Origin of the sequence: Aeromonas sp. R9-2 (assembly GCF_040908025.1) — a bacterium.
GTDB lineage: Bacteria > Pseudomonadota > Gammaproteobacteria > Enterobacterales > Aeromonadaceae > Aeromonas > Aeromonas veronii.
The window spans coordinates 1-115,343 of the sequence record NZ_JBFOCX010000021.1 but is presented as its reverse complement, the minus strand read 5'-3'; the positions used below and the strand labels follow the sequence as shown (position 1 = coordinate 115,343).

Annotated in this window: 78 protein-coding genes, 3 tRNA genes and 5 pseudogenes (1 of these 86 running past the window's edge); 43 read left to right on the top strand and 43 right to left on the bottom strand. The window is 58.8% G+C overall.

Translation table 11 applies throughout. The features are described 5' to 3' along the window. Nucleotides 1-1,852: the 5' portion of a mannosylglycerate hydrolase gene (gene mngB / locus AB5Y71_RS08385; protein ID WP_368171380.1), read on the bottom strand. It extends 803 nt beyond the left edge of the window; 1,852 of the gene's 2,655 nt are visible here — the first part of the coding sequence; its start codon is at nucleotides 1,850-1,852; the stop codon falls past the left edge of the window. An 86-nt stretch (nucleotides 1,853-1,938) separates the two neighbouring features. Then, nucleotides 1,939-3,885 (bottom strand): PTS 2-O-a-mannosyl-D-glycerate transporter subunit IIABC, encoded by a 1,947-nt coding sequence (mngA, locus tag AB5Y71_RS08380; RefSeq protein WP_368171379.1) that lies wholly within the window; start codon nucleotides 3,883-3,885, stop codon nucleotides 1,939-1,941. 247 nt (nucleotides 3,886-4,132) lie between these two features. Here mngA and AB5Y71_RS08375 point away from each other — a divergent pair, with 247 nt between their 5' ends. Next, nucleotides 4,133-4,852, top strand: a complete 720-nt coding sequence (locus tag AB5Y71_RS08375; protein WP_069553902.1) for a GntR family transcriptional regulator — start codon at nucleotides 4,133-4,135, stop codon at nucleotides 4,850-4,852. A gap of 116 nt (nucleotides 4,853-4,968) precedes the next feature. Here the strand turns inward: AB5Y71_RS08375 and xseA are convergent, their stop codons facing one another. Then, complete coding sequence (gene xseA / locus AB5Y71_RS08370) at nucleotides 4,969-6,348, bottom strand: exodeoxyribonuclease VII large subunit (RefSeq protein WP_368171378.1); 1,380 nt, start codon at nucleotides 6,346-6,348, stop codon at nucleotides 4,969-4,971. A gap of 289 nt (nucleotides 6,349-6,637) precedes the next feature. On the opposite strand from xseA, the gene AB5Y71_RS08365 reads away from it, so the two are divergent. The 5 genes from AB5Y71_RS08365 (at nucleotide 6,638) to AB5Y71_RS08345 (ending at nucleotide 15,565) form a co-directional block, all read left to right on the top strand. Continuing rightward, nucleotides 6,638-7,189, top strand: a complete 552-nt coding sequence (locus tag AB5Y71_RS08365; protein ID WP_368171377.1) for a cytochrome b — start codon at nucleotides 6,638-6,640, stop codon at nucleotides 7,187-7,189. 444 nt (nucleotides 7,190-7,633) lie between these two features. Next, nucleotides 7,634-9,097 carry an IMP dehydrogenase gene (gene guaB, locus AB5Y71_RS08360; protein ID WP_005345006.1) on the top strand — a complete coding sequence of 488 codons (1,464 nt, stop codon included), beginning with the start codon at nucleotides 7,634-7,636 and terminating at the stop codon, nucleotides 9,095-9,097. An 84-nt stretch (nucleotides 9,098-9,181) separates the two neighbouring features. Next, the gene (gene guaA, locus AB5Y71_RS08355) at nucleotides 9,182-10,771 is read left to right on the top strand and encodes a glutamine-hydrolyzing GMP synthase (protein ID WP_346214185.1); all 1,590 of its coding nucleotides are present in this window, start codon (nucleotides 9,182-9,184) and stop codon (nucleotides 10,769-10,771) included. A gap of 380 nt (nucleotides 10,772-11,151) precedes the next feature. Then, nucleotides 11,152-11,424: a hypothetical protein gene (locus AB5Y71_RS08350; RefSeq protein WP_005337011.1), complete on the top strand. Its 273-nt coding sequence runs from the start codon at nucleotides 11,152-11,154 to the stop codon at nucleotides 11,422-11,424. Nucleotides 11,425-11,722: 298 nt separating this feature from the next. Next, complete coding sequence (locus AB5Y71_RS08345; protein WP_368171376.1) at nucleotides 11,723-15,565, top strand: hypothetical protein; 3,843 nt, start codon at nucleotides 11,723-11,725, stop codon at nucleotides 15,563-15,565. A 307-nt stretch (nucleotides 15,566-15,872) separates the two neighbouring features. Here AB5Y71_RS08345 and AB5Y71_RS08340 read toward each other — a convergent pair whose 3' ends face one another. Both AB5Y71_RS08340 and AB5Y71_RS08335 read right to left on the bottom strand, forming a co-directional pair. Further along, on the bottom strand, nucleotides 15,873-16,700 hold the full coding sequence (locus AB5Y71_RS08340) for a methylated-DNA--[protein]-cysteine S-methyltransferase (protein ID WP_323912087.1): 828 nt from the start codon (nucleotides 16,698-16,700) through the stop codon (nucleotides 15,873-15,875). 51 nt (nucleotides 16,701-16,751) lie between these two features. Continuing rightward, entirely contained in the window at nucleotides 16,752-17,516 is a 765-nt protein-coding gene (locus tag AB5Y71_RS08335) for an SDR family oxidoreductase (RefSeq protein WP_368171375.1), read from the bottom strand. 310 nt (nucleotides 17,517-17,826) lie between these two features. Between AB5Y71_RS08335 and AB5Y71_RS08330 the strand changes: the two genes are divergently transcribed. Beyond that, on the top strand, nucleotides 17,827-19,197 hold the full coding sequence (locus AB5Y71_RS08330) for a leucine-rich repeat-containing protein kinase family protein (RefSeq protein ID WP_368171374.1): 1,371 nt from the start codon (nucleotides 17,827-17,829) through the stop codon (nucleotides 19,195-19,197). A 283-nt stretch (nucleotides 19,198-19,480) separates the two neighbouring features. Further along, a complete protein-coding gene (locus AB5Y71_RS08325; RefSeq protein ID WP_368171373.1) occupies nucleotides 19,481-20,128 on the top strand; it encodes a thiopurine S-methyltransferase in 648 nt (215 codons plus the stop codon). A gap of 331 nt (nucleotides 20,129-20,459) precedes the next feature. On the opposite strand, the gene AB5Y71_RS08320 is transcribed toward AB5Y71_RS08325, so the two are convergent. Continuing rightward, a complete protein-coding gene (locus AB5Y71_RS08320; protein WP_244776581.1) occupies nucleotides 20,460-23,246 on the bottom strand; it encodes an insulinase family protein in 2,787 nt (928 codons plus the stop codon). 162 nt (nucleotides 23,247-23,408) lie between these two features. Here AB5Y71_RS08320 and sixA point away from each other — a divergent pair, with 162 nt between their 5' ends. From sixA to AB5Y71_RS08305, 3 genes are all read left to right on the top strand, one after another. Further along, nucleotides 23,409-23,876: a phosphohistidine phosphatase SixA gene (gene sixA / locus AB5Y71_RS08315; protein ID WP_021230584.1), complete on the top strand. Its 468-nt coding sequence runs from the start codon at nucleotides 23,409-23,411 to the stop codon at nucleotides 23,874-23,876. A gap of 133 nt (nucleotides 23,877-24,009) precedes the next feature. Then, complete coding sequence (locus AB5Y71_RS08310) at nucleotides 24,010-24,216, top strand: DUF1107 domain-containing protein (RefSeq protein ID WP_005336998.1); 207 nt, start codon at nucleotides 24,010-24,012, stop codon at nucleotides 24,214-24,216. Nucleotides 24,217-24,380: 164 nt separating this feature from the next. Then, nucleotides 24,381-25,298, top strand: a complete 918-nt coding sequence (locus AB5Y71_RS08305) for a DMT family transporter (RefSeq protein ID WP_368171372.1) — start codon at nucleotides 24,381-24,383, stop codon at nucleotides 25,296-25,298. Nucleotides 25,299-25,401: 103 nt separating this feature from the next. Here the strand turns inward: AB5Y71_RS08305 and AB5Y71_RS08300 are convergent, their stop codons facing one another. After that, on the bottom strand, nucleotides 25,402-27,018 hold the full coding sequence (locus tag AB5Y71_RS08300) for a peptide ABC transporter substrate-binding protein (RefSeq protein WP_064336240.1): 1,617 nt from the start codon (nucleotides 27,016-27,018) through the stop codon (nucleotides 25,402-25,404). A gap of 382 nt (nucleotides 27,019-27,400) precedes the next feature. Here AB5Y71_RS08300 and fbp point away from each other — a divergent pair, with 382 nt between their 5' ends. Further along, nucleotides 27,401-28,435: a class 1 fructose-bisphosphatase gene (gene fbp, locus AB5Y71_RS08295; protein WP_005336993.1), complete on the top strand. Its 1,035-nt coding sequence runs from the start codon at nucleotides 27,401-27,403 to the stop codon at nucleotides 28,433-28,435. 100 nt (nucleotides 28,436-28,535) lie between these two features. Here the strand turns inward: fbp and mfd are convergent, their stop codons facing one another. Beyond that, nucleotides 28,536-32,003: a transcription-repair coupling factor gene (gene mfd / locus AB5Y71_RS08290; protein ID WP_368171398.1), complete on the bottom strand. Its 3,468-nt coding sequence runs from the start codon at nucleotides 32,001-32,003 to the stop codon at nucleotides 28,536-28,538. A gap of 55 nt (nucleotides 32,004-32,058) precedes the next feature. After that, nucleotides 32,059-32,634, bottom strand: a complete 576-nt coding sequence (locus AB5Y71_RS08285) for a hypothetical protein (RefSeq protein ID WP_005336991.1) — start codon at nucleotides 32,632-32,634, stop codon at nucleotides 32,059-32,061. Nucleotides 32,635-32,710: 76 nt separating this feature from the next. Here AB5Y71_RS08285 and AB5Y71_RS08280 point away from each other — a divergent pair, with 76 nt between their 5' ends. The 3 genes from AB5Y71_RS08280 (at nucleotide 32,711) to lolE (ending at nucleotide 35,974) form a co-directional block, all read left to right on the top strand. Next, the gene (locus AB5Y71_RS08280) at nucleotides 32,711-33,946 is read left to right on the top strand and encodes a lipoprotein-releasing ABC transporter permease subunit (RefSeq protein ID WP_368171371.1); all 1,236 of its coding nucleotides are present in this window, start codon (nucleotides 32,711-32,713) and stop codon (nucleotides 33,944-33,946) included. Between the two features lie 88 nt (nucleotides 33,947-34,034). Beyond that, entirely contained in the window at nucleotides 34,035-34,733 is a 699-nt protein-coding gene (gene lolD / locus AB5Y71_RS08275; protein ID WP_236272764.1) for a lipoprotein-releasing ABC transporter ATP-binding protein LolD, read from the top strand. Next, the gene (lolE, locus tag AB5Y71_RS08270; protein ID WP_368171370.1) at nucleotides 34,733-35,974 is read left to right on the top strand and encodes a lipoprotein-releasing ABC transporter permease subunit LolE; all 1,242 of its coding nucleotides are present in this window, start codon (nucleotides 34,733-34,735) and stop codon (nucleotides 35,972-35,974) included. Before lolD ends, lolE begins: the two co-directional genes overlap by 1 nt. An 87-nt stretch (nucleotides 35,975-36,061) precedes the next feature. On the opposite strand, the gene yfbR is transcribed toward lolE, so the two are convergent. Then, nucleotides 36,062-36,664 (bottom strand): 5'-deoxynucleotidase, encoded by a 603-nt coding sequence (yfbR, locus tag AB5Y71_RS08265; protein ID WP_368171369.1) that lies wholly within the window; start codon nucleotides 36,662-36,664, stop codon nucleotides 36,062-36,064. Between the two features lie 92 nt (nucleotides 36,665-36,756). Beyond that, a complete protein-coding gene (locus AB5Y71_RS08260; protein WP_323892466.1) occupies nucleotides 36,757-37,191 on the bottom strand; it encodes a YccF domain-containing protein in 435 nt (144 codons plus the stop codon). A gap of 441 nt (nucleotides 37,192-37,632) precedes the next feature. Between AB5Y71_RS08260 and tig the strand changes: the two genes are divergently transcribed. The 6 genes from tig (at nucleotide 37,633) to ppiD (ending at nucleotide 46,071) form a co-directional block, all read left to right on the top strand. Further along, on the top strand, nucleotides 37,633-38,943 hold the full coding sequence (tig, locus tag AB5Y71_RS08255) for a trigger factor (protein ID WP_005345092.1): 1,311 nt from the start codon (nucleotides 37,633-37,635) through the stop codon (nucleotides 38,941-38,943). 86 nt (nucleotides 38,944-39,029) lie between these two features. Next, nucleotides 39,030-39,653, top strand: coding sequence for an ATP-dependent Clp endopeptidase proteolytic subunit ClpP (gene clpP / locus AB5Y71_RS08250; RefSeq protein ID WP_005336979.1), 624 nt, complete (start codon nucleotides 39,030-39,032; stop codon nucleotides 39,651-39,653). Between the two features lie 70 nt (nucleotides 39,654-39,723). Continuing rightward, the gene (gene clpX / locus AB5Y71_RS08245; protein WP_005336977.1) at nucleotides 39,724-40,998 is read left to right on the top strand and encodes an ATP-dependent protease ATP-binding subunit ClpX; all 1,275 of its coding nucleotides are present in this window, start codon (nucleotides 39,724-39,726) and stop codon (nucleotides 40,996-40,998) included. A gap of 141 nt (nucleotides 40,999-41,139) precedes the next feature. Then, complete coding sequence (gene lon, locus AB5Y71_RS08240; RefSeq protein ID WP_005336976.1) at nucleotides 41,140-43,494, top strand: endopeptidase La; 2,355 nt, start codon at nucleotides 41,140-41,142, stop codon at nucleotides 43,492-43,494. Nucleotides 43,495-43,734: 240 nt separating this feature from the next. Further along, nucleotides 43,735-44,007, top strand: coding sequence for a nucleoid-associated protein HU-beta (gene hupB / locus AB5Y71_RS08235; RefSeq protein ID WP_005315375.1), 273 nt, complete (start codon nucleotides 43,735-43,737; stop codon nucleotides 44,005-44,007). A gap of 150 nt (nucleotides 44,008-44,157) precedes the next feature. Then, nucleotides 44,158-46,071, top strand: a complete 1,914-nt coding sequence (gene ppiD / locus AB5Y71_RS08230; RefSeq protein ID WP_368171368.1) for a peptidylprolyl isomerase — start codon at nucleotides 44,158-44,160, stop codon at nucleotides 46,069-46,071. Nucleotides 46,072-46,358: 287 nt separating this feature from the next. Here ppiD and AB5Y71_RS08225 read toward each other — a convergent pair whose 3' ends face one another. From AB5Y71_RS08225 to AB5Y71_RS08205, 5 genes are all read right to left on the bottom strand, one after another. After that, a complete protein-coding gene (locus AB5Y71_RS08225; protein ID WP_005336974.1) occupies nucleotides 46,359-47,951 on the bottom strand; it encodes an ABC-F family ATPase in 1,593 nt (530 codons plus the stop codon). Between the two features lie 165 nt (nucleotides 47,952-48,116). After that, on the bottom strand, nucleotides 48,117-49,769 hold the full coding sequence (locus tag AB5Y71_RS08220; protein ID WP_346197405.1) for a cation acetate symporter: 1,653 nt from the start codon (nucleotides 49,767-49,769) through the stop codon (nucleotides 48,117-48,119). 11 nt (nucleotides 49,770-49,780) lie between these two features. Beyond that, a complete protein-coding gene (locus tag AB5Y71_RS08215) occupies nucleotides 49,781-50,092 on the bottom strand; it encodes a DUF485 domain-containing protein (protein WP_005336970.1) in 312 nt (103 codons plus the stop codon). A 105-nt stretch (nucleotides 50,093-50,197) separates the two neighbouring features. Continuing rightward, nucleotides 50,198-50,824, bottom strand: coding sequence for a 3'-5' exonuclease (locus AB5Y71_RS08210; protein WP_307895023.1), 627 nt, complete (start codon nucleotides 50,822-50,824; stop codon nucleotides 50,198-50,200). A gap of 2 nt (nucleotides 50,825-50,826) precedes the next feature. Continuing rightward, on the bottom strand, nucleotides 50,827-52,614 hold the full coding sequence (locus tag AB5Y71_RS08205) for a putative nucleotidyltransferase substrate binding domain-containing protein (RefSeq protein ID WP_307895022.1): 1,788 nt from the start codon (nucleotides 52,612-52,614) through the stop codon (nucleotides 50,827-50,829). A gap of 168 nt (nucleotides 52,615-52,782) precedes the next feature. Between AB5Y71_RS08205 and AB5Y71_RS08200 the strand changes: the two genes are divergently transcribed. The 3 genes and pseudogenes from AB5Y71_RS08200 (at nucleotide 52,783) to AB5Y71_RS08190 (ending at nucleotide 54,438) form a co-directional block, all read left to right on the top strand. Then, the gene (locus AB5Y71_RS08200) at nucleotides 52,783-53,589 is read left to right on the top strand and encodes a crotonase/enoyl-CoA hydratase family protein (protein ID WP_368171367.1); all 807 of its coding nucleotides are present in this window, start codon (nucleotides 52,783-52,785) and stop codon (nucleotides 53,587-53,589) included. Between the two features lie 18 nt (nucleotides 53,590-53,607). After that, nucleotides 53,608-54,080 (top strand): annotated as a pseudogene (locus tag AB5Y71_RS08195) (phage portal protein); the annotation flags it as partial. 111 nt (nucleotides 54,081-54,191) lie between these two features. Next, nucleotides 54,192-54,438: pseudogene (locus AB5Y71_RS08190) on the top strand (ogr/Delta-like zinc finger family protein). A gap of 4 nt (nucleotides 54,439-54,442) precedes the next feature. Here AB5Y71_RS08190 and AB5Y71_RS08185 read toward each other — a convergent pair. Continuing rightward, the gene (locus AB5Y71_RS08185; protein ID WP_368171366.1) at nucleotides 54,443-55,681 is read right to left on the bottom strand and encodes a hypothetical protein; all 1,239 of its coding nucleotides are present in this window, start codon (nucleotides 55,679-55,681) and stop codon (nucleotides 54,443-54,445) included. A gap of 139 nt (nucleotides 55,682-55,820) precedes the next feature. Between AB5Y71_RS08185 and AB5Y71_RS08180 the strand changes: the two genes are divergently transcribed. Next, nucleotides 55,821-55,970 carry a DUF4113 domain-containing protein gene (locus tag AB5Y71_RS08180; RefSeq protein ID WP_234880031.1) on the top strand — a complete coding sequence of 50 codons (150 nt, stop codon included), beginning with the start codon at nucleotides 55,821-55,823 and terminating at the stop codon, nucleotides 55,968-55,970. Beyond that, nucleotides 55,933-56,143 (top strand): annotated as a pseudogene (locus AB5Y71_RS08175) (transcriptional regulator). The gene AB5Y71_RS08180 and the pseudogene AB5Y71_RS08175 overlap by 38 nt, the downstream one beginning before the upstream one ends. Before the next feature lie 75 nt (nucleotides 56,144-56,218). Here AB5Y71_RS08175 and AB5Y71_RS08170 read toward each other — a convergent pair. From AB5Y71_RS08170 to AB5Y71_RS08160, 3 genes and pseudogenes are all read right to left on the bottom strand, one after another. Then, a complete protein-coding gene (locus AB5Y71_RS08170; protein ID WP_139429646.1) occupies nucleotides 56,219-57,259 on the bottom strand; it encodes a hypothetical protein in 1,041 nt (346 codons plus the stop codon). Between the two features lie 138 nt (nucleotides 57,260-57,397). After that, nucleotides 57,398-58,450, bottom strand: a pseudogene (locus AB5Y71_RS08165) (replication endonuclease); the annotation flags it as partial. Nucleotides 58,451-58,738: 288 nt separating this feature from the next. Further along, a complete protein-coding gene (locus tag AB5Y71_RS08160; RefSeq protein WP_005360093.1) occupies nucleotides 58,739-60,238 on the bottom strand; it encodes a sodium:alanine symporter family protein in 1,500 nt (499 codons plus the stop codon). A 348-nt stretch (nucleotides 60,239-60,586) separates the two neighbouring features. Here AB5Y71_RS08160 and AB5Y71_RS08155 point away from each other — a divergent pair, with 348 nt between their 5' ends. From AB5Y71_RS08155 to AB5Y71_RS08145, 3 genes and pseudogenes are all read left to right on the top strand, one after another. Next, nucleotides 60,587-61,024: a GNAT family N-acetyltransferase gene (locus tag AB5Y71_RS08155; protein WP_019445255.1), complete on the top strand. Its 438-nt coding sequence runs from the start codon at nucleotides 60,587-60,589 to the stop codon at nucleotides 61,022-61,024. A gap of 76 nt (nucleotides 61,025-61,100) precedes the next feature. Then, nucleotides 61,101-61,862, top strand: a complete 762-nt coding sequence (locus AB5Y71_RS08150; protein WP_368171397.1) for a zinc-dependent peptidase — start codon at nucleotides 61,101-61,103, stop codon at nucleotides 61,860-61,862. A 123-nt stretch (nucleotides 61,863-61,985) separates the two neighbouring features. Further along, nucleotides 61,986-62,805, top strand: a pseudogene (locus tag AB5Y71_RS08145) (helix-turn-helix domain-containing protein). 59 nt (nucleotides 62,806-62,864) lie between these two features. Here the strand turns inward: AB5Y71_RS08145 and AB5Y71_RS08140 are convergent. The 7 genes from AB5Y71_RS08140 to phnR form a co-directional block, all read right to left on the bottom strand. Beyond that, entirely contained in the window at nucleotides 62,865-63,134 is a 270-nt protein-coding gene (locus tag AB5Y71_RS08140) for a hypothetical protein (RefSeq protein WP_081250363.1), read from the bottom strand. Nucleotides 63,135-63,136: 2 nt separating this feature from the next. After that, nucleotides 63,137-63,676, bottom strand: coding sequence for a hypothetical protein (locus AB5Y71_RS08135; protein ID WP_081250362.1), 540 nt, complete (start codon nucleotides 63,674-63,676; stop codon nucleotides 63,137-63,139). A 482-nt stretch (nucleotides 63,677-64,158) separates the two neighbouring features. Next, nucleotides 64,159-65,565, bottom strand: coding sequence for an FAD-dependent oxidoreductase (locus AB5Y71_RS08130; protein WP_368171365.1), 1,407 nt, complete (start codon nucleotides 65,563-65,565; stop codon nucleotides 64,159-64,161). 18 nt (nucleotides 65,566-65,583) lie between these two features. Then, nucleotides 65,584-67,320 carry a putative 2-aminoethylphosphonate ABC transporter permease subunit gene (locus AB5Y71_RS08125; RefSeq protein ID WP_368171364.1) on the bottom strand — a complete coding sequence of 579 codons (1,737 nt, stop codon included), beginning with the start codon at nucleotides 67,318-67,320 and terminating at the stop codon, nucleotides 65,584-65,586. Next, the gene (locus AB5Y71_RS08120) at nucleotides 67,317-68,411 is read right to left on the bottom strand and encodes a putative 2-aminoethylphosphonate ABC transporter ATP-binding protein (RefSeq protein WP_368171363.1); all 1,095 of its coding nucleotides are present in this window, start codon (nucleotides 68,409-68,411) and stop codon (nucleotides 67,317-67,319) included. Before AB5Y71_RS08120 ends, AB5Y71_RS08125 begins: the two co-directional genes overlap by 4 nt. Before the next feature lie 272 nt (nucleotides 68,412-68,683). Beyond that, entirely contained in the window at nucleotides 68,684-69,703 is a 1,020-nt protein-coding gene (locus AB5Y71_RS08115) for a putative 2-aminoethylphosphonate ABC transporter substrate-binding protein (protein ID WP_088868815.1), read from the bottom strand. 120 nt (nucleotides 69,704-69,823) lie between these two features. Further along, nucleotides 69,824-70,531 (bottom strand): phosphonate utilization transcriptional regulator PhnR, encoded by a 708-nt coding sequence (gene phnR, locus AB5Y71_RS08110; protein ID WP_005352498.1) that lies wholly within the window; start codon nucleotides 70,529-70,531, stop codon nucleotides 69,824-69,826. A 265-nt stretch (nucleotides 70,532-70,796) separates the two neighbouring features. Here phnR and phnW point away from each other — a divergent pair, with 265 nt between their 5' ends. Genes phnW through phnX form a run of 3 tightly spaced genes read left to right on the top strand, consistent with a single transcriptional unit; the run spans nucleotide 70,797 to nucleotide 74,207 of the window. Then, nucleotides 70,797-71,939 (top strand): 2-aminoethylphosphonate--pyruvate transaminase, encoded by a 1,143-nt coding sequence (gene phnW / locus AB5Y71_RS08105; RefSeq protein WP_368171362.1) that lies wholly within the window; start codon nucleotides 70,797-70,799, stop codon nucleotides 71,937-71,939. Beyond that, nucleotides 71,936-73,375 carry an aspartate aminotransferase family protein gene (locus tag AB5Y71_RS08100; RefSeq protein WP_368171361.1) on the top strand — a complete coding sequence of 480 codons (1,440 nt, stop codon included), beginning with the start codon at nucleotides 71,936-71,938 and terminating at the stop codon, nucleotides 73,373-73,375. Before phnW ends, AB5Y71_RS08100 begins: the two co-directional genes overlap by 4 nt. Then, on the top strand, nucleotides 73,368-74,207 hold the full coding sequence (phnX, locus tag AB5Y71_RS08095) for a phosphonoacetaldehyde hydrolase (RefSeq protein ID WP_331378630.1): 840 nt from the start codon (nucleotides 73,368-73,370) through the stop codon (nucleotides 74,205-74,207). Before AB5Y71_RS08100 ends, phnX begins: the two co-directional genes overlap by 8 nt. 98 nt (nucleotides 74,208-74,305) lie before the next feature. Here phnX and AB5Y71_RS08090 read toward each other — a convergent pair whose 3' ends face one another. The 9 genes from AB5Y71_RS08090 to nrfA form a co-directional block, all read right to left on the bottom strand. Further along, complete coding sequence (locus tag AB5Y71_RS08090; protein ID WP_368171360.1) at nucleotides 74,306-74,758, bottom strand: NUDIX pyrophosphatase; 453 nt, start codon at nucleotides 74,756-74,758, stop codon at nucleotides 74,306-74,308. A 54-nt stretch (nucleotides 74,759-74,812) separates the two neighbouring features. After that, nucleotides 74,813-75,442, bottom strand: a complete 630-nt coding sequence (locus AB5Y71_RS08085) for a DUF2268 domain-containing putative Zn-dependent protease (protein WP_335848463.1) — start codon at nucleotides 75,440-75,442, stop codon at nucleotides 74,813-74,815. A gap of 91 nt (nucleotides 75,443-75,533) precedes the next feature. Beyond that, complete coding sequence (gene nrfF / locus AB5Y71_RS08080) at nucleotides 75,534-76,739, bottom strand: heme lyase NrfEFG subunit NrfF (protein WP_368171359.1); 1,206 nt, start codon at nucleotides 76,737-76,739, stop codon at nucleotides 75,534-75,536. Next, on the bottom strand, nucleotides 76,736-77,338 hold the full coding sequence (locus AB5Y71_RS08075; RefSeq protein ID WP_368171358.1) for a DsbE family thiol:disulfide interchange protein: 603 nt from the start codon (nucleotides 77,336-77,338) through the stop codon (nucleotides 76,736-76,738). The genes nrfF and AB5Y71_RS08075 overlap by 4 nt, the downstream gene beginning before the upstream one ends. Continuing rightward, nucleotides 77,335-79,302: a heme lyase NrfEFG subunit NrfE gene (gene nrfE, locus AB5Y71_RS08070; RefSeq protein ID WP_368171357.1), complete on the bottom strand. Its 1,968-nt coding sequence runs from the start codon at nucleotides 79,300-79,302 to the stop codon at nucleotides 77,335-77,337. The genes AB5Y71_RS08075 and nrfE overlap by 4 nt, the downstream gene beginning before the upstream one ends. 149 nt (nucleotides 79,303-79,451) lie before the next feature. Then, nucleotides 79,452-80,408: a cytochrome c nitrite reductase subunit NrfD gene (gene nrfD, locus AB5Y71_RS08065; protein ID WP_368171356.1), complete on the bottom strand. Its 957-nt coding sequence runs from the start codon at nucleotides 80,406-80,408 to the stop codon at nucleotides 79,452-79,454. Next, complete coding sequence (gene nrfC, locus AB5Y71_RS08060; protein ID WP_368171355.1) at nucleotides 80,405-81,097, bottom strand: cytochrome c nitrite reductase Fe-S protein; 693 nt, start codon at nucleotides 81,095-81,097, stop codon at nucleotides 80,405-80,407. The genes nrfD and nrfC overlap by 4 nt, the downstream gene beginning before the upstream one ends. Further along, nucleotides 81,094-81,693, bottom strand: coding sequence for a cytochrome c nitrite reductase pentaheme subunit (nrfB, locus tag AB5Y71_RS08055; protein ID WP_368171354.1), 600 nt, complete (start codon nucleotides 81,691-81,693; stop codon nucleotides 81,094-81,096). Before nrfB ends, nrfC begins: the two co-directional genes overlap by 4 nt. A 53-nt stretch (nucleotides 81,694-81,746) precedes the next feature. Beyond that, complete coding sequence (nrfA, locus tag AB5Y71_RS08050; protein WP_368171396.1) at nucleotides 81,747-83,189, bottom strand: ammonia-forming nitrite reductase cytochrome c552 subunit; 1,443 nt, start codon at nucleotides 83,187-83,189, stop codon at nucleotides 81,747-81,749. A 916-nt stretch (nucleotides 83,190-84,105) separates the two neighbouring features. Here nrfA and AB5Y71_RS08045 point away from each other — a divergent pair. Further along, nucleotides 84,106-96,756 (top strand): retention module-containing protein, encoded by a 12,651-nt coding sequence (locus tag AB5Y71_RS08045; RefSeq protein WP_368171353.1) that lies wholly within the window; start codon nucleotides 84,106-84,108, stop codon nucleotides 96,754-96,756. A 98-nt stretch (nucleotides 96,757-96,854) separates the two neighbouring features. On the opposite strand, the gene glpC is transcribed toward AB5Y71_RS08045, so the two are convergent. The 4 genes from glpC to AB5Y71_RS08025 all read right to left on the bottom strand — a co-directional run bounded on the left by glpC (nucleotide 96,855) and on the right by AB5Y71_RS08025 (nucleotide 101,735). After that, on the bottom strand, nucleotides 96,855-98,057 hold the full coding sequence (gene glpC / locus AB5Y71_RS08040; RefSeq protein ID WP_075115084.1) for an anaerobic glycerol-3-phosphate dehydrogenase subunit GlpC: 1,203 nt from the start codon (nucleotides 98,055-98,057) through the stop codon (nucleotides 96,855-96,857). Nucleotides 98,058-98,108: 51 nt separating this feature from the next. Continuing rightward, nucleotides 98,109-99,374, bottom strand: a complete 1,266-nt coding sequence (glpB, locus tag AB5Y71_RS08035) for a glycerol-3-phosphate dehydrogenase subunit GlpB (RefSeq protein ID WP_005361049.1) — start codon at nucleotides 99,372-99,374, stop codon at nucleotides 98,109-98,111. Continuing rightward, nucleotides 99,364-101,037, bottom strand: a complete 1,674-nt coding sequence (gene glpA / locus AB5Y71_RS08030) for an anaerobic glycerol-3-phosphate dehydrogenase subunit A (protein ID WP_368171352.1) — start codon at nucleotides 101,035-101,037, stop codon at nucleotides 99,364-99,366. The genes glpB and glpA overlap by 11 nt, the downstream gene beginning before the upstream one ends. A 242-nt stretch (nucleotides 101,038-101,279) precedes the next feature. Next, the gene (locus tag AB5Y71_RS08025) at nucleotides 101,280-101,735 is read right to left on the bottom strand and encodes a YchJ family protein (RefSeq protein WP_074045197.1); all 456 of its coding nucleotides are present in this window, start codon (nucleotides 101,733-101,735) and stop codon (nucleotides 101,280-101,282) included. A 123-nt stretch (nucleotides 101,736-101,858) separates the two neighbouring features. Between AB5Y71_RS08025 and AB5Y71_RS08020 the strand changes: the two genes are divergently transcribed. The 4 genes from AB5Y71_RS08020 (at nucleotide 101,859) to AB5Y71_RS08005 (ending at nucleotide 106,782) form a co-directional block, all read left to right on the top strand. Next, a complete protein-coding gene (locus AB5Y71_RS08020; RefSeq protein ID WP_100645734.1) occupies nucleotides 101,859-103,526 on the top strand; it encodes a methyl-accepting chemotaxis protein in 1,668 nt (555 codons plus the stop codon). Between the two features lie 132 nt (nucleotides 103,527-103,658). Continuing rightward, complete coding sequence (locus tag AB5Y71_RS08015) at nucleotides 103,659-104,870, top strand: ROK family transcriptional regulator (RefSeq protein ID WP_005333476.1); 1,212 nt, start codon at nucleotides 103,659-103,661, stop codon at nucleotides 104,868-104,870. Nucleotides 104,871-105,047: 177 nt separating this feature from the next. Then, nucleotides 105,048-105,803, top strand: coding sequence for a tRNA-uridine aminocarboxypropyltransferase (locus tag AB5Y71_RS08010; RefSeq protein ID WP_107684877.1), 756 nt, complete (start codon nucleotides 105,048-105,050; stop codon nucleotides 105,801-105,803). Nucleotides 105,804-106,005: 202 nt separating this feature from the next. Continuing rightward, on the top strand, nucleotides 106,006-106,782 hold the full coding sequence (locus AB5Y71_RS08005) for a TSUP family transporter (protein WP_368171351.1): 777 nt from the start codon (nucleotides 106,006-106,008) through the stop codon (nucleotides 106,780-106,782). Between the two features lie 76 nt (nucleotides 106,783-106,858). Here the strand turns inward: AB5Y71_RS08005 and AB5Y71_RS08000 are convergent, their stop codons facing one another. Continuing rightward, on the bottom strand, nucleotides 106,859-107,725 hold the full coding sequence (locus tag AB5Y71_RS08000; protein WP_368171350.1) for a LysR family transcriptional regulator: 867 nt from the start codon (nucleotides 107,723-107,725) through the stop codon (nucleotides 106,859-106,861). Nucleotides 107,726-107,794: 69 nt separating this feature from the next. Beyond that, nucleotides 107,795-108,712 (bottom strand): DMT family transporter, encoded by a 918-nt coding sequence (locus AB5Y71_RS07995; protein WP_368171349.1) that lies wholly within the window; start codon nucleotides 108,710-108,712, stop codon nucleotides 107,795-107,797. Between the two features lie 168 nt (nucleotides 108,713-108,880). Here AB5Y71_RS07995 and AB5Y71_RS07990 point away from each other — a divergent pair, with 168 nt between their 5' ends. The 3 genes from AB5Y71_RS07990 to AB5Y71_RS07980 all read left to right on the top strand — a co-directional run bounded on the left by AB5Y71_RS07990 (nucleotide 108,881) and on the right by AB5Y71_RS07980 (nucleotide 112,577). Then, nucleotides 108,881-109,759: a helix-turn-helix domain-containing protein gene (locus AB5Y71_RS07990; protein WP_368171348.1), complete on the top strand. Its 879-nt coding sequence runs from the start codon at nucleotides 108,881-108,883 to the stop codon at nucleotides 109,757-109,759. Nucleotides 109,760-110,021: 262 nt separating this feature from the next. Then, nucleotides 110,022-111,659, top strand: coding sequence for an ATP-dependent endonuclease (locus AB5Y71_RS07985; protein WP_368171347.1), 1,638 nt, complete (start codon nucleotides 110,022-110,024; stop codon nucleotides 111,657-111,659). A 198-nt stretch (nucleotides 111,660-111,857) separates the two neighbouring features. Beyond that, the gene (locus tag AB5Y71_RS07980) at nucleotides 111,858-112,577 is read left to right on the top strand and encodes a hypothetical protein (RefSeq protein WP_368171346.1); all 720 of its coding nucleotides are present in this window, start codon (nucleotides 111,858-111,860) and stop codon (nucleotides 112,575-112,577) included. A gap of 93 nt (nucleotides 112,578-112,670) precedes the next feature. On the opposite strand, the gene glgX is transcribed toward AB5Y71_RS07980, so the two are convergent. Then, complete coding sequence (gene glgX / locus AB5Y71_RS07975; protein WP_368171345.1) at nucleotides 112,671-114,734, bottom strand: glycogen debranching protein GlgX; 2,064 nt, start codon at nucleotides 114,732-114,734, stop codon at nucleotides 112,671-112,673. Between the two features lie 196 nt (nucleotides 114,735-114,930). On the opposite strand from glgX, the gene AB5Y71_RS07970 reads away from it, so the two are divergent. The 3 genes from AB5Y71_RS07970 to AB5Y71_RS07960 all read left to right on the top strand — a co-directional run bounded on the left by AB5Y71_RS07970 (nucleotide 114,931) and on the right by AB5Y71_RS07960 (nucleotide 115,342). Next, nucleotides 114,931-115,007: transfer RNA gene (locus AB5Y71_RS07970), tRNA-Met, on the top strand. 93 nt (nucleotides 115,008-115,100) lie between these two features. Continuing rightward, nucleotides 115,101-115,177, top strand: a tRNA-Met gene (locus AB5Y71_RS07965). 88 nt (nucleotides 115,178-115,265) lie between these two features. Continuing rightward, nucleotides 115,266-115,342: transfer RNA gene (locus AB5Y71_RS07960), tRNA-Met, on the top strand. The last annotated feature ends 1 nt before the right edge of the window (nucleotide 115,343 follow it).

Genomic DNA, 115,343 nt, shown 5'->3' with positions numbered 1-115,343 from the left:
CGGCCTGATTGTCGAGCTCCAACTCGATGTCGATGCGTGGGCTCTGGTGCGCCAGGGTGATGCGGCAGGTGACATCAAGGTGGCCGCTGCACTGGCGGTTGGCCCGCTCGGCGAGGTTGGCAGGCAGAGCCATGCGCAGTTTGAGGGTCGCAATGCTTTGCCACGCCTGATGGGTAACCTCGCGAGTCACCGCAAACTCGGTGGAGTAGCGCAGCCACTCATCCCGAGATGGCGAGTAGTCATACTCGTCGCCATCATCAGAACCCTCTTCCAGCGTGAGCACCTGATCGAACGTGGTGCCGCGCAGCTTGTCCAGGATCTGCAAGGTGCCGTTGTCATTGAGGACGATGCGGTAAAAATCGTTCTCTAGCAGCTCGCCGCTGGCCGTCACCGGTTGCTCCACTCCCGGCTGATTGCCCTCGATATGGAGAGTGCAGTAGCCCATGGCCGGCAGCGGATGGCAGAGCTGGATGTCGTACTCCATAAAGGGGTCGTAGTTGCCGTAGTGCACGATCTGTCTGTCCACCAGACCCGGGTCAATCTCGCGTCTGGCACGGATGAAGTAGGGGACCGGCTGGCCCGCTTCATCGCGCAGGGCAAAGGATTGGGCGCGAATGCGGATGCTGGTGTTGATCACCTCCTGACGGGGGAAAGGCATCAGGTTGAACAGGCAGAGTTTGTCGGCCACCTGCATGCTGTCTTCACAGAGCGCCACCGGCATGTTGTCGACAATCTTGCGCATGGAGAAGCGGATCAGGTTCTCGGCCATGTCGTCGGCCAGAATGAAGCGGGTCATCACCTCCTGATGCACCTTGTCGCTACAGCAGCAGCCGATGCTGTCATGGGCGTGGTTCTTCATGATCTCCTTCCACATCTTCTCCAACAGCCCGTGGTGGTACTCGAAGCCGAGCGCCCAGGCGATGCTCGCCAGCGGTTCTAGGATGTTGACGATCTTGTTCTCGATGGCGGCGTGGGCCAGCTTGATGTCCATCCGGGTGGAGGAGATGGTGCGGTGTACCCGCATGTATTTGCCGTCGTTGAACTCCCCCTTGAGGGTGGCCAGTTGGTCGCGGCACGCCTCGATGCGCTCGAAGACCTGCTCGAAGCGGCTCATGTGGAATTCACGCTGGGGGTAGATCTCGCGCAGCTTGTCGATGATGGCGAAGATGTTCTGTTGCAGCGGCATCTGATCGTGGCCGTTGGGCAGCAGGATATCCTGAGTGACCGAGGCCTTCTCCAGCACCTCGAAGTAGGATTCGAGCCGCTTGCTCAGGCCAGCCTCATCTTCCGGCAGGTACTTGCCGATGGCGTAGCCAAGCGGAAGCACCTGGGCGGTCACCTCGCTGCCATCGTTGCTCTGCCAGAGGAACTCGGTCTTGTCGGTGCCGTGGCGCTCGGAGCAACCGCGCCAGAACATGGCTCGATCGATCCCGAAGCCGTTGAAGATGTGGGGCAGCTGGGAGGACATGCCGAACGAGTCGGGCAGGTAACCGATCTTCATCGGCTCGCCAAGGCTGAGGCAGTCGCGCATCCCGTAGAGCAGGTTGCGCAGGATGGACTCGCCGCTCACCTGCATGGTGTCGGTCTGGGTGTACCAGGGGCCGATGATCAGCTTGCCCGCTTCCACCAGCGCCTTCACCCGGGCCTTGTTCTCGGGCTGGATGGCAAAGTAATCCTCCAGCACCGCGGTCTGGCCGTCCAGCACATAGAACTTATAGTCGGGGTCGGATTCAAGACGCGCCAGGATCTCCGCCATGTTGTTGACCAGCAGAATGCGGGACTCCTCGGTGGTGAAGTACCACTCCCGATCCCAGTGCATGTGCGGCGTGATGTGAACTCGTGAAACTGTCATGACAATGATCCTTTGCTGACGCACGGCGGCCCTTGCCTGCCGTGCGGAAAAATAGTCTGTTGAAAAACCGTTTGTGAGGATGAGCCTTACTCTGCGGCGACCACCTGATAGGTGCCGCGCTGCATGGCGTGACGGCGCCAGCCGATCAGCACCACAGTGGAGATAAGGGTGCCCACCAGCGCCGCACCGAGCCAGACGGCGGCAGCCATCAGGGCACCGTGGCCGCCATCGTGGAGCAGGAACAGGGAGAAGATGCCGGCCCCCGGGGTGGAGAGACCAATCCCCATGGCTCCCACCATGGCGCCGGTGACCACCGAGCCTGCGAGGAAGGAGCCGATCACCCGGATCGGATCTTCGATGGCCATCGGAATGGCGCCCTCGGTGATCCCCGCCAGCCCCAGTAGCCAGGTCGACTTGCCGGTCTCGATCTCGAAGGTCTGGAACAGGCGCGGCGCCAGCAGGGTGGAGGCGGTGACGGTAAAGGCCGAGACCATCTTGACCGCGCCGAAGATGGCGTAGGGGCCGTAGACCCCGTTGGCCATGGCGCCGAGGCAGAAGGCGTAGGCCGCCTTGTTGACCGGGCCACCCAAGTCAAACGAGCACATAAAGCCGAGCAGGGCGCCCAGTACCAGCGCATTGGTGCCGGAGAGGCCGTTGAGCCACTCGGTGAGGCTGTTGTTGAGCCAGGCTACCGGCTGGCCGATGACAAACAGCATCAGGCTGCCCGCCACCAGAGTGCCGATCACCGGATAGAGGTAAAAGGTGAGAAAGCCGTTGAAGTTGGGGCTAAGGCGCACATGCTGTTTGACCCAGCGCATCAGGTAACCGGCGATAAGACCGCCGACCACGCCGCCGAGAAAACCGGAGCCAATCATGTTGGCGGCCAGTCCCGCCGCAAAGCCCGGGCCCAGCGCCGGTTTGTCTGCCAGCGAATAGGCGGTATAGGCCGCCAGCACCGGCACCATCAGGGTGCCCAGCATGCCACCGCCCAGCTTGCGATACATCCAGAGCCAGGAGTTCTCGGTATCAAACAGATGCTGCAGGCCGAACATCTGGGCCAGCAGCACAGAGACGGCGAGCACGGTACCGCCCGCCACGATCAGCGGCACGGCAAAGGAGATACCGCTCAGCAGCGCCTGCTTGAGCTCGGTCTTGAGGCCCACCTTCTTGCCGGTTGGCGCGTCGCTCTGGTTGGGGTTGGGCGTCGGGGCGGTGCGACCGGCCTTGGCCGCTTCCAGCGCCTCATTCAGGATCCGCTCGGCATGGCGGATGGGCTCGGCCACCGGTGTCTCGATCCGGGGGATACCGGCAAAACGCTCCTGCTCCTTGATGGCCACCTCGGCGGCGAAGATGCATGCTACTGCAGCATCGAGCGCCTCTTGCGGCAGGCGATCCTCGATGCCGTTGGCACCCTGCTTTTCGACCAGTACCCGAATGCCCAGCTTGCGCCCCGCTTTTTCCAGATACTCGGCGGCCATATAGGTGTGGGCGATCCCCGCCGGACAGGCGGTGACACAGACCACAGGGGGTTTATTTGTATCTAAGTTGTCTTCTTTTGCTGGTTGCTTGCCGCTATCCCCTTCACCATCTAGCAGCGCCATCAGTTGCTCGGCACTTTTGGCTGCCAGCACCGCCTCGCGGGTATCGTCATCCACCAGGGCGGTGGTGAGGGTGGTGAGCAGCTGCATATGGGTGGAGCCTGCCTGATCGGTCGGGATCGCCAGCATGAAGATCAGGTTGACCGGCTCGGGGCCGTCGATCCCCTCCCAGCCCAGCTCCTCGCTCAGGGTAGCGACGGCAAAGGCCGCTTCGCGCACCGCATCGCACTTGCCGTGGGGCACTGCCAGCCCTTCGCCAAGGGCGGTGGGGCCCTGCGCCTCGCGGGCCATGACCGCAGCCAGAAAGGCAGCCTTGTCGTGCAGCTTGCCGGCCTGATCGAGCCGATCAGCCAGGGCATGAATGGCCGCATCCCGATCGGCAAACCGGGTTTGCAACGTGATGAGATGGGGGCCGGTAAGACTGGTCAGATTCATGATGATCCTCTGTCAGGTTGGCTTGCCAGCAAGCCGTCATGGTGAAAGTGACAGCGATGCTAACAAACCGGTCGACTGATTTTTGTGAGTGGTATCATACAATTCATTATTTGTATTGTTTTTGTATTGTTTGTTTGGGGTGATTTGTTAGGTCAAATGAGGCTGAGCCGTTTTGTCTGCCGGGCAACTGGGGTAGAATGGCGCCTCTTCCATTTATCATGGCGCAGAGCCGACGAGGTGGCCTTTCGTGTCGAAAAAACCCATGTATCGCCAGATAGCCGACACCATCCAGCAGTGGATTGCGCAAGGGGAGCTGGCTCCCGGCGATGCCCTGCCCACCGAAGCCGAGCTGCGCGAGCAGTTCGGGGTGAGCCGGGTGACGGTGCGTCAGGCCCTCAAGCAGCTGACCGAACTCAACGTCATCGAGAGCATTCAGGGCAGCGGCAGCTATGTGCGGCAGGAGAAGGTGAACTATGACATCTATCAGCTCACCAGCCTCTACGAGAAGGTGACCGATCCGGCGGCCGAGACTCACAGCGACATTCTTGCCTTCGAGGTGATCAAGGCGAGCCGCGAGCTGGCCGAGCGGCTCAATCTGCTGGAAGGGGCGCTGGTCTACTACGTCAAGCGGGTGCGCTTTATTCGCCAGATCGCGGTAACGCTGGAGGAGACCTGGATGCCGCTCGCTCTCTTCCCCGATCTCAGCTATGCGGTGATGCAGGGCTCGAAGTACCACTACATCGAAGAGGTCAAGCAGCTGGTGATCGACCGCAGCGAGCAGGAGATCATTCCGGTGCTCCCCTCGGCGCAGGTGGTGGAGGCGCTCGGTATCGATCCCGCCAAACCCATTATCGAGAAGGTCTCCCGCGGCTTCTTGCAAGATGGCACAGTGTTCGAGTTCAGTCGCAACTTCTTCAAGAGCGATGATTACAAGTTCACTCTGGTCGCCCGCCGCGCCAAGGGGTGAGCGGTCGCCAGCACCCGAGATAAAAAAGGCCGCCACCCTGTATGCGGTGGTGGCCTTTGTTTTTGGCAGATTGCCGGGCTGAATGGCAGATTGGCTGGTGGTTTGATGCAGCCGTTCTACTGCGCTGAGTCGTTGATAACTCCCTCGACCCGTACCTGCAGGCTCCCTTGCGCCAGGGTGGTGATGAGCTGATCGCCACTGTTGACCTGATCGGCGCGGCTAATGACCTCGCCACGCGCAGTGCGGGTGATGGAGTAGCCGCGACCCAGAGTGGCGAGCGGGCTCACCCCGTCGAGGCGGGCGGTGAGCATGGCGAGGCGGTGGCTCGCCAGATCCTGGCGTTTGGCAATCAGGGCATAGAGCCGCTCCTCGGCCAGCTGGTGGCGGCGCTTGCCAGCTGCCAGCAAGCGCTCCGGGCTCTTGCCCTGCAGGCGCAGCTCAAGGTTGGTGAGGCGCCGCTCTCCCTGATGCAGCCGCTGGCGCAATAGCTGTTGCAAACGGGTGGAAAGCTCGTCGAGGCGCTGGGATTGTTGCTCCAGCCGCCGCTTCGGATCCTGATGGTCGAGCCGCTTTTGCAGCAGGATGAAATCGTGGCGGGCGGCGGTCTGCTGGCGACTCATCGCCTGCAGCAGTCGCTGCTTGAGGTGGGCGAGGCGCTGGATGCGGACCTGATTGTCTGGCGCCACCAGCTCGGCGGCGGCCGACGGGGTAGGGGCGCGCAAGTCGGCGGCAAAGTCGCTGATGGTGACATCCACCTCGTGGCCCACTGCGCTCACCACAGGTATGGCGGAGTGGGCAATGGCGCGCGCCACCGCCTCTTCGTTAAAGCACCAGAGATCTTCAAGCGACCCGCCGCCACGGCCGACGATCAGCACATCCACCTCGGCGCGCTGGTTCGCTTTGACGATCGCCGCGACGATCTGGCTGATGGCGGCGCTCCCCTGTACCTGAGTCGGGTAGATAAAGACCGGTAGATCCGGCGCGCGCCGTTTGAGCACCGTCAGCATATCGTGCAAAGCCGCGCCGGTGGCGGAGGTGATAAGGCCCACCGCCCGCGGTTCACGGGGCAGCGGCCGCTTGCGGCTTTCGTCAAACAGCCCCTCGGCGCCGAGGCGGCGCTTGAGCTCTTCAAAACGCAGGGCCAACACGCCGTCGCCAGCGGGCTGCATCGACTCGATGATCAGCTGGTAGTCGCCGCGCGGCTCATAGAGGGAGACTCGCGCCTGCACCAGTACCTGCATGCCATCCTGCGGGCGAAACGCCACCCGCCGGTTGTTGCCCTTGAACATGGCGCAGCGCACCTGCGCCGACATGTCCTTGAGGGAGAAGTACCAGTGGCCGGAGCTGGGCATCGCCAGATTGGAGAGCTCGCCGGTCAGCCACACCAGCCCCAGATCCTGCTCCAGGATCATGCGCACGGCGCTGTTGAGGCGGGTGACGGTAAAGACCTGCTGCTCGCGGCCGTTCGCCGCACTGGATGGGGTAAATCGGTTCAAAGGCGTACCTGTGGTCTGCTCCGGCGGGGCCGGGATAAAACGATGGCCGCTATCTTAACCCGAAACAGGGGGAGGGCGTTAAGCAGGAGGCGCCAGCAGCAGAAAAGCAAGATTGGAAACGCTGCCGTTTATCCGGGCAGGCAGTATGGCTCCCGACAAAGCCCTCGCGCTTGCCCGCATCGGGCCAAGTTACGGCTTGTCTCGATGCTGTTGATATCTCAGGTGCTGCTGATGTTCACGGCGCCACCATCTTGACCAGCGTTCACTCGCCCCCTGTTTGGAGTAGCTTATGAATCCCTCAGCCCGCTTAAGTTTGACGACCCGTTTGCTGCACTGGTCGGTTGCCTTGCTGATGATTGGCCTGACCCTTGTGGGCTATCTGATGGTGAAATTTGAAATATGGGATCTCTATGCGCTGCATAAATCTCTGGGGGTGATTGCACTGATCTTGATCCTGCCCCGCGCCATTCTCCGCCTTGTTAAAGGGTGGCCTGAGCCTGTGCGTCAATATCCTGTTTACGAGGCATTGGCAGCCAGGGCGATCCACTGGGGTTTGCTGATTTCAACGCTGCTTATTCCGGTGTCCGGTCTCTGTTATTCCGCAGCGGCTGGCCGAGGTGTCGCGATATTTGGCTGGTCTATTATCCCGATGAATCCAGATATCCATGATCCGGCCAATGTGATTCCATTTAGTGAATCCGTTCGGGATATTGCTCACACAGTCCATATATATTTGCCATATATCATGCTGGCATTTTTGCTGGTGCACATTGTCGGGGCGTTGAAACATCATCTGCTGGATAAAGATAATACCTTGCTGCGGATGGTGGGGCAAAAATAATAAAGAGAGGCAACCCTTGTTGTGCCAGAAAATATATATTGGCAGCGGGCGAAATTTATTATCCAGACCGAGCAAAGGAGATTGAGAGGAGAATGATACCGGTGCGAGTGGTCGCCGCGAGGGCAAGAGACAATACAAGGACACAAAACAAGGGGAGGGTGGTCAGAGGCCGCTTGCCCCCTGAGCCTCTGTCGATCATCCCGTTGCATGGGGGTTGAGCTGCGTCGGCACCTACCGGTTTTGCATAAATCACCGGTTAGCCAACTCTTTTGCCCCGAAATGGCGCTTTTCGTACTGATAATCTTGGTTTTTTGGCGTTTTGGCCGCCTAAAAGAGGGCTATGCCATAAAAAATTCAAAAAACTTCTTTACCAGTGACCAATGCGTGAGTAAACTTCGTCGGCAATATTTTACACCCCCACTTCCTCAACGGTGAGATATTGCCATGCTCAGGATTGCCAAAGAAGCGTTAACCTTCGACGATGTACTGTTGGTTCCCGCCCACTCCGAAGTTCTTCCCAATACTGCCGATCTGCGTACCAAGCTGACCTCCGCCATCAGCTTGAACATCCCGATGATTTCCGCTGCCATGGACACAGTGACCGAAGCCCGTCTGGCTATCGCACTGGCCCAGGAAGGCGGTATCGGCTTTATCCACAAGAACATGTCCATCGAGCAGCAGGCTGCCGAAGTGCGCAAGGTCAAGAAGTACGAGAGCGGCGTGGTCACTGACCCCGTTACCGTGCGCCCTGACATGACCATCGCCCAAATCAAGGAGCTGAGCCACAAGAACGGCTTCGCCGGTTACCCTGTGGTGACTGACGGCAATCAGCTGGTCGGTATCATCACCGGCCGTGACGTGCGCTTCGTGATTGACCTCTCCCAGACCGTTGAACAGATCATGACCCAGAAAGATCGTCTGGTCACCGTGCGTGAAGGGGCCCCTCGTGAAGAGGTGGTTGCCCTGATGCAAAAGCACCGTATCGAAAAAGTGCTGGTGGTGAACGGCGACTTCAAACTCAAGGGCATGATCACCGTTAAAGATTTTCAGAAAGCCGAGCGCAAGCCCCACGCCTGTAAAGATGACAAGGGTCGTCTGCGGGTTGGTGCTGCGGTCGGTGCCGGTGCAGGCAACGAAGAGCGCGTCGCTGCGCTGGTGGAAGCCGGTGTTGACGTACTGCTGATCGACTCCTCCCACGGCCACTCCCAGGGCGTGCTGGATCGCATCAAGGCCACTCGCGACGCCTATCCAGATCTGCAGATCATCGGTGGCAACGTGGCGACTGCCGCAGGCGCCAAAGCGCTGGCTGCTGCCGGTGTCAATGCCGTCAAGGTCGGTATCGGCCCGGGCTCCATCTGTACTACCCGTATCGTGACCGGCGTGGGCGTGCCCCAGATCACTGCCATTTCCGACGCCGTTGACGCGCTGGAAGGCACCGGTATTCCGGTGATTGCCGATGGCGGTATCCGCTTCTCCGGCGACATCGCCAAGGCCATTGCCGCGGGCGCCAGCTGCGTCATGGTGGGTTCCATGTTCGCCGGTACTGAAGAAGCGCCGGGCGAGATCGAGCTCTATCAGGGTCGCTCCTTCAAATCCTACCGTGGTATGGGTTCCCTGGGCGCCATGTCCAAAGGCTCCAGCGACCGCTACTTCCAGACCGACAACGCCGCCGACAAGCTGGTGCCGGAAGGCATCGAAGGTCGCGTGCCGTACAAGGGTCGCCTCAAAGAGATCATCCACCAGCAGATGGGCGGCCTGCGCTCCTCCATGGGCCTGACCGGCAGCGCCACCATCGACGACATGCGCACCAAAGCTGAATTCGTGCGCATCTCCGGCGCCGGGATGAAAGAGTCCCACGTCCACGATGTGACCATTACCAAAGAAGCCCCCAACTATCGGATGGGCTGATAAAACGGGGCCCTGCGCCCCGTTTTTCCACCCTTTTTTTATCCCGTGCCCTTTGTGACAACATCAGCCTGATGCAGGAATAAAATGACTAAAGACATTCACCAGCACCGTATCCTTATCCTCGACTTCGGTTCCCAGTACACCCAGCTGATCGCCCGCCGCGTGCGCGAAATCGGCGTTTACTGCGAACTGTGGGCCTGGGACGTAACCGAAGAGCAGATCCGCGAATTCAATCCGAGCGGCATCATCCTCTCCGGCGGCCCCGAGTCCGTCACCGAAGCGGGCAGCCCGCGCGCCCCCGAGTATGTGTTCAACGCCGGTGTCCCTGTGTTCGGTATCTGCTATGGCATGCAGACCATGGCCGAGCAGCTGGGTGGCAAGGTGCAATCCTCTACCGAGCGTGAATTCGGTTACGCCAAGGTGGAAGTGCTGGGCGAAGCTGGCAAGAGCAGCGCGCTCTTGCGCAACATCGAAGATGCCATCGCCGACAACGGCAATGCCCTGCTGGATGTCTGGATGAGCCACGGTGACAAGGTCACCACCATTCCGGCCGACTTCACCACCATCGCCCAGACCCCGACCTGCCCCCACGCGGCCATGGCGTGTGAGGCCAAGCGCTTCTACGGCGTGCAGTTCCACCCGGAAGTGACCCACACCCGTCAGGGTGCCCGCATGCTGGAGCACTTCGTCAAAGACATCTGCGGCTGCGAATGCCTCTGGACCCCGGCCACCATCATCGACGACGCCGTTGCCCGCATCCGCGAGCAGGTGGGCGACGATGAAGTGATCCTCGGTCTCTCCGGTGGTGTCGACTCCTCCGTGGTTGCCATGCTGGTGCACCGCGCCATCGGCGATCGCCTGACCTGCGTCTTCGTTGACAACGGTCTGCTGCGCCTGAACGAAGGCATCCAGGTGATGGAGATGTTTGGTGACCACTTTGGTCTGAACATCATCAAGGTTGAAGCGGAAGAGCGCTTCCTCTCTGCCCTGGCCGGTGTTGACGAGCCGGAAGCCAAGCGCAAGATCATCGGCCGCGTCTTCGTTGAAGTGTTTGACGATGAAGCGAAAAAGCTGAAAAACGCCAAGTGGCTGGCGCAAGGCACCATCTATCCGGACGTTATCGAATCCGCTGCCAGCAAGACCGGCAAGGCCCACGTCATCAAGTCTCACCACAACGTCGGCGGCCTGCCGGAAGAGATGAAGATGGGTCTGGTCGAACCGCTGCGCGAACTGTTCAAAGACGAAGTGCGCCGCGTTGGCCTCGAGCTGGGTCTGCCCTACGACATGCTCTACCGTCACCCGTTCCCGGGCCCGGGTCTGGGCGTGCGCGTCCTTGGCGAAGTGAAGAAAGAGTACTGCGATATCTTGCGCCGCGCCGATGCGGTCTTTATCGAAGAGCTGCGCAAAGCCGACCTCTACAACCAGGTCAGCCAGGCGTTCGCCGTCTTCCTGCCGGTGCGCTCCGTTGGCGTCATGGGCGATGGTCGCAAATATGACTGGGTCATTGCGCTTCGTGCCGTCGAGACCATCGACTTTATGACTGCCCACTGGGCTCACCTGCCATACGACTTCCTCGGTCACGTGTCGAACCGCATCATCAACGAGATCAACGGTATCTCCCGCGTGGTGTACGACGTTTCCGGCAAGCCGCCCGCAACCATCGAATGGGAATAAGCGGCTCGCGCCCTTCTGCCCTTAGAGCATAAAAATGCAAAAAAGACGCCCTTGAGGCGTCTTTTCTTTTCTCAATCGTTTGCGCCACACATCTTCTTTTTTCGAGCAGCTTTTTCGCCACCTTGCCCCTGTCATATGTGACAGGGGCATTTTTGCGATCTCGCACTAGGCTCTCTCATGCCAATTGAGCCCGCTGTCAACAGCGGCTTGTGGCTGGGGGGAGGGCTGATCCAGTTGCAGATAGCTGCGCAAATTTGCCCATCGTTATCGTGCCAACCGGCAGTGATGACACCCCGGTGGAGACCGGAAACCACTTGAATCAACGGGGCGCAGCCCGAACGGCCAAACGAGTCGGGATCATAGAGCACGGAGAGTTTGATATGTCAGAACAAGCAGTGTTGGTGGGTGGATGGACCGCATATCACAAGCTGACCGCCGAGGATCAGGCGGTATTTGATCAGGCGCTGAAAGGATTTGTCGGGGTGCAATATGTACCCTTTGAAGTCTCCACTCAAGTGGTGGCTGGCACCAACTACCGCTTCAAGTGCAAGAGCACTGTGCCGCTTGCCAAACCGATCCATGGCGAAGCCGTGGTGCAGATCTTCAAATCACTGGACGGGGATGCCCATATCACTTCCATTACCCCGATTTGATTGGGTGGTGGGGCAAGGTGGGGAGGGGTAGATCTCTTAACCGGTTTGCTCCAAATCCTGAAAATAAGAAAGACGCCTTAGGGCGTCTTTCTTATTGCTGGAGTTTGCACGTAAATTTTGTTCGGACAACGAAACAGTGGAGAAATGAAACTCATACGATTGTTGACGTGGGTAGATATTTTTGTTCGAAATGCAATCACCTCCCGATATAGGTCACACCATTTTCTGTACAAGTAGATAATTGATTTATATATGAATAACATAGTGGCCTTCTAACTCGGAAGCATCAGAGGGCATCGTGGCGATTTTTGATATTGAGAAAGACGACTTACTCCGGCTCTCTGATACCCAGCTTGAAGAGTTAATAGCGCGCCTTGCCGAGGCGGAAATTGCCGCCGATGGTCATAGCCCTGCTTATGTACACTGGTCAGGCTCTATAAATGCTCCCGATGGCGGTATCGATGTGCACGTCAAAGTACCGGTCGAGCAAATGTGCACTGGCTTTATTGAAAGACCTGATACGATTTTTCAAGCCAAAAAGCATCCAATGCCGAGGGCCGCGATAACCTCAGAAATGACTATTGATGGTGCATTATCATCGACTATCACGGGTCAAGCGGCAAAGGGAGGGAGCTATATCATCGTCAGCTTGGGTGATGATTGTTCTCCCCTTATGAAAGAGGATCGCCTGCAAGCAATGCAGTATGCGGTAGCGGATGCTCCTAACCGATCCAATATTCACTTGGATTTTTATGACCGCTCGAAACTGGTGCAATGGCTGCGGCAGCACCCGTCAGTCATGCTCTGGGCCAAAAAAATACTTGGTCAGGGATATTCTGGGTGGCAGCCATATGGGGCTTGGAGCAATCCACCTCAGGGGTCAGAAGATACCTTGATTTCAGCACCAGGGGTGACAATTACTCTGCCATCAGGAAAAGGGCAAAAGCTAGCCATTCAGGATGCTATCGGGCCAATGCGTGAGCTGATTCGCTCAACCAATAAAGCGGTTCGCATTACGGGATTATCCGGTGTTGGGAAGACCCGAATTGTACAGGCTCTTTTCGATGAATCCGTCGGAGCAGATGCGCTCGATCGGACTATCGCAGTTTATGTTGATACCGGTGAAAACCCGGAGCCCTCTGCAACGGCAATGTTGGATAGACTGATAGCTGAGGGACGGCGGGCCATTATGATCCTCGATAATTGTCCTTCTGAATTGCACACTCTTCTAGCCAGTAAAGTAGCGGCCAAAGGTACGATCAGTCTTATTACCGTTGAGTATGACATTAGAGATGACAAGCCTCAGACCACAGAGGTCATCCAGATTGAAGCGGTGGGGCCTGAGGTTGCCGAACAGCTTGTTCTACGTCGTTTTCCCAATATCGGTCGAAATAACGCCCGCCGAATAGCGGAGTTTGCTGATGGTAATGCGCGGGTTTCTCTGGCTATTGCAGAGAGAGTTGAGGAAGGTGAAAGTCTGGCCCAGCTTTCAGATGCACAGTTATTTAACCGTTTGTTTGAACAGCGAAACAATCCGGATGATGGTCTACGGGAGCAGGCTGAAATATTGTCTCTAGTCTATTCATTTTCGGTCTCAACGGCTGAGGAAGGACAAAGCGAACTGGGGGTATTGGGTTCTATCTCGGGGTATTCCGTAAGCCAGTTGTTCCGAGCAACAAGCAAGTTGTCAGATCGCCATATCGTACAAAAGAGGGCCCATTGGCGGGCCATTTTGCCTCATGCCGTTGCCAATAGGCTGGCTGCATTGGCACTTAATAGCATTCCAGTTGATCAACTCAGGGCGACCTTTGAAGCCACCGGTCGTCAACGCTTACTGATGTCTTTCGCGCACAGGTTAGGGCTGTTGCACGATCATCCCGTGGCCAAAGAAATTGTTGAATGTTGGCTTCAGCCTGACGGGTTGTTAGGACGGTTAACAGAATTAAGCGATATATCGGAAAGAATGCTTAATTATATCGCGCCAGTTGCGCCTGAAGCTCTGCTAGATAGGATTGAAACGGTGTTGACCCCGTTTTACATTCAAGAAGATGCAACGAGTAAGAATATATGCACTTCAACCATGATTAATCTTCTGCAATTATTGGCATATGAGCCTAGTGCATTCGAACGCTGTATTATGATTCTTATTCATCTGGCCGATTATGAGAAGGAGAGCGATGGTAACAACTCGCTGACAAGGCAGATAACGAATTTCTTCCAAGCATATCTATCCGGAACACACGCTACTTTAGAACAACGCATTGCCATTATGAATGAATGTTTTTCATCTGATGTTCCTAGACGTAAATCATTGGGTTTCAAGATGCTTTCGACAGCCCTAGAGGATCGCTGGACTGGCTTTGGAAGTAATGCGTTTGGTGCTCGACCGAGAGACTATGGACTTCACCCTAATCATGATGAGCTTGTGCAGTGGCGCCGCGCTTTTATCGATGAAGCTGTACAATTGGGCACTTCAGGTGATCCTGCTCTTGAAGTCCCTGCACGACAGATCATGGCTAATACATTTCGAGGGATGTGGAACCAGCAAGTGATGAGGGAAATACTGATTGATGCAGCTCGAAAATTACATGAACACCATCCTTGGGGGGATGGTTGGAAAGCTGTCCGCTCTACGATCTATTTCAATCACACAAAGAAAATGAATGTAAATAATGTAGAGCCCATACCAGACAGCCTTGTTGCACTTGAGAAAGCTCTGGAACCACATGATTTGCTTCCGACAATCATGATGTATGTGCTCAGCAGAGTACATGGCCCTTGGACGCTGGATACCGATTTTGATCACAACGATCATAACAAGTATCAGGCAGCCGAAAAGCGACTTACAACCAAGGCATTCCAATTGGGTGAGGAGTTTGCAGTCTCAAGTCATAATTTAGATGAACTGGGGCCTAACCTATTTTCTAATGACTACATGCCTTACCGTACAGCATTCGGGAGAGGTTTGGCCAAGGGGGGGCATGATTTATATTCTGCTTGGCTGAAACTTATGGAGTATCTTGAGATACAGCCTGCAGGATATAAAAACTTGTCAGTTTTTGAGGGCTTTATCGAAGAAGTTGACCGTATCGACCCAGCTCTTGCAAAGGTATTACTTGATCAGTGTGCACAACATCCTCAAACTCGACACGGTTTGGTTGAGTTGCATCCTCGAAGGAGTTTCACAGAAGCCGATCTGGATCGTTGTATGAATATTATGGATGACTCTGATATTCACCCGAGTATGTATGAATCAATCCTATGGCGGGATGAATATGGGGATTTATCCAGAGAACGAGGAATTGATCTTGCGATTCGGCTCCTGAGAAAACCGGGAGGTTGTGATGTGGTGCTGCGTGCGTTAAGTATGCGGTTACATGGTAAAGAATCAGGAGATCAGCTTGGCCTTGATTTTCGTCAGATTGGTCTTAAAGCGGCGATTTTAAGTCTTCCAAAGGATCACTGTGATCCCACTGGGATCGATGATTACAACATGGAATGCGTCATCAATGCTGCATTACGTTTCGATGGCAATGAGCCAGAAAAACAGGAGTGGTTGGACACGATCTTTGCTGTTGTTGATCTGCACTATGGCTACGTTCATTCATATGAAAGCGCCATTGAGACAACAGCTGCGCTGATGCCAGAAGCATTTTTAAACCGAGTCTTTGAAGGCTCTGAAGAGCAACAAGAACGACGGCAGTTTTTTATTTGTAATAGAGACTTACGATTCTCACCTATTGCCCATATTAATATGGATTTTCTGATTTCGTGGTGTTGTGCCAGAAATGAGCCCCGCGTATGGGGAGCTATTGCAGCAAGCATTCACTTGTGGGAAAAAGATGACGAGATTGAAGGGCTCAGAATGTCAGAGTTAGCTCTCAGGCTGCTTGAGTCATCTCCTGACCCTGCTATTGTTCTAGAAATATTCGCAGAGCGTGTCACTCCTTCCTCTTGGTCTGGCAGTCGAGCCGAATTAATGCAGTCCAGAGAGAAGGCTATTCGTAAGTTGGTTGAACATGAAAGAGCAGATATTTCGACTGCGGCTCAAACAGTTTCTGTAAACTTGATTCAGCTAATCGAGTGCCAGAAAGAACGAGAGCAGCGGGAGGATATGGAACACGAGCAGCGGTTTGAATAAGAATTGTCTGTTTCAAGCCCGTAGGGTGAAATGAAATTGCACCTCTACTTTTGTTTCTCATACCTTGCACAAAAGCCGCTCGGCAAATGGTGCAATGCGTTGCGCTTATTGCACCCTACGTCTTTTCGTAAATCCGCTGGGGTGGGGTGGCTAGGCACCATGTCTAACAAAAGGGGCGATTTGCGCCCCGATTCTTCTGATCTCCTCGCTTTATATCGCCACACGCTGTCGGGTGCTGCCTGATAGTCTGCTGACTCACTACCAAGATGCCTGTTTTCCTCATCAGGCCGAGCGGAGAAAGCCACTTTCACTCATACCTCGCCGCTTCCCAGGTGTGTATCGCCTGTTTACGGGTCTCGCCCCAGTGATAGCCGCCGAGCTTGCCGTTTTGCTGAATGACTCTGTGGCAGGGGATCATCAAGGCGACGGGGTTGGCGCCCACCGCCAACCCCACGGCGCGGGCGGCCTTGGGGTTGCCGACGGCGCTCGCCACTTGGGCGTAGCTCACCACCTTGGCGGGCGGGATCTGCAGCAGCGCCCGCCAGACGCTGATCTGAAAGTTGGTACCGCTCACGTGCAAGGAGATGGGGCGATCCGGCGCCTTGCTGCCATCGAACATGGTGTTGATGACGTTCTGGGTGCGTGATGGCGCTTCTTGCAGCCTTGCCTCAGGCCAGCTGCGGGCGAGGGTGGTCAGTGGCGCCTCTGGGGCCTTTTCATCGAGAAACGAAAAGTTGCACACCCCCCGCGGGGTCAGGGCGACGAATGCCTGACCGAAGGGCGTGTCATGCACCCCGTGATCGATAACCAGCCCGGCCCCGCGCTGCTTGTACTCGCCCGGCGTCACCGCTTCGAGTTGCACGAAGTGATCGTAGAGCCGCGAGCCGCTGCTAAGGCCCAGGGTATCGGCCACCTCCAGCAGGGGGCGCGACTCCTGCAGCAGTGCCTTGGCCCGCTCCAGGGTCAGCACCTGCAGATAGCGTTTGGGCGTCACTCCGGCCCAGCGGCTGAACAGCCGCTGGAAGTGAAAGGGACTTAAGTGAACGTGCGCCGCTATCTCGTCCAGAGTGGGCTGGCGCTCCACCTGACTTGCGATAAAACGGATGGCATCGGCGATGCGGGCGTAATCAGACATAAGGCGCTCTCACGATAAGGTTTCGGTCACAGGATCTTGGGGGCGACAAGGTCATGTACGACAAATTGATACCCCACCATCGGCCAGCAGGGCAATGCCGGTGGTAAAGCTGGATGCATCGGACGCGAGATAAAGGGCCGAGCGGGCGATCTCCTCCGGTTGGGCCAGCCGTTTGAGGGCATGCATATTCTGCACAAAGGCGAGACTCTCCGGCGTATCGGTAAAGGCCCGTCCCATGGGGGTGTCGGTGCCCCCCGGCAGCAGGGCGTTGACCCGAATCCCTTGTGCCCCATACTCGGCAGCCAGCACCCGGGTCAGACCGATGAGGCCCGCCTTGCTCGCCGCATAGGCCGCCATGCCGGGCAGCCCCAGGGTATGGCCGACAAAGGTGGAGGTAAAGATAAGCGAACCGCCGCCGCGCGCCTGCATGGCGGGGATCTGATACTTGGCACCCACAAAGGCGCTGGTGAGGTTGGTATCCAGCGTTTCCTGCCACTGCGTCAGCTCAAGCTCCTTTACGCTGCCCGGCGTGCCTGTGGTACCGGCGTTGTTGAAGGCGATATCGAGCCCCCCGAAACGGGTTAGCGCGAGCTCCACCAGATCGCGGGCGTAAGTCTCGCTTTTCACATCTCCCGCCAGACTCACCGTCTGGCCCCCCTCGTGGCGGATCTCCTCCACCAGCAGATCCAGTTCGGGCTGGCGGCGGGCGCCGACGACGACGCTGGCCCCTTCGCGGGCAAACAGGATGGCGCTGGCGCGGCCTATGCCGGAGCTGGCGCCGGTGATGATGGCTACCTTGTTGGACAGTAATGACATGGCAGTTCCCTCGCAGGTGTGTTGTGCGCCAAACAGTGGTGCACAGGGTTGGCTGTGGGTTGGAGGTTCCAACCGACTTGGGTTTGGTCCCCACTATGGCAACCACTCCTCGCCGGGACGACCCGAATCTTGCTCTCTTTCTCTCCAACTCGTTTTGCTACATGTCGAAACAGTCCTTTGCGGCAACAAAAGGGGAGAACTGAGCCCCGAATTCTTTATAATGCCCCCCTTTAAAATCGCCGGACCCGAGTTCGGCGCGCGTTGATGGTCGCTGTGCCATCAGGCAGATCATCAGGATTGAGAAACGGTTATGCATACTCTGGAACAGCTGCGCGCAGGTGAACTGTGCGGTGCCCGCCATCTGAAGCTTTGTGAAAACCTGACGGAGTTCCCCAGCGAGATTTTGAGCCTGAAAGAGACGCTGGAGGTGCTGGATCTCACCGGTAACCAGCTAAGCGCACTCCCTGACGAGCTGGCCGGGTTTGGCAAACTGCGCATTATCTTCTGCTCCGAGAACCGCTTTACCGAGCTGCCCGAGGTGCTGGGGCGCTGCCCGGCGCTCACCATGGTGGGCTTTAAGGCCAACCGGATTGCTACCGTCTCGGCCAAGGCGCTGCCTGCGGGGTTGCGCTGGTTGATCCTGACCGACAACGCGGTGGAACAGTTGCCTGATGAGCTGGGCCAGTGCGACGCTCTGCAAAAGCTGATGCTGGCGGGCAACCGCCTGCGCGAGCTGCCGGCCAGCCTTGCCAACTGCCGCAATCTGGAACTGCTTCGCATCGCCGCCAACCGCATCGAACGCTTCCCCGAGTGGCTGCTCTCGCTGCCTCGCCTTTCATGGCTTGCCTACTCCGGCAACCCCTTTAGCGAAGGGGAGGAGGCGCGGGCCATCGATGATGCCCATGTCACGCCGATTGCCTGGGAGACGCTGGCGCTGGGCGAGCTGCTGGGGCAGGGAGCATCCGGCGTTATCCATCGCGCCACCCTTGTGGGTAATCCTGCTGATGAAGTGACTCAGGCGAGCGATAGAGGCGATGGCAGTCAGGTGGCGGTCAAGCTGTTCAAGGGGGCGGTGACCAGCGACGGGCTGCCTCGCTGCGAGATGGCGGCATCGCTGGCGGCGGGCACTCATCCCAACCTTATCAAGGTGATGGGCAAGGTGGCGGATCACCCCTCCGGCATTCCGGCGCTGGTGATGGAGCTGATCGACCCGGCCTTTGCCAATCTGGCCGGGCCGCCGAGCCTGGACTCCTGCACCCGGGATGTCTATCCCGAGAGGCTGCGCCTGAGTGTGCCAGATGCGCTGGCGATGGCCCACGGCATCGCCTCGGTGGCGGGCCATCTGCACCGCGCGGGCATCATGCACGGGGACCTCTACGGTCACAATATTCTTTTTGCCCGTGGTTCTGACGCACCGGCTCGCGCCCTGCTGGGGGATTTTGGCGCCGCTTCCTTATATGACCGCAGCGACCGCGAGCGGGCGCTGGGCCTTGAACGACTGGAAGTGCGCGCTTTTGGCTGCCTGCTGGAGGAGCTGCTGGCCCATTGCGATACGCAAGACTCACCGCTCGATGGGTTGCATCAACTAAAAGCGGCCTGTCTCTCGGAGCTCCCCGCCGATCGTCCCGATTTTGCTTATATCGAGCGCCAGCTGGCGGCCGCTCGCGCCACGCTGTCGTGATCTTTCTGGCGTTGGCAGGCACGTTTTGGCCTGCCAACGTCATTCCTTTCATTCCTTCATCGCCATACACCCATGACGTTTTTGCATGGGTTGGTATACCTCTGCCCGTTATAAACGTACCCAATAGCGCTCATTGCGACAGTGAAGCGCACGGCAAGATGACGTCCAGCCATTCGTCCGATAACACGCAGAGGCTGCGCGGCAAAAAGGGAAGGGCAGAGGGTTGCGTGGTGCCGGTTAAGTTGTGATATTGAGGCATCTTTAGTACAGAAGGGTAATAACGATGGAAGCTGCGTTTTGGCATCAGCGTTGGGAAGAGAACCGGATTGGCTTTCATCAGGCGGACTTCAACCACTGGCTGCAATCCTGGTGGTCAGCCCAGCAAGCGGACGAGCCGGTGCTGGTTCCCCTGTGCGGCAAGTCCCGCGACATGCTCTGGCTGAGTGCTCAGGGCCATCCGGTCGACGGTTTCGAGTTATCGAGCCTTGCCGTCAGCCAGTTCTTCAGTGAAAACAAGCTCGCCGCGACCATGAGCGAAGTGGGCCCTTATCAGTGCCATCAGGTGGACAGCCTGCGCATTTTCCAGGGGGATTTTTTCGCCGCCCCCAGTCTGGGTCGCCGTTACCAGCTGGTCTATGACCGCGCGGCGCTGATCGCCCTGCCGACCGCGATGCGCCGCCAGTATGCAGCCCTGATCAGTTCGCTGGTCGAGACCGGTGGCCAGATCCTGCTGGTGACCCTTGAATATCAGCCGGAGCAGCAGAGTCAGCCCCCCTTCTCGGTGGGGGAGATGGAGGTGCGAGCCCTGTTCGAACGGGACTTTCGTATCGAGGTGCTGGGGCGCGCCGCCGAAGTGGATCACCCGCGGGTGCTGTCGGGTCAGCTCTCCTACTTCGATGAGGTAGCCTACCGGCTGGTTCGCCGGGGTTAACGGGCAGCTAACGGGCGGGCAAAGGGTGATCTGCGCCGACAAATCGTCGGGCTACGCGCTCTTCGCTACCTCCTTTGACGTAGATCAACGTGACTGACGGGGGGAGTGCCTAATATGAGGCTGTTTCTCAATCACTGTTGGCATTGCAAAGCGAGTATCGGGTCTTTCCCGCTTGCTGATCAGCAACTCAGTGTCTGATTTTCACGCTCATGTTCACTTTTGGCGGCTTTGGTCGCAATTGTTATGGTTTTTCCAGCCGACCCAGATGGGTCGGCTTTTTATTGCCTGCGATATGCCGTGGGCAGGAAAAACGGGGGAGTGCGAGGCCTGATCAGGCCTCGAAGGTGGCGGCATTGAGCCGAAATGCCCGTGGATCGTCAATAAACTGGCCGGTGATCCGCTCGTCATGTTCGTGCCCCTGACCATAGCTGCAGAGGATCAGTCGATCGGAGGTGCGCGATCGCAGCTGGGTGATAAAGCGCACCAGATCGGCGCGACTCAACTTGCCCACCTCGTTGCAGACCCGCTCCCGCTGATCGAACCCCAGATCCTTGTTGCCGATGCTGACCCACAGCCGCTGGCCGCGACTGCGCAGGTTGGCATCCCGCTCGCTCAGCTGGGCTTGCAGTCCCGCCTTGCTCTCTTGCCACTGCTGCTCGGTAAATTCGAGCATGGCGAGCGGGAAGAGGTCGATAAACTCCTCCACCGCATCGAGCAGGATCTGCGGCCCCGCCACCGGCGACTGGATATAGAAGATCAGGCCCGGATGGCGATTGAGGGGCAGGTTGCCGGCGCCCACCACATACCCCAGTTGCTGGCGGGTACGCAGCTCGTGGAAGAAGGTGGAGGACATGATGTGGTTCGCCAGAGTGAAGCAGGCGAGATCCCGCGCCCGGGTGGTACGGGACTGGTAGTAGACCAGGAGCGCTGAGTCTTCGTGATCGCAACCCTGTTCGCGAATAAGGGTGCCTCTGTCCTGAATGGAGATGAGCGGACGACGAGTCTCGCCGCTCGGCTTGCTGCTGGTGCCATTGATGTCGCTCAGGTGACGCTCCATCAGGGCGGCCAGCTCCAGCGCTTCGGCAGCAGTCCAGTCGCCATGCACCAGTGCCTCGACATGCACCTCGCCAAACAGCTGGGCCACGAAGCCGGGCATCTCCTCCAGCTCGACGGTGCGCAGGTGGCGCAGCAACTGCTCGAACGGCGGGTTGTTCGGCTGCAACAGGCTGGTGAGCTGGTTAAAGAGCTGGGAGATGGGGCGCGCCTTGGACTGGTTGTCCCAGTTGCGGATGAGCTGCTCCTTGATCTCGGCGAAGCGGCCCGGATCCGGATACCCCAGGGTGCGGTTGCCGAGGATCATGTCGAGCAGCAGCGGCTGCTTGTCGGCAAAGCCGCTCAGGTTGATGGTAAAGCCCCCCTGATGGGCATAGATCTGGTAGCCAAGCCCCGCCAGCTCCGCCGGATAGGTGAGGGCGTTGAGGTGGTCGGCCAACAGCTCCACGGCGAGGCGCGCCATGGCGATATTGCGCGGATTTTTGACCGCATGTTCGCTATCGATGGAGATATAGAGATTGCCCTTGGGCACGCTGAACAGGTGCTCATGGAGGTGCCAGAGGCGAAAACCGGGGCGATCGATCAGGCTGGCGGGCATGTCGGCGGCAAGCTCTGGCGTGCGCGGATCGAGTCGGCTGCTGATAAAGGGGTTGGGCTTGGGCAGCGCCAGCGCCGGATCCGGCTCGCTCTGCTGCCAGCGAATTTTCTCGGCCTCGGTAATGGTCGCCACGCTGTAGGGGGTCTGATACCAGCGGGCCAGCCGATCGGTCGCCACTTCCGGCGCAGTGATGGTGATACGCAAATTGTGCGGAGTGAGCTTGGCGAGGAAGCGGCGGATCAGCCCCTCGTCATATTCGCGCATCATGTAGTCGCCGTAGAGCAGATCCTCAGGCTGGTAGCTAAAGAGGTTGAGCACCAACCCCGACACCGTATCGAGGGGGCGGCCGCGCTCCTGAAAACGGAACGCCGATTCGAGCACGGTCTGTTTTTCGTCATAGCGCCAGCTCTGCAGCCCTTCGCGGCCAATCAGTTTCAGATAGCCAAACAGGGCGGCGAGGATGTCGTCCACATGCTCAAGGCCCAGAGGTGTGAGGCCGAAGTTGACGCCAAAATCCTTGAAGTTGGCGCCGCTTATGCCACCGCCCGCCGAGAGCTGATTGACCCAGCCTTTCGCCTTGAGCAGGGAGAGCAGGCTGCCATCCCCCTCATAACCAATCAGATGGCTCAGGAAGGTGAGGGGCTTTTTGTCGTAAAACTCGTCCACATTGGGCAGGGGGAAGCAGAGCGACAGCTTGCGGGTCTCCTTGACCGGATTGATGTGGATGCGCACGCCGAGATCATCGAGCCGGTAGAGTGGCATGGTGAGGGTCGGGGTTCCCAAATTGCGATTCAAAATGGGAGCAAAGTAGCGACAGCACCACTGCAACTGGGTATCGATGGATTCCGGCGAGATCATCACCAGCGCCATGCGATCCGCGCTGTAGTGGCTTTCGTAAAAACGGATAAGGTCGGAGCGCAGATCCCGTCCCGGCAGATCGGCCAGGGTATCGAGGTTGCCCACCGAAAACTTGGAGAAGGGGTGCGCCGGGTTGACCGTCTCTTTATGCACCTGATAGCTGCGGCGCATGTCGTCCTGCAGCTTGAGGCGATACTCGGAGTCGACCGCGTTGCGCTCCTTGTCCACCCACTCCGGATCAAAGGTGGGACAGATAAAGAACTGGGAGAAGCGATCCAGCCCTGCTTCGAAGAAGCCGTTATCGATCTCGAAGAAGAAGTTGGTGAACTCGGTACCGGTCCAGGCGTTGTTGCTGCCGCCATGACGGCTCATAAATTGCTGGTACTCACCAGGCTTGGGGTAGGTGCAGGTGCCGAGAAACAGCATGTGCTCCAGAAAATGGGCCATTCCCTGCCGGTCGGCGGGATCGTCAAAATGGCCGGTATTGACCGCCAGCGAGGCGGCGGATTTGTCGGTGTCGGGATCACAAATCAACAAGACCCTGAGCCGGTTGGCCAGCTCCAGAAAATGGTATTGCCGATGGTCATTGGGACTGGCATATGGGCTCATTGGCGTGTGACTCACGTTGGATTTATTTGAATTTAAACATGATTATCGACCCCGCTATCCCGTCAGGCAAACCCTTTTCTGAGAGGTAGCGCAATTGTTTCCACACCCGTGGCGGGGTAAGATCCCCCGGCTATCAAAACAGGCCCGTTGGGCGAGGTTGTAATGAAGATCTATATCATGCGTCATGGCCAGGCTGGCATGAATGCGAAAACAGATGAACAGCGTCCATTGACCGAGCAGGGTATTGAAGAGTCTATCCAGATGGCCCGCTGGCTGGCGCCTCAGCTGATTGGCCCGCTGGATCGGGTGATCCACAGCAACTATCTGCGGGCACGCCAGACCTGGCAAGCCATATGCAGTGAATTGCCTGACGCAGCAGCCGTTGAAGAGAGTGGCGACATTACCCCGTACGGTGATCCCGCTTTCGTGGCCAGCTACCTCACCACTCTGGCTGAACAACATGACCAGATCCTGATGGTCAGCCATCTGCCGCTGGTGGGTTATCTGGTGCAAAGCCTCTGCCCGGCAGCAGGAGCACCCATGTTCGCCACCTCGGGGATCGCTTGTATCGAGTGGCACGATGGCAAAGGAGCCTTGCTCTGGCTCGAAGGGCCGCATACAATAGGCTAAAAGTTAATAAAAAGTTATAGATTGAATTTTTTGGGAAGAGATGGGCGAGTTTTCCGGATTTTTATAAATAATTTACGGAATTAATTCGCAGAAGCTGCTGTCATACGGATACAACTGCAAGAGGTTGCAAACGATGAGAGTGTTCAAGAAGTACCTGCCACTGATGGTGGCAAAGCATGTCAAAACCTTCTTTAAAGGTCGGATTTACATCCATGGTCGGGGGCGGTTTGATTTCCAATCCGGTTTGTTGCTGATGCCGAATCCGGCGGATATTCCCCACCGCCAGACAGTCACCGAAGTCAACGAGCTGATCTCAAGACTGCACATGGATGCCGCGTGATGCGCTTCTGAACCTGTTTCTGCACTGATATGCCCGCACTTTTGCGGGCATATTTGTTTCTGGCTACTGGCGTTCACCATGTGGCTGTTCAGGCCCACACCTTTGTTTATCTCCCATCGCCCCCTATACTGGCCCGCTGTTGTCTCTTCGGTCTGGATCCTCTCATGCCCCTTGCCTTTCTGTTTCCCTTCTCCTGCATTGCCATCTGGGCTGGCAATGGCATCGTCAGCAAACTGGCGGTTGGTGTGTTGTCCCCCGCAGCCTTGGCCTGGTCGCGCTGGGTGGTGGCTGCGCTGGTATTAAGTCCGTTTCTGGCCCGTCGGGTATGGCGTGCGCGTGCCCGTCTGCGCGCTGGCCTTTGGCAGATCGCCATGCTGGCCTCGCTGGGCATGGTGCTCAACCAGACTTTTGGTTACTACGCGGCGCAAACCCTGGGAGCCACCGAGATGGGGTTGATGATGGGTCTGACGCCGCTGTTGACCGTGTTGTTCAGCATCTGGCTGCTGCGCGAGCGGCCCACCTGGGGCGCTTTACTGGGGGCGCTGCTTTCCATCCTTGGCTTGTCTATCTTGCTGGGGCAGGGGGATCCGACCCGGCTGTTTACCCAAGGCATTCATATCGGCTCTGTCTATATGCTGATTTCGGCGGGAACTTACGCCCTTTACAGTGTGCTGCTCAAGAAGTGGGATCTGGGGCTCGACAACTGGTCGCTGCTCTACGGTCAGGTGATCTGCAGTGTGGTGATCCTGACCCCCTTCTTTTTGCTGGTGGATGGCCAGTGGCCAGATGGTCGGGCCCTGTGGCTGATCCTCTATGCCGGTATCCCCACCTCGGCGCTCTCGCCCTGGCTCTGGATGCAGGGTATCGCCCTGCTCGGCGCCAACCGTACCGCCATCTTTATGAACCTGCTACCGGTGATGACGGCTGGCCTTGCCATCACCCTGCTGGGTGAGCGGCTGACCAGCTATCACCTGATCGGGGGCGGTCTGACCCTGCTGGGTGTCTTGCTGGCACAGCTGCTGGTGCGTCCGGTGGTGATGGGTCGCCGCCGGGTGATGCTCGCACCCTGTCCCGAAGAGTAATCTTGCGTGAAGGTGTAAGTAGGCCCAATGGCCCGCTTGGCTGCCAATGAAAAGCGCCTGCAGCAATGCAGGCGCTTTTTTATGGTTACATCTTCCTAGCCGGTTATTGGGCAACCAGATAGAGCTCCTTGCTGTAGACCACATCCTGCGGGTTAAGGTGGGGGTAGCCTTTCACGAAAGGCTTGAGCAACCTGGATTTGACCGAGAAATAGATGGGGGCGATGGGGGCATCCGCATCAATGAGTGCCTCTGCCTGTTGATACAGGGCATTGCGTTCAGCGGGATCCAGCGAGTCGTGGGCCTTGGCCAGCAGGGCGTCGTACTCCTTGTTGAACCACTTGCCGCTGTTGGCACTGCTGCTGGAGGTCATGATATCGAGGAAGGTGGAGGCGTCGTTATAATCCCCGTTCCAGCCATAGCGGCTAACGCCAAAATCCCCCTCGTTGAGTGCCGAGACCATGGTCTTCCACTCCATGTTGTTGAGGGTGGCAGTGACCCCCAGGTTGTGTTTCCACATGGAGGAGACGGCCAGCGCAATCTTTTTGTGGCTCTCGTTGGTGTTGTAGAGAATGTCCACTGTGAGTGGCTTGTCCGGACCATAACCCGCTTCGGCCAACAGGGCTTTGGCTTGCTTGATCCGCTCCTCTTTACTCTGCAGCTGGCTGGCCGGTTTTTTCAATTCAAAACCGTCCACAATGGGGGGCGTGAAGCTATATGCGGCAATTTGTCCTTGTCCCAGGATCTTGTCGGTGATGGTCTCCCGGTCGATGGCGAGCGAGAGCGCCTTGCGTACTTTCGGGTCATCGAACGGTTTGCGCTGGGTATTGAAGACATAGTAATAGCTGGCCAGCGTGGGGACGCTGACCAGTTCTTCCGGGCTCTTGCTCTTGAGCTGTTTGTACTGCTCCAGCGGATAAGTGGTGTAGTGCAGTTCACCGGTGCGATAGCGGTTGTAGGCGGCGGTTTCGGAGACGATCTCCAGATAGATCACCTTGTTCAGGACGGTGTGCTGGTTGTTCCAGTAGTGGGTATTGCGCTCGGCACTCAGCCGCTCGTTGGGTGTCCACTCCTTGAGTACAAAGGCACCGTTGGAGACGATATTGCCCGGTTTGACCCAATCCTTGCCGAATTTTTCAATGGTGGCCTTGGGGGCCGGGAACGTGGTGTAGTGGGCCAGCGTCTTCAGGAAGAAGGGGACCGGATTTTTCAGGGTGACCTGCAGGGTGTGGTCATCGAGCGCCTTGATCCCTAGCTCTGACGGGCTCTTCTTGCCCTGGGTCACCTCGCTTGCATTGACCACTCCGGTCAACTCGATAAACCAGGCGTAGTTGGAGGCCGTCTTGGGATCGGCCGCCCGTTGCCAGCCATAGACATAATCGGCGGCGGTGACCGGTTCACCGTTTGACCACTTGGCCTCGGGCCTCAGCTTGAAGGTGTAGACGGTACCTGTCTTGTCGACGTCGTAGCTGACGGCGCCTGCTGGTTTGATTTTGCCGGTATTATCCAGCTCATAGAGCCCTTCAAACAGATCGTTGACGATGGCACTACCGGCGGTCTCTTCTACCAGCTGGGGGTCGATGGTGGTGGGTTCGGTGCCGATATTGGTCACGTAGATTTGTTGGGCATCCGGCAGCAGCTTGGTACCGGCAGGCACCTGGGCAGCCCAGGCGGGAAGGGCAAACAGTCCGGCTACCATGCCGGCAATGAGAGTCTTGTTCATTGATAATCCTTGAGTTTTATTTGCTTCCAAAGCGAAATCAGTGTGCTGGATTGGCGATCGGATCTCAAGAGGCAATGGCTAAGGGAGTAGCAGGCCCATCAGACTCCATTTTTAATGGCCCAAGGCCAGTCGGATCATGGCCTGTCGCAGGTTATTGCCACGAATTAAGGGGCCGAAACTTATCGAATGAAACCGAATAAAAAGCGCCTTTTACCATAACGTGAGGCGAAATAGCCTATTTAATAGGCCGCTTAATTCGCTGCAAAAACAAAAAACAGACGTTACATTAGGTTACAAATCAAGGCCGCCGGTGATCGGCATTTTTTTTGCCGATGCCTGCAAACGTTTTCAATGCCAACGGATGCGATCTAAAGGAACAAAAATGCGAAACATGATCACCATGGGTGAGTTCATCGTCAAAAAGCAGGCGGATTATCCTACCGCGACCGGCGAGCTGACCTCGTTGCTCAGCTCGATCCGCCTTGCTGCCAAGGTGGTGAACCGGGAGATCAACAAGGCGGGACTGGCGGATATCATCGGTTCCATGGGCGCTGAAAACGTACAGGGCGAGGTGCAGCAGAAGCTGGATGTCTACGCCAACGAACGCTTCAAGGCGGCGCTGGAAGCGCGCGGCGAGGTGTGCGGCATGGCTTCGGAAGAGGAAGAGGACTTCGTCGCCTTTGACTCGCCGCTCTCCAAAAACTCCAAGTATGTGGTGCTGATCGACCCGCTCGATGGCTCTTCCAATATCGACGTCAACGTCTCGGTCGGGACCATCTTCTCCATCTACCGCCGTTTGAGCCCGCAGGGTTCGCCGGTGACCCTGGAGGACTTCCTGCAACCGGGCAACCGTCAGGTCGCCGCCGGTTATGTGGTCTACGGCTCCTCCACCATGCTGGTCTACACCACAGGGTTTGGCGTCAACGGCTTTACCTACGACCCCTCCATCGGCTGCTTCTGCCTCTCCCACGAGAACATCCGCATTCCGGAAGAGGGCAAGATCTACTCCATCAACGAGGGCAACTACATCAAGTTCCCGGACGGGGTGAAGAAGTACCTGAAATATTGTCAGGAGCGCGATGAGGCGACCCACAGACCCTACACCTCCCGCTATATCGGCTCCCTGGTCTCTGATTTCCATCGCAACCTGCTCAAGGGCGGCATCTACATCTATCCGTCCGGCACCAACTCGCCGAACGGCAAGCTGCGCCTGCTCTATGAGTGCAATCCCATGGCGTTTCTGGTGGAGCAGGCCGGTGGCAAGGCCTCCGATGGCTTTGGCCGCATCATGGATATCCAGCCCACCGCGCTGCACCAGCGTACCCCTTACTTTGTTGGCTCGACCAAGATGGTGGAGCGCGCCGAGGCCTTTATGCGCGAGTTCTCCGCCCATGAGGATCCAGCCAACCAGGGCTGAACGTACGCAGTAGTCAGATAGCAAATAAAAAACGGGAGCCGATTTGGCTCCCGTTTTAGTTGGCATTCTCTCTCTGGCTCGACGCCAGCGTTGCAGAGACTCACAGGCTGTTGTTGGCCAGATCAGCCAGCAAACCATCCACCAGTTTCAGGCGCATGGCTCTGTCCTGAGTCGGCACCTGGAAACGCAATCGGGTCGGCCCGTCCATCTTGTAGACCCGTGGCTGGCTGGAGAGCAGTTTGACCAGATAGGCCGGATTGACCTTGGTCTCTTGGGTGAAGTCCAGATAGCCGCCACGCTCGCTCATCTCCACCCGGCGAATGCCAAGGGCGGTGGCACGCTGGCGGAAGGCGGCCAGCTCCAGCAGGGTTTTGGTTGCCTCCGGCAAGAGGCCAAAGCGGTCGATCAGCTCCACTTTTAGCTCGCGCAGCTCCTGCTCGTCCACCGCACTGGCGATCCGCTTGTACATGGAGAGGCGCATATTGACGTCCGGGATGTAGTCATCCGGCAGCAGTGCAGGCAGGCGCAGTTCCACCTCGGTGTGCTGGCTCATCAGCTGCTCCAGCGAGGGCTCCTTGCCATTTTTCAGCGCCTCGACCGCCTGCTCCAACATCTCCATATAGAGGGTGAAGCCGACCGATTCAATCTGGCCACTCTGATCGTCGCCGAGCAGTTCGCCTGCGCCACGGATCTCCAGATCGTGGGTCGCCAGCGCAAAACCGGCGCCGAGATCTTCAAGCGAGGCGATCGCCTCGAGCCGCTTGGCCGCATCCTTGGTCATCAGCTTGGGATGGGGGGTGAGCAGGTAGGCATAGGCCTGATGGTGAGAGCGGCCAACCCGACCCCGCAGCTGGTGCAGCTGGGCCAGACCCAGGTGATCCGCCCGATCCATGATGATGGTGTTGGCGCTCGGTACGTCGATACCGGTCTCGATAATGGTGGTGCAGACCAGCAGGTTAAAGCGCTGGTGGTAGAAGTCGGACATGATCCGCTCAAGGTCGCGCTCGCGCATCTGGCCGTGGGCGATGCCGATGCGGGCCTCTGGCACCAGCTCCGCCAGGTCGGCTGCGCACTTCTCGATGCTCTCGACATCGTTGTGCAGATAGTAAACTTGACCGCCACGCTTCAATTCCCGCAGTACCGCCTCGCGTACCACCGCCGGTTCGTGCTGACGTACGAAGGTCTTGATGGCGAGTCGCTTGGCAGGCGGGGTGGCGATGATGGAGAGATCCCGCATACCGGACATCGCCATGTTGAGGGTGCGCGGAATGGGGGTAGCGGTGAGAGTGAGGATATCCACATCGGCCCGCAATGCCTTGATCTTCTCCTTCTGGCGCACCCCGAATCTGTGCTCCTCATCGACGATGAGCAGTCCCAGATCCTTGAAGGTGAGTTCGGAGCCGAGCAGCTTGTGGGTGCCTATGATGATATCCACCTTGCCTTCGGCCAATTCCTTCATCACAGCGCTCTGCTCCTTGGCGGAGCGGAAGCGGCTCAGCACCTCGACCCGCACCGGCCAGTTGGCGAAGCGGTCGCGGAAGTTGTCGTAGTGCTGTTGCGCCAGCAGGGTGGTGGGCACCAGCACGGCGACCTGTTTGCCGCCATGCACGGCCACAAACGCCGCCCGCATAGCCACTTCGGTCTTGCCGAAACCCACGTCGCCGCACACCAGTCGGTCCATGCTCTTGGCCTGACACATGTCCCCCAGCACCGCATTGATGGCGTTGAGCTGATCGTCGGTCTCCTCGAACGGGAAGCTGGCGGCAAACTGACGATAGGCCTCTTTATCGTGCTTGAAGGCAAAACCGGCGCGAGCGGCGCGATGAGCGTAGACATCCAGCAACTCGGCTGCCACGTCGCGCACCTTCTCCGCCGCCTTGCGCCGCGCCTTGCTCCAGGCTTCACCGCCGAGCTTGTGGCTGGGCGGGTTATCAGAACCGGTGTAGCGGCTGATAAGGTGCAAACTGGTAACCGGCACGAACAGCTTGTCGCCGCCAGCATATTCGAGGGTCAAAAACTCGGTTGGCAGGCCACCGGCGTCGATGGTTTCCAGTCCCAGATAGCGGCCGACCCCATGATCCAGATGGACCACCGGCTGACCCTGGGTCAGCTCGCCCAGGTTTCTGATCACCGCATCGGAGCTTAAGTTTTTGCTCTTCTCTCGCGCCCGTTTGCTGCGCACCTTGCCGCCCAGCAGTTCGGTCTCGGTGATCAGCGCCAATGGATCCTGACCGGCCTCCTGCCACAGGAAGCCACGCTCAAGCGGTGCAACCAGCAGGCCGTGGCGATCCGGGCTCGCCATAAAGGCGTCGAGGGAGCGGAACTCCTTGGGTTGCAGCGAGATACGCGCCAGCAGATCGCCGAGTACCTCCCGTCGCCCCTCGGATTCCACCGCAAACAGGGTGCGCCCGGCAAAGCCTTGCAGGAACTGGTTGAGCGCCAGCAGGGGTTGTTCCTTGCTGTGATCGAGTTGCAGGTCGGGCAGCGCCTCGATGGGCAGATCGTGCTGACCGGCATCGCCCGCGGTGGCGGCCTCTTGCAGCCGCACCGCGCCATATTGGCCAAGGGCTGCAAAGAGCTGCTCCACCGGCAGATAGAGCTGGGCCGGTGGCAGCAGTGGGCGCGTGTTGTCCCAGCGTCTGTCTTCATAGCGCTGGCCGATATCGTTCCAGAAACGCTGAGCGGCGGGGTAGATGTCCCCCACAGTGAGCAGCAGGGTCTCTTCCGGCAGGTAGTCAAACAGGCTGGCGGTCTGGTTGAAGAAGAGCGGCAGATAGTATTCGATGCCGGCGGGCCAGCGCCCCTTGCTCACCTCCTGATAGACGGAACCCTCGGCCCGCGACAGCTCGAACTGCTCGCGGAACTGGCCGCGAAACAGTTCGATGGCCGCCTCGTCGGTGGGGTATTCCCGGGCGGGCAGCAGGCTGACCGTCTTGACCGGTTCGCTGGAACGCTGGGTTTCGGGATCGAACGGGCGGATGGAGTCCACTTCATCGTCGAAGAAGTCGATGCGATAGGGGCTGCTACTGCCCATGGGGAAGAGATCGAGCAGGGAGCCGCGAGCGGCAAATTCGCCATGTTCCAACACCTTATCCACCGCCACGTAACCCGCCTCGGCCAGCCGCCCGCGCAGCTGTTGCAGGTTGAGGCGCTGACCGGCCTTCACCATCAGGCTGTATTTGTCGAGATAGACCCGGGGGGCGCAGCGCAACATCAGGGTGGAGATGGGGACAATCAATACCCCCTTGCTCATCTGCGGCAGCTTGTAGAGGGTCTCGAGCCGCTGGGAGATGATGTCCTGATGGGGAGAGAAGGTGTCGTAGGGCAGGGTCTCCCAATCGGGGAACAGCAATACGGGGGCGGGCTGATCGGCTAGCTGCTTGTCTGCCAGCAAATAGTGCAGCTCCTGTTCAAGGCGCAAGGCGCTCGGGGTATCGGCGGTGATAAGCAGTACCGGCCCCTTGGCTTCACTGGTGAGACGGGCTGCAATCAGCGAGAGGCTGCTGCCGACCAGCTGGCCGAGCGTGATCTTTTGGCCCGCTTTGGCGGGCAAGGCGGGGAGTGTCATTGGCATGATTCGATTCTTTTAACGTTGACGTTATCTATCGCGACGTTCGCTATGGTTAGCGCTGACGTTCTTGGGCGCGCAGCTTGAGCTGCTTCGATTGCACGTGGAGGCTGGCACGAACCAGCAGTTCACGGTCATCTTCGCGGATCCGCACATAGTCGAGCTGCACATGGGTGCCATGTTCACCGCCGTCGAGCTGTTTGACCTGGCCATAGCAGTAGATGGCGGCCGCCTCTTCCCGCAGGAAGATCTTGAGGCGCACTATCTGGTGCAGGTGCGGCGCAGCCCCGTGATCATGATAGGGGTGCAGGTAGGTGAGCTGGCCAGCCCCGAAGCGCAGGGTGTGAAAGCGCTGCTCCGGATGGTCCTGCAGGGAGAGCACATAGCCCATGATCATGTCGATCTTGCGGGACTGCTGATTGACGATCTCGATCAGGTCGTGCATCGACTCGTTCTGGTTGCGCAGCAGGCGGGTGGTCACCAGATCGATGGAGGTAATGGCCGAAGAGATCCGAAAGGGCTCCGGCAGCTCAGCGTCCAGCTCCTCCAGCGAGGGGAGGTGGAAGTCGGCCGGCATGGGGATCACATTGACCGGCGTGGCATGAGTGACGCTGAAGAACTGTTCCTGCATGGAGGCTATCCCTTGTTGTCATGGACGGTTTCCCTTTATTATCCGGTATCTTATTTTGTTGGCAACGTACATATCCTTGAAGACCGGACTTTTTCAGCCCCTTTCGCTGGCCATCGGCCTGCGTTATGCAGGCTCGAAGCGCAGCAATCGCTTCGTCTCATTTATCTCCCTGTTCTCTACCTTTGGCATCGCCATCGGGGTCGCCGCCCTGATGGTGGTCATTTCGGTGATGAACGGTTTCGAAGGGCAGCTCAAAGGGCGCATCCTCGGGGTGATCCCCCATGTGGTGGTGACCAATCAGGCTGGCCGCATTGATGCCGACCCGCAAGGCTTGCCGGATCTGGCCAAATTACCCCATGTGGTTGCCTCGGCCCCCATGCTCGACAGCGAAGGGATGCTGCAAAGTCCCGGCCAGCTGACCGGGGTGAGTGTGCAGGGCATCGATCCTGCGAAGTGGCCCAAGGATGACATCCTGCACTCCCAGATGCTGGGGGGGCGCCTCGATACCCTGCAGGCCGGTCACTACCGCATCGTGCTGGGGCAGGGGGTGGCACGCCGCCTCAATGTCTCCATCGGCGATCAGGTTCGACTGATCCTGACCGAAGGGACCCGCTTCACCCCGTTTGGCCGGGTTCCGGCCCAGCGCCTCTTTACCGTCTCCGGCATCTTCGGGGTCGGCGCCGATGTGGATAACCAGATTGCGCTGATCGCCTTGGGGGATGCCCAGCGGCTGCTGCGTCTGACGCCAGAAACCGTCGGTGGCATTCGCCTCTGGCTCGATGATCCCTTTGCCGCTGACGAGGTGATCAAGACGCCGTTGCCGGATGGGCTGCTGTGGCAGGATTGGCGCCGCGAGCGGGGCGAGCTGTTCCAGGCGGTCGCCATGGAAAAACGGATGATGGGGCTGATGCTGGTGCTGATCATCGCCGTCGCTACTTTCAACATCCTCTCCGCGCTGGTGATGGTGGTGACGGACAAGGAGGGTGAAGTGGCCATCCTGCGCACCATGGGCATGAGTGAATCGGGGATCGTCAAAATCTTCATGGTACTCGGCGCCTCCAGCGGGGTGATTGGCGCTCTGTTTGGCGGACTGGCAGGCCTTGCGCTCTCCTTGGGTCTCAACCCCCTGCTCAATGCAGTGGGGCTCAACCTCTATATGGCGGCGGGCGGCAGTGGCTTGCCGGTGATTGTCGAGCCGGCTCAGGTCATCACCATTTTGCTGGGCGCCGTGCTGCTGAGCTTCAGTGCCACCCTCTATCCGGCGGCCCACGCTGCGCGGGTGAAACCGGCCGAGGCGCTGCGTTATGAGTAATGCCGTGAATAATGCATCTTCTGTTGTGACTGGTGCCCCCGTAGTTGCGGGTGCCAGCGTTGTTACCGAGGCAAGTGGAGCCCCTGTTATGAATGAAGCCGTATCCCGTGAACCTCTGCTGCGCTGCCAGGCGCTCAACCATGTCTATAAAGAGGGGGAGCTGGAGACTCAGGTGCTCAAGGGGATCGATCTCTGCGTCGCACCCGGTGAAATGCTGGCGGTGGTGGGGAGCTCCGGCTCCGGCAAGACCACTCTGCTGCATCTGATGGGGGCGCTGGACAACCCCTCCAGCGGCGCCGTGCTGTTCAAGGGGGAGGATATCCACCACTGGGACAGCCGTACCCAGGCTCGCTTTCGCAACCGCGAGCTGGGCTTTGTCTACCAGTTCCACCACCTGCTCTCCGAGTTCAGTGCGTTGGAAAATGCAGCCATGCCGCTGCTGATCGCCGGTGAGTCGGTGGCGATTGCCACCGAAAAGGCAACCAAGATGCTGGGGCGGGTGGGGCTTTCCCATCGCTTGAATCACCGTCCTTCCGAGCTCTCCGGCGGTGAACGCCAGCGGGTGGCGATTGCCCGGGCGCTGGTCAACGAACCGAGTCTGGTATTGGCGGACGAACCCACCGGTAATCTGGATCACGCCAGTGCCACGGCGGTGTACGAACTGCTATGTGAACTGAATCGTGAACTGGGCACTGCGTTTGTGGTAGTGACTCACGACTTGAGCCTCGCGGCCAAGCTCCATCGCCGGGTGACCCTGGTGAGCGGCGTGATGGCGGAGGTTGCCTGATGTTCAAACCGCTGCCCCTCTTTCTGGGCCTGCGTTACAGCCGCTCCCGCCGTCGCAACGGGTTTATCGCCTTTATCTCTGCCTCTTCCCTGATCGGTATTGCCCTCGGGGTGATGGCGCTGATCCTGGGCCTCTCCGCCATGAACGGTTTCGAGCGGGAGCTCAAAGATCGGGTGCTCTCGGTCGTGCCGCAAGGTGAGCTGGACGCCGTCGAGCGGCCGCTGCCGGATTGGCCCCGTCTGCGCGACTACCTGCTGGCCCAGCCGGGCGTTGAGGCGGCAGCCCCGGTCATTCGCCTCAATGGCCTGCTGGAGCATGGCTCTGCCCTCAAGGGGGTGCAACTGCGTGCCGTGCTGCCCGATCTGGAAGCCAATCTGTCGGATGCGGGCAAATACATGACGGGCCGTGGTCTGCGTGAGCTGCAACCGGGTGAACGTGGGGTGATCCTTGGCAAGACCATTGCCGACAAACTGGGCGTCAAGGTGGGTGACACTCTTGGTTTGTTGTTGCCACAAGGGGGCGATCAGGCGGGGATCAAGAATCCTCGCCGCGAAGCCCTGACCGTGGTGGGGCTGCTGGAGATCGGCGGTCAGCTCGACGGCCTGCTCGGCTTTATGCATCTGGCTGATGCGCAAGCTATCACCGGTATGGGCAGCGATGTGGAAGGTTTCAGTCTGCGGGTGAGCGATGTGCTCAAGGCGCAATCCATCACCGTAGCCGCCGCGCAGCAGTTCCCTCATCACGTCTATATCCGCAGCTGGATGAACAGCCAGGGCTACCTCTATCAGGACATCCAGATGGTGCGTACCGTCATGTATGTGGTGATGCTGATGGTGGTGGCTGTCGCCTGCTTCAATATCGTCTCCACTCTGGTGATGGCGGTGAACGAGAAGCGCAGCGAGATTGCCATCCTGAAAACCATGGGGGCGAGCCCCGGCCAGATCCGGCTTACCTTCGTCATTCAGGGGATGGTCAACGGCGTGGCCGGTGCCCTACTCGGTGCCCTGCTGGGCGGGCTGCTTTCGAGCAAGCTGACCCAGATCCTGAGCGTTGTCGAAAAGCTCATCGGCCACCGCTTCCTCAATCCGGATATCTACTTTATCGACTTCCTGCCGACCGAGTTGCATATGCAGGATCTGCTTATCGTGACGGGGGCGGCCATCCTGATGAGTCTGGTGGCGACCCTCTATCCCGCCTGGCGGGCGAGCGGTCTGGTGCCGTCCCGCGAGCTGGGTCACTGATGCGTTGCATCTAATGCGCAATAAAGAACGAAGGGCCCGCCGGTGCAAACCGGCGGGCCCTTCTGTTTTCAGGTCATGTAGACTGGCTTAGTGCGCGTTAAGCTCATCGAGTGGCAGGGAGAAGCTGGCCACGAAGGTGTCGATAAAGTAGCGCATCTCATCGCTCATCCGGGCTGCCAGCATGGCTTCAAGGCGCTTGCGAGCCGGTTCGAACTCCCGGTTGCCTGCGTTGATCTCCTCCAGACACTTGGTATAGGCGCAGAGGGTGTCGGCATCTTTCACCAGTTTGGTCAGTTCTTCATTCTGCGCGCCAGATTGTACGCGAGAGTCGAGCAGGGGGCGAAAGTCCTCCACCAGTTCCGGCGGCAGCATGCCGAGCAGACGCTGCTCGGCGGCCAGCTCTATCTTTTTGTACTCGCGGGCGATTTCGGGGTTGAAATATTTGACCGGGGTGGGCAGATCGCCGGTCAGCACCTCGCTGCTGTCGTGATAGAGCGCCATCACGGCGGCGCGGTCGGCATTCACGCTGCCGCCAAACAGCCGGTTTTTGATGATGCCGAGGGCATGGGCCACCATGGCCACCTGCAGGCTGTGTTCGGCAATGTTTTCCGGCTGGATGTTGCGCATCAGGGGCCAGCGGTAGATGAGTTTCATACGGGCGAGATTGGCGAAAAAGTGGCTGGGTAACATGACGGCCTCAACAAAAGAGAATAGAAAAGGGCAGACCCTAGTCTGCCCTTTTTTTCGTTGCAGGGCAGCGTCTGCCCACGCATTTCCCGCCGTTAGCGGATATAGCGGCCCGATTCCGCTTCCTGGTTGGTCACAATCATCTGGCCGATGGGCGCCAGACTGATGAGTGCCAGCTTGAGGTGCTGGATACCGAACGGGATACCGACGATGGTCACGAAGCAGGCCAGCGCGGAAGCGATGTGGCCGATGGCCAGCCAGACACCGATCAGCACAAACCAGAGGATATTGCCAATCAGCCCCAGAGTACCGGTGCCGATATCGCTCTGGCCTGTCATGGTCTTGCGATTGACCGCCTGCTTGCCAAACGGGAAGAAGGTAAAGGTGCCGATCACGAAGCAGGCACGTCCCCAGGGGATGCCGACCAGCGAGATAAAGCAGACAAGACCGGCCAGCCACCAGGCCAGGCCCATAAAGACACCTCCCAGTACAAACCAGAGCAGATTGAACAAGAAGCGGAAAAAGGCCATGTGAGTGACTCCAGATCATCAATTTGGTTGCCACCATAACGAGGGAGGGGTAGGGACGCAATGGTTGATTGGTCCAATCGCCATTTGGCTGGTCAAATTGAGTCGCCGCCCGCAACGGCGGGCTGTTTTTCGGCGAAAGATGGGTAATAAAGCGGCGTTCGGATGAAAAAAGGTGAGCAAACGCAAAATTATTGCCATCGGATAGTTGAAGTCGGGCACCTCTCTCCCCATATAAAGGGCAGTTTTGCACGAATTGTGCTTGCACGCCGCTCAATGTGGGGGATGTGTGGCTCGACTCGACCAAAGTGCGCCGCTATAATGCCGCGTCATATTTTCTCATCACAAAGACATATCGTTGTCTTTATAAACAGGAAGACTCCGGGCTTTGCCCAGGGGCAATAAAGGGTCAGCACACAGTGCTGAGTTGAACGAGGTAGAAGAATGCAAGTTTCTGTAGAGACAACCCAGGGTCTGGAACGCCGTCTTACCATCACTGTACCGGCCGCTACCGTAGACGCCGCTGTGCGTAAAGAATTGAATGGCCTGGCCAAAACTCGTCGCATCGACGGTTTCCGTCCTGGCAAGGCTCCGGTTGCCATCATCAAGAAGATGTTCGGCGCCATGGCTCACGCCCGCGTTGCTGATGAAATGATGCAGAGCAACTTCATCAAAGCCATCATCGAAAACAAACTGAGCCCGGCCGGCGCCCCGACCATGGATCCGAAAGAGATCAAAGAGGGTCAGGATTTCGAATTCACCGCCACTTTCGAAGTGTATCCGGAGTTCGAAGTTGCAGGTCTCGAGACCATCAAGGTCGAGAAGCCGGTTGCTACCGTGAAGGATGAAGATCTGGCCAACATGATCGACACCCTGCGCAAGCAGCACGCTACCTGGGCTGATGCCGATGTTGCCGCTGCCAATGGCATGCGTGTGACCATGGACTTCGTCGGTTCCATCGACGGTGAAGAGTTCGACGGCGGCAAAGCTGAAGGCTTCAACCTGGTGCTGGGCGCTGGCCGCATGATCCCGGGCTTCGAAGACGCCATCCTGGGCAAGAAAGCGGGCGACGAGTTCACCATCGAAGTGACCTTCCCTGCTGACTACCACGCTGAAAACCTGAAAGGCAAAGAGGCCAAGTTCGCTTCCAAGCTGATCAAGGTTGAAGAGCAGATCCTGCCTGAGCTGACCGAAGAGTTCGTGAAGCGTTTCGGTATCGAAAGCGGTTCTGTTGAAGAGCTGAAAGCCGAAGTGCGCAAGAACATGGAGCGCGAACTGGCTCAAGCCCTGAAAAACAGCGTGAAAGAGCAGGTTCTGAACGGTCTGGTTGAAGCCAACCAAATCGACCTGCCGAAAGCAGCTGTTGCTCAAGAGATCGACGCACTGCGTCAGCAGGCTCTGCAGCGCTTCGGTGGCTTCCAGGGCGGCAACGCTCCCGAGCTGCCGGCTGAACTGTTCCAGGCTCAAGCCGAGCGTCGTGTACGCGTAGGCCTGCTGCTGGGTGACGTGATCCGCACCAACGAGATCAAGGCTGACGATGCCCGTGTAAACAGCATCATCGAGTCCATGGCGACTGCCTACGAAGATCCGAAGGAAGTGATCGAGTACTACCAGAAGAACGAACAGATGCTGAACGGCGTTCGTAACCTGGCAGTAGAAGATCAAGCCATCGACCTGATCCTGTCCAAAGCGCAAGTGACCGAAAAAGAAGTTGCCTTTGACGAAGTGATCAACAAGTCTGGCGCCGCTGCCTAAGAACATTTGACTTAAGGTCAAGACTGTTAAGTATAATGGCTCGTGTGATCTCCACTCGGGCCATTTTATTTTAGGGACAATGCCTTATGTACAAGAACTATAACGATATGACCGATTCTCCCAGCAATGCGCTGGTCCCCATCGTGGTCGAACAGACTGCCAAGGGTGAACGTTCCTACGATATTTACTCCCGTCTGTTGAAAGAGCGGGTGATCTTCCTGACTGGTCAGGTTGAAGATCACATGGCCAATCTGGTGGTTGCCCAGTTGCTGTTCCTCGAGTCCGAGAATCCGGACAAGGACATCTATATCTACATCAACTCGCCGGGTGGTTCGGTGACTGCGGGCATGTCCATCTATGACACCATGCAGTTCATCAAGCCGGATGTCAGCACCGTCTGCATGGGGCAGGCCTGCTCCATGGGTGCCTTCCTGCTGGCCGGTGGCGCCAAGGGCAAGCGTTTCTGCCTGCCTAACGCCCGCGTGATGATCCACCAGCCGCTGGGTGGCTTCCAGGGTCAGGCATCTGATATCCAGATCCACGCCCAAGAGATCCTGAAGATCAAAAATACCCTGAACGAGCGCCTGGCGTTCCACACCGGTCAGGACATGGCTACTATCGAGCGTGACACCGATCGTGACAACTTCATGTCCGCCGAGCAGGCCGTGGCCTATGGTCTGGTAGACGGTGTCCTGAGCCAGCGTAGCTGAGCAGGGTGTCCCGGTCTGTTGTAAACTCAACAGGCCGATCCATCCTCTATTGATAAAACGAGGTTGCTGAATGACAGAGAAACGCAAGGGTGAGGGTGATAAGCTGCTCTACTGCTCTTTTTGCGGCAAAAGCCAGCATGAAGTGCGCAAGCTGATCGCTGGCCCTTCCGTCTACATATGTGATGAGTGCGTCGAGCTGTGCAACGACATCATCCGCGAAGAGATCCGCGAGATCTCGCCCAAGCGCGATGGTAACGAGCTGCCGACCCCTCATCAGATCCGCGCTCATCTCGATGACTATGTGATCGGGCAGGAGTACGCCAAGAAGGTGTTGGCCGTTGCCGTCTACAACCACTACAAGCGTCTGCGCAACAGCGGCGAAAACAGTGGTGTGGAGCTCGGCAAGTCCAACATCCTGCTGATTGGCCCGACCGGTAGCGGCAAAACCCTGCTGGCCGAGACTCTGGCTCGTCTGCTGGATGTGCCGTTCACCATGGCCGATGCGACCACCCTGACCGAAGCCGGTTATGTGGGCGAGGACGTGGAGAACATCATCCAGAAGCTGCTGCAAAAGTGCGACTACGACGTAGAGAAGGCCCAGCGTGGCATCGTCTATATCGACGAGATCGACAAGATCTCTCGCAAGTCGGACAACCCCTCCATCACCCGAGATGTCTCCGGGGAAGGGGTACAGCAGGCACTGCTCAAGCTGATTGAAGGGACCATCGCTTCCGTGCCGCCGCAAGGTGGTCGCAAGCATCCGCAGCAGGAGTTCTTGCAGGTTGATACCTCCAAGATCCTCTTCATCTGCGGCGGTGCCTTTGCTGGTCTGGACAAGGTGATCGAGCAGCGTTCCGTGAAGGGAACCGGTATCGGTTTTGGCGCTGAGGTGAAATCCAAGGATGCCAAGGCCACCCTGAGCGAGACCTTCGCCAAGGTGGAGCCGGAAGATCTGATCAAGTATGGTCTCATCCCCGAGTTCATCGGCCGTCTGCCGGTGGTCGCGACCCTGACCGAGCTGGATGAGTCTGCCCTTATCCAGATCCTGAAAGAGCCGAAAAACGCGCTGACCAAACAGTACGCTGCATTGTTCGATCTGGAAGGGGTTGAGCTGGAGTTCCGTGATGATGCGCTCAACGCCATTGCCCGCAAGGCGATGGAGCGTAAAACCGGTGCTCGTGGTCTGCGTTCCATCGTGGAAGCCGTGCTGCTGGATACCATGTATGACCTGCCTTCTCTGGAAGGGGTCAGCAAGGTGGTGATCGACGAGACCGTGATCAAAGGGGACTCTGCGCCCTTGATGATCTACGAAAATCCCGAAACCCAGGCTGCTGCATCAGAGTAAATGTCTGATTTTTAATCAAATGGAAGGGGCTTTTTGCCCCTTTCATGCTTTTTACGGTTTCGGCGATTGAATCTCATCTCAGCGCCCCCATATACTCAGCCAAGCGCTTTGCCAACGGTATAACAAGCCGAGAGGACATATATGAACCTAGAGCGTTCAGAACGCATCGAGATTCCCGTCCTGCCTCTTCGTGACGTGGTGGTTTATCCCCACATGGTCATTCCACTCTTTGTGGGGCGGGAAAAATCCATTCGCTGTCTGGAAGCGGCCATGGAGCAGGACAAGAAAGTTCTGCTGGTGGCCCAGAAGGATGCGTCAACCGATGAGCCAACGGTGGAGGAGATCTTCACCGTCGGGACAGTGGCCAATATTCTGCAGATGCTCAAGCTGCCGGACGGCACCGTCAAGGTGCTGGTAGAGGGTGGGCAGCGTGCCCGCCTGGAGCGGATGATCGACGACAAGGATTTCTTTGTCTGCGAGGCCCAGTACATCCCCTCCCAAGCCATTGAGGAGAAGGATCAGGAAGTACTGGTTCGCTCCGCCATCGGCCAGTTTGAAGGTTATATCAAGCTCAACAAGAAGATCCCGCCCGAGGTACTGACCTCGATCTCGGCGATCGACGATGCTGCGCGTCTGGCTGACACCATGGCGGCCCACATGCCGCTCAAGCTGGAAGACAAGCAGAAGGTGCTGGAGATCGTCTCTGTCTCCGAGCGCATCGAATTCCTGATGGCGATGATGGAGTCGGAAATTGACCTGCTGCAGGTCGAGAAGCGCATCCGTACTCGCGTCAAGAAGCAGATGGAAAAGAGCCAGCGCGAGTATTACCTCAACGAGCAGATGAAGGCCATCCAGAAAGAGCTGGGTGAGCTGGAAGATAGCCCGGATGAGTTTGAAGCCCTCAATCGCAAGATTGAAGAGGCTGGCATGCCGGAAGATGCCCGTGAAAAGGCCCAGGCCGAGCTTGCCAAGCTGAAGATGATGTCTCCCATGTCCGCCGAGGCTACCGTGGTTCGCAGCTATGTGGACTGGATGGTACAGGTGCCGTGGAAGGCGCGATCCAAGGTCAAGAAAGATCTTGGCAAGGCGCAAGAGGTGCTGGATGCCGATCACTATGGCCTCGAGAAGGTCAAGGATCGCATCCTCGAATATCTGGCGGTACAGGCACGGGTGAACAAGCTCAAGGGCCCCATCCTCTGTCTGGTTGGGCCTCCCGGTGTGGGCAAGACCTCGCTGGGCCAATCCATCGCCAAGGCGACAGGCCGCAAATATGTGCGGATGGCCCTCGGTGGGGTGCGTGACGAAGCGGAGATCCGCGGTCACCGCCGTACCTATATTGGTTCCATGCCCGGCAAACTCATCCAGAAGATGGCGAAAGTCGGTGTGAAGAACCCGCTGTTCCTGCTCGACGAGATCGACAAGATGAGCTCGGACATGCGTGGCGATCCCGCATCCGCCTTGCTGGAAGTGCTGGATCCGGAACAGAACAACAGCTTCAACGATCACTATCTGGAAGTTGATTATGACCTGTCGGACGTCATGTTCGTGGCCACCTCCAACTCCATGAACATCCCGGGTCCGTTGCTGGACCGGATGGAAGTGATCCGTCTCTCCGGTTATACCGAAGATGAGAAGCTCAACATTGCCAAGCAGCATCTGGTTGCCAAGCAGATCCAGCGCAACGGCCTGAAAGAGTCCGAGATCACCATCGAAGATTCTGCCCTGGTCGGAGTGATCCGCTACTACACCCGCGAGGCGGGGGTGCGGAGTCTGGAGCGCGAGATCTCCAAGATTTGTCGCAAGGCGGTCAAGCGCATCCTGCTGGACAAGAGCATCAAGCATGTTCAGGTCAATCAGGAGAACCTCAAGGAGTTCCTCGGGGTGCAGCGTTTCGATTACGGCAAGGCCACCGACCAGAATCAAGTGGGTCAGGTGTGTGGTCTGGCGTGGACCGAAGTGGGAGGCGATCTGCTCACCATCGAGACCACCAACATGCCTGGCAAGGGCAAGCTCACTTATACCGGTTCCCTCGGTGACGTTATGCAGGAGTCGATCCAGGCGGCCATGACGGTCGTACGAGCCCGTGCCGAGAAGCTGCGCATCAACGCCGACTTCTACGAGAAGCGCGATATCCACGTGCACGTACCGGAAGGGGCAACCCCGAAAGATGGTCCGAGCGCCGGTATCGCCATGTGTACCGCCCTGGTCTCCAGCTTGACCGGTAATCCGGTTCGTGCTGATGTGGCGATGACAGGGGAGATCACCTTGCGCGGCGAAGTGCTGCCTATCGGTGGTCTCAAGGAGAAGTTGCTGGCAGCCCACCGTGGCGGCATCAAGCGAGTGCTTATTCCGAAAGAGAACGAGCGTGACCTTGAGGAGATCCCGGCAAACGTCAAACAAGACCTTGAAATTTATCCTGTTCGCTGGATTGACGAGGTGCTGGAATTGGCGTTGCAGGACAATCCACAGGGGTTTGAGCGCGTTTCTGTCGTGTAAATGTTGATGCGCCGCAAATTTGGCGCATTCGGCGGGTGGTTAAGGCTTGCATGCGCCCGATAACGGAAGTAGCCTTGACCACCGATCGGGTACTCGTGATGAGTCGCAATGCGTTGTGTGGCGCGGGTTTGCGCCAGATTGTCACTTGCAACTGATCAGGAGGCTTGCTATAAAACCTCCACTTGTTGTGGCCAGGGAAATCAGCGCCGCAGCGGTGTTTGATAAAAGGGGAATATAAGAGTGAATAAATCTCAACTGATTGACAAGATTGCAGACGGTGCCGATATCTCCAAAGCTGCCGCTGGCCGTGCGTTGGATGCCTTCATTGATGCTGTTGGTGAAGCGCTGAAAGAGGGTGACCAGGTTGCTCTGGTTGGTTTCGGTACTTTCGCTGTACGCGAGCGTGCTGCCCGTTCAGGCCGTAACCCGCAGACTGGCGCGACCATCGAAATCGCTGCTGGTAAAGTTCCTGCCTTCAAAGCCGGTAAGGCCCTGAAAGACGCTGTTAACTAAGTCGGTCGCTGATATCCGTCGGCTACCGTCCTTGGTCGCAGACCAGACAAGTTAGAGAGTCTTCTCTCATACTGATTGACCAAGGCGCATCGCAATCGGTGCGCCTTTTTATTGTTTACGCCCATCGAGTTCGGGAGCATAAGTACAAACATGATGTTGGATAAACTACGCGAAGGGGCGCAGGGCAAGGTAGCCAAGGTTATCTTGGGCCTGATCATCCTCTCCTTTGCCTTGGCTGGTGTAGGTAGTTACCTGAACGGCCCGGCCCGTACCGCCCCCGCCACCGTCAATGGCACCGAGATCAGTGCTGCGGCACTGGAAAATGCCTACCGTAACGAGCGCGCCCGCATGGAATCCCAGATGGGAGAGGCATTCAGCCAGCTGGCCGCGAACCCCGATTACATGAAACAGTTCCGTCGCGGCGTGCTGGATCGGCTGATCGATCAGGCGCTGCTGGACAGCAAGGCCCGTGAACTGGGTCTGCGTATCAGTGACGAACAGATCAAGCAAGCCATCGTGGCCATGCCGGAGTTTGCCGAGAATGGCAAGTTCAACAATGACCGCTATCTGCAGCTGATCCGTCGTGCCGGCATGACTCCTGAAATGTTCCGTGACTCCCTGCGTCAGGACATGGTGCGTCAACAGTTGATGAGCGCTCTGCTGGGCACCGAATTCTCCCTCAAGGGGGAAGCGGAGCAGCTCGACAAGCTCTACAACCAGACTCGCGATCTGCGTCTGGTACGTCTGGCTGCCGCCAACTACATGGCTGACGTTCAGGTCTCCGACAACGAGCTGGAGCAGTACTACAAGACCAATGGCGCCCGTTTCATGAACGACGAGCAGGTCAAGGTCGACTATCTGCTGCTGGACGCTGCCAACCTCGCCAAGGATATCAAGGTCACCGAGCAGGATGCCCAGGATTACTACGATCAGCACCAGGATCTGTTCCAGCGTGCCGAGCGTCGCCATGTGGCTCATATCCTTATCCCGTTTGGCAAGGATGAGAAAGCGGCCGAGCAGAAAGCAGAAGCCGTTTTGGCCAAAGCCAAGGCGGGCGATGATTTCGCTGCGCTGGCCAAGGCTGACTCTTCCGATACCTTCTCTGCCAAAAAAGGCGGCGAGCTGGACTGGTTCGAGAAAGGGGTGATGGATCCGGCCTTCGAGAAAGCCGCGTTCGCCCTGAACAAGGCTGGCGATCTTTCCGGCGTGGTGAAGAGCCCGTTCGGTTTCCACATCATCAAGCTGCTGGGGGTTGAAGCAGCCCAGACCAAGCCGTTTGCCGATGTGAAAGAAGAGACCATCACTCGCCTGCAAGCTGACAAGGCCAAGGAGAAGTTCTTCGCCGAGCAGCAGAAGATGGCTGACAACAGCTTCGAAAACCCGGACTCGCTGGATCTGACCGCTGATGCCATGGGGATGAAGGTTCAATCTTCCGATTTCTTCACCCAGGCGACTGCTCCGGCTCCGCTGAATGATCCCAAGGTGCTCTCCGTGGCGTTTTCCGAACAGCTGCGCGATGACAACACCAACTCCGACGTGATCGAGCTGGCTGACGGCAAGGCGCTGGTGCTGCACATCACTGGTCACAAGCCCAAAGCGGTCAAGCCGCTGGCCGAGGTGAAAGAGCAGGTGGTTGCCGCCATCAAGCATGACAAGGCTAGCGAAGTGGCCCGTGGCAAGGCCCAGGGCCTGCTGGACAAGCTGAAAGTCGGTGAGAGCATCACAGCCGATCTGACTGCACTCGGTCTGAAAGTGGAGACCCACAAAGGGGTTGCCCGCTTCGATCGCGAGCTGGATCAGAACCTGATTGCCCAGGCGTTCACGCTGCCCCATCCGATCGACGGCAAGCCGAGCGTGGCTCTGGTTGCCGAGACCAATGGTGACCGCGTTGTGGTTGCGCTGGACAAGGTCAACGTCCCTGCCGCCGCATCCGGCATGGCCGCCATGCTGCAAGCTCAGCTGGGTCAGGGCAAAGCTCAGGTGGATTACAAGTCTCTGATCGACGAGCTGCGCAAAGCGGCCAAGATCGAGTACTTCACCAGTGTGGAAGCGACCGTCGAGTAATCGGCACTGCGCAATCCATTGAAAACGGCTCCTTGATGGAGCCGTTTTTTTATCTGTGGGCAAAAGGGGGGGATACTCAAGTTCTGCTATCTGCTATCTGCTATCTGCTATCTGCTATCTGCTATCTGCTATCTGCTATCTGCTATCTGCTATCTGCTATCTGCTATCTGCTCTGTGGCGTGTAGTCACACCACTGCTATACGCCATCTCAGTCGTCTAAATACGGGATATAAAAAAACCGGCACCTGAGTGCCGGTTTTGCATTGCGCACTTGCGCAGGAGCGGGGTTATACCACGCCCTGGGTGCGCAGGTAATCTTCGTAGGTGCCGCCGAAGTCGCGGATACCATCTTCGCTCAGCTCCAGAATGCGGGTCGCCAGAGAGGAGACGAATTCGCGGTCGTGGGAGACGAAGATCAGGGTGCCCTTGTACATCTCGAGTGCCAGGTTCAAGGATTCGATAGATTCCATGTCCAGGTGGTTGGTCGGCTCATCCATGATCAGGATGTTGGGGCGCTGCATCATCAGCTTGCCGAACAGCATGCGGCCCTGTTCACCACCGGAGAGCACCTTGACCGGCTTCTTGATGTCGTCCTGGGAGAAGAGCAGACGACCCAATACGGAGCGCACAGCCTGCTCGTCTTCGTTATCCTGTTTCCACTGGGCCATCCAGTCGAACACGTTGAGGTCGGTGTCGAAATCTTCGGCGTGATCCTGGGCGTAGTAACCGATCTGGGCGTTCTCGGACCACTTGATGGTACCGGTATCCGGTGCCAGATCCCCGACCAGCGTCTTGATCAGGGTCGATTTACCGATACCGTTGGTACCCAGAATGGCGACCTTCTCACCCACTTCCAGCATCATGTTGAGGCCCTTGAACAGGGGCGCCTCGCCATAACCTTTGGACAGGCCTTCGATCTCCAGAATGTTGCGGTAGAGCTTCTTCTCCTGCTCGAAGCGGATGAAGGGGTTCTGACGGCTGGATACCTTCACTTCCTCAATCTTGATCTTGTCGATCTGCTTGAGGCGGGAGGTCGCCTGGCTGGACTTGGAGGCGTTGGCACTGAAACGGGAGACGAAGGATTGCAGATCGGCGATCTGGGCCTTCTTCTTGGCGTTGTCTGCCAGCAGACGCTCGCGCGCCTGAGTGGCGGCCAGCATGTAGTCATCGTAGTTGCCCGGATAAACGCGCAGCTCGCCGTAGTCCAGATCCGCCATGTGGGTACAGACGGAGTTCAGGAAGTGACGGTCGTGAGAGATGATGATCATGGTGCTTTCACGTTCGTTGAGCACCTGCTCCAGCCAGCGAATGGTGTTGATATCCAGGTTGTTGGTCGGTTCGTCCAGCAACAGGATGTCGGGGTTGGAGAACAGCGCCTGTGCCAGCAGCACCCGCAGTTTCCAGCCAGGGGCCACTTCGCTCATTGGGCCGTTGTGCTGCTCGATGGGAATACCGGCACCCAGCAGCAGTTCACCTGCGCGGGACTCGGCGGTATAGCCGTCATACTCGGCGACCAGACCTTCCAGCTCGGCAGCCTTCATGTAGTCGTCGTCGGTCGCTTCGAGGTTGGCGTAGATGGCATCGCGCTCGGCGATGGCCGCCCACAGCTCGGTGTGACCCATCATGACCACGTCCAGTACGCGCATATCTTCGTAGGCGAACTGATCCTGACGCAGCTTACCGATGCGCTCGTTGACGTCCAGGCTCACATTACCGCCAGTGGGCTCCAGATCACCGCCGAGGATCTTCATGAAGGTGGACTTGCCACAGCCGTTGGCGCCGATAAGGCCATAGCGGTTGCCGCCGCCAAACTTGACGTTGATGTTCTCAAACAGCGGCTTGGCGCCGAACTGCATGGTGATGTTGTTGCTACTTAACAAGGTATGTGTCCCGATTGGTCTGTCAAATGGCGCGCATTATGGCACAGATCCCCCGAAAGTTTTAGCGAGAAGTGTGATCTTGATCGGGGCAAGCGGGGCGTGCAGCCGATTGATGGGCAATAAAAAAAGCCGGCACGAGGCCGGCTTGGGAGTGTGATTGACTCATCAGTGGGAGGTGGCGCCAGAGGCACCCAGCCCGGTTTGGGAGCGAACGAACTGCGGCAGGAACTTGGCGTGTTCGTCGGCGGCGTTCTGGGAGCTGTCGGTGATGGAGAAGAACCAGATCCCAACGAAGGCCAACCCCATGGAGAAGAGGGCAGGGTATTCGTAGGGGAAGATGGCCTGGGCATGGCCCAGCACTTTCACCCACACGGTCGGGCCCAGGATCATCAGGGTCACTGCGCTCACCAGCCCCAGCCAGCCACCATAGACGGCGCCACGGGTGGTCAGGCGTGACCAGAACATGGAGAGGAACAGTACCGGGAAGTTGCAGCTGGCGGCGATGGAGAAGGCCAGACCCACCATGAAGGCGATGTTCTGCTTCTCGAACAGGATCCCCAGACCAATGGCAACTACGCCCAGCACCAGAGTCGTCATTTTGGAGACACGTAGTTCATCGGTCTCGTTGGCCTTGCCCTTCTTCAACACGCTGGCATAGAGGTCATGGGAGACCGCAGAGGCTCCCGCCAGGGTCAATCCGGCAACTACCGCCAGAATGGTGGCAAATGCCACGGCAGAGATGAAGCCGAGGAACAGGCTGCCACCGACAGCATTGGCAAGATGGACTGCCGCCATGTTGGTGCCGCCCAGCAGGGCGCCGGTGGCGTCCTTGAAGGCCGGGTTGGTGCTCACCAGCAGGATGGCGCCAAAGCCGATGATGAAGGTGAGGATGTAGAAGTAGCCGATAAAGCCGGTGGCGTAGAACACCGATTTACGCGCCTCTTTGGCGTCACTCACGGTGAAGAAACGCATCAGGATATGAGGCAGACCGGCGGTACCGAACATCAATGCCAGACCGAGCGAGATGGCGGAGATGGGGTCAGCAACCAGGCCACCCGGGCTCATGATGGCGAGCCCTTTCTCGTGCACCTTGACCGCTTCGCTAAACAGGGCACCGATATCGAAGTTGACCGATTTCATGACCATGATGGCCATGAAGGACGCACCAGAGAGCAGCATCACAGCCTTGATGATCTGCACCCAGGTGGTGGCCAGCATGCCGCCAAACAGCACGTAGAGCACCATCAGGATACCGACCAGCACCACGGCCACATGGTATTGCAGGCCAAACAGCAGCTCGATCAGCTTGCCGGCACCGACCATCTGGGCGATCAGGTAGAGGGCGACCACCACCAGCGAACCACAGGCGGAGAGGGTGCGTACTTCAGTCTGTTTGAGACGATAGGAGGCGACATCGGCGAAGGTGTATTTGCCGAGGTTGCGCAGCCGCTCGGCGATCAGGAACAGAATGATGGGCCAGCCCACCAGAAAGCCGATGGAGTAGATGAGGCCGTCATAGCCGGAGGTGTAGACCAGCGCGGAGATCCCGAGGAAGGAGGCAGCGGACATATAGTCACCGGCGATGGCCAGACCATTCTGGAAGCCGGTGATACGGCCACCGGCCGCATAGTAGTCGGAAGCCGAGCGGTTGCGCTTGGAGGCCCAGTAGGTGATGAACAGGGTTGCGGCCACAAAGACCACGAACATCACGATGGCCGATACATTGAGGGGTTGGCGTTGTACCTCGCCGGTCAGCGCATCCGCTGCCAGCAGGGGGGAGGAGGCCAGTGAGGCCAACAGCAGCCACTTGCCTTTCATGCTTTTTGCGCTCATGACTGCACTCCCTTGAGGATCTTCTGATTCAGCTCGTCAAACTCGCCGTTGGCCCGAAACACATAGATGCCGGTCAACACGAAGGAGGAGAGGATCAGTCCCACCCCGACCGGAATGCCACGGGTGACGGTGGTGCTGTCGCTGAGCGGGGTGCCCAGCCAACCGGGGGCAAAGGCGATGAGCAGAATAAACGCCAGGTAGAGTCCCAGCATCAGAGCCGAGAGGGCCCAGGCAAAACGCTGGCGCTTGGCGACCAGCTCCTGGAAGTTGGGATCTTGCTGGATCCTCAGATAGCTTTGCTGTTCCATTGCAGTTCTCCATGACATGAGTGTCAGCGGTGGATGGGGTAACCCCGACGAGCAGGCAATCTGCTCATGTAAGCAAAATGTGAATTAAATGTTATTTGTCGACAATTAGACTTTGGGATAAGCCAGTGGCGAGCCGCAGGTCAGGCGCAGGTAGATGAGCGCGGCCGTGGTGGCATCGGCAAGGGCGTCGTGGGCGGGCAGGGATGGCAGTTCAAGGTGGCTGCAGATGGCACTTAAGTGGAGGTCAATGGCCGCATCGGGATAGCGGCGATAGAGGTGGTCGTGATAGAGCTGGCTCACCTCGATCCCTCGCTGGGGCAGGGTCAATCCCCACAATTTCTGGCAGGCAAGATTGAGAATGCGCAGGTCGTAGGCGATGTGATAGCCCACCAGTTCGCGCGGGCCGATATAGTCGAGTAGCAGGCGCAGCGCGGCTTCCAGCTCCATTCCCTGTTGCAGATCCTGATGGCGCAGACCGTGGATCACCACAGATTGGCTGGTCAGGCTGGCCGGTGGCTGTACCTTGATGGCGAGGGCCTCGCCGGTCAGCAGCCGGTTGCCCTGAATGCGCACCGCCCCGATGGAGACGATCTCGGCCTGCTCGGGATCGAGACTGGTGGTCTCGAAATCGAGGGCGATCCGTTCATCTTCCGGTGGGGTGGCAAAGAGCGGCGCGAACTCGCCCATTCGGAACGCACGGCCATACCAGTAGCGTCGAACGCGGCTCAACATGGTTATTGTCTCAGACGAAAGTGCAAGGTGAGCCACTGCTGGAATTTCTTCACCTGATGCAGCGCCTGACGCAACAGATCCCGCTCGCTGTGGCTAAGCTCGCTTGTCTGCACCCGACTATTGCCTCCCTTTAGCTGGCTGCGCAGCCTCAGCCGGATAAAGAGCCGAAACGCCTCCGCCAGATTGCTGCCATAGTCGGCACTGAGCCGATCGGCGGCCACCAGCGCATCGATACGCCCCAGGGTTGAGGTTTCCAGAATGCCTGCCTCAAGGGCCAACATGCGGATACCGTGCACCAGCGGGAACAGGCCGCCCCGCTTCAGATCCAGCCCTTCCGGTGGCTGCTCCAGCCGGCCAAACAGGGTGAGCGGCGCGTGAAAGGCCACCGCTGGTCGCACCATCTCCGCCAGCAGATCCCGCCTGTCCGCCAACTGCTCGCGCAGCGCTCTGGCAACCGGCAGATGGAGCTGTCGATCCCCCGCGATGGGGTGAGCATCGGCCAGGGTGGCGAGCCAGAGCAGCTCATCCTCCTTTGCCGTAGTACAGGCGCTGGCAATAGCGCTTTGCCACTCGCTGCCCGTTTTCACCCAGGCCGGATTGTTCACCATCACCTGCCCGGGGCACAGCGGGTAGCCGAGCCGCTCCAGCAGGGCGCTGAATTCGGCCAGATCGGCTGCCTGGGTGGGCCATGCCAGCCCCTCTGGCAGGATCAGGGCGTTGTCCTGATCGGTTTTGAGGATCTGCTCGCCGCGCCCCTCCGAGCCCAGCATCAACAGGCAGACTCTATCCTGCACCTCGGGGGAGATCACCAGCGCAAAGGCTTTGGCGATCAGCTGTTCGTTGATGGTGGCGATGAGCTTCATCAAAAAGGCGGTGTGGATCCCTTGGGCAAACAGGGATCGGGTCAATTGCTGCTGCTCGCGGGCCACCGCCTCCAGCGCCGGCAGGCTGTCGGCACGGGCGATGCGCAGGGTCAGCACGTGGGAGTGGGTCGAGAAGAGCCCCAGCACCTGAGTCAGTTGCAGGATCCCCGCCACCTCGTTGCCACGCCACACCACCAGTCGCTTGATGCGATGGCGGGTCATCAGCAGCAGGGCATCAAACAGATAGCTCTCCAGCGGCAGACCAATCAGAGGAGTAGGGGTCAGCACAGAGAGGGGGGCCGTCAGCGGCAATCCCTTGAGGGTCAGGGCGTGGAGCAAAGTCTTGCGGGTTGCCAGCGTGAGGGAGCCATCGTGGGCGGGGTAGAGCAGGCAATCGGTCCCCTTGCTCACCATGGCTTCGGTCGCCGCCAGCAGTGACAGCTTGCTGTCGACGATAAGCGGTGCTTGCAAGTGGCCGGGTTCGATGCGGGTCAGGATAAATTCCGCCAGATTCTTCTGACCCAGTTGTTCGCGTTGCTCCTGCTGGCGCTGGCGTTCGGCCAGATTGGCGGTGAAGTAGCTGGCAAACTGCGGATCCTGCTCACAGAGCGCCAGAAAGGTGTGGCGAGGGATGAGCTGACAGAGGCTATCTTCCAGCGCGGTGAAGCGGTGGCGGCAGCGGCCATCAAACTGGGCGCGCACATCGAACAGATCATCGACCCCGTAATCACCAAACTGGTGGTGAGGAGCAGACTCTTCCACCGCCCCCTTGATGATGAGATAGAGGCCGGGAGGCTCCTCCCCCTCCTTGAGCAGCAGCTCCCCGGCCCGAAAATAGCAGAGCGAGAGGTGACGGGAGAGCCGCTCGCGCGCCTCCTCATCCAGTCGGTCGAACGGTGGTCTGGCAAAATTGAACAGGGTTGACATGACAGCGTCCTCTGCTGGCTTGCGGCACTCATGCAGCTCCCAGTGTGACAAAGGGAGGGGGAGGCGACCAGCCGACTTTAGTCTCAGCTGTACCGCCTGTTCACACTCTGATAACGTGGTGGTATGACCAGTGAGTCAGTTTCAAGGATCAAGGAGAGGATAAGGGAGATGGAAAAACCAAGGGTCAAGTGCGAGATCCACGACGGGATTGCCGAAGTGATGCTGACGCGGGGGGACAAACTCAATGCGCTGGACCGCGCTATGTTCAGTGCCATCGATGAAACATTGACGCAGCTCGCCCGGCACAAGGGGTTGCGGGCGGTGATCCTGCACGGCGAGGGGCGTGCCTTCTGCGCCGGGCTGGATGTGAAATCCATGCTGAGACAGCCGGTGGCGGCGCTCGATATCCTCAAGCGCGAGGCGGACGAAGCGACCAATCTGGCCCAGCGGGTTGCTTATGGTTGGCACCAGCTGCCTGTGCCGGTAATTGCGGTGACCCAGGGAGTCTGTTTTGGCGGTGGCTTGCAGATTGCGCTCGGCGCCGATTTTCGCTTCAGCACCCCCGATTGCCGCTTTTCGGTGATGGAGATCAAGTGGGGGATCATCCCCGATATGAGCGGCAGTGTCACCATGCGCAATCTGATGGGGGTGGATACCGCCATGGAGCTTGCCATGAGCGGACGCGAGCTCGATGCCATCGAGGCCAAATCCCTCGGGATGGTGAGCCGAGTCTGCGCCGATCCGCTGGTGGAGGCGCGGGAGTTTGCCCGTACCCTGATCACCAAGTCGCCCGATGCGCTGGCGGGGATCAAACAGCTTTACAGCCAGGCCTGGGCCCGCAGTGACGAGGCGATGCTCAAAGAGGAGACTCGGCTGCAAAAGCAGATCCTGGGGCGACCCAATCAGTGGCGGGCCACCCTTAACAGCCTGTTTCGCTGGCGGCTGCCCTTCGGGCCGCGCCGCAATCCGCTCTGACTGCGAGCTGCACGAGCGATCTACGGTATGCCCGACTACTTGGGTGGCTTGCAGTCGGCGCTGCTTAACCAGGATGCCACCCTGTTTCGGCGCAAATACTTCCTCAACGGCGCCCATATGGGGTTCATCATCTACGCCACCGACCCGAACATGGACGACGACACCGAGGAGGAGATGAAGGAGATGATTGCGAGCAGCAAGGGGTGGGGAATTTCCGCTCCATGTTCGTCAACATCCCGGACGGCAAGCCCGATGGCATCAATCTGATCCCTGTGGGGGATATTGCCACCAAGGACGAGTTCGCGGCCATCAAGGGGATCACCGCCCAGGATGTGCTGACATCCCACCGCTTTCCGGCGGCGCTGGCCGGCATCATCCCGACCAATGGCGGGGGAGGGCTCGGGGATCCCGAGAAGTACGATGCCACCTATGCCCGCAACGAGGTGCTGCCGCTGTGCGAGCTTATCCAGGATGCCATCAACAGTGCGTGACTCCCGTCTCCCTGCGGGTCGATTTTCGGGAGAATATCTGTTCAACTGTATAAACAAACAGTGCTTGCTGTGGCAAGATAGGCTGTTGATTTGGATAGAAAAGGGGGCGTAATGCGGGTTTATTGCAAAGTGTGTGGCCAGCGGGGCCGCATTACCAAGACCAACCGACTGAGCGATGATGTCTCGGATCTCTACTGCCAGTGCACCGATGCCGAGTGTGGCCACACTATCATTTGGGCATACTTTGAGCCCATCAGCTAAGACCACCAATCAGTTGGTTATTAGCTTGGTTAGCTCTCTAACTCCTGAAAGTCGACAGATGGTACTAGATGGTTTACTGGACTTAGGAGCTTTATAGTTCGTTAGTTAGTGACATGTGTACTGGTATCCATAAAATATAGGGAACGTGATAATACTAAGATGCTATTAATGAAATTATGCTGTTCTGTATTATCATTTCCCACAATATATCCATCTTCTTTGTATATCACGTCAACACTGTGTGATTCATCATTCCATTCTACTTTTAATTTTCCTGCTCTGATACTGTCAATGTCATCTTTTGTAAAGAATACTCTAAGGTAATTATTCGGATTGTTGTGAAATACCTTAATGGATATGTATTCTAAATCTTCTTGCTGTATTATTAGATGACTGCATGCATCATTTATTAGGGGGCGGATTTTATCCATTACACCAAAAATAAAACGATGAAGGTCTGATTTAACAAAGTGTTTAATAGTAACGTTCGTACGGGTTGTATCAGAGATCTTTGCTATTGTTAAATCATCTTGGCCACATTTGAAATATTCTGTCGTCACGTTAAGAATTGCATGGTAGAGTTCATAGTCTGCCTCTGACATATAGTTTTCTGGCAAACTATCGAAGATATACTGACGGATTTCTAACATCATGTGTTCGATTTCAACATATGCGGATACAAGTAGCCCCAAGCTTGTAACCCCTTCTCTTAAAACGCGACATCCTATATATGGAGTGAGGATCATCAAGTTATGCTGAATGGTTGATATATAATGGGCTGTAAGGTCATGCATCTTTATTGAATCATTATTCCCATTTTTTTCAGCTATAAAATCATCATAAAAAGCATAGCTCACAATATTGTTTGCTTCTATGACCTTCTTGATGTTATCACTGACGGTATTTCTAACTATGATATGTCCATTTTTATGAAGATTCTTATAATCAAATATAGTTGCATGAATTACAGGGAGATCTTTAATGGTAATGTATTTAAATTCATAATGTTCAATTTTTCTTGCCAGTACCTTTTCGAACAATTTTTCTTGTTCGAAATAGAGTTCTGACAATTGTTTACGATCTTGAATTTTTAAGGTTTCAGTTACTCTAGCAGAGCCATGATTTGCTATAGCCCAAGTTGCCAGTGGTATCGATAGAGATGCTATTGCTATTGGAAGTTTCATCGTTTCCCATAAATGAGAAAGTAATGAGTTAAATGATGGCAGATAATGTATTAATAATGCGACACCTACAGATAAGGCGATAGGAATACATATGGATGCTATGAAAGCTCCGCTTTTAAGAACATCATTTCTTGCACCAATAAGTTTGTTATACACAAGACACCGTTATTTTCAAATTTTTATGGCTAGATTAAACAGTGGTTTGTGTTGTATTTCAATCTTCTTCTATAGACAAGGCACAAGAGTAGTTACGCACTTGGCAGGTGAATCGCAAACTTAGCGCAGCGAGGTGCAGATGCAGGTCATAGACAAGATCAATCAGGGACAGCTGGGCAAGGTCTACTTCGCGGCCACTGGCGGGGATACTCGAGAGTGGATGATGAGGCGGGAGCAGCTAAGCCCACGTTATACCACCGCGCTCGGCGAACTGCCGGTGGCGAAGTGAGTTATTCAATATCTATCTTTGCCAATGTACCGATGCCGAGTGTGGCCACTTTGTCGTTCGCCCACACCCTAAGCCCTTCGGCCAAGACTACGAACCAGCTGGTGCTGAGCTTGATGGGCTCACTGACGCCCGAGGGGCGGCTGTTGGTACTGAAAGGACTGGGGGGGCAATAGCTCCCCCGCTGTTACACCTTATTCACTCGACGCCGTCATATAATTATATCGTGACATTGGAATGATACCTGACGTTCAAGGCAAGGCGGGTAAGGCGGGCACAATTTTCTGGGCATCACTCTTGACTGAATAGTTAGGTAAATCAATACCAATGGGACCGTCCTCCTTGATCTGCTTTACCATATCAGAGAATTTTGGCTGATTGTGTTCCCTAAGAAATTTTATTGCTGTCTGAATCGCTTCAATTGGTTCGCCGGATGTTGCGTTTTCCCATGAGTCACTAATGTAAAGACTAGGTCTGTCTCCAATAGCAACTAATTTTCCAGAATTATATTTAAACTCTTCGACTTGGTGCAGATGCTTTCCTGCATACCCTGCGTTGTCAATAACCCATGAAAATTGGAGGTGCTTGGCACCGTTGCTAGTAATGATATTAAATCCATTTGCAAAGGTGGAACTATGTGTCTGATCGGAAATCGCATCTTTCATTACGACAGTGGTTTTATACGCACTATAAGGATTGTGGATTTCCAATTTCAAATCAGGTATGTCTCTAGGGTATGGGGTGCGAGCAAGTAAGTCCCCAGTTGGACTATAAATGAGCACATTAATTTGTTTGTCGTAGTGGAGACTGTATATCTGATTAGTTAATGTAATAACTATCTCGTTTACCCCGTCCCCATCTAGATCGACGACCTGATATTCTGCAGTCGTAGGTATGAAGAAATCCGCCAAGAGAAACGTAGGCGGATAGTTTTTAAATCGTTGATCTTTGGCTGTTTGATAAAATTCTAGTGACTTTATCGGCTGTCTATCCAAAAGAATGGTTACAACGTCAGATTTTCCATTGGTTGGATCTGGATTTTCCTCCCACTCGGCATCTGTTCGCCGGTGGTTTTTTAGCTCAACCGCCAGTGCTTTTCTAAGTTCAGTGTCTCGTTCAAATTTCTCTGCCAATGGTTTAATTAGATCTTGAAAGAAACCTGCGGAAGATCCGATAGTTGAATATAAGGCAATTACGGCACTTGCTGGCTGCCAGATATGCTTCTTGCAAAAGACAAACTTAGCAGCGTTTCTGCAGCGTTTTTTGTCTTTCGTGAGCCCGATACATTGCATAGTTAAACCTTAACCTGACAGTGATTGGATGATTGTATTAATTCGTTATATGGATTTCTATATAACACTGCCATCCACTCATGATGGACACTAAAAAATTTCTTTTCAATCATGATATTACCAGCCCATCTTTGTTGTCTATTGGTATTTGATTGACTCCGGTTCTTGCAGCTTCTGTGGCGTATCCAACCCCTCCAGCACCCGCCACATCTCTGACAGGTATGGTTGCGGCAGCATCTCGATCCAGCGGTGCGTCCCTGAGTGGCCTTGTGCCTGGTAGACCTCGCCGCAGAGCTCAACCAGCATCGGCCAGTCCTCATCCCCCTCTGGTACCGCGTATTTATCCAGCTGACTCTGTTCTGTGGGTGGCTGGTCATCAAGCTCCCAATCCGGCTCGCTTGGTAGCGATCTGCAAGATTGCAGCTGGCCGTTCTCCAGCCAGAGGGTGAAACCGTCGGCCCTGACGCTGGCTCCAGCCCGCAAACGCTCAATGGATAAGGGTGATAACCCCCATTGTTCCCGCATGATCTGGTCTGTGAAGGCATCAGGATCCGGTAGCGTACAGTTATTGTCAGAGCTCCAAGGTGCCGGGCTGTCGCCCGTCTTAACCCCAACCCCCCTCGCTGCAGCCTCGGCGGCTTTCCTGGCTTCATGGGTGCCGGCAGGCACAATCTCCCACCCTTGCAGGCGGGTCTTGCAGCACTGGCTTGGGTGGGCCAACCAGATCGGCATTCTTTTTGGCATTGCTGATGCGGCGCAGCTCGCGCCATACCCCGACCGGGGCGCCGCCGATCTGCTGGAAGGTGCGAATGCCCCACCAACTGGCCCAGGCCACGGCATGCAGGGCGCCCTCATCGGCGGCGGTGCCAGCCTCTTCGTCATCGTCCAGGTAGGCGCCGTCGATGTTCTTGGCAATGTATTTGGCGATATAGCCCGCGGCATCGCCCTTGGCCGGGTCTATCTCTTTCCAGTCGAAGCGGGGAGTAAAATCGGTAAAGGGTGGGGCGCCCTGGATATCCCGTACCAGCTCTTCGTGGTCATCGGTCAGGGCATAGCGTTGCAGGATGCCGATCACCCGGTTGCGATCTTCCGGGCGCATAAATAGCAGCAGATGCCAGTGCGGGGTACCGTCGTGGTGAGCCTCGCACACGCGAAATCCATAAACGGGGCGTTCCACCGTTTGAGGGCAGCCACTTGATATTTCATCAGACGATGACCTATGCCCACTTTGCACCGGATTATCTCAATGACGCGGTCCGCTTTAACCCGCTGGAAAACCATCTTCAACCAGCTTGAGCTTCTCTGAGAATGGGCTGAGAAAAGTGTCCACATTTTGCCAATTCTGGTGCCTTTTCACGTCCCAAAGTGTCCCCTTATGTGGCGCCTAACTCCTTGAGTTAATGTAAGCTATTGAAAATAAAGAAATAAAAACGGCAGTCGAGGCTGCCATTTTTTATTGATGTCTTATGTCGTTTTGATTCAGGAGGTCTTGCGATCCTGATCCGGCTCGAACTGATGGCCCGATTTCTCCCGCTCCAGGTTCTCTTCGGAGCGTTTGCCCACCCAGTAATCGGCGTTCTTGATGCCGAGCTTCTCCGGGTGGAATACGGGGTCAATACCTTGTGCCTGCTGCGCTTCATAATCCTTCAGACAGGTGAAGGCGGTTTTTTGCAGCAGCAGGATGGCGATGATGTTGAGCCATGCCATCAGGCCGACCCCGATATCCCCCATACCCCACGCCAGATCCGCCGTCTTGACGGTGCCGTAGACAGTGGCAGCCATCAGCGCAATCTTCAGCAAGAAGGTGAGCCAAGGGCGATTAATCTTGCGGTTGATGTAGGCGATGTTGGTTTCGGCGATGTAGTAGTAGGCAACGATGGTGGTGAACGCGAAGAAGAACAGCGCGATGGCCACGAAAATGCTGCCAAAGCCTGGCATCATGCTCTCCATGGCGGTCTGCACATAGCCCGGGCCTGCTGCGATACCGGCAATACCCGTGTAGATGGCGGCGCCGTCCGGCCCTTGTACGTTATAGAGGCCGGTGATCAGCAGCATAAAGCCGGTGGCGGAGCAGACGAACAGGGTGTCGATATAGACGGAGAACGCCTGCACCAGACCCTGCTTGGCCGGGTGGCTCACTGCCGCAGCAGAAGAGGCGTGCGGCCCGGTACCCTGACCCGCTTCGTTGGAGTAGACCCCGCGTTTTACCCCCCACATGATGGCCAGACCTAGAATGGCACCGAAACCGGCATCCAGACCGAAGGCGCTCTTCCAGATCAGCAGGATCACGCCCGGCAGCTGGCCGATATTGAGGGCGATGATGACACAAGCCACGATGATGTAGCCCAGCGCCATAAAGGGCACCACGGTACTGGCGAAGCTGGCGATACGCTTGACGCCGCCGAAGATAATAAAGCCGAGCAGCAGCGCCAGACCGGCGGCGGTGACGTTCGGATCGATATTAAAGGCGGTCTGCAGGCTGGAGCCGATGGAGTTGGCCTGCACGCCCGGCAGCAGTACGCCGCAGGCGAAGACGGTCGCGATGGCGAAGGTCCAGGCGTACCACTTCATGCCAAGCCCTTTCTCGATATAGAAGGCCGGGCCGCCGCGGTATTCACCGTTGATCTTCTCTTTGTAAACCTGACCCAGGGTGGACTCCACGAAGGCAGAGCTGGCGCCGAGGAAGGCGACCATCCACATCCAGAACAGGGCGCCCGGGCCACCGAAGGTGATGGCGGTGGCCACACCGGCGATGTTACCGGTACCCACACGACCGGCCAGGGTCATGGCCAGCGCCTGGAAGGAGGAGACACCGGCATCGGTGCTCTTGCCATCAAACATCAGGCGCACCATCTCTTTGATATGACGCAGTTGCAAAAAACGGGTGCGCAGGGAGAAGTAAAGACCGACCCCCAGACACAGGTAGATGAGCGCAGGGCTCCAGATTACACCATTGATGGCATTGACGATTTCATTCATGTACAACAACTCCTTTGTTGTGTTTGTGGCGCTGTCTTGGCGAGATCTTGGCCTCGCTCTCTGTCACTGTTTTCGGCCCTGTTTGTTAACAATCCAGTTAACAAATGAGCTCGAGGTTGAGGGGTTAAGCAGAGCGCAAACACGCGCCATGCATGGCTTGTAACATATCGAGTTGTATCGGTGCTTCCCAGCGAAAAATGTTGCCTTGTTGCAAATTTGTGAATTGACAAGGGTGGGGGGATAATGGCAGGCAGCGTTTTCTATGAGTAAAGATGAGATCCTCCTTGTTGATCTGCGCCAGACAATGTGATGGGCGTAACACAATGGAAAGCAAACATGAGGCCAACAATGAAAAATGACCCTGAGACGTTGACGATCCGTCCCCCTGAGGCCGACGACGGGAGCGCCATCGCCCACCTGTTCACCCAATTGGGGTATCCTGCCGAAGGCGCTGACGTGACGGCGCGCCTGTTGGCGCCGGATCCCGCGAGCGTTGTGCTGCTCGCGTCCCTGGCCGACAAGGTGGTCGGCGTGCTGGTGTGGCACAAGCTGGCACCACTGCATGTTGCACCAGCTTGGGGCCTGATCTCTGCGCTGGTTGTCGATGAAGGGGCAAGAGGGGCGGGAGTGGGCGCAGCCTTGCTCAAGGGAGCAGAAGCGATGGCGCGGGCCGCAGGTTGCGCCCAGCTGGAGCTATCCAGCAGTCTCAAGCGCGAGGCGGCGCACCGTTTCTATCTGGCGCAGGATTATCAGGAGCGGCCGAAACGGTTCGTCAAACTGTTGTGACCTGTTGTTTTCATCAAAAGAAGGAGTAGGCGTGCTGGGATGGTTCAAATGGCTGGGTGGTCGCCCGCAAACGTCCATGAGTGAGGATGAGTTGGCATTGTGGCGTCAGGCGCTGGTGGCAGTGCCCATCTTGCAAGGGCTCAGCGACACAGAGCAGACGACGCTGATCGGGTTGGGGCAACAGCTGCTTAAGCGCAAGACCCTGACCCTGATCGGGGTCGAGCTCAGCAGCCGTCAACAGGCGGTGCTGGCGCTGCAGGCGGCGTTGCCTATTCTGCACCTCGGCCTTGACTGGTATCGCGGCTTTCACGAAATCATCATCATTCCCGAGCCCGTCACCCGGCGTCAGGAGGTGCAGGATGAGTTCGGGCTGGTGAGCGAGTTTGAAGAGGAGAACGCTGGCGAATCCTGGCCGCAAGGGCCGCTGGTGCTGGCCTGGAGCGAACTGCAGCAGGATGGTGACTGGGACGGCTTTAATCTGGTGATCCACGAGCTGGCCCACAAGCTCGATATGCTGGGCGGTGAGGCGGACGGTACGCCGCCGTTGCCGGGGCCGATGAGCAGCCAGCAGTGGCAACAGGCCTTTCAGAGCGCTTTCGACGAGTTGTGCCAGCAGCTCGACCGGGACGAAGTGACCGCCATCGATCCCTATGCTGCTGAACATCCTGCGGAGTTTTTCGCCGTCTGCTGCGAGTGTTTCTTTACCGATCCGCTGCGGCTGCTGCAGGTCTATCCCGCGGTATACCGGCAACTGAGCCAGTTCTTTAGCCAGGATCCCGCACTGCGTTTCCCCGCGACCCGCTTGCTGGCGGGGGAGGGAGGTTACGGAATTCTGTGACATCAATGCACAACAAAAATGGTAAAACAGTGGAAATGCTTAATTGTGGTCTGTATGGAGATGGTAGGGAGTGGTCATACGGCTTCAAACCGGTAACCCTACCGTGTTATCTGGAGTCACCGTATGACCACCAACGAGAAAGTAGCACGTCGCAAACTCAGCCTGCTAGAGCTCGCCAAAGAGCTCAATAACGTCAGCAAAGCCTGCAAGCTCATCGGCTACAGCCGCCAGCAGTTCTACGAAATCCGCCGTAATTACCAGACCTATGGCGCCGAGGGCTTGCTTGACAAATTGCCTGGCTGTAAAGGGGCTCATCCCAACCGGGTTGCGCCCGAGATTGAACAGGCCATCCTCGATTACTCCCTCACCAGACCAACCCATGGCCCGCTGCGGGTCGCCCAAGAACTGGCTCTGCAAGGCATCAGGTGTGCGTGGCGTGTGGCAACGTCACGACTTGCTCTCCAAACACGACCGATTGTTGCGCCTCGAGAAAACCCACCGTGAGCAGACCATTGAGCTCAATGACGAGCAAATTCGCCTGTTAGAGCGCTTCAGCCCCGAGTTTCGCGAACGTCAGATTGAGGTTCACTACACCGGGGAACTGGTGGCGGTCGACACCTTCTTCGTCGGCGCGCTCAAGGGGGTTGGTAAGGTGTATCTGCAAACGGTGCTGCCGTTTTTCGAGGCCCACGAAGCACGAGGCTATACCATCCTGTCGGATAACGGGCGTGAGTTCTGTGGGCGCCCAGACCATCATCTCTACGAGCTGTTCCTGCAACTGGAGGGGATTGAGCACCGGACAACCAAGGTACGCAGGCCGCAGAGCAACGGCTTTATCGAACGGCCACATCAAGGCAGGATGATGGAGGGTCAAACCCCCTACAACATGTTCAAGAAGGGTCTGAAATTGATACCGCAGGAAGTGCGCACTAAAGTAGCGTAAACAAGACACCGGTTTGAGGCCGGTGTCAGGTGATAACTAGATCTGTACAGATTGATAAGTTACTTTATTTTTATGAACTTACTGTTCTTAAATGTTTTTGCTATATCTGATTTCATTTTATCTACTAATTCTTCCACATAATCTTGTGCAATCGAAAGTCCTTTTGATTTTGCTGTTATTAATAAGGATGTAACATCATTTTCTCTGCCGCAATTAGCACATACAACAAAACTATGGCTAGGAGGCGTGTAGTCAGAATAAGGTATGGCAAACTGTTCTGAGTGACAGAAAGTGCAGCGTAACTTAATCGTTTTATGTAGTTCATCCATAGTTAAATAAGTCCAGTTAGTGAGCCTGCAACTCCTCCAAGAATGGAGCTAACAAGAGGATGTTCGAGAAATGTAGTAAGCCGTTTTTTAGCTTCGCTCTTTTCTTCAGTTGAAGCTTGAGATTTATCAATATCTTGAATTAATTGATTGAAAATGTTGCTTATATTCTGGGTATTTCCATTTCCAATTTGAGATGGCGCATTAACATTTAATGTTGATATTTGCATGCTGGCACCTAACTCATATGAACGATCTTTACCATGTTTGACGGAGATGGCTCTGCTTTGCCCCTCTTCAGTGAGTTGAACCTGTGAAAAATCCCTATAGCTTTTTATTACAAGGCCACGGGAGTGCGAAATGTTTATTATTTTAAATAAATGTTCTTCTGGCCAACCTAAGTTTTTATCTATAGCGACTCTGTCGTTTTCACCTTCATTAAACCCAAAATAAACCGTTTTGATAGTTTCACCTAAGCTTTCCATATCATCATTCATATAGGTTAACAACGCATCAATATCAGATTGAATTTTTTCTGGGTTCATGGTGAGCCTCTTAAAAAGGTGTGGTATACAAATTTCTGAAATGTAAATTTACATTATCATGGCTGCAGCTGTGAAGAAACATGTATGTAATAGGGTTGAATATATTATTTTTTAGCTTTATTTGCACACACGTATTATCTCGTATGCTGGGCTAAAAATGGTAGGTCCGTGCTTCACGAAGTGAAGCCCCACGTTTACCGTGGAATATGCCTGTAAATCTGTTTTACGGCTTCGCCACATCCTTGTTTATTCCGCTCTGGTTGACGTAATCATGCTCGCCTGTTGGGCTTCGCTACGCTCTGCGCCAACCTACAAATCACGCTATCTCAATCCTGCCGCCGCTGGGACCATCAGCTGATCACGCTTGGCGATAATGCCCCCTCAGATTTCACCTGTAAAAATGCCGACCCTCGGGTCGGCAGTTTCAAGAAATAGGGTGTGGGGCGAAACAGTATGAGAAATTGTTGCCCTCTATCGCCGGGCTATTTATCCGCCTTGCCCGCCGCATCGGCAAGTTTGGCCAGCTGTTTGTCATACCAGGCCACTGGGCGGTTCTCATCTTCCGCCCGCTCCTTGCGCCGGATGGCATTGCGTACCGCCATTGCACCCAGCCAGCGAAAGGGTTCGGGCGGAAAATAGCCGCGCGGGCCGCTGACCAGCGCGCATTCACGCCAGGGTTTATCCTCCTCCCGCACTTCATCTCTCACCAAAGCCGCCAGGATCTGGCCGCCGATCCAGCTTTGCGCCACTCCGTTGCCGGAGTAGCCGAGACCATAGACGATATTGGGCTGCCCTCGCCAGTGGCCGAAGAAGGGGAGGCCATCCACCGAGCGGTCGGAGGCACCGCACCAGCTGGCGGCGATGGGCACCTCTTTAAGCGCCGGAAAGAAGCGGCGCAGGGTGCGGGTGAGGGGGGCAAGATAGCGGCTCGGCGCATCGAACTCGGCTAGATGGCGGTTGGCAAAGGCGAAGGTGTTGCCCCCCTTGCCCAGCATCAGCCGTCCTTGCGGGGTGGAGCGGTAGTAATGCACAAAGGTGCGGCCATCCACCACGGAGCGGCCGTGCTCAAGCTGCTGGGTGGCCAGTGCATCCGGCGCGGGGTCGGTTATCACCATATCGGAGGAGACCAGCACGATACTGCGGCGAAACTCGCGAAAGTGCTGCACCATGGCGCTGTTGAGGGCCAGCACCACCTTGCGGGCACGCACCTCGCCCTGTGGCGTTTGCACCCGCGCAGGCTGGCCCGCCTCAAGGCGCCGCATGGGGGAGTGCTCATAGACCTCGACCCCCAGCTCCCGCGCCACCCGCAGCAGGCCGCGCACCAAGAGCGCCGGTTGCACCGAGCCCGCGTGAGGGCTGTAAAGCCCCTCCAGATGAACGTGGGAACCGCTCTGGCTCGCCAGTTCATCCTCTTCAATCGCCTGCCACTGGTTAAGACCGGCTCGCTTGAGTTCCTGCAATACCGGCTCCATCAGGCCGCGCTGCGCCTCGCTGGTGGCGGTGTAGCAGGTGCCCTCGACCCTCAGCTCCGCTTCTATGTTGTGCGTTTCGCAGAAGCGGGCAATCTCGTGTACCGCCTGCTCGGATCTTTGTACCAGCCAGGCGGCCTGCTGCTCGCCAAAGAGGCGCTTTAACGTCAGGTATTTGGCCGACCAGGTGAGCAAACAGCCGCCGTTGCGCCCGGAGGCGCCGCTGCCACAGCGATCTTTCTCCAGCACCATGATGCGTAAGGCAGGCTCGGCCTGTTTAAGGGCAATGGCGCTCCAAAGCCCGGTAAAGCCGCCGCCGACGATGCAGATATCGGCCTCGTGGTTGCCGACTAGGGGCGTGGGCGGCGCGGGCTGTTCGGCGGCAAGCGCTTCGGCCAGCCAGAAGGGGAGAGTGGACATGATGACTCCTCGATAAGGTTATTGGTGGCGCCAGCGCTGGGTGCGATCCAGCAGGGCGCGACTTAAAAAGAGCTGGAGCAGCTTGACGGTGGCGGCGGCCAGCAGGATCAGGGTGGCCATGGCGGCGGCCGCAGCGGTATCGCCGGAATCCTCCATGTTCAGCACGGCGATGGAGGCGAGCACACTGTCGCTCGAATAGAGGAAGATCACCGCCGAGGTGGTGGTCATGGCGTTGACGAACAGATAGATAAAGATCTCCAGCAGTGCGGGCAGGGAGGCGGGCAGGGTGACTCGCCAGAACGCCTTCCAGAGCGGAATGCGCAATGAGATGGCCACCTGCTCCAACTCCTTGGGCAACTGCTTGAGGCTGGTCAGCGCCGTCATATGACCCACCGTGTAGTAGTGGATGACGCAGGAGAGCACCATCAGTGGCAGAGTGCCATAGAGGCTGCCAAAGAGCGGATTGCCGTTGAAAAAGAAGATATAGCCGAGACCCAGCACCATGCCGGGTACCGCCAGCGACAGCATGGCAAGGAGGTGTAGCAACTGGCGCAGCGGCGCAAAGTGGCGCCCCTTCTCCTGCGCCCAGGCCAGCACCATCACTAGCACGGTGCCGATAAGCGCGGTATAGAGGCCCAGCTGCAAGGTGTTGGTAAAGGGCTGCCAGCCGTAGACGCTATTGCTGTCAAAGGCGTAGTGATCCAGCGTCAGCTCGAGGTTGTAGGGCCAGAACTGCACCAGGGAGCCGTAAATGGCCATCCCCACCAGCGCCAGAAACAGCAGGGCCCAGAGCGTGCACCAGCCGAGCGCCAGCAGATCCCGCAGCCGATGGGGCTTGGGTTGATAGGGAACCGCCTTGGTGCTGCTCTGCTCCTGCATCTTGCTGCGCACTCTGTGCTCCAGGGCAAAGCTCAACAGTGCCGGCAGCAGCAGGGTGACGCTGGCAACTGCGCCCAGCGAGAAGTTCTGCATCCCGATCACCTGCCGGTAGATATCGGTGGCCAGCACGCTGTACTGGCCACCAATCACCTTGGCTACCCCGAAGTCGCAGATGGTAAGGGTGAAGACGGCGATGGCGGCGCTGAGCAGGCCATAACGGGCGGTAGGCAGGGTGACGGTGACAAAGGTGCGCCAGCCGCTGCTGCCCAGCACCCGGGAGGCTTCATAGAGGCGGGCATCGCTCTGACCGAGCGCCGTGATCAGGATCATCAGGGCGTGTGGGAAGCACCAGAAGCCCAGACCAATGACGATGCCGATGGGGCCGTAGATGCTCTCGCCGCCGAGCAGCCCCTTGGCGATCCCCTGATTGCCAAACCAGTAGACCAGACTGATGGCGGGCAACAGGGAGGGCATCAACAGCGGGATCAAACCGATGAGGCGAAACAGGGGCTTGCCCGGCATGCAGGTGCGGGTGAGGGCATAGGCGTAGCCGAAGGCGATGGTCACCACCAGCGCGGTGATCAGCACCCCGAGCCAGAGGGTATTGCCGATGGTGCGCCCCAGATGAGGGGAGTCGAAGTAGGCGCTGAAGTTGGCAAGGCCCACCCAGAGGCCGTTCTCATCCTGCAGACTCTTTTGCAGCATGGTGAGCAGCGGCAGCAGCAAGCCGCCGGTGAGCAGGGCGATGCCGAGCACCAGCAGGATCAGTTGCAGCAGCTGATCCCGGCTCCAGCAGCGACAGAGCCGCTGCCAGCGAGAGTCTTTGCGGGCTGTCGCTGGCGGCAACAGGGAGGAGGTCGCGAAGGGGGCTGTCATGGGCGATCTCCTTCAAACAGCTGCATCGCCGCGGCGGGCCAGTGCAGCGAGCAGCGCATGCCGCTGCGCCAGCCACCCTGTTCGTGGCGGGGCAGCTCGTGGGTCGGGCGCTCCACCAGGATCTGCTGCGGGCCCAGATAGGTGTCGGCGGTGCAGATAAGACGCTGGGCGGCGCCGAGAAACTCCACCTGATCGATGGTTGCTTCAACGCCATGTTGGCCAAGATACGGCTCGCTCGGCGCACTCAGGGTGATTGCCTCGGGGCGGATCGCCACCTGCAATTTGCTGCCGGCAGCGGCCTGGTTGGCAAGTGTCAGCGGTTGTTCGTTGAAGCGCACCTGATTGGGGCTCAGCACCAGGGTCTCGAGGAAGTTCATGGTGCCGACAAAGCTTGCCACGAAACGGCTGGCAGGCTGGTGGTAGATCTCCTGCGGGGTGCCCACCTGTACGATGCGGCCGCCCTCCATCACCACGATGCGATCGGCCATGGTCAGCGCCTCTTCCTGATCGTGGGTCACCATGATGGTGGTGATGCCAAGGCGCTGCTGCAGGGCGCGGATCTCGCTGCGAAGATGGGTGCGCACCAGCGCATCCAGCGCGCTGAGCGGTTCGTCCAGCAGCAGCAGGCCGGGGGAGAGGGCCAAGGCCCGGGCCAGCGCCACCCGCTGCTGTTGGCCGCCGGAGATCTGGCTCGGGTATTTGTGAGACTGGGCCGTGAGATCCACCAGCCCCAGCCAGTGGTCCACTCGCTCCTTGATGAGATCCCGCGCCAACCCCTGATTCTCAAGGCCGAAGGCGATGTTCTGGGCCACCGTCAGGTTGGGGAAGAGGGCATAGGACTGAAACACGATGCCAAAATCGCGCTCCTGGGGCGGCAGGCGGGAGATATTGCGCCCCCCTTGCCAGATTTCGCCGCTGTCCGGCAGATCCAGTCCGGCGATGGCTCTGAGCAGGGTGGTTTTGCCGCAGCCGGAGGGGCCGAGAAAGCAGATAAACTCCCCCGGCTCAATGGTCAGAGAGATCCCCTTGAGGGCCTGAAAAGCACCGAACTGCTTGTTGAGATGTTGAATGTCCAGATAGGGCTGGGTCATGGTTCGACTCGCTACTGATTTGGTATATACCAGTTTGCGGGTGAAGTGTGACGGTCAGGTGATCGGGGGATGACAGCTTGATGACAGTCAAATGAGATCGGGTCACCAGCAAGTGGCTGGGCACTGTGCGAATGGACTAAGCATCGCTAATTGAAGGCAATACAAACTCGGGAAGTTAAAACCAAAAAGCGAAGGCCAACACCTGTTGGCCTTCGACTGGCAGTTTCTTGGCGGTGGTGTGTCTGGTGTGAACAAACAGCCGCCCTTCACGCTTACTGTTTGGCTTCGGTCTTGCCGTCGAAGCTGGCGCTCCACTGGGCCAGGATGGCGTTACGCTCGCGGGCTGCCCAGCTAAAGTCGTTGTCGATCATCTGGCCTTTGATATCCGCCGGATAGCCCGCTCTCGGTTGGGCCACATCAGGGATGGCGACCACGGCGAACGACTTGTTGTAGAGGGCGTTGGCCTGTTCGGTGGCGGCAAAATCGAGCAGCTGTTTGGCGGCATCCAGCTTGGGGGTGCCCTTGATGATGGCGGCAGCTTCCATATCCCAGCCCGACCCCTCTTTCGGGAACACCACCTCGATGGGGGCACCCTTGGCCTTGAGGCTGGTAGCCGGGAAGTCGAAGGAGATACCGATCACCGTCTCGCCGCTGGCGGCCAGCTTGCAGGGGGCTGAGCCCGAGTGGGTGTAACGGTCGATGTTCTGGTGCAGGCCGTTCATAAATTGCCAGCCCTGCTGCTCGCCCATGGTCTGCAGCCAGCCAGCAACGCTCAGGTAACCGGTGCCGGAGGAGCTGGGGTTGGGCATGATCACCTTGCCCTTGTAGATGGGCTTGGTGAGGTCGGCCCAGCTGGTGGGGGCCGGGATCCCCTGTTTTTCCGCCTCTACCTTGTTGAAGCAGATGGCGCTGAAGAAGGCGTCCAGACCGATCCAGTGCGGCTCGGCCTTGCTGTCGCGAAAGCGGCTGTCGAGCTTATCCAACCCTTTCGGTGCATAGGCATTGAGCATCTGCTGCTGATCGAGCTGCATCAGGCTGGTGGCGGCCAGTCCCCACACCACATCCGCCTTGGGCTGTGCTTTTTCTGCCAGCAAGCGGGCGGTGACCACGCCGGTGGAGTCACGCACCCACTTGATGTTGATATCCGGATGCTGGCGTTCGAACGCGGTTTTCAGCTCGTTGAGCTGCTCCGGTTCGAAGGCGGTGTAGACGGTGAGATCGGTCGCGGCCAGTGCCGGGGCGGTCATGGCAGCCAGCACGGCGGCGGCCAGCAGATGGGTTCCCTGTTTCATCCTCTTCTCCAGTTAAATTGGTTTGGTATAAACCAGATTGGTCGAGAGAGAGGCTAGGGGATCTTTATGACGTGACCGTGACAGCCCCGTGACGTTTTGCCGTTCCTGATTTGTCCGTGACTAATCCTGGGTATCCACTTCGATCTCCAGACTGTCGTGGCGCCAGTACTCCAGATCGAAGTCGAGCACTCGGCCGTGCTGATCGAAGTTGAGCCGCTCGAGGCGCAGGGCGGGCAGACCGGCGGTGGCCCCCAGCGCCTTGGCCACTTCGTCCGGCAGGGCGGTGGGGAAGAAGCGCACCTGCATGCGGGCGTAGTGGAGATCGTAATGGGCCTGGTAGATCTCGGTCAGACTGCCGTTGAGATCCAGCGCCAGCAGGCCCGGGACCCGCTCTGGCAGGCAGTGGTTCTCGCAGTAGCAGATGGCGCGCCCGTTGGCATAGCGCAGACGTTTTAGCAGAAACAGGCTGTCAAACGGCTTGAGCTGAAGCTGCGCCATCAACGCGGGTGGTACCGCCTGGCGGCTTTTCTCCAGCAGCTCGGTGTGCGGTTCTCCCCCTTGCTCCCGCACTATCTGGTGAAAGTTGGAGGTGCGTCTGGGGTTCAAGCGAAAGCGCGGCGGGGTGACGAACCAGCCGCGGCGATCCTCCCGATAGATAAGGCCGTTCGCCTCCAGCTGCACCAGAGCCTCGCGAATGGTGACCCTTGTGGTGCCATAGAGTTCCCCCAGCAGCCGCTCGGAGGGGAGCTTGTCGTTGGGTGCCAGACCCCCCGCCAGGATCTGGTTGGCGAGGGCATCCTTGATCTGCAGATATTGCGGTTTGCTCATGAAAATCCCTGGTTTTGCAATAAGTTGTGCAATGAGTTGGACAATGGGCTGGGCACAGGGCAGGACACCTGCCCGGTCGTTACACGGCAACATCAACATGCGTTGGTAGATACCAGCAGCGCCCCTGCTGTTCAGGCTTCCTAGATTATCGCGATCCCGGCGCTGAAAATGAATTTTTTGTTGCACGTAGCCTCACCCCTTTGACCTTGGCGGGGCAGTTACCCACAATGCGCTCATTCTGGTATATACCAAAAGGAGCAAAGCCATGACCCATATCCCTGCGGCCCCCGCCGCCGTCGATTACCTGCTGCTGACCCCGGGCCCCCTCTCGACCACCGCCACGGTGCGCGCCGCCATGCTGCAAGACAGCTGCACCTGGGATGCGGACTACAACCAGGGGGTGGTGGAGCCCATCCGCCGCGAGCTGGTGTGCCTCGCCACCGGCCCTGAATATGAAAGTGACTACAGCGCCGTGCTGCTGCAGGGGAGTGGCAGCTATGTGGTGGAGAGCGTGCTGGGCTCGGCGATAGGCGCCGACGAGTGTCTGCTGATCATCAACAACGGTGCCTACGGTGCCCGCATGGGGGAGATGGCCCGCTGCCTTGGCCTGCGCCACCACGAGCTGGACTGCGGCGAGACCACCCGCCCGGAGCCCGCCGCCATCGAGGCGATGCTGGCGCGCCACCCCGAGATCACCCATCTGGCCATGGTGCACTGCGAGACCACCACCGGCATGCTCAACCCCCTTGAGGAGGTGGCTGTGCTCTGCCAGCGCCGCGGCATTCGCCTGATCGTCGATGCCATGAGCAGCTTTGGCGGTATCCCCATCGACATGGGGCGCCTTGGCATCGAGTTTCTTATCAGCTCGGCCAACAAGTGCATTCAGGGGGTACCGGGCTTTGGCTTCGTCATCGCCCGCCGCGCTGCGCTGGCGGCCTGCGCCGGTCGTGCCCGCTCTGTCTCCCTCGACCTGCATGCCCAGTGGCAGACCATGGAGCAGCAGGGGGGCAAGTGGCGCTTTACCTCGCCCACCCATACCGTGCTTGCCTTTGCCCAGGCCCTGCGCGAGCTGGACGAGGAGGGGGGCATTGAAGCCCGCCATCAGCGCTACAGCGAGAACCAGCGCACACTTGTGGCGGGGATGGCTGAGCTCGGCTTTGCGCCACTGCTGCCAGAACAGTGGCAATCTCCCATCATCACCGCCTTCTACTCTCCGGCCCACCCTGACTACCGCTTCGCCGATTTCTACCAGCGGCTCAAGGCGCAGGGCTTTGTCATCTATCCGGGCAAGGTCTCCCAGGCCGATTGCTTCCGTATCGGCAATATCGGCGATGTGACCCCTGAGCGGGGGCGGGATCTGCTCGCCGCCATGGCCAGCGCCTGCTACTGGCAAGGGGACGCGCGATGACCAGCATGCTGGCTCAGGGTCATGATCTGCGTGGCCGCGATTTGCATGACCATAAGCTGCACGGCAGCGGCCGCGCCGACAGCGAAGGGGATATCAACCTCGGCGAGGGGCGGGCGCGTTGGTGGGCTGACCAGAGCGAGGCGGTGCAGGCGGGATTGGCGGAGGATAGCCGCTACTTCCTCCATCAGGCACTCTCCACCCCCTGTCTGGATTTGATCGAGGGGGCGCAGGGGAGCTGGTTGACCAGCGTATCGGGCAAGCGTTACCTCGATTTTCACGGCAACAGCGTCCATCAGCTGGGCCACGGTCACCCCAGGGTGGTGGCCGCGGTGCAGCAGCAACTCGCCGATCTGCCGTTTGCACCCCGCCGCTACACCCATCAGGTTGCCATCGACTGTGCCCGCACCCTGGCCGAGCTGGCCCCCGGCGATCTCAACCGGGTGCTGTTCGCCCCCGGTGGCAGCGAGGTGGTGGGGATTGCCCTGAAGCTCGCCCGTTTCATCACCGGCAACAGCAAGGTGGTGTCCCTCTGGGATGCCTTTCATGGCGCCTCCCTCGATGCCATCTCGGTCGGCGGCGAGGCCTGTTTTCGCGCCGGTATGGGCCCGCTGATGGCCGGAGTGGAGCGCATCCCGCCGCCCACCCGTTATCGCGGCGTCTGGTATCGCGGGGAAGGGGATGACCTGCACTACGCCGATTATCTGGAGTACGTCATCGAGAAGGAGGGAGGGATCGGCGCCTTTATCGCCGAGCCCATCCGTAACACCGACGTACAGGTGCCCTCGAAGGCCTACTGGCAGCGGGTGCGGGAGATCTGCGATCGCCACAAGGTGCTGCTGATCGTCGACGAAATCCCCAATGCCCTGGGCCGCACCGGCCACTGGTTCAGCTTTGAAGAGTTCGGCATCGAACCCGACATCATCTGTCTGGGCAAGGGGCTGGGGGGCGGGGTGGTGCCGTTTGCAGCGCTTATCACCCGCGACCGTTTCAATCAGGCGGCAGCTATTTCACTCGGTCACTACACCCACGAGAAGAGCCCTATCGGCTGCGCGGCGGCCCTCGCGAGCATCGCTACCATCCGTGAAGAGGGATTGCTGGCAAAAGCGCAGGAGGATGGCCGCTTTATGGCGGCCGAGCTCGGCAAGTTGGCCGAGCGTCACCCGCTGATAGGACAAGTACGCGGTATCGGCCTCCTGTGGGCGCTCGATCTGGTGGTCGATCATCAGAGTCGCACCCGCAATAGCCAGGCCGCCGAGCGGCTGCTCTACCGCTGTCTGGAGCTGGGGCTCAGCTTCAAGGTCTCCCAAGGGAACGTTATTCAGCTCTCGCCACCGCTCAATATCACCCGCGCCGATCTGGTGCGCGCCATCACCATTCTCGATCGCGCATTGGGCGAGATCGCACTTTCACCGAAACAGGAACATCACCATGACTGACTTGCAGACTGCCATCCACCCGACCACCGACGTGGAGGCGCTGATCCTCGACTGGGCCGGCACCGTCGTTGATTTCGGCTCCTTCGCCCCCACCTCCATCTTCGTCGAGGCCTTCGCCCGCGCCTATGACTTTGCTGTGACCCTGGACGAAGCACGCCAGCCCATGGGCCTTGGCAAGTGGGATCATATCGCCGCGCTGGGCCGTCTGCCCTCGGTGGATGCGCGTTGGCAGGCCCGCTTCGGCCACCCCATGAGCCACGCCGAGGTGGACCACCTCTATCACACCTTTATGCCGCTGCAGATTGCCGCCGTGACCCGCTTTGCCGCCCCCATCCCCGGTGTGCTGCCGGTGCTGGACGCTCTGCGGGGTCAGGGGCTGCGCATTGGCTCCTGCTCCGGTTACCCCCGTCCGGTAATGGAGGCGCTGGTACCTGCTGCGGCCGATCACGGCTATCGCCCGGATCACTGGGTCGCCACCGACGATCTCAAGGCAGGTGGTCGCCCCGGCCCCTGGATGGCGCTGGCCAACGTGATTGAGCTCGGAGTGAGCGCGGTGCATCGCTGCATCAAGGTGGATGACGCCGTGCCGGGTATCAGCGAAGGGCTTAACGCGGGCATGTGGACGGTGGGATTGTCGGTTTCCGGCAACGAATTTGGTGCCACTTGGGAAGAGTTTGCCGCCATGAGCGAGGCGGAGATCGCCGCCCGGCGCGCACCGGCCGAGGCCAAACTGCGGGCGGCGGGGGCGCACTACGTGATTGATACCCTGGCCGACATCGCCCCGGTTATCGCCGATATCAACCGCCGTCTGGCCGCTGGCGAGCGGCCGTAGGCCATCTGCTTGGTCTAACAAAAGCGCTTGGCTGGCTTTAGATACAACACGCCCCCATCCGGGGGCGTGTTGCATTTACAGGGGGAAGCCGTGCGCGGTCAGCGGATATCGACCCGCATCAGGGGAGAGGGGGCGTTGTCGACAAAATGGTGCCAGATATGGTCGTAGAGCGCCTTCTGGCCGGGGAAACTCACCAGCGCCTTGGCCTCGGCCAGAGAACACCAGCGATAGTCTGTGTGCTCGTCGTTGAGGGTCACCGCCTGATTGGCCGGGCAATAGACCACAAAGACCGGTACCACCTCTATCGTATTCAGGCTCGCCTCGTAAAACTGCTCCAGATACTGGCCGTTGTAGAGCTCGGTGACCCGGATCCCCGTCTCTTCGCCAAATTCCCGAATAATGGTCTGCCAGCCGGTTTCACCCGCCTCCACCGTGCCTGCCACATGACACCAGAAGCCTCCCTTGACCCGTTTCATCACCAGCAATCTGGTTTCGCCATCGACAGTGGTGAGGGCAACGCCAGAGACGGCCTTGCAGCGAATGGGGATCATGATCTTCTCTCCGGATTTGGGCTCTGTAATCGCCACGAACAGTGTGAAGGCGTGTTAATTGAAATATGCCTCGGCGGGCAGGCCCATGACCTCTATTTCATTCAGGCCGCTTTTGGCCAGATAGTTGGCCACCAGATTGAACCCCACCCAGTAACCGGCATATTTGGGAAATGGCCGGTTATCACGGCAGTAGAAAAAGTCTAAAAAGTTGAACTGCTTGCTGGATAGATGGGGTGTCATCTCTGCCAGGAGCGATTGCCAGTCATGGTGATGAGACTCCTTGAACAGCGAGGGGAGTGTGCCACCATTGAACCTCTGCTCAAAGTAGCAGGCCAGTCCTTCAAAAATCAGGTTTTCGGCCAGTGTTTCTGCTTCCACCTTGTTCTTCTTTTGCACGATATGGTGGACTTCGTGGGCCAGCACGGCAGGCAATTCGGTGATGATCACCTCTTTGATATCAGGCCGTTCCAGATCAAGCTGGAGTTCTATTCGATACATGTTGATGGCCCAGCCACCGATACCCGAATCGGGAGCATCCCCCTCGGCAAAAGGGCTGAAGGTGACATCCAGTTGGGAGAGATCGAACAAGGCATTCAATTTGTGCGCCGTCTCGGCAAAAACGTGCCTAATGGTGTCATCGAGCCCATCGAATTTGCCCGAGTCGTTTAACAGGGTGAGTTGCATCCAGACATCCTTGTCTATTGAAAGAGAGTGCTGAGCCACTTGCGTGGTCGCGGCGCCATATCACCACGATTACCCTCGTTTAATCAAGGGGTTACCCGCCCATTATGCTTGCCGTCTGGATCGCCTCAATCAGCGCGGCCCGATTGATGCGAGGGCGCTCGCCATCGAGCAGTTGCTGCCACAGCGCAATGGCCTGGCTGTAGCGGCCATGCAGGAAGTGATCGGAGGCGAGCAGCATCAGGGCGCTCACTTCCCCCGCGTCCTGCTTGAGGGCGCTATCGAGCAGGTGCAGTGCCTCCGGGGTGAGCTGCTGGCCCGCCTGATAGTAGAGCACGGTGGCTTGGGCGGCTTGAGTCGCCGCGCTGGCGCCCCCCTCCAGCAGAGCGAGGCGCTGATAAGCGAGCAGGGCGTTGTCATATTCGCCCCGATAGAGATAGAGCTGGCCGAGCGCCGCCCAGCTGTCGAGATCGGCAGGGTTGCGCTGAAGCTTCTGATGCAGACTCCCCAGCTCCTTGTCTTGCAGATCCCGCGGGCTCAATCCCGCCAGCGGATCGGGACGGGATGCATAATCCTGCCATGCCTGATAGCGGCCGGTGCTGAGATACACAGCGGCAACGGCCGCGATGGCCAGGAGGCCAAGCAGCAACAAGGCCCGCCCGTGCCGGTTATTGCGACCGCGATTGTTATGCTGGTTGGCCAGTTGCGCACGCAGGGTCAGCTCAGCAGCCGGGATGGCATTGGCCAGGCTGGCGGCGCTCAGCTCACTGTAGAGCGGTTGGTCTGGCGAAAGGCCCACCTGCTCCCCGTGCATGATCAGCAAATTCAATTCGCTGCGCGGATCGGCGGCGGGTTGATGGATTGCCTCAACAGTTGCTTTAACGACAGGGATGGCCCGCGCGTTCATGCGCGTCAGGCGGCGAAACAGGGTCAACAGCGCCAGTCCCAACAGTAGCAGGGGACCGCCCCACAGCAGCACCGTGCTGGCCTTTAAGGGGGGATCGTAGCGGACGAAATCGCCGAAGCGCTCCGTCATGCGGGCGATCACCTGCTCATCGCTCTGCCCCTCGTCCACCCAGCGGTAGACCTCTAGCCGCAGATCTCGCGCGATGGGGGAATTGGACTCCACCAGATTCTGGTTCTGGCACTGGGGGCAGCGCAGGGCGCGGGCCACTTCCTGAGCGCGGGTCTGCAGCTCGGGGTGGCGAAACTGATAGGTATCGACCCCGCTGGAATATGCAGTTGCACTCAGCAGCATGCCGAGGGCCAGCAGGGCGCAGGCAAGAGAACGGCACATCATGGCTGTGTCTCCCGAGCTGATATTGCAATAGATGGCTCAATTGCGTGTGCCGTTGTTGCGGCCTTCATTTGCGCATCAGCTCGCGCCTTGTCGAGCAGGGGGGCAAACTGGCGTTGCCAGATCCCTTTGGTAAGCTCGCCGGTGTGGCGGGCGAGCAGGGCACCATCGGCATCAAACAGATAGGTCTCTGGCGTGCCGTAGACGCCGAGCTCCAGCGCCAGTTTGCCGTCGGGGTCGGCCAGTACGGTGCGATAGGGGTTGCCCGCCTGGATAAGCCAAGCGCGGGCGGCATCCCTCTTGTCCCGGTAGTTGAGACCGTAGAGGGGCATTGTTGCCGCGAGCTCGCTGAGCAGCGGATGTTCAGCGCGGCAGTTGGCGCACCAGCTGGCCCAGACGTTAAGCACAAAGGGTTCGCCCTTGAGGCTGGCGGTCTGGATCGGACGTCCGTCCAGCAGATTGTCGCTCTGCCACGCAGGCAGGGTACGTCCGAGCGTTGCCTCATCCTGGCTGTAGGGATTGTTGCCAAGGCCGAGCCAAAGCAGGGCGCCGAGGCCCAGGGTCAGCAGCAGTGGAAGAAAGAGGCGCAGGCGGGATCTCATAACGCCTCCTGTTCGAGCCGTTGATGGGAGCTACGAACCGCAATGGAACGAGAGGCTAGCAAGGGGCGACGGGCGAGCAGACGCAGGGCGCCACCTGCCATCATCAACAGGCCACCGAGCCAGATCCAGCGCACCAGCGGCTTGTAGTGCAGCCGCATGGTATAGGCATCTGGCCCCATCTTCTCACCCAGTACCACGTAGAGATCGCCGAACATTCCCCACGCGATGCCGGGTTCGTTCATGTTCATGGTGCGCACGCTGTAGTGGCGCCGCTCAGGCGTCAGCTGTGCCACCTCTTTATCGTTCTTGTGCACGCTAAGCGTGATCCGCTCGGCGGTATAGTTGGGGCCGATCACCGGCACGCGCCCCTCATAGCGAAACTCGAAGGCGCCGAGCTGGTAGGGTTGGTTGGCACTTAGCACAGTGCCCCCCTCCTGACTGTGGTCACTCACCTGCGCGATGCCAAGGGCGCATACCGCCACCCCGAGGTGGGCCAGCAAGCTGCCGAACCGATTGAGGGTGAGCTCGCGCAGCAATGTCGGTTGTATGAGCGGGAGCAACAGACTGGCCATCAGCCAGAGGCTCACCATATTGGCGAGGATGCCGCTCCAGCTAGCGGAAAACGATCCCTGTTCCAGATAGGCAAGGCTAAGCAGCCCGCCGCCAAGCAGGCCAAACAGCGGCGGCAACAGAACGTTTAGTCGGGAATGTGCCGCAAGCTGCTGCCAGCGCAGGCGCGGCAGCTGGGTCATCAGCGTCATCAGGCAGAGGGCTAGCGGCACGAAGATGGTATTGAAATAGGGTGCGCCCACCGAGAGCGAGCCCAGATGAAGCGACTGGAACACCATGGGGTAGAAAGTGCCGAGCAGCACGCTGGCGCAGGCCACGCAGAGCAGCAGGATGGCGGCGCCAAGCAGCCCCTCTTTTGACAGCAAGCCAAAGCGGGCATAGGGTGCGCGAATGTCTGCGCGCAGGGCAAACAGGGTGAGGGCGCAGGTCAATAGCAAGCCGAGCAGCAACAAGAGGGTGAGGCAGCGGTTGGGATCCACCGCGAAGGCGTGCACCGAGGTGAGCACCCCGGAGCGCACTACAAAGGTGCCGAGCAGGCTCAGGGCAAAGGTAAAGATGGAGAGCAGCAGCACGGCGTGGCCGTAGGCACCGCGCTTCTCGCAGACAATCAGGGCGTGCAGCAGGGCTGTGCCGAGCAGCCAGGGCAAGAGGGAGGCGTTTTCTACCGGATCCCAGAACCACCAGCCGCCCCAGCCGAGCTCGTAATAGGCCCACCAGGAGCCCAGCACGATGCCGGCGGTGAGAAAGACCCAGGAGCCGAGCGCCCAGGGGCGACTCCAGTGGGCCACGGCACCATCCAGTCTGCCCGAATGGAGCGCCGCCATGGCGAAGGCGAAGTTGACTGCAAAGCCGACGTAACCGAGATAGAGCAGGGGCGGGTGGATGATCAGGCCGATATCCTGCAGCATGGGATTGAGATCGCGCCCCTCCAGCGGCCCCGGGAACTGGCGGTCAAACGGGCTGGAGAAGAGCAGGGTATAGAGGGCAAAGAGCCCGACGATCAGCCCCATGATGGCCAATACCCGGGCTGTGATCAGCGGATCGACCCGCTTGGAGCAAAGGGCCACCAGGGCGCCCCACAGCCCCAATGCAAAAACAAAAAAGAGCATGGAGCCCTCGTGGCCGCCCCATACCGCAGCCAGCTTGAAGCCCAGCGGCAGGGCGCTGTTGGCGTGTTGAGCCACATAGCTGATGGTGAAATCATCCTGGCCAAAGCAGCTGGCGAGCAGCAGCAGGGAGGCTAACAGCAGGATGGCATTGATCAGTGCCAGCGGCGTGGCGCAGCGCAGCAGGGTCGGGGAGGCGAGCCGCAATCCCAGCCAGGGCAGGGTGCCCTGCAGCAAGGAGAGTGCCGCCGCCAGCAACAGTGAGAGATAGCCGAGCTCTGCCAGCACACAACCTCCAGTCAATCATTCGTCTATGTTATGCCGCAGCGTCTGCACCGTACCGGCGCTGGGGGATAACATCCACATTCCTGGCAACAATTCATCGCAACAAATAAGCGCCAGTCACCCGAAGGTGGCTGGCGCCGGTGAGTATACGGTTACACGACCGTCATCTGGCCGGCATAAAGCACGAAGTAGCGCAGCAGCAGGATCCCCACCAGGGTCAGGCTGCAGACCAGCACCAGATGGCCATTGCGCTCCCGCAGGGGCGCCGGGGTCAGCAGGGCCAGCAGTTGGGGCAGCAGCATGCCGATCCCCACCACCCCGAGCCAGAACACCTGAGCCCAGAAGCCGCTGCCGATGGCCGCCCACATCGCCACCGCTTTCTGGCCGCCACCGAAGTAGAGGCCGGTAAAGAAGCAGACCAGCAGCAACACCTCCACCGCCAGTACCGGCCGCTCTAAGCGGTGGACAAAGCTCACCCCCTGGCTGTGATGGTTCTCCTTGAAGAGCGTCACCGCCAGCAAGATGGTGGAGGCGATACCTGAGCTGATGCCCGAGACCAGAAACAGCACCGGCAGCACCGGGTTGTTCAAGAGCGGATAGGTCTTGAGTGCCGAGAGTAGAAAGCCAGTGTAGGCCCCCAGCAGCACGGCAAGCAGCAGCAACAGCGGCGCCAGCAGCCGTTCGATGTGGGCGAGCCAGCCAATCAGCCCATCCACGAAGGCGAACTTCTCCTTGAACAGGTGCCCGCGCAGCCTCTCGATATCGGTGCGAAATACCACCGCCAGCCAGGCGAACAGCACCGCCATATAGAGCTGGAACAGCATGACCCCCATCGACATCACTGAGTCGAACTGGTAGTGGAACATCAGCTTCCAGAAGGTCCAGGGGCGGGCCAGATGGAAGATAAGGATCAGCAGCCCCAATATCACGCTCGCTGGCGCCAGAATGGCGGTCGCTTTGATGATGCCGCTCTCGCTGCCTGCCCCCTTGCGGCGCAACAGCACCGAGAGGGTGGTGGCCCCGGCGGAGATGCCGAGCAGGAACAGGTAGATGGCGATCGGCCAGTCCCAGACAAGGGAAGGGAAGTGAAATGCCGCTTGCATGGTCATGACGTTATCTCCCCTTTGGGCACGCGGTACATCTTGGGCGAGGTGCCGAGTGCCTGCTTGTAGCGATAGGTGGTCTCCTTCACCAGTCGTTGGGCGATGGGGCTGTCCGGATCATCCAGATTACCGAACACCAGCGCCTTGGTGGGGCAGGATTCCACGCAGGCCGGCTCCTTGCCCGCCGCGAGGTTGGTCTTGCGGCAAAAGTCGCATTTGTCCGCCACTCGGGTCACAGGGTTGATAAAGCGCACCTGATAGGGGCAGGCGGCGAGGCAATACATGCAGCCGACGCAGAGATCCGCGTCGACATCGACGATGCCATCCTCCTTGCGGATATGGGAGGCGCCGGTGGGGCAGACGTGGACGCAGGGGGCGTTGTCGCAGTGCTGGCAGGACTTGCGAAAGAAGCGGTACTCGGCATCGGGAAATTCACCGACCGGGCCTGAGCGGATGATCTCGAGGCGCGAGACCCCTTGTGGCACCTTATTCACCTCCCGGCAGGCATCCATGCAGGCGGTACAGCCGATGCAGGCCGTCTCATCGTGGATCATGCCATAGCGTATCCCGTCGATGGTCTGGCTGTGGGCAAGGGGGGTAGCAAGGGAGCGGGTGTTGGCACGAGCAGTCCCCGTCATCATGATAAGGGCCCCTGCGCCCATGCCCGCCATAAAGTCACGGCGAGAGCAGCTCATGATGCCTCCTTGCCGGTAGCCGATTTGGACTGCTCCTGCCGGGCCTTGCTGGCCTCATGTTGCTTGCTGTGGCAGTCGACGCAGAGCTTGATGCGGGATTTTTCCGGGATCCCCACCATGGGCTCCTTGACCGGATGCAACTGGTGGCAGCTGGTGCAGGTGAGCTTGGTGGCGTGCACATCGTGGGCCCAGAGCGCCTCGCGAAGCACTTTGGGCTCGTGGCAGCTCATGCAGACTCCATTCTGCTCGCTGATGGGATAAAGCTTGATGCTCTCTTTATCCTTCAGGCTGTGGCTGAAGCGCATCACATCCTTGACCCCTTCCCGGTGCTGGGGGGAGGGCTGGCCGTGGCAGTTGGTGCAGGTCACCGGCTTGAGGTTGTTGGGATTGGTCGCCTGACCATGCTTGCCGTGCATTCCCTCGCTCTGCTCCTTGTGACAGTCGGTGCAGGCCTTGTCGGGATTGCGTAAAAATTCCACCTCATGTGTAGCTGGAACAGGGGCAGCTGCCGGCTCGGCCGCCTGACCCTGCAGGCTGGTGAGCAGCATGGCTGCCATCAGCATCAGTCGTAAAAAATCCATCGTTAAATCACCCATAGGAAGCCTCCATCCGCTGCGGGCCCGACTTGGCGCCGGGCCCGCAGGCGCCGTTACTGTGCCAGCCGTCCGGCCGCTTTGGCCTCGGCATCCCAGGCGGGGACCGTGGTCTTGAGGAACTGGGCCTTGTCGCTGTTGAACTGCTTCATATCCATGCCAAGGGCGACTTGCGCTTTCTCCTTGGTGGAGATGTCGGGGATGGCGATCTCGTGGCTGATCCCCTTGCTGGCCAACAGGCGTGCCAGCTTGGTGCGGGCGTCAGCGGCTTTATCCAGCGCGCTGCCAAGTACCTTGAGGGCCACTTCGGGGGCGTGCATCTGCACCCCGTGGGAGGCGATGGCGTAGTCCCAGCGCCACTGGGCGTGACGGATGTCCTGCAGAATATCCTTCATCTCTGCCTCGGTGGCGCCGGCATCCCAGGCCGCCTTGGCTTCAAAGTGGGCGTGTACCAGCTGCTTCTCGACCTTCAGCTTGGTTTCGATTACCGCCTCTTTGCGCTGTTTGACGATCCCTTGCAGCATCTCCTTGCTCTGGGTGTGGCAGTTGCGGCAGGTCTGCTCGAAACGATCGAAGGGGTTGCCCACTTTGTGATCCGTGTAGACCTTGCCCTGCTCGTTCTGCACCTTGGGCATGTGGCAGTCGACACAGGCGACGTTGTTCTGGCCGTGAATGCCGGCGCGCCAGGTCTCGTACTCGGGGTGCTGGGCTTTCAGCATGGGGGTTTTGGAGAGGGCATGAGTCCAGTCGGCGAAGCCCAGCTCGTCATAGTAGGCCTCCATCTGCTCAACCGTGGTGCCCTTGTCCCAGGGGAATTTGACCGCCTTGGTGGGGCCGCTGAAGTAGTACTCCACGTGGCACTGGCCGCACACCTGGGACTGCTGATCAAAGCGCCCCTGCTCCTTGAACGGCTTGCCGATGGCGGTCATGGCACGATCGGCATAGGGACGAGAGAGGTGCAGGGCAGGTTTGCCCTCCTTGAACTCCTTCGAGGCGGTGTCGTGGCAGTCGGCGCAGCCGATGGTGTTGACTACTTCCGGCCCGCCCTTGGCCCACATCCCCTTGAAGTAGCCATCCTCACCCTGCTCGTCGATGACGCGGGCCACATCCGGGCCTTTGCAGCTCCAGCAGGCCATGGGCAGGGGGCCATCTTCGGCTGTTTTCGGGGCGGCGGTACGCAGGGTTTCCCGCACGTCGGTCAGCGCATAGAAGTGACCGCGCGGCTTGTTGTAATCCTTGGCGAAGGGGTAACCGCCCCACAGCACCACCATGTTGGGATCTTCCGCCAGCGCGTCGGTGCGTTCCTTGCTTTCGCTGGTGGCTTGCCAGCTGGTGAACTGATCGGCGTGATCCTTGGCGAACAGCTCGCTGCGCGCCTCTATCTTGCCCTTGGTGGTTGCGTCATCAGCCAGTGCCCAGCCGCAGGTGCCAAGCCAGCTGGTCAGCAGCAGGGCGGCGAGGCCCAGTTTGATATGCCTGTGTTGTGAACCCACGTTTATCACTCCCAGATAAATGTTTTGGTCTCGTCTGACCCGTTCCATCTTGGTGTGGATCTTCTCCCCGTCGGGCGGGGTGGGCAGACATTCGCTTGCGGGTGAATAAAACCGCGCAATATATGATTGCTCGAGGGTTACCCTAACAAATAGGTAAATTTAATGATGATTTATCGGAGGGAGAGTTGTGCCAGATCAATTGGTGCACAGGATTGATCGCTGAAATGAGATCTGGATTAAATTTTATGGAAACTCAACTTCTTGTTAACTGCCGAGCATTCGATGGCAGGAGTTTGAACGGTACAGCTACGTACTGGCACTTGTTGCTGCTGATCCTGATTGCTGCCGTATTGTTCACATATTCTGGCAATATCTTATGCTAATAATTGACTGAATATGCAAATTTGCGGTGTTGTGGTGTGAGCTTTTGACCTTCGGATTATGATCCATTTATTGAGGCTGCAGTGGATTTATCGTCAAACGACAGAAATGGTCACATGAAGTCTGATAGGCCTATTAATAAAGGTGATGGAATTGGGTCCATCCAAATCTCATTTTATTAAAAAGGGTCTGTTAGATGCACAATCTTGTAAGTTATGGCCATTTTATGGCAATCATTGTCGAAAATAGCGAAAAGACCCACTTAGTCTGGTGCGGTATGATTATTGAACAGACAAGTACCCTGTAGGTACTGATGTTGGTGGTTAAGGTTTTGCTGGAGGTTGTATGGCTGAGTTGCAAATTGAAAAGTCCACGGTGATCTCCCAACTCGAGGGCTCCGTGTTTGTCATCAGTGCAGATGGATCTGTCATACGAGCAAAGGTGGGGATGGCATTGCAGCCGGGGGACCGCCTGCAAACTGCCCAAGGGGGCCACTTTCAACTAGCCGAGCCGGGCAGTGAGCCCTGCTGGTGAGCAAGATATGGCCGCCCAACCTGAGCCCGCCACACCTGCTGCTGATGGGCAACCGGCCGATCCGGAACTGGCCTCGTTGCAGGAGGCGATCCGTCAGGGTATTGACCCGACAGAGCAGTTTCAAGCGGCCGCCGCCGGCAACGCAGCCGCTGCGGGCAATATCGGTGGTGTAGCCGGTTCCAGCTCGGGTGGATTTGTAGTGGTCGATCGTACCAATGACGCCACCCTGGCCGAGGCCGGTTTTGATACTGACCATGCGGTGCAACCTGTCGGCGATGAGCTGCTGTTTTCCGAAGAGCGCGATTTCTTTGCCGCCATCACCATTACCGAGCCCCAAACCAGCGACAACATTATCAACGCCGATGATGCGGCGGGCGTCATCATTCGTGGTGTGGTGGATGATGTGGAGGTAGGCCAGCCAGTCACTGTGACCCTTATCGATCAGGCTGGAAATTCACTGACGGTGACGACAGTGGTGCTGCCTGGCCTGGTGTGGGAAGCCAATTTTGGCGATGTGACCGGCAAGCTGGTGGATGGCCCGTTGCAGATTGTGGCCAATACCCAGGATCAGGCGGGCAACAATGCCAGCGACACCGGACAGACTCTGCTCGATACCATCACCACCATTACCCTCGATCTCGCCGATGAGAGCGACACCGGCGCCAGCCAGACCGATGATCTGACCCGCGACAATACCCCGCTACTGCAGGGCAAAGGGGAGCCCGGCGCCACCGTAACCCTGAGCCTTGGCGGCAGCGTGCTCACCGTCCTGACGGTGGATGCCGCCGGTAACTGGCAATATCAGCTGCCGCAGACCCTGGCCGATGGCCAGTACCAGTTTCAGGTCAATTCCGTGGATATTGCCGGCAACCGCGCCAGCGATACCCTCGTTATCAATGTCGATACTCAGGCATCTATCGACATCGATGATCTCGATACCACTGCCCTGTTTGGCAACAGCAGCGCCACCCTGAGCGGTTCCACCAGCAATGTGGAAGCGGGTCAGAGTGTCACCATCACACTTGTTGACAGCAATGGCCAGCCGCTGTTGACCACCTCGGCACAGGTGGGGGCCGATGGCCGCTGGCAGGTATCAGGTCTTGATCTCTCCGGTATCAATCAATCCTTTGAAGTGCGTGCCAGTGTCACCGATCTGGCGGGCAACAGCGCCAGCGATGGGGCACCGCTGATCGGTCAGAGCGAAACCCTGACGCTCTCCGAAGCCGGATTGGCCGGTGGCCCGATCACCGCGACCGGCAGTCTAAATACCGGTGCTGGCCAGGATGGCAATCTGCAAGTCCAGTTCGCCGCTGATCAGAGTGCCTTGGAAGGGCTGGGGCTCGTCAGCCATGGCGCGCCTCTTGGCTACATCATCAACGGTCAGACCCTGACCGCCAGTGCTGGTGGGGCGACTGTCTTCACCCTGACCCTCAACAATGACGGAAGTTACCGCATCGTCTGGAGTCAGAGCCTGGATCACGGTCAGGACGCGTTGCGCCTGCCGTTCAACCTCGAATATCGCGACAGCGACGGCGATCTGGTGAAGGCGCCGCTGGTGATCAATCTGGTGGACAGCAATCCGCCCAGCTTCGAGATCCCGGCCATTACCCTGACCGAAGATGCTTTTACCAACGGCGCCGCCGTGGTGGGCGAGAGCAGCTTTGTAGTCAAACACACCGCCGATCCTCTGCTGGTGGATTCGTTGGTGTTCAGCAATCAGAGCAGCACCCTGACTACCCTCAACGGCTCGGGTCTTGCCAGCGATGGTCATCCGCTGACCTTTGAATTTGCCGATGATCGCACCCTGGTGGGTTACTACCTGGATGGCAGTGGCCAACGGGTGGAGGTGCTGCGCGCCGAATTGAAGGCTGAGCAGCAGGGCAGCGATCTGGCTGGGCGGGTGGTGGTCACCCTCACCGGCCCGCTCGATCATCAGGGCAGCGACACGCTTTCCCTCGGTTTGCAGGTAAGCGCCAGCGAGATCGATGGCGACAGCACCAGTGCCAACCTGACGTTGACTGTCAATGATGGCAGTGATCCCGCATTGGGCATCGATAAGGGGGTCGCCCTGCAAGAGGGTGGCAACCAGAGCATCGATGGCCAACTGCCGGTGACGGTGGGCAGCGATCGTCTGGTTTCTCTCGACTTTGAGGCGAGCCAGCCGGCTTTGGCGGGGCTCACCAGCCAGGGCAAGGCGACGACTTACGAGGTTCAGGACAACCAGCTGATCGTCAAGGATTGGCAGGGCAAGACGATCCTCACTGTTACCATCGGGCTGGATGGCAAATACAGCGTCTCCCTGACCGGGGTGTTTGACGAGCCGGAAGCGACCAACAGCCTCAATCTTGGCCTGAAGGTACAGGGTTCAGATTTTGACGGCGACAAGAGCAACCTCGGCACCCTCAATATCACCATTACCGATGGAGCCTTGCCGCAGGTTAATCCAGTCTCCCTCACGCTCACCGAAGATAGCAACTGGCAGCAAGGCCAGACCCTTGACGGTGATCTGACGATCACTGCGGGCAGCGATCCGCTGGCCAGCATCACTTTCGATGCCAATCAGCCGGGGCTGCAAGGGTTCACCTCGGGCAAGCAGGCCGTGACCATCGCGGTGGCCGATCACCGTATCGAGGGACGTACCCCAGATGGCAAGCTGGTGTTTGAGCTGACCCTCGGTAACGATGGCAAATACAGCTTCACCCTCCATCAACCGCTGGATCAGGGCAGTGCCGACAGCCTGCTCAAGGCGGGCTTTACCCTGCTCGACAGCGATAGTGACAAGGTCTCCTCTACCATTACCGTGGCGGTGGGGGATGGCGCCAACCCGACCATCTCCGCAGTGACTGGCACCACCATCACCGAGATGGCGCAAGGGGAGACGGCTGCCGTCAGCACCATGAGTTTCTCGGTCGCGCACAGCAGCGATGCCCTTGACCCCAACTCCCTTGGCTTTGATATCGCCGCTATCCAGAGCACCCTGACCGGACTCACCAGCCACGGCAACCCGGTCACTTTCACCGTCGATCCCGCAACCGGCCAGCTGGTCGGGACCGCCGGTGGGCAGGTGGTGCTGCGTGCCGAGCTGAGCCTGGTCGATAACAACGGTAACTGGAGCGTCACCGCCAAGGTCACCCTGAGCGGCGAGCTGGATCACAAGGGAAGTGAATCGCTCAACCTGCCCCTTGCCGTCACCCTGGCCGACAAGGATGGCGATCGCATCGGTACCACGTTGCCGCTCACCATCGTGGATGGCAAGGCGCCGAGCTTTATCCCGGGCAAAGGCGTGTCCCTGGATGAGGGGGACCTCACCGGCAGCAACCGCCTGAGCCAAACCGGTCACTTCGATGTGCAAGCCGGGTCGGATCGGGTGGTGGAGGTGGCCTTTGCCGATGCCAGCGAACAACCTGCGCTGACCGCCTTGGGTAAACCGGTGCAGTACGAGCTGGTTGATGGGGACCCCGCCATCCCCGGTAGCCAGCTGATCAAGGGCTATGTGATGGTGGATGGCCAGCGGGTCGAGGTGTTCGAGGTCAAGCTGATTGGCAGCCTCGATCAGGCGGGCAAGAACGGGTTTGACTATCAGGTCACCCTCTATCAGGGGCTTCATCAGGGCGGCAACGCCGTGACCGAGCTCCCCATCAAGGTGATCATCAACGACTACGACAAGGCGGGCGGCAACAACGACAGCACCAGCGGCACCCTCAATATCCAGATTGGGGAAGGGGAGAAACCAACCCTCACCCTGACTGGCGTCACCTTAAGCGAAGGGCGCTTCGATGGTGCCAACTCGGCCGTGGATGACCAGCAGACGAGCGGCAAGATCACCATCAAGGCTGACTCGGATCCGGTGACCGATGTACGACTGACCCTCTCCGGTCAAGTCATGGATGCCAGCGGCAAGCCCATCACCCATAACGGCGAAACCCTGACCTGGAAAGCGGTTGGCACCGCTGGTCACACCTCCCAGGCGGTGACCAGTGGTGGTCTGGTAGTGATGACGGTCTCCATTCCCACTGTCCCCGCCACCATCGCCGCTCACACCAGCGCAGAGATCGGTTATCAGGTGACGGTACATACTAACCTAGATCACGGTGCAGACAACAAGCTGGAGCTGAATCTGCCGGTCGAAGTCACCGACAGCGATGGCAGTAAAAATCATGGAACCGCTACTATCACGGTAAGTGATAGCGCAGACCCTGTGCTCGGTCTCGATAGAGGCGTCGCCCTGCAAGAGGGGGGCAACCAGAGCATCGATGGTCAGCTGCCGGTGACGGTGGGGAGCGATCGTCTGGTTTCTCTCGACTTTGAGGCGAGCCAACCGGCGCTGGCGGGGCTCACCAGCCAGGGCAAGGCGACGACTTACGAGGTTCAGGACAACCAGCTGATCGTCAAGGATTGGCAGGGCAAGGCAATCCTCACCGTTACCATCGGACTGGATGGCAAATACAGTGTCTCCCTGACCGGGGTGTTTGACGAACCGGAAGCGACCAACAGCCTCAACCTTGGCCTGAAGGTACAGGGCTCAGATTTTGACGGTGACAAGAGCAACCTCGGCACCCTCAATATCACCATTACCGACGGTGCCTTGCCGCAGGTCGATCCTGTCTCCCTCACGCTCACCGAAGATAGCAACTGGCAGCAGGGCCAGACCCTTAACGGCGATCTGGCTATCACCGCGGGCAGCGATCCGCTGGCCAGCATCACCTTCGACGCCAATCAGCCAGGGCTGCAAGGGTTCACTTCGGGCAAGCAGGCCGTGACAATCACGGTGGCCGATCATCGTATCGAGGGGCGTACCCCAGATGGCAAGCTGGTGTTTGAGCTGAGCCTCGGCAACGATGGCAAATACAGCTTTACCCTCCATCAACCGCTGGATCAGGGCAGTGCCGACAGCCTCCTCAAGGCAGGCTTTACCCTGCTCGACAGCGATGGTGACAAGGTCTCCTCAACCATCACTGTGGCGGTGGGAGATGGTGCCAATCCGACCATCTCCGCCGTGACTGGCACCACTATTACGGAGATGGTGCAAGGGGAGACGGCTGCCGTCAGCACCATGAGTTTCTTGGTCGCGCACGGCAGTGATGCCCTTGACCCTAACTCTCTTGGTTTTGATATCGCCGCAATCCAGAGCACCCTGACCGGATTGACCAGTCATGGCAACCCGGTCACTTTTGCCGTCGATCCCGCAACCGGCCAACTGGTCGGAACCGCCGGTGGCCAGGTGGTGCTGCGTGCCGAGCTGAGCCTGGTCGATAACAATGGCTACTGGAGCGTCACCGCCAAGGTCACCCTGAGCGGCGAGCTGGATCACAAGGGGAGTGAATCCCTCAACCTGCCGCTGGCCGTCACCCTAGCTGACAAGGATGGCGATCGCATCGGTACCACGCTGCCGCTCACCATTGCGGACGGCAAGGCGCCGAGTTTTATCCCGGGCACTGGTGTAACCCTGGATGAGGGAAACCTCACCAGCGGCAACAGCTTGAGTCAAACCGGTCACTTCGATGTGCAAGCCGGGTCGGATCGGGTGGTCGAGGTGGCCTTTGCCGATGGCAGCCAGCAACCGGCGCTCACAGCACTTGGCCAGCCCGTCAAATACGAGCTGGTTGATGGGGACCCCGCCATCCCCGGTAGCCAGCTGCTCAAGGGTTATCTGATGGTGGATGGCCAGCGGGTCGAGGTGTTCGAGGTCAAGCTGGTTGGCAGCCTCGATCAGGCGGGCAAGAACGGGTTTGACTATCAGGTCACCCTCTATCAGGGGCTTCATCAGGGCGCCAACGCCGTGACCGAGCTGCCCATCAAGGTGATCGTCAACGACTACGACAAGGCGGGCGGCAACAACGACAGCACCAGCGGCACCCTCAATATCCAGATTGGGGAAGGGGAGAAACCGACCCTGACCCTGACCGATGTAACCCTCAATGAAGGGCGCTTCGATGGCGCCAACTCGGCCGTTGATGACCAGCAGACGAGCGGAAAGATCACCATCAAGGCCGACTCGGATCCGGTGACCGATGTGCGGCTGACCCTCTTCGGTCAGGTCATGGATACCAGTGGCAAGCCCATCACCCATAACGGCGAAACCCTGACCTGGAAAGCGGTTGGCACCGATGGTCACACCTTCCAGGCGGTGACCAGTGGCGGTCTGGTTGTGATGACGGTCTCCATTCCCACTGTCCCCGCCACTATCGCCGCGCGCACCAGCGCAGAGATCGGTTATCAGGTGACTGTGCATACCAACCTGGATCACGGGGCGGATAACAAACTCAACCTGACCTTGCCGGTCGAAGTCACCGACAGCGATGGCAGCAAAAATCAGGGAACCGCTACCATCACGGTGACTGATGGCATCAACCCGATCATATCCGCCATTGAACCGGTTCGGGTCGAGGAGTCTGATCTCGATGCAGTGAACGGTCAGCATCCGGGGACCACACCTGCAGAGAATGGAGAAACCGATAGTGGCAAGGTGACCATCACTGCCGGTTCGGATCGGGTTGCCTCCCTTGAGCTGGATGTGGCTGCATTCAATCAGGCCAATCACCTCACGTCGGGTGGCAAAGCGGTTACGCTGGCTGCACACAGCACCGGCTGGTATCTGGCTACTGCCGAGGGGGGCAAGCCCGTTTTCTGGGTCCACCTCGATGTTAACGGCAGTTACAGCGTCCATCTGGTAGGCCAGCTTGATCACGGTGCACAGGGCAAGGATGAGTTGACCATCGAAGTGCCGCTGTTTGTCACCGATCATGATGGCGATCGCAGTCCGAACGTCAGCGTGACCGTGACGGTACAAGATGACATGCCTATCGGCACTGTGCTGGCACATACCCTGAGCGAGGGGAGCAGTACCGTGACCGGCGATCTGCTGCCTACTGCCAATGAAGGTGCGGATGGTGCCCGCGTCGAGTCGATTACCATCAATGGCCAGACGTACGCCATCAATGGCTCTTTGATACAAGATGTGATGAGCCCCGATGGCCAGCAGGTGATGGGAACCCTGACCATCTCTGCCGATGGATCCTACTCCTTCAAGCCTGCGGCCGGTTTCAATCACGATGCAAGTCAGCTCAGTCAGGTGGTGACAGCCCATCTGGTCGATGGCGATGGCGATCGTGCAGACAGCACACTGACCCTCAATCTGCAGGATGAAGCGGTGCGTTTTACCGTTAGCGCAGCCATTGGTAACGAAGATCAGGGGGCGCAAGACCCGAGGCTGGGTATCCCTATCAACATGCAGCTCGATATTGGCGATTTCGATCGCGGTGAGCATGTGGATCAGTTGCTTATCCAGGCGCCTGCCAATGCCCATGGCACCTTCTATTACAACGGCGTTGCCCTCACCACCACGGCTGATGGCAAGTGGTTTATCGTGCCGCCAGCGGCCATGGTGACCAGTGATAATGTGCACTACACCACTCAGGGGGTGACTTTTGTGCCTTCAAGCAACTGGTCGAGCTGGAGCAATGGCGGTCAGCCGCTGCACTTCCAGGTGCAACTGCAGGTCGGTGTCACCGAAGGGGCGGCACCTGCGGCTGTAACGGGGGATCTGGTTGTGACGGTACGCGGTGTTGCCGACAAGCCGATGTGGGACACAGCCAACACCACTCGCCACTATGACACCAATGAAGACAGCACGGGTATCAAGCTGGACGTCAAGGCGAGCCTGACTGATACCGACAGATCCGAGACGTTGACCTATCAGATCAAGCTGGAAGCGGGCAAGGGAACCCTGATGCTCAACGGAGTCGAGCTCAAGCCAAATAGCAGTGGCATCTACACCGTTTCGGCAGGCAACATCAACAAGGTGACTGTGGTTCCGGGCAAGGATTTCAGTGGTGACATCAAGCTGTCGGTGACGCCGATCAGCACCGAGAAGAACCCGATCGCTCAGGGTCAGGGTACGGCGCAGGGAGACAAAATTGATTTGGTGATCAACGTCAATCCGGTGGCCGATGACGCCAAGCTCACCGTACGTGACATTCAGGGCAAGGAAGACACCCCGCTCGATCTGGGTAGCAAGATCACCCTTGCTCATCTGGGTGACAAACTCGATGGCTCCGAGCAGATGTTTGTCCGTATCAGTGGCCTGCCTGACGGTGCAACCTTGTTGCTGGGAGGTTCCGCCGTTGCACAGAACGCAGCCGGTTACTATGAGGTGCCCTACGCTCGCATCGCCGAGCTCAAACTGCAGCCCCCCAAAAACAGCAACGTCGATTTCGATCTGACCATCAAGGGGATGGTGAAAGACACGGCGATATTGACCGATGCCAACGGCCAGACCCACATCGTGGTGAACGAGAAAGAGACCGGCTCCCAGACCCTTCATGTGGATCTGGTGGGGGTGGTGGATCAGCCCCATTTCGAGCTTGGCAATACCGGCTGGGAGGCCGAAGGGACAGGCTATGCCATCACAGTGGGCGAGGATGGACGGGCACCGCTCAACTTTACCCTTACCTCGGGCGAGTGGGTCGATACCCCGCACGACACTTCCGAGAGCCTCAACGTGGTGCTGCAAGGGCTGCCGGAAGGTGCCCGGGTCTTTGATGCCAACGGCAAGGAGCTGACCCTCACCTTTGCCGGGCTCGATGCCAGCGGCAAACCGACCTATCAGGTCAATGTATCGGATCTTGGCAATCTGCTTATTCAGCCGCCTCACAACAGCACGGCGGATTTGAACCTGATCGCCAAGGTGGTGGTGACCGAGAACGATGGCGATCACAAGAGCTTCGATGTGCCGCTGCATATCAAGGTGGAACCGGAGATTGACGCCACCGACTACAGCAAGACCAGCCATGGCCTGGAAGATCAGTTCACCGTGCTGGACTGGCATCCGACCCTTACTGACTGCGCCGAGAAGGTGACGGCGCTGAGCCTCTCCGGGGTGGAGGATGGCTACCAGATCTGGCTGCGAGTCGGCGGTGTCGAGAGCCAGCTGACCGTGGTCAGTGGCAAGGTCACCCTGACAGCCGCCCAGCTTGACAGCCTGCTCAACGGGGGGCAACTGCTGGTGAAGGCACCGGAGGATAGCGATCGGGATACCAATATCCAGAGCCACGTCACTGTGACCCAGCATGATGTGGATTCGGGCGCGGTGGCCGAGAAGGTGATCGATGGCAATCTGCATGTCGATATCCAGGCCGTGGTGGAGCCCGATGGCGTGCTGACCCAGAGCGGTGGAGCTCTCGTGGGGCAGAGTGGGGCTGATATAGACCTGAGTGGATGCTTCATCTTTACCGATCTCGATCCCTCGAGCGTGGAGGAGATCGACTATCTGGTGATCAACCTGCCGGTGTTGAACGGTGGTGCAGGCGATCAGTTCGTGGTGGTTGGCGGTATCAACAACGGTAACGGCAGCTGGATCGTGCCGGCGGGCAACCTCGGCAGCTTCAAGCTGCATGCGCCGGACGGGTTTGTCGGCAAGGTTCAACCGATCCGCATCGATGCCATGGTGATCGACCGGGGTGATGATGGCGATGCCAGTGCCCACGTCAAAGTGAGCCTGGAAACCAGTGCCGAATTTGAGAACAAGCCAGTGACGCCCAAGACACCGGCGGCGACTGTCGATATCGACGACAACGCCGTGCTGGTGGGCAAGGAGGATATCCGGGTTGATTTTGGTCAGCAGCTCAAAGGCGTGATCCATATCGGCGCCGCCGATCAGGCCAGCGACGAGGTGACCATTGTCCTCAAGGGATTGCCAGCAGGCGTCACCATCAGCGGGGCCGAGTACAACATCTCGACCGGTGAATACGTCATCAAGGTGCCACCGTCACTGGCTGGCCTGGAAGGGTTGACACTCGGCTTGCCGCAAGACTTTGCCGGTTCGCTGAATATCGAGGTGAAGGTGGTCAACACGGATACCGCCAGTGGCGACATCAAGGTCGACAGCAGCACGGTACGGGTCGATGTGGCCCCCGTGGTCGATGTGAATAGTGGCCGTGGCGAGCATCCGGAACTGACTCTGACCGTGCAGGACACCAACCATGACGGACAGCCGGACAATCTGGAAGATAGCGAGATTCACCTCGATCTCTCGGTGAAACTGGCCGATATCAGCCCCTCCATCGCGGGCGGCGGCCTTGAAACCGTGGAGCGGGTCACCATCACGGTGGATGCAAAATATGGCTACTTCCTCGATGGCAGTGGCAAGCCGGTCAACACCTTGGTGGTCAACGATGTGGCAGCCCTCAAGGACTTGGTGTTTGTGCCCAAAGAGCACTTCAGCGGTCAGGTACCGCTCGACATCAAGGTCGATATCGTCGATACCGCGCTGGTCGGCGGCCAACAGGTGACTGACAGCGGCAGTTGGAGCGGACAGGTCGGCTTTGAGGTGAGACCGGTCAACGATCCGGCCCAGCTCTCGGTTCACAGCGTCACGGGGAGCGAAGATGGCACGGTCAACCTTGCCGGATTTGGCGCAACCCTTATCGACAATGATGGCTCGGAGCAGATCGTCGCGCTGCAGATCAAGGGGGTACCGGATGGCTTCACCCTGTCGGCTCCGGCGGTCAACAATGGCGGCGGCGTCTGGCAGATCCCGGTGGGGACCGATTTCTCCAAGCTGACCCTGATCCCGCCAGCTGATTTCAGCGGCACCGTGGATCTGTCGCTGAGCGCCTTTACCCTGGACAAGGGGCTCACCATCCCGCTCGAAACCAGTGGCAGCTTTACCGTTACCGTCAATCCGGTGGGGGATGCCCTTATCGCCGACATTCAGGGTCAGGCGAGCGGTACCGAAGGGGATGTGATCACGTTGGATCTGGGGCTGGAGACCCGGGATACCCAGCCAACCGGCGGCAGTGCGGGTAATGTGCATGAGAACAAGCCCGAGCAGGTGCGGGTCACCATCGAAGGGGTGCCTGATGGCGCCGAGATCCGCTTGCCAAATGGCGTGGCGGGGACGGTTGTTGATCTGGGTGGCGGTCGCTGGCAGGTCACTACCGAGGGCGGCAAGCTGGGCGCTGTCGAGCTGGTGACCAATGATGCCAACGGTGCACTGGATCTCAAGATCACTGCCCAGAGCCTCGACAACGGCGCCCTTGGCCCCGAGGTCAATGGCACCATCCATGTGGAGGTGAGTCCGGTCAACGATGCGCCAATCAACGTAATGCCAACGACCCCTCAGGTCGCGCAGGAAGATCAGCCCTTCGTCATCCACGGTTTGCAGGTGAAAGATGTGGATGCGGGCAACAGCCCCATCAAGATCACCCTGTCGGTGGAACATGGCACCCTGACGCTGCCTGCTGGCAGCGGCGTGACAGTGGTCGGCAACGGCACCGGTTCGCTGGTGCTGACCGGCACGCTGGCCGATCTCAATGTCTTGCTCTCTGGCGGGGTCACCTATCAGGGCAACAGTGATTTCTACGGCAATGACGCCCTGACCATGGTCACCAACGATCAGGGGAACACGGGTAGTGGCGGGGCACTCAGCGATACCGATGTGCTGCCTATCGAGGTGCAGCCGGTCAACGATGCCCCGGTCAATCAGCTGCCTGGCAGCATGACGGTGAAGGAGGATGGCTCCCTGTCGCTCTCCGGTGTCAGCGTGAAGGATGTGGATGCAGGCAGTGCGCCTGTCTCCATGGTGCTGCGGGTCGAACATGGTGTACTGACCTTGCTGGGTGCAACCGGTGCCGTGATGGTGCAGGGGGCGGGTACCAGCGAGATCACCCTGGTGGGGTCGCTGGCTGATCTCAACCAGTTGCTGGCAAGCAACCTGCACTATGAACCGGCCAAAGATTTCTGGGGAGAGGATACCCTTACCGTCACTACCTCTGATCAGGGTAACAGCGGTGCGGGCGGTTATCTGAGCGACACCGATCAGGTGACCATCACGGTCACTCCCGAGCCGGATATGCCGGGTCTGACGGTGGATCAGCATGCGTTCCATGCCTTGCATGGGGCCGTTATCCCCATTGGCATCAACGCCAGCGTGGTCAATCCGGCAACCGGTGAGCTCTCCATCCGCATCAGCGGCCTGAATGGGGCTCAGGTGCAGGATGAGCATGGTCAGAGCGTCGGTCATGCCGATGGCAATGGCGACTGGCTGATCCCGGCCGATCACTCGGTTCCGCTCTACTTCAGCGGTTTTGGCGACGGTGACCATGTGCTGGGGATCCGTGCCGAGTCGAGTGTCGGCGGTTCAACCGTCAGCACGCCCCTTGAGACCATCACGGTGCACGGCCAGAGTGGTCATGAGCTGGTCGGTTCCGATCAGGGGGATTGGCTGTTTGGCTCCTCCGGCGATGACCGTCTATTGGGGGGGCATGGCAACGACATTCTCACCGGCGGGGCTGGCAGCGATCTCTTCGTTTGGCAGCACGGGGATGAGGGGAGTCAGGGGCAGCCCGCCATCGATACCATCACCGACTTCCATCCGGAGCAAGGGGACAAGATCGATCTGGCTGATATGCTGCAAGGGGTCACTGGCAATGGTGTCGATGATCTGCTCAAGCATCTCTCAGCCTCGGTGACCACGGGGAGCAATGGCCTGAGCGATGTTAACCTCTCGGTGGCGCCAGCCGGGGATGGTCATGTGACCCAGCAGATCACCCTGAAGGATGTGGATTTGACCAGCTGGAATCTCACCAGCACCTCGTCCCACGATATCCTGCAGAGCATGCTGGAAGATCAGCATAGCCTGATCATCCAGCACCCCTGATAGCGTGTGTGAAGCGTAAAAAAGAAGAGCCGGCAATTGCCGGCTCTTTGTTTATCTCTGCGTGGATTGTTTTTATGCGGCCGTAAGGGCCGGGGGATTCAGGCCAACGCCTGTGCCAACAGGTGGATCGGATGTTCACAGCGGAAGCTGGTGCTCATCTCGATCTGCCATTTGCAGGTCTCGCAGTCGGTGATCACCAGATCGGGGGAGAGGCGGTTGATTTGATCAAACAGCCCCTCGCCGATGGTCTGGCTGGTCTGGTAGTTTTCGGACTTGAAGCCGTAGGTGCCGGCGATGCCGCAGCACTGGGACTCCAGCACCGTCACCTTGACCCCGGGAATGGCGCGCAGCAATTCGAGGGTGTAGATGACGCCCCCCATCTTCTCCATGTGGCAGGGGGTGTGGTAGGCGATGTGCAGATTGAGCGGCTTCATCGCCGGTTTGTTGCCCTTGTAGAACTCGTTCCACAGGAAGCGGGTCACCAGCGAGATGCGATCCCGCACCTTGTGGTTGTCCTGCTCCAGCAGGTGGGGGTATTCATCGCGCAGGGTAAAGCCGCAGGTGGAGGAGGTAGCCAGCAGCGGCATCTCGTTGCCGAGCAGGGAATTCTCCATCTGCTTGATATTGAAGGCCGCCTGCTGCTTGGCCTTGTCCATAAAGCCGTTGGCAATCAGTGGCACGCCGCAGCACTTCTCCCGCTCCAGCAGCTGCACGCCGATGTTCATTGCGTTGAGCACCTGTACCAGCTCCTTGCCAAGCTGCGGGTGGTTGTAGTTGACATAGCAGCCGTGGAAGTAGGCGATCTGCCGGGCAAAGCGGGCCTGAGATTCTTTTTGCTTCTTGTACCAGCCGCGGAAGGTGCCCTGGGAGTATTTGGGCAGGTCGCGGTGGGATGAGACCCCCAGCGCCTTGTCCAGCACCAGCTTCATCGGCTTGAGGCCGGTGGTGAAGTTGACTACCGGGGCCATCAGGGTAGACATGCTGCCCATCAGATCGGTGTGGGAGAGCACGAACTCGCGGATCCCCGGTTTGAAGCCGCTGTATTGGTGCTTGGCCTTGGCGATGATGTCGCCGATGCGCACCCCGCTCGGGCAGGCCACTTCACAGCGTTTGCAGTTGGTGCAGTGCTTGAGGGCGCTGTCAAAGAGCTCGGGGCTCTTGATCCGCAGCCGCTCGCCATCCGGGCCCGCCTGTTTCGGGCCGGGGTAGGCAGGGTTGGCCTTGGCCACCGGACAGTAGGCGGTACAGACGGTGCATTTGATGCACTGATCGAAAGTTTGGTTGGCGTGATCCAGTAGCATGTCAGTTCTCCTCCCGGCGATGATGAAGACACGGGATATGGGACGTAGTAATCATTGGGCCGCGCCCAGAATATGGCCGGCAGCCTGCCAGCCGGTGGCAACGGCAACGCCGGAGCCGGAACCTTCACGAATTGGGTCGTAATGGGCCAAGACACTGCCCGCGCCATAGAGGTTGGTGAGCGGCTTGCCGCCACGCAGCACTCTGAGCTTGTCGTCGGTCTTGACCCCGAAGCCCATGAAAGGGTGATGGTCGAACAGGCGGCGACCGGCCCAGGCATCACGCTCCTCCAGACTCAACACATCGGCATCGAAGATGGGTTCGCGAATGCCACGCAGACGGGATTCCAGCCCACGGCTGAAGAAGCTGCCGGAGGCGAGCACGAAGTTGTCCGCCTCGAACAGCTGATCATCGCCATTCTGGGTATGTACGCCGACCACCCGGTCACCTTCGTAGCGGGCGCCCAGCACCCGCTCGCTGGTGAGGAAGGTGCCACCAAGGGCCATAAAGCGGCGCTTGAGCGCCTCCTGCATCCGCATCCCGATCAGTGATGGCGGCATGGTGGCCACCTCCTTGATGGTGCAGCCGGTACGCTGCTCCAGCTCCGCCAGACGCGGGCCTACCAGCCCCAGCGAAAGGCAGGCGGGCAGCACGATATGGCGGCAGCCGGGTACGCCGCTCTCCTGCACCATGCGGCTGATCTCGCGGGCCAGATCGGCCACCAGATGATGCTTGTCACACAGGCGCGCGATGTCGGCGGAGCGAAACTCGTGGGGATTGCGGCTGAACTCCGCCAGCTGGGGCAGGCGGATTTCGCCAGTCAGAATGCGGCAGTGGGCAAAACGCGGATGGGTCGCCAGATTGGCGGCCGCCAGTGCCGGATGAAAGTCGCGAAAGCCCTCGAGGGTGGCCAGCAGCAGTACATCCGGGATCGGCGCATCGGTGACGCAGGCACAAGTATCGGGGGAGAGCCAGGTGCGCTTGAGGGTACCGATGGGAGTCAGGCGCTGGTGATTGGTGTCGTGGCGAACCAGCGGCAATCCCTGCTCGGCGCAGTGGCGCTGCAGATCGGCCAGGCTCGCTTCGATATTCTGCATTCCCACCTTGCTGTAGGGGTGATCCGGATGGGCAGCCATAAAGGCGGGCAGGGCGGCGCGGGGATCTCCCTCGCTTTCGAGCAGATCGACCGAGCCGGAGGAGAAGTGCAGGGCACTCTGGCCGGAGGCCATCAGCAGGGTCTTCTGGCCTGCCTCCACCAGCCGCAGGGCAGCCGAGAGTCCCGCCATGCCACCGCCGATAACGATATTGTCAAACTTCATGACGGCTCTCCTTGTGAGTGGTCTCGCCGGTTGGGTCGCGTGGGGTATCGGCGACCAGCTGTGGCGCCGTCCATTCCCCCAGGCCAAACAGCCCTTCGTAGATCCAGTAGGTGAACTCGGCCTCGCGCAGGGCATCGCCCCACAGGACGGGGCGGGTCCCCTTGTAACGCTCCTCGAGGAACTGGCGCAACATGACGCAGGCCTGACGACCATCGGCCTTGCCGTACTCCTGCATCAGACCGGCGGCGCGGTAGGCGCAGAGCTCGCCCTGACAGGGCCCCATCCCCAGACGGGTGCGGCGGCGCAGATCGATGAGGTTGTCCACATCCAGCTCGCGTAGGGCGTATTCGATTTCGCCCGCGGTGACCATTTCGCACTCGCAGATAAGGGCGTTGGCTTTCGGATTGTCACGGAAGAAGGCGATGACCCGCTCGCCGTGGCGGTATTGGGCTGAGCCTTCGACCGGCACCGAGAGACCGGGGGCGGAGACCTTTTCCGGATCCCGCGAGCCGGGCAGGCTCAGTTCGGCGGTCTGGCAGGGCTTGCTGTTGCCGAGTTTCTTGGCCAGCAGATCGGTGGCCCACTCCGCCATCAGGCGGTAGGTCATCAGCTTGCCACCTGTGATGGTGTTGAACCCCTTGAGACCATCGCGCTCGGCGTGATCCAGCAGCACGATACCGCGACTGATGTTGCGGCCGGTGTCGTCACCGTCCACCGCCACCAGCGGGCGTACCCCGGCGTAGGCGCGCAGCAGACGGGTGCGGGCCATGATGGGGGCAAGCTTGATCCCTTCGCGCAGCAACACTTCGACCTCTTCGGGTTCGACGGTGAGCTGGTCAATTTTGTTGTAATCGATGCGACTGGAGGTGGTACCGATGAGGGAGATGGTATCGCCCGGCACCAGAATGTCCGCATCCGCCGGTTTGCGGGCGCGGTTGAGCACCAGCTGGTTGATGCGGTAATCCATGATGAGCAGGGATCCCTTGGCCGGGAACATGCGGATGCCGAGATCGGCATATTCGCAAATTTGCTGGCCCCAGATGCCGGCGGCGTTGATCACCTCCTGACACTCCACCTCGAACGCTTCGCCGGTGCGGGTGTTGATGGCCTTGACCCCGTGTACCCGATCTTGCGTGCGGAGCAGCCCCAGCACCTTGCAGTGGGTGAAAATGCGGGCGCCATGCTCTTTGGCGTCCAGCACGTTGGCGGCGGCGAGGCGGAACGGGTCGACCGTACCGTCCGGTACATGGATGGCGCCGATCATCGCCGGGTTGGCGTTGGGCTCCATGCGCAGGGCTTCACCGGGATCGAGCTGGCGGGTTTCGATACCGGCCAGGGCGCAGGCATCCATAAAGGTGGTTTGGAAATTGATGTCATCTTCCGGCAGGGTGAGGAAGAGGCCGCCCGTGTCTTCGACACAGTGGCTGGCAATCCGCTTGAGGATGCGGTTTTCCTGGATGCATTCGCGGGCGGACTCCTGATCCGTCACCGCGTAGCGGGCACCGGAGTGGAGCAGGCCGTGGTTGCGGCCGGTGGTGCCGGCGGCGATATCATCGCGCTCGAGCAGGATGCAGTCGATGCCGCGCAGTGCGCAATCGCGCATGATGCCGGCCCCTGTGGCACCGCCGCCTATGATGACGACTTGTGTAGTTATTCTTTTCATTGTTGCCCGTCTCATCTCTTCCAGATGAGGCCAGTGTGGCCTACTTCTGAGTGGAAATGTTTGATATGGGCCAAATTTGCGCTCGCAAACGCTCATTTGCTCGCGCGTTAATGAGCATTATGTGACATTTGTCACGCTTGTTATCGCATCGGTTTGTGGGCTGGTGGCGAATAACAGGCACAAAAAAGGGGCATCGGATGCCCCTTGTCACTGTTTGACGAGTCTGGTGGGGGTGTGATGCGTCAGCCGCAGCACTTCTTGTGCTTTTTGCCGCTGCCACAGGGGCAGGGATCGTTGCGGCCGGTTTTGAGGGGGGCCGGATCCTGCTCTCCCTCGGTGTAGACCCAGCGCCCCTGATAACGCACGAAGCGGGAACGCTCATGGAGGCAGTGACGCTCATCCCCTTCCAGAAACCAGGCTTTGAACTCCACCATTCCGGTTTCATCCTCCGGGCCGCCCTGGCTGGCGATGATCTCGAGACCATCCCAGCGGGTGTCGATGCGTGAAAGCTCTTCGGCGGTGAGGCCGCCAAGGTGGGCCGGGTGCCAGCTATGGACCAGATACTCCCCCAGACCAAGCACAAAAGCGCTGTAGCGCGAGCGCATCAGCTGTTCCGGGGTGTCAGCCACAGCGCCACTGTGACGTGAGCCACAGCACAATTCGAGAGAAAGGGTTGAGCCGCAAGGACAAAGATTCATGATTTTCACGTTCTGGCCGATTTGTTTAAGGGAATTGTAACGAAAGCTGGGCTCGCCCTGCCAGCACCTATACTGATGAGTAAGCAAGGAATTCCAATAAAAACAGCTGCAAGGATGTGAAAGATGACGCTAAAGCAGAAAATCCTGTTACTGGGTGCAGTACCCGTGCTGCTGATGGCCCTGGTGGTCAATCTCAGTAACTACATGGTCTCCAAGAGTGATCTGGAGTCTGATCTGGTGGTGGCGAGGGAAAATGCCATCAAGGAGCGTAAAGCGCTGCTAAGCAGTTACATCATGATGGCCAAAACCGCCGTCGATGCCGTGTATTCCCTGCCGGATTCTCCGGAAAATCGTCAAAAGGTCAAAGAGTTGCTCAGGCCGCTGCGTTACAGCAGTGACGGCTACTTCTTTGTCTATGACTTCGAGGGCAACACCATACTGCTGCCGGTGCGTACCGAGCTGGAGGGGAAAAACCGCTGGAACGACAAGGATGCCAAGGGCAAATTGCTGATCCAGGAGATCCTTAAATCGGCCCGTCAGGGGGATGGTTTTACCGAATACTGGACGGCCAAGCCCTCCATCGGTCGCGATGCCCCCAAACTTGCCTTTACTCTGGTGCTGGACAAATACCAGTGGGCCATTGGCACCGGTTTTTATATCGATGATATCGACAACGAGCTGGCGGCCTTGCGGGCAGAGCGCGAGAGCAATATGCATGCCTCGTTGCAGAGCAGTGTGCTGGTGATCCTGCTGATCCTCGGTATCACCCTGGCGGCGACCGTTATTGTGGGCAACCGGGTCACCAAGCCGTTGGCAGATGCGGTGCTGGCATTGAACGATATTGCCAACGGTGACGGGGATCTGACCCAGCGTCTCAAGGTGCAGAGTCAGGACGAGATTGGCCAGCTGGCCAGCGCCTTCAACCGCTTTGTCGAGCGGATCCAGTCGGTGGTAAGTCAGGTGGGCGAGACCAGCAACCACCTCTTTAGTGCAGTCGACAAGTTGCACCATTTGAGCGAGCACTATGACCATCAGATGCAGGGTCACAGTCGCGAGACCGACCAAGTGGTTACCGCAGTGACCGAAATGAGCTCCACCGCGCAGGAGGTGGCGGCCAGTGCCTCCAATGCCGCGACGGCAACCAGCGATGCGGCCCGTGAATCAGACGCCGCCCGCGGGGTGGTGAGCGGGGCTATCAACAGTATCAACCGGCTGGTGGGGGAGGTGCATACCGCCTCCGGCGTGATCGAACAGCTGGCGCAAGAGACCGCCAAGATTGGCTCGGTGGTGGAGGTCATTCGCGGCATTGCCGAGCAGACCAACCTGCTGGCACTGAACGCCGCCATTGAGGCGGCCCGCGCCGGTGAGCAGGGGCGGGGCTTTGCGGTGGTGGCGGATGAAGTGCGTTCGCTGGCTGGTCGTACCCAGCAGAGCACCAAGGAGATCAACGAGATGCTGCAACGTCTGCAGGGCGGGGTGAAGCAGGCGGTGGAGGTGATGCAGGCGAGCGAGGATCGCAGCCAGGAGACGGTGCAGGAGGCGAGCCATATCGCCAGCTCCCTCGACAGCATGGTGATGGCGGTCAGTACCATCAACGACATGAACATCCAGATCGCCACCGCCGCCGAGGAGCAGCACGCGGTCTCCGAGGAGATCAACAAGAACCTGGTGGCCATTCAGCAGATTGTCAGCGAGCTGACCAGCGCGGCGGTGGAATCCAACAGCACCACCCGCGATCTGGCCAATACCGGTGACAAATTGCGCAAACTGGTGTCGCAATTCCGTTATTGATCTTGCAATGGTCCGTGACGGCAACCACAAGATGCGGCCTGACCCCCGGTTCAGGCCGCACTTTATTTGGGGATTGACCAATAATGTGTGAAAATTGCCAGCCTCTTTTTTTCAGCCTTTGCCCCATACCCTATGAATGAGATCGTGAAAGGTAGTATCGATTTGATCCGGCAGCTCAACTACGGCCTGGTCTATGCCAGCCTGGAAGAGCACAAGGAGCTGTCGCGCACCGATCTCTCCCGCCTGACCGGCCTCTCGCCAGCCAGTATCACCAAGATCACCCGGGAACTGCTCGATGGGGGTCTGGTGGTCACCTGTGGTGAAAGTTCGGTGGGGCGTGGCCGTCGTCAGACCTTGCTGCGCATTAACGAGCGCCGCTTCCAGTTTCTCTCCATGCGTCTTGGCCGTGGCTACGTGGATATGGCGCTGTTTGACTTCTCCGGTCGCTCGCTGGCTCGCCAGCGCCACCTCTTTACCGAGGAGGAGCGCGCCGATCTGCTGGGCAGTCTGGTACACGCCATCAAGGTGTTTTTGCCGAGAAAGTCCCTCAGTCTGGCCTGTATTGCCCTCTGTCTGCCGGGTCAGGTAGAGCGCCACTCCGGTATGGTCAAGCACTTCCCCTTCTACGATCTGCGCAACTGGCCCCTTGGCCCGACTCTGCAACAGGCGTTCTCGGTACCTGTGCTGGTGAGCGGTGACGTGCGCACCTGGATCCAGGCCGAGCGGGAGTGGGGTGCCGCCAAAAATTGTGCCGATGCGGTGCTGGTGTTTGTCCACAACGACATCGGGGTCGGCATGGTGGTCAATGGTCAGCTTATCGAGAGCGAGAATGCGCTGCTCGGGGATCTCAGCCACCTGCAGCTCGAGCCCTATGGCCAACGCTGCTACTGCGGCGGTTTTGGCTGCGCCTGCACCCTGGTGACCAATCAGGCGCTGGAGGCGCAATACCGGGATCTGCGCGAACGGATGCAGGAGCACGACTTGCCCGAGAGCGTCACCATCCGCGAGCTGTGCGAGCTGGCGCTGGCAGGCAACAGCCTTTGTCAGGATATTCTCCATCAGGCGGCAGGTCGCCTCTCCAAGGTGCTCTCCAATCTCATCTGCCTGCTCAATCCGGGCAAGCTGCTGCTCGGGGGCGAGATCACCCGTGCCGATCGGCTGCTGTTCCCCATGTTGCACCAGTCGCTGGCCAGCCAGTTGCCCGCCGAATATCTGGTGCGGCTGCAGATTGAATCCACCCACTTCTACGAAGATCCCACCAAGCCCACTTCGGTGCAGGTTCACAAGGCACTGCGCGATGGCAGCCTGTTGCTGGAGCTGCTACGCAGCTGTCAGGAGTCGTAAGGCAATAGGAGTTGGCACTGTGTCTGGCGAAAGGGGCAGGGATTGCTGTTCCGCCAGCGCGTAACTCGGTACAATCTTGCCCTTTTCCGGCAGCCCCCTGTTATCGTGCCCTGTGGCGTCATGACATGTTGGTATGTATTGCTGCCGTTCCTGTTTTGACTCCAGTTGTGAACCTAGATGAAGCCTGTTCCTGATCACGCCGTCAACCGCCTGCGGGCCTGGCGCAAGAGTATCTCTACCCGACCGTTTCTTGCCCGTGGCGGCACCCTGGCCCGCTGTCCTGCCTGTCAGCTGCGCGAGGATTGGTGTGCCTGCGAGTGGCGCCCCGAGCTCAAAGCGGAGGCCGGTTTCTGCCTGCTGATGTATGACAGCGAGCCGATGAAGCCCTCCAACACCGGTCGCCTTATCGCCGATGTGTTGCCGGATACCACCTGGGCGTTTCTCTGGTCGCGCACCCAGCCCCATCCCGAGCTGCTGGCCCTGCTGGCCGATCCCGCCTGGCAGCCCTATGTAGTCTTTCCCGCTTGCGAGAAGGAGCCTGCCCGCCTGACCGGCGAGGTGACGCTGGCACCGGGTAAAAAACCGCTCTTTATCCTGCTCGATGGCACTTGGCCAGAGGCGCGCAAGATGTTCAACAAGAGCCCTTATCTGGACGGTTTTCCGGTGCTCGCCATCAAACCCGATACGCTCTCCACCTACGGCATGCGGGTGGCCAACAGCGAGGAGCACCTCTGCACCGCCGAAGTGGCGGCCTGTGTGCTGGAAGTGGCGGGGGAGCTCAAGGCGGGGCAGGCACTGCAGCATTGGTTCAACTTGTTCAGCAGCCGCTACATGGCCGGTCGGGTCAGCCGTTTCCCCGGTGCCGATGAGGATCATCTCTGTGAGGCGCTGGCGGCCATCAAGGAAGCGAACGTCGCTTCAACGGCTTGCTAACGGGCCCTCTGAGGGTTTGGGCAGGGGGCTGACAGCTCAAATTAATGAAAATCAGGAATCAATTGGCTGCCACTGTTTCGTTAGATTCATGGTCAGTGGCTCGCTAGGATAGCGGCACAGCCTGTGCCCCCCGCACAACGTCGTTTTGGTTAGCCCCGGTTGCCCGGCCCCTTCGGGCAACCCACTCTCGTGAGGTCTATGGATGGAATTGGAACTGGTTACCCTGTTTGCCCTGTTCGGTGTGGCGCTTGTCGCCGGCTTTATCGATGCCATCGCCGGTGGCGGCGGCCTGCTGACGGTGCCAGCGTTGCTTGCCACCGGCATGCCGCCCGCGCTGGTGCTCGGCACCAACAAGCTGCAGAGCAGTTTTGGCTCCTTCTCCGCCACCTGGTTCTATGCCCGCAAGGGGCTGCTGGAGTGGGCCATGATCTGGCCTGCGGTGATCTGCACCTTTATCGGTGCGGCCATCGGCACGCTGGCGGTACAGACCATAGACGCCGCCATTCTCGAGCGCCTGCTCCCTTTTCTGCTGATGGCGTTTGCCTGCTACTTCTACTTCTCGCCGCGGGTAAGCGATGCCGAGAGTTCCCGCCGTCTGACTCCCATACTGTTTGCGTTGCTGGTGGGGGGCGGTGTCGGCTTTTATGACGGGTTTTTCGGGCCGGGCACAGGTTCGTTTTTTGCCATTGGTTTCGTGGCGCTGGCGGGTTTTGGCATGGCGCGCGCCACCGCCCATACCAAGCTGCTCAACTTCACCTCGAATATTGCCTCCCTGCTGTTCTTTGCTCTTGGTGGCAAGGTGGTGTGGAGTGTCGGTTTTTGCATGGCGCTGGGGCAGTTTATCGGCGCCCGCTTTGGCTCCAAGATGGTGCTGAAAAAAGGGGTGAAGCTGATCAAGCCGCTGCTGGTGACCGTCTCCTTGCTGATGTCTGCCAAGCTGGTCTGGAGCCATTATCCCGAGCTGTTTGCCTGGATCTGATGTGCGCCTTGCTTGCCGCATCGAAATTGTTAACGGGGCCCTTGGGCCCCGTTGTCATATCTGGTGTTTTACAGCGCTAGCGCGGTGTGTCGCTGCAGTTGCGAAAGTGTTGGTGCAGGGCGCTCACCAGCCTGGCGATCCGCTCTCGCTTGAGGCTGTTTGGTCGGTAGACCAGATGCAGGGGACGGCCCAGCCCGGGCAGTGGGCGCGCCATCTCCCCCTGTTCTCCCACCAGCCCCAGTAGGCCAGCGGGGAGCAGGACAGGGCCAATACCTGCCTTGGCGAGTTCGATGAGCGCGAGATAGGAGTCGAGCTCCATGGCGGGCTCGAGCCCCAAATCAGCCAGCGGTTCGCGCAGGTAGCGGTTGGAGGGGTTCTCCAGATCCATGGTGAGGATCTTGCGCCTGCTTTCTGTGTTGGCTGGTGGCAGGCTCGGCTGCGCCTCGCCCACCAGATAGAAGGGCTCCTCAAGCAGCAGATCGGCGCCGAGGCCATGGCCGGGAGGGAGCCGACCGGCGCAGATGCCGAGCAGGGCATCACCGCTGCGCACCCGTGCCAGAATGACCGGCGTGTGGTGGGTGGAGAGGGCAAGGTGGGGATCGCGCTCCAGATAGTCGCGCATAAAGTGGGCGAGATAACCCGCCAGCAGGGTTTCGGAGCAGGCGATGGGGAGGGGACTCTGATCCGCCAGATCCTGGCTATCGGCCAGCACCCCCTTCATTTCGGCCAGACTCGGGGCCACTCGTTCCAGCAGCTCCTTTGCCTGCGGGGTGAGGCGGATCTGGCGCCCCTCCGGCTCGATCAACTTCTTGCCAAGGCGCTGCTCCAGCTGGGCAATCCGCTTGCTCACCGCCGACTGGCTGATGTAGAGGTGACTGGCCACCTTGGCCATGGTCCCTTCACTCGCCAGCAGGCTCAGCGTCTCCAGCCCTTCCAGTAACATCTCGCCCCCTTGTTTATCGCCATCAGGATCGTCACAGATTGATCAGCGCTACCTTAGGGGCTGACAGGCTCAGGAGCAAGGGTCGTTTGCTGCCTTGGCCGGTCGAATGCGCCACTCGCTCAAGGGCGGAGCGAAGATCACCAGATTTCCGATGAGGCTGATCACCACTCCGGCCACCGAGACCGGCTGCCAGACAAAACCTTCGTAAAAGGTGGAAAGGGTAAGCGCCACCAGCGGAAAGAGCACGGTGGCGTAGGAGGCCTTGCTGGCACCTATGCGCCCCACCAGCGTCAGATAGGCGGTAAAGGCGATCACCGAGCCAAACAGGGCGAGGTAGACCATGGCTGCCAGATAGTGGCCATCGGTCGGCACCACCAGCTGTTGGCCGAGCAATATGACCCAGCCCAGCAACAGCACCACGCCGTAAACCATGCCCCAGGGCACCAGTTTCAGTACGTGGTAGCCGTGGCGTTGGCCCCGGGCCGAGACCAGATTACCCAGCGAAAAGCAGAGGGTGCCGCCGCAGGCGAGCAGCAGCCCCTTCCAGCCGTTTGCACCCAATTGCGCATCTGCCAGCACCGGCCAGAACAGTAACAGGGTGCCAAAGAGCCCCAGCAAAGAGCCTTGCAACCAGCGCAGGGTGGGGCGCTTGCGCTCGAACAGCCAGAGGTTGAGGCCGTTGAAGATGCTGGCACTGGCGAAGATCACCGCTGACATGCCGCTCGGGATATAGCGGGTGGCGTGGTAAAAGCAGAGAAAGTTGGTGGAAAAGAGCAGGGCACCGAGCAGTGCGGCATAGCGCTGGCCGTGCCAGGGGAGGCGCGGAAAGCGGCCGCTGGCGGTGAGCAGGGCAAACAGTGCCACCGCCGCTAGCAGGAAGCGATAGAGCACCGAGACCTCGATGGGGATGGGGCCAAGTTGCCAGGCGATGGCAATCCAGGTGCTGCCCCAGATAAGCACAGTGGCAAGATAGAGCATCAGGTTCATCACAGTTCCGGTGAGTCAGGGAGAGATGACCCACTATGGGGCGAGCCCTGATGGCTGGATTGCACCATCTTGCGGTTTTTCATCGTCACGCGCTGTCATCTGCGGGCGCGGTCGGTAAGATGGATGGCAGCGGCATAATACGTACACCGGAACAGGCGGCAGGGGCGAATGAAAACAGCAGGGGTATTTGATGCACTGGTCAGCACCGGCGCCCGGCTGGAGGACGCCTGCTGGCTCGAACCCGGGCTTGGCGTCGCCAGTTGGCGCAACTGCTATGACCAGACCCGCTATCACAAGCCGGGCCACCACACCCTGAGCGTCTATCTGCAGGGGGGCGAGCAGACCGAGCGACTCGATGGGCCGGGTGGCCACGGCGGCACCGGCAAGGTGTGCATTATGCCGGATCACCACAGATCCGAGTGGTTGGTGCGCGAAGAGTTTAGCTTCTTTCATCTCTACTTCACCCCGGCTCACCTCACCCGTATTGCCGAGGAGGTGTGTGACAAGGAGGGGCGCCACCTGCAACTGGTGGACAAGACCTTTATCGACGATCCGCAGGCTGCTTCGCTGGTGCAGCGCCAACTGATGCAACTGCAGTGGCAGCACGGGGTCGATCGGCTGGCGCTTTCCCATGGCGCCTGGATGTTGATCCTCCACGCCTACCGCCACCACACCGAGGAGGCTCCCGGTTTGCCGCCTCTACGCGGCGGGCTGGCGCCCGTGGTGATCAAACGGGTGCAGGAGTATCTGCAAGCCCATCTGGCCGATTCGGTCACGCTGGCAGAGCTGGCGCAGCAGGCGGGGCTGAGCGAGTATCACTTTGCCCGCATGTTCGGCCAGAGTCTCGGCTGCCCGCCCCACCGCTATCTGCTTGGGCTGCGGCTCAAACGGGCCAAGCAGCTGTTGGCTGGCCCCGAGCCGCTGGCCAGTATCGCCAGTCAGTGTGGCTTCTCTTCCCAGGCCCATTTCGGCAATCGTTTTCGCGAGGCGTTTGGTTTGACGCCGGGGCAGTGGCGGGCGCAATTGTCATCTTCTCGTCACAGATAACCCTGAGACTTTGGGCAAAAGAGGTGTACTCTCTACCACTTATCCATTGAAAGGAATGCCCATTGAATTATCGCAAACGTCAAATCCGTACCCGTCATCTCTGGTTCAGCCACTGGAATGCCCCGCAAGATCGCACCGCTGTTGTTACCCCTCCCGAACCTGCAGTGCCTCACAGTTCACGTTGAAAAAGCCCCGCCTGCGATAGGATTTTTCCGGTAACTTTGCCACTATTGCCCCATCACAATGATGTGGACACGGCTGGATGTTTCTGGAACGTATTGAAGTCAAAGGTTTTCGCGGTATAAATCGCCTGTCGCTCGGGCTGGATCAGACCACGGTGCTGATCGGCGAGAATACCTGGGGTAAATCGAGCCTGCTGCGCGCCCTCTGGTGTCTGCTGGGGCAGGATGCCGAGCCCTATCAGTTCACCGCCGAGGATTTTCACCAACCGGAAGATCCCGAATTGGCCCCGGCGCGCCACCTGCAACTGGTGCTCACCTTCAGTGAGCACAGACCCCAGATGTGTCAGCACTCCCGTCGGCTGGCCCGTCTTTGCCCCTCCTGGGTGCTGCACAAGGACAAATTCCACCGCATTCACTATCGCGCCAGCGCCGAGCTGCAGGCGGATGGCTCTGTGCTCACCATTCACGGCTTTCTCGACGGGGTAGGCAAGAGCCTGCCCATTGCCAACACCCACGAACTGGTTTGCATGCTCATCACCATGAACCCGGTGTTCCGGCTGCGGGACGCCCGTACCGCTCGCAACGGGGTGGAGACATTGCAGTGGGGAGATCTCTCCGAGCATCGCTTGAGCGAGCTGGCGGACAAGCTGATCGACGAACCCCAGCGGATCGGCGAGCCAGAGCTCAAAGAGGCGCTGCAGGCGGTGCGCCAGCTGATGGATCACTATTTCAACGCCCTGGCTCCCATCAAGAACAAGCCGCGCAGTCAGCGCGACATCATCAATCGCCCCATGACATTGCGCAATCCGGGCAACCTGCATACCCTGCTGCGCCGCGCCGATAACCGTGCGCTGCAGTTGGCGATGGCGGGGATGGCGGCTACCTTGTTGCAGGCGCGTGGCAACCGCGAACTGGAGGAGGGCGCCCGTCCCATCATGATCCTGGAGGACCCGGAGAGCCGGCTGCACCCGACCATGCTAGCGCTGGCGTGGGGGCTGCTGGAACAACTGCCGGGCCAGAAGCTGCTCACCACAAACTCGGGGGACTTGCTCTCCTCCCTGCCGCTCAATCAGGTACGGCGGCTGGTGCGCCGTCAGCAGGATATCCTCTGTCACCAGCTGGGGGGCGAGCGCTACAGCAGTGACGATCTGCGCAAGATCGCCTTCCACGTGCGGATCAACCGCCCCATGTCGCTGTTTGCCCGTTGCTGGCTGCTGGTGGAGGGGGAGACCGAGATCTGGCTGCTCTCCGAGCTGGCGCAGATCTGCGGTTACAGTTTGCGGGCCGAGGGGGTGCGGATCATCGAGTTTGCCCAGTGCGGCCAGTCGCCGCTCATCAAGGTGGCGCGGGACTTTGGCATCGAGTGGCACCTGCTGACCGATGGCGACGAGGCGGGGCTCAAGTATGCCACCTCGGCCCGTGGCCAGCTCAAGGGAGAGCGGGAGCGGGACCGACTGACCCAGCTCCCTGCCGCCGACATCGAGCACTACCTCTATCACAACGGTTTTGAAGCTGTGTTTCGTCGCGAGGCCGGGGTGGGCGGGCGCGCCATGTGGAGCGCCAGTCACATCATCAACAAGGCGATCCATCACCGCAGCAAGCCGGGAATGGCGCTGGCGGTGGTGGAAGAGGCGGAGCGGCTCGGCGCCGAGCATATTCCGCCGGTGATCCGCCAGATGTTTGCCCGGGTGGTGGCGCTGGCCCGCGGTCAGGGCTAAAACCACCACCGCATCCCGTTCCTATGGACGTGGCTGCCAGCAGGGCGTCCTTCAAGGTGGGCCCTGCTGGCGCCAAATTGCCCCGGATTGTTTGCCCACGATTGTTTGTCGCGATTGGGGATATCCGCCGGTTTGGGTATACTCGCCCCTCTCTGGCGCCCCGGTGGCGCACCTCGAATCTTTACTGCTGGAGGCGTCGTGTTCGTCCAACTCCCTTTTTGGCTCTTTCCCCTCACCGGATTGATGGCGCTTGGCGCCCTGCTCTCCCTAGGTATCGTGCTGTGGCGCGGTGATATCTGCCCTGGCCAGCGCTCGCGCATCACTCAGCAGCTCTTCTCCATCTGGGTCATTACCGCGCTCTCTCTGATGCTGGCGGTGGAAGCCAAGGCGGCCAGCTGGCTCATCTGGAGTGGTGGGGCCGCGCTGGTGCTCGGGGTTGGCTTGTCACTGGCCCAGTCACGGCTGGAGGGCAAGCGTTCAGTCCCCTCGACACTGCTCTGGTTGCCGGCGTTGCCGCTCGCTGTCTATGGCATCGGGCTGCTGCAACTGCAGGGCTGGGTGAGCGGTCTGCTGCAGATGGCGATGCTGGGGGCGGCCTTTGCCCACCTGATGCTGCTGCGGGCCCGTCATCGCCTCAAGGCATTCAACACCCTGTTGCCGCTGGCCGGTCTGGTGGGGGCGATGGCCAGCCTTGTCTGGCTGGCAGTGCTGGTGGGCTGGCAAGGGGGTGAGGCCAATCTCGATGCCCTGATCCCGGCGGTGGTGACCCAGGCAGCGCTGCTGGTGGCCTCCCTGCTGCTCTGGTTCAGCCCGCTCTACTTGCAGCGTGATACCGCGCCAGTGGTGGTCTCCACCTCCCTGTGTGGCCTGCTGATCGCCCAGATTGCCGCTACCAGCGTGTTGCACCAGCTAATCTGACACTGGCGTTGAAAAGAGAAAGCCCCGAGCCAACACTCGGGGCTTTTGCATATCTGGCTTGCAGGTTCGCATTTATCAATTCACCGCTATCGATCAATAGAAGTCGTCTGCCCCGCAGATAAAGAGGCAACTGCTGCGCGGCTGGGCCAGATATTCGCGGGTCAATCCCTCCAGCGGCATGCCGAAGGTGCAGATATCTTGCGGCGAGGGGAGGGCGGTATCGAGGATCCGCCGCCAGTAGCCGCCGACCCCCTTGGGGGGGCTCGGCAGGTTGAAGGTGAGGGGCTCCCAGTAGGCATTGAACAGCACATAGAGCGCCAGCTTGGTTTCGCTCGACAGCGCCGACATGGCGATGGCGTGGGAGTGGGGGCTGAAATCCGGTTGCCCGGCGTTGACTCCGTGCCAGCAGATCTCGCTGTGGCGCAGGATCTCGGTGAGCGACAGCGGCATGCTCTCCTGCTCCGGGCGCTGGAACAGGTGTTTGCGGTATTGGATCAGCTCCTTCATAAAGCGGAACATCTCCTGACTGCGGGCATTGGGCAGCCAGTTCATCCAGCAGGTGGCATTGTCCTGGCAGTAGCCGTTGTTGTTGCCCCGCTGGGTGCGCAGCAGCTCGTCTCCCATCAGCAGCATGGGGGACCCCACCGAGAGCAGGGTCGCCACCATCATGTTTTTGGCCTGGCGCATCCGCAGGGCGTTGATCTGGGGATCTTCCGTCGCCCCTTCGTGGCCGTGGTTCCAGCTGAAGTTGTGATCGCAACCGTCACGGTTCTCCTCCCCGTTGGCCTCGTTGTGTTTGCTGTTGTAACTGGCCCAGTCCCACAGGGTAAACCCGTCGTGACAGGTGACGAAGTTGATGCTTTTCTCGGGATCGGCGTGGTGATAGTGGTAGATGTCGGGGCTGCCGCACAGCCGCTCGACAAAGGCGGTGACGCTGTTGTCATCCCCGCGCAGGAAGCGGCGCACATCGTCCCGGAACTGGCCGTTCCACTCACGCCAGCGGGCGCCGGCGAGCGACCCCACCTGATAGAGCCCCCCCGCGTCCCAGGCTTCGGCAATCAGCTTGATGTCGGCGATGTTGGGGTCCGTATCTATGGTGCGCAAGGTAGGCGCATTGGCCTGCGGCTGACCCGATTCATCCCGCGACAGAATGGCGGCCAGATCAAACCGAAAGCCATCGACGTGCATCTCCTGACGCCAGAAGTGGAGGCTGTCCATGATCATCCGCAGCACCACCGGATGAGCGCCGTTGAAGGTGTTGCCGCAGCCCGAATAGTTGGTGTCCTTCTGGTTGTTGTCGAGGATGTAGTAGGCCTCGTTGTCGATGCCGCGAAACGAGAAGGTGGGGCCATCATTACCCCCTTCGGCGGTGTGGTTGTAAACCACGTCCAGGATCACCTCGATATTGGCCTTGTGCAGCGCCTTGACCATGTCGCGAAATTCGGTCAGCGGATCATCGCCGCAGGCGTATTGGGCGTGGGGGGCGAAAAAGGACATGGGGCTGTAACCCCAGTAGTTGGAGAGTCCTTTGGGCGCATCCTGAGGATCGAACTGGAACACCGGCAGCAGCTCGACGGCGGTGACACCGAGAGATTGCAGATAGGGGATCTTCTCAATCAGCCCGAGATAGGTGCCACGCAGCGCCGGATCGACCCCCGAGCTCGGGGACTTGGTAAAGCCCCCCAGATGCAGCTCGTAGATCACCGAGCGGGAGAGGGAGTGAGCGGGCAGTTTGTCTCCTTCCCAGTCGTAGTGGCGAGTATCGACCACCTTGTTCTTGGCGCAACAAGCCAGATTGCTGCCTGGACGGGCCGCCGCCCATCGATCGTAATTGGCGCCAAGCTCGATGCTGCGGCCGTAAGGGTCGAGCAAAACCTTCTCGGCATCGAAGCGGGTGCCGCCATATGGGCGCCACGGGCCCTGAATGCGATAGGCGTAACGTTGCCCGACCGAGATCCCCTCCACATGGATATGCCAGTAGTAGGCGGTGCGGTTAAGGCGCGGGGAGAGGGGGATCACCTCGGGGGTCGCATCGTCTGCGCTTGCGAAGAGCAGCAGTTCGACCCGGCTGGCGAGGCGTGCCCAGATCGCGAAGTTGACGCCGTTACTGTCGGGTGTGGCCCCCAACTGACGGCAGTGACCGGCGGAGATGCGCATATTCTACCTACCCAAAATGAGGAGTGTTCACCTTATTGAGTGTAGTGCCGGATGCCTGGCAAGGACTCGATTGCCTGAAAAAACAGCATGATGCTGCTAATGACCGCACTATTTGTCCGATTAATCTACGAATAAACTTTTTTTGAGATATTTACTTGCAATCTGTGCGCTGGCGCCTATTATTGGCGACCTCAGACGCGGGGTGGAGCAGCCCGGTAGCTCGTCGGGCTCATAACCCGAAGGTCGTCAGTTCAAATCTGGCCCCCGCAACCATCTGAGATCCTGACCAGTAAATCGGTGTAACCGGTTGGTGGGCAAGGAGAAATCGAACTGGCTACTGCTCGGCCACTTCGAGAAAAATTCGGACGCGGGGTGGAGCAGCTCGGTAGCTCGTCGGGCTCATAACCCGAAGGTCGTCGGTTCAAATCCGGCCCCCGCAACCAACTCTTTCGTCAGCTTGCGATTGTATAAACAGTCGAAGGCAGACAAACGCCACCAAGCTACTGCTCGGCTTGAGGGTGACAATTCGGACGCGGGGTGGAGCAGCTCGGTAGCTCGTCGGGCTCATAACCCGAAGGTCGTCGGTTCAAATCCGGCCCCCGCAACCAA

Coding starts and splice junctions, on each gene's coding strand:
- mngA (WP_368171379.1), bottom strand. CDS start 3,885: ATGAATCTGACCAGTCTTACCGGCCCCCATCTCATCACGTTGCAAACC.
- AB5Y71_RS08365 (WP_368171377.1), top strand. CDS start 6,638: ATGAATCCCTCAGCCCGCTTAAGTTTGACGACCCGTTTGCTGCACTGG.
- guaB (WP_005345006.1), top strand. CDS start 7,634: ATGCTCAGGATTGCCAAAGAAGCGTTAACCTTCGACGATGTACTGTTG.
- guaA (WP_346214185.1), top strand. CDS start 9,182: ATGACTAAAGACATTCACCAGCACCGTATCCTTATCCTCGACTTCGGT.
- AB5Y71_RS08350 (WP_005337011.1), top strand. CDS start 11,152: ATGTCAGAACAAGCAGTGTTGGTGGGTGGATGGACCGCATATCACAAG.
- AB5Y71_RS08340 (WP_323912087.1), bottom strand. CDS start 16,700: ATGTCTGATTACGCCCGCATCGCCGATGCCATCCGTTTTATCGCAAGT.
- AB5Y71_RS08335 (WP_368171375.1), bottom strand. CDS start 17,516: ATGTCATTACTGTCCAACAAGGTAGCCATCATCACCGGCGCCAGCTCC.
- AB5Y71_RS08330 (WP_368171374.1), top strand. CDS start 17,827: ATGCATACTCTGGAACAGCTGCGCGCAGGTGAACTGTGCGGTGCCCGC.
- AB5Y71_RS08325 (WP_368171373.1), top strand. CDS start 19,481: ATGGAAGCTGCGTTTTGGCATCAGCGTTGGGAAGAGAACCGGATTGGC.
- AB5Y71_RS08320 (WP_244776581.1), bottom strand. CDS start 23,246: ATGAGCCCATATGCCAGTCCCAATGACCATCGGCAATACCATTTTCTG.
- sixA (WP_021230584.1), top strand. CDS start 23,409: ATGAAGATCTATATCATGCGTCATGGCCAGGCTGGCATGAATGCGAAA.
- AB5Y71_RS08310 (WP_005336998.1), top strand. CDS start 24,010: ATGAGAGTGTTCAAGAAGTACCTGCCACTGATGGTGGCAAAGCATGTC.
- AB5Y71_RS08305 (WP_368171372.1), top strand. CDS start 24,381: ATGCCCCTTGCCTTTCTGTTTCCCTTCTCCTGCATTGCCATCTGGGCT.
- AB5Y71_RS08300 (WP_064336240.1), bottom strand. CDS start 27,018: ATGAACAAGACTCTCATTGCCGGCATGGTAGCCGGACTGTTTGCCCTT.
- fbp (WP_005336993.1), top strand. CDS start 27,401: ATGCGAAACATGATCACCATGGGTGAGTTCATCGTCAAAAAGCAGGCG.
- mfd (WP_368171398.1), bottom strand. CDS start 32,003: ATGACACTCCCCGCCTTGCCCGCCAAAGCGGGCCAAAAGATCACGCTC.
- AB5Y71_RS08285 (WP_005336991.1), bottom strand. CDS start 32,634: ATGCAGGAACAGTTCTTCAGCGTCACTCATGCCACGCCGGTCAATGTG.
- lolD (WP_236272764.1), top strand. CDS start 34,035: ATGAATGAAGCCGTATCCCGTGAACCTCTGCTGCGCTGCCAGGCGCTC.
- lolE (WP_368171370.1), top strand. CDS start 34,733: ATGTTCAAACCGCTGCCCCTCTTTCTGGGCCTGCGTTACAGCCGCTCC.
- yfbR (WP_368171369.1), bottom strand. CDS start 36,664: ATGTTACCCAGCCACTTTTTCGCCAATCTCGCCCGTATGAAACTCATC.
- AB5Y71_RS08260 (WP_323892466.1), bottom strand. CDS start 37,191: ATGGCCTTTTTCCGCTTCTTGTTCAATCTGCTCTGGTTTGTACTGGGA.
- tig (WP_005345092.1), top strand. CDS start 37,633: ATGCAAGTTTCTGTAGAGACAACCCAGGGTCTGGAACGCCGTCTTACC.
- clpP (WP_005336979.1), top strand. CDS start 39,030: ATGTACAAGAACTATAACGATATGACCGATTCTCCCAGCAATGCGCTG.
- clpX (WP_005336977.1), top strand. CDS start 39,724: ATGACAGAGAAACGCAAGGGTGAGGGTGATAAGCTGCTCTACTGCTCT.
- lon (WP_005336976.1), top strand. CDS start 41,140: ATGAACCTAGAGCGTTCAGAACGCATCGAGATTCCCGTCCTGCCTCTT.
- ppiD (WP_368171368.1), top strand. CDS start 44,158: ATGATGTTGGATAAACTACGCGAAGGGGCGCAGGGCAAGGTAGCCAAG.
- AB5Y71_RS08220 (WP_346197405.1), bottom strand. CDS start 49,769: ATGAAAGGCAAGTGGCTGCTGTTGGCCTCACTGGCCTCCTCCCCCCTG.
- AB5Y71_RS08215 (WP_005336970.1), bottom strand. CDS start 50,092: ATGGAACAGCAAAGCTATCTGAGGATCCAGCAAGATCCCAACTTCCAG.
- AB5Y71_RS08210 (WP_307895023.1), bottom strand. CDS start 50,824: ATGTTGAGCCGCGTTCGACGCTACTGGTATGGCCGTGCGTTCCGAATG.
- AB5Y71_RS08205 (WP_307895022.1), bottom strand. CDS start 52,614: ATGTCAACCCTGTTCAATTTTGCCAGACCACCGTTCGACCGACTGGAT.
- AB5Y71_RS08200 (WP_368171367.1), top strand. CDS start 52,783: ATGGAAAAACCAAGGGTCAAGTGCGAGATCCACGACGGGATTGCCGAA.
- AB5Y71_RS08180 (WP_234880031.1), top strand. CDS start 55,821: ATGCAGGTCATAGACAAGATCAATCAGGGACAGCTGGGCAAGGTCTAC.
- AB5Y71_RS08170 (WP_139429646.1), bottom strand. CDS start 57,259: ATGCAATGTATCGGGCTCACGAAAGACAAAAAACGCTGCAGAAACGCT.
- AB5Y71_RS08160 (WP_005360093.1), bottom strand. CDS start 60,238: ATGAATGAAATCGTCAATGCCATCAATGGTGTAATCTGGAGCCCTGCG.
- AB5Y71_RS08155 (WP_019445255.1), top strand. CDS start 60,587: ATGAAAAATGACCCTGAGACGTTGACGATCCGTCCCCCTGAGGCCGAC.
- AB5Y71_RS08150 (WP_368171397.1), top strand. CDS start 61,101: ATGAGTGAGGATGAGTTGGCATTGTGGCGTCAGGCGCTGGTGGCAGTG.
- AB5Y71_RS08140 (WP_081250363.1), bottom strand. CDS start 63,134: ATGGATGAACTACATAAAACGATTAAGTTACGCTGCACTTTCTGTCAC.
- AB5Y71_RS08135 (WP_081250362.1), bottom strand. CDS start 63,676: ATGAACCCAGAAAAAATTCAATCTGATATTGATGCGTTGTTAACCTAT.
- AB5Y71_RS08130 (WP_368171365.1), bottom strand. CDS start 65,565: ATGTCCACTCTCCCCTTCTGGCTGGCCGAAGCGCTTGCCGCCGAACAG.
- AB5Y71_RS08125 (WP_368171364.1), bottom strand. CDS start 67,320: ATGACAGCCCCCTTCGCGACCTCCTCCCTGTTGCCGCCAGCGACAGCC.
- AB5Y71_RS08120 (WP_368171363.1), bottom strand. CDS start 68,411: ATGACCCAGCCCTATCTGGACATTCAACATCTCAACAAGCAGTTCGGT.
- AB5Y71_RS08115 (WP_088868815.1), bottom strand. CDS start 69,703: ATGAAACAGGGAACCCATCTGCTGGCCGCCGCCGTGCTGGCTGCCATG.
- phnR (WP_005352498.1), bottom strand. CDS start 70,531: ATGAGCAAACCGCAATATCTGCAGATCAAGGATGCCCTCGCCAACCAG.
- phnW (WP_368171362.1), top strand. CDS start 70,797: ATGACCCATATCCCTGCGGCCCCCGCCGCCGTCGATTACCTGCTGCTG.
- AB5Y71_RS08100 (WP_368171361.1), top strand. CDS start 71,936: ATGACCAGCATGCTGGCTCAGGGTCATGATCTGCGTGGCCGCGATTTG.
- phnX (WP_331378630.1), top strand. CDS start 73,368: ATGACTGACTTGCAGACTGCCATCCACCCGACCACCGACGTGGAGGCG.
- AB5Y71_RS08090 (WP_368171360.1), bottom strand. CDS start 74,758: ATGATCCCCATTCGCTGCAAGGCCGTCTCTGGCGTTGCCCTCACCACT.
- AB5Y71_RS08085 (WP_335848463.1), bottom strand. CDS start 75,442: ATGCAACTCACCCTGTTAAACGACTCGGGCAAATTCGATGGGCTCGAT.
- nrfF (WP_368171359.1), bottom strand. CDS start 76,739: ATGATGTGCCGTTCTCTTGCCTGCGCCCTGCTGGCCCTCGGCATGCTG.
- AB5Y71_RS08075 (WP_368171358.1), bottom strand. CDS start 77,338: ATGAGATCCCGCCTGCGCCTCTTTCTTCCACTGCTGCTGACCCTGGGC.
- nrfD (WP_368171356.1), bottom strand. CDS start 80,408: ATGACCATGCAAGCGGCATTTCACTTCCCTTCCCTTGTCTGGGACTGG.
- nrfC (WP_368171355.1), bottom strand. CDS start 81,097: ATGAGCTGCTCTCGCCGTGACTTTATGGCGGGCATGGGCGCAGGGGCC.
- nrfB (WP_368171354.1), bottom strand. CDS start 81,693: ATGGGTGATTTAACGATGGATTTTTTACGACTGATGCTGATGGCAGCC.
- AB5Y71_RS08045 (WP_368171353.1), top strand. CDS start 84,106: ATGGCCGCCCAACCTGAGCCCGCCACACCTGCTGCTGATGGGCAACCG.
- glpC (WP_075115084.1), bottom strand. CDS start 98,057: ATGCTACTGGATCACGCCAACCAAACTTTCGATCAGTGCATCAAATGC.
- glpB (WP_005361049.1), bottom strand. CDS start 99,374: ATGAAGTTTGACAATATCGTTATCGGCGGTGGCATGGCGGGACTCTCG.
- glpA (WP_368171352.1), bottom strand. CDS start 101,037: ATGAAAAGAATAACTACACAAGTCGTCATCATAGGCGGCGGTGCCACA.
- AB5Y71_RS08025 (WP_074045197.1), bottom strand. CDS start 101,735: ATGAATCTTTGTCCTTGCGGCTCAACCCTTTCTCTCGAATTGTGCTGT.
- AB5Y71_RS08020 (WP_100645734.1), top strand. CDS start 101,859: ATGACGCTAAAGCAGAAAATCCTGTTACTGGGTGCAGTACCCGTGCTG.
- AB5Y71_RS08015 (WP_005333476.1), top strand. CDS start 103,659: ATGAATGAGATCGTGAAAGGTAGTATCGATTTGATCCGGCAGCTCAAC.
- AB5Y71_RS08010 (WP_107684877.1), top strand. CDS start 105,048: ATGAAGCCTGTTCCTGATCACGCCGTCAACCGCCTGCGGGCCTGGCGC.
- AB5Y71_RS08005 (WP_368171351.1), top strand. CDS start 106,006: ATGGAATTGGAACTGGTTACCCTGTTTGCCCTGTTCGGTGTGGCGCTT.
- AB5Y71_RS08000 (WP_368171350.1), bottom strand. CDS start 107,725: ATGTTACTGGAAGGGCTGGAGACGCTGAGCCTGCTGGCGAGTGAAGGG.
- AB5Y71_RS07995 (WP_368171349.1), bottom strand. CDS start 108,712: ATGAACCTGATGCTCTATCTTGCCACTGTGCTTATCTGGGGCAGCACC.
- AB5Y71_RS07990 (WP_368171348.1), top strand. CDS start 108,881: ATGAAAACAGCAGGGGTATTTGATGCACTGGTCAGCACCGGCGCCCGG.
- AB5Y71_RS07985 (WP_368171347.1), top strand. CDS start 110,022: ATGTTTCTGGAACGTATTGAAGTCAAAGGTTTTCGCGGTATAAATCGC.
- glgX (WP_368171345.1), bottom strand. CDS start 114,734: ATGCGCATCTCCGCCGGTCACTGCCGTCAGTTGGGGGCCACACCCGAC.